Genomic DNA, 115,343 nt, shown 5'->3' with positions numbered 1-115,343 from the left:
CGGTCGAGACGCCTTGGATGTCGAATCGAACCGGCAGTTTCGTTTTGCCTTCCGAGTTGCTGGTGAACTGCAGTGAGAGCAGCAAGTTCGCGCCGTCGATGGTTCGCTGGCGACGCACATCGGTCAAACGGATCCCGACGTTCGTGGTCGGCGATTCGGGGTAAGCGAGCAAATGGAATCGCACCCCCTGCTTGAACTGCAAGAAACTGTCTCGCAGCGACTGCCAACGACTGTTGCCCGCGTCCCAATCGTTGTCGCGCAAGTCCGACAGGATCCAAACCTCCGTCTGCCCAATGCGATTCTCGCTGATGTAGTCGTGCGCAGACTGCAGCAGTGTGGGCAAGTGAGCCGACGCACTCACAGGCGTTGTCGTGGTGGCTTTGCCGAGTGCCACTGGAGAGTCGAACTCGCGGGGCGTCGCGGTCGCGCTGTCGATCAGCACCCAACGTTTGGAATCGGTGAGCTCCAGCGCGCCGATCAACTGGGTTAGCCCGGTCTCGAGTTTGGAAGCCGCCGACGAAGTCTGCCGCTGCTGCATACTGGGCGAGCGATCGAGCAGCACGATGGTGGTATCCGCCGCGTTGCCACCCGCAATGCCCAGCCAGCCACTCGCCAGGGGCCGTGAGACGACGAACACCAGCGCTGCGACGGCCAGCGTGCGGCAGGCCAAAATCAGCCAACGGCGAATGCGGGCGAAGCCGCGCGACATTCGGTTGGCTTCCAGCAGGAATCGCATCGCGCCCCAGTCGATCGTCTGGAAGCGCCGTTGGTTGATCAGGTGGATCAGGATTGGCAACGCCGCCAGCGGCAATCCGACCAACAGCAGCGGCTCGAGGAAGCTCATCGAACGCCTCCCGCCTTGGTCCGACCGATCAAGAACTGCATGAGGCTCGACTCGAACGGCTCGTTGATCAACACGCGATGGTAGTCGACACCAGTCTCGATGGTGGCTTGCTTCAGTTCCGTGAGGTAGTTCTCCAGGGCCTTACGATACCGATCGGCAATGTCGTTGGGTTCGGCGAAGATGGACGTTCCGCCTTCCATGTCGACAAAGCGCATTGGCCGCTGGAAGGTGAAGCCGATCTCCTGGGGATCGAGCAAGTGAAACGCCGCGAGGTCGTGCTTGCGGAAACGAAAGTGCTCGAAGCATTCACGCAGCTCGGCCGGTGCGACGAAGAAATCGGAGATCATGATCACCAGCGCCCGTTGCCGAATGGTCTCCGCCAATTCGTGCAGCGTGTCGACGAGTTGGGTCGGCCCGGTGGGTTCGGCTTGTTCGAGCAGATCGAACACGAGCTTTAAATGCGCGGGGTTCCGCTTCGTCGGGAGCGATTGCACCACGCCATCGGCCACACATGACAGCCCCACGGCGTCGCCCTGCTGAACGGCCAGGTATCCGAGCGCCGCGGCGATGCGCTGGGCGACTTCGAACTTCGAGAGTGCACCCGACTTGAAGCCCATCGAGCCGCTGGTATCGACCACTAGGCAGCACCGCAGGTTGGTGTCGGCCTCGTACTCTTTGACGTAAAAGCGATCGGTCCGCCCGTGCGCGCGCCAGTCGAGGCGACGCAAGTCGTCGCCCGGCACGTACTTGCGATACTCGGCGAACTCGACGCTCGCCCCGCGGTGCGGGCTGGCGTGGCGGCCCGAGACGCTGCCCTGCATCGGTCGGCGGGCCGACAACGGGATCGCAGCCAGCCGCGCCAGCACGAGCGGGTCGACAAATGCACGTTGAGTTCGATCAACCGCCATAGAGTGTGGATGGGGCTGAAGGTGGAGTGGAGAGAGATACGAATCGCCTGCCTAGCTGTCTTCGTTCGATTCCTCGATCAGCCGCTTGACGATGTCGGTCGACCCGATCCCCTCCGCCTGCGCGGCGAACGTGGTAATCAGGCGGTGCGTCAGCACCGGTAAGGCAACTTCCTGCACGTCTTCCAGACGCACCATGTAACTGCCCAGCAAGGCAGCCCGCGCCCGAGCGCCGAGAATCAGATTCTGCACCGCACGCGGCCCGGCGCCCCAACCCACCAGCGGCTTGAGCCACGCCGGGGCAGTGTCGCCATTGGGTCGTGTCTTGCGAACGAGCCGCGCAGCATACGTATATATGTGGTCGGGCACAGGAACCCGCCGCACCAGGTTCTGGTGAGCGATGATATCTTCGCCGTGCAGAATGTGGTCGAGCTCCGGCAACTCATCGCCGGTGGTAGTCCGCGCGATCTGCACCTCTTCGCCCTCGGAAGGGTAGTCCAACTCGATCAGGAACATGAAGCGGTCGAGTTGCGCTTCGGGCAGAGGATAGGTTCCTTCCTGCTCCACCGGGTTTTGGGTAGCGAGCACCAGGAACGGCGGTTCCAGCGAGAACGGCTTACCCACCGCAGTAACGCGCCGCTCTTGCATGGCCTCGAGCAGGGCCGCTTGCGTTTTCGGTGGGGCACGATTGATCTCGTCGGCCAACACGATGTTCGCAAAGATCGGACCGTGCACGAATTGAAACTCGCGTCGGCCGTCCATTCCGTCCTGCAGGATCTCGGTGCCGGTGATGTCCATCGGCATCAGGTCGGGTGTGAACTGAATTCGGCTGAACTGCAGGCTCAGTGTCTCGGCCAGCTTGCTCACCAACAGCGTCTTCGCCAAGCCCGGCACGCCCATCAACAGCGCATGGCCGCGGGCGAACAAGCAGATGCACAACTGGTCGATCACGTCCTGCTGCCCGACGATCACGCGAGCAAGCTCGTTGCGCAATCGGCTGTAAGATTCGCGTAGGTGATCGATGGCCTGAACATCGTCTTCACCTAGCTGTTCGACGACTGCTTCGTCTGTCGCGATGGACATACCCTACCCCTTCATGTTCTCTATTACAGCACCGTAATACGGGGAACGCACCAAGAGTTCTTGGTGGGCCTACGAGACCAACCAAGGTATTGTTCGTTCAACCCGCCGAATTATCGCGCACCCGGGTGTAAAAATCCAGCATTTTCTGAAACTGCCACTATCCCCGCGAAGAAAAGTCGACGGTCGTTCTCTGAGAGCACGCAAAGCCAGTACTGCATGCGGCACTAACGGGGACGGAATCGCGCTGGCAGCGCCTGGGTTCGCTCGCCATATCGCAAGTTCCGAACTAATGCACTACATTGGCCGAAGCGGCCGACTCACTGGGCCTTGGATGTGGATGTAGCTAGGGGATACTGCGATGTCAGACACACCACGAGTGGTGATCTTGGGAGCCGGATTCGGCGGAATTGGCGCGGCGCAAAAACTGCGCGATGCGCCGGTCGAACTGACAATTATCGACCGACACGACTACCACACGTTTCAGCCGTTGTTGTATCAAGTGGCGACTGACGAACTCGAGCCCACCGCCGTGGGCTCGCCGATTCGCGATCTGCTGCACCGGCACGACAACGTCGCCTTTCACAATTGCGCCGTCGAAAGCATCGACTTGTCCAATAAGCAAGTCGTGGTCGAGGGAATGCCGCCCATCGAGTACGACTACCTGGTCATGGCACTTGGGGCGGTTGTCAATTTCCACAACACGCCGGGCGCGGCGGAGCACTCCTTTCCGCTCTACACCATGAAGGATGCGATCCGCCTGCACGATCACATCCTTAAGAAACTCGAGGAAGTCGATAAGAACCCCGCGCTAGTAGACCAAGGAGCGTTGACGTTCTGCATTATCGGCGGAGGCCCCACCGGCACCGAACTGGCCGGCGCCATGTCGGAGTTGCTGCACACCGAACTAAAGGCCGACTACCCAAACTTGCCCATCGATCAGGCGCGGGTCGTGTTGTACGAGCATTCTCCGCACGTGCTGGCGCACTTCAAGCCGAAGCTGCGAGACTATGCCCAGCGCGCGCTCGAGGAGCGAGATGTCGAAGTGCACACCGGCTCGGGCGTTGTCGATGTGACCGCCGACGCGATCACCTTGTCGGGTGGTGAAAAGGTCCAGACACAAACGCTCATCTGGGCCGCTGGCCTGCAAGCGAGTCCATTGACAAAGTCGTTAGGCGTCGAATTGGCGCCCGGCGGGCGCGTGCCGGTGGGGCCCGACCTGCAGGTGAAAGACCATCCGCAAGTGTTTGCTATCGGCGACATGGCGTCGATCACCGACGGCAAGACAGGCCAGCCGCTACCAGGTTTGGGGGCAGTGGCGCTACAAGCCGGGCATCACGTCGGCAAAACCATCGAGCACCTTGTCGAAGGCAAGCCCACCACTCCTTTCAAGTATTTCGACAAAGGCAACATGGCGCAGGTCGGGCGCGGGGCGGCGGTGGTCGAATTGCCCACCGGCGGTACGCTCACTGGTTCGATCGCGTGGCTGGCATGGCTCGGCGTGCACCTCAGCCTGCTGAGCGGCGCCGAAGAGAGAACGAGCGTCTTCGTCGACTGGGGCTGGAACCTGCTGACACACAAGCGTGGTAAGCGCATCCTGCTGAGCGATGAGGAGCACGACGACAGTTAGAGCGCTTTCAGAATTAGCTCTACAGAAACCGTGGTGGGCGACCGTTGTTCTTGGCCACGTGACTGCCCCACTCCAGGAGATTGCTACTGCAATCGTCGCGGTCGATCTGCACTTCGATCAGCGATAAACCGTCGTGTTGCTCCGCCTTGGCAATCGCTTCGGCCAGCTCGGCCTCGGTAGTCACTCGGTACCCCTGCCCTTTGCCGTTCTCGCCATTGAACACTTCGACAAGTTGCGAGTATTGCCAATTGTTGATCGTGTTATAAGGGCCATCGTGGATCTCGACCTCGATGGTGTAGCCACCGTTGTTGATCAGAAACACGATCGGCTTGGCATCGTACCGCAACATGGTGGAGACTTCCTGCGCGGTGAGCTGGAACGATCCGTCGCCAACGCAGGTGATGATCTTCCGCTGCGGAGCCCCCAGGCAGTAGCCAAGCGTGGCACCGACCGACCAGCCAATGGAGCCGTACTGCATCTGAATTTCGAAGCGACTTCCTTCGGGCAAAGAGAGATTGATGCCGTTGAACCAGGAATCGCCCGTCTCGGCAACGACGGCCGATTCCGACGTTAACATCTGCTGGATGTGTGCGAACAGTTGCCGTGTGGTGAGCGGTTCGGTGGAAGTGCCAATCTTTGCTGGCGTCGGGTCTTGCTTGATTCGCTCGTACGCCTGCAACGAGACCTTGTTCGCAGTCAGCGCGCCGGAAAGTTCGCGGAGAAAATCGGCCATGCACACACCGTTGTAGCTCTCGCCAGCGACGATCACCTGCTGGGGGCGTACGTCGATCGACTTCCGGCGGTCAACAAGTGTGGTGTGGCCGGTGGTGGTATAGTCCGTGAACTTGGCCCCCACCAGCAAGCAGCGATCGGCCGACTCGACCACCGAACTGCAGCCGGGCGTGCCGACTGGGCCCCAGTAAATGCCCATGTAGTTGGGATGCGTCTCGTCGAACAGGCTCTTGGCGTCCGGCGTTATCGCCACTGCATAGCCGGTTGCGTCGGTCAGTTGGCGAAGCTCGGCCTCGGCTTTGCCAGCCCTCACGTTGGGTCCGGCCAGTAGGACCGGCTTCTGCGCCTCGTTCAGCAGTCGCGCAGCGTGCTCCACGGCGGCTTTGAGCGATTGTGGATCGGTCGAGATCATCTTCGTAAAGTCACGTGGATTCGGCGCAGAAACCGCGGCAGAGGCGATATTGCACGCCACTTCCAGGTACACCGGCTTGCGATGCCTAAGCGCCTTTTCGATGGCTGTATCGATCTGCGCGGCCGCTTCGGTGGGATGCTGGATGGTAACTGCGTCGACCGTGACACGATCAAAGATCTCGCGGACGTAGTCGTAGTCGACTTTACCCAGCGTGTGGTGCAGGAACTCGTACTCGGCGGTCGAGTTGGTGTTCGGAGCCCCCGATATCGCCACGACGGGAAGATCTTCGGCGTACGCGCCGGCCACGGCGTTCAGCGCACTAAGTCCACCAACGCTGTAGGTCACCACCACAGCCGCCAAACCTCCTGTGGCGCGAGCGTAGCCATCGGCGGCGTAGCCGGCGTTCAGTTCATTGCAGCAGGAGACCATTTGCAGTTGGTCGACCTTCAGGAACTCGTCCAACAAGATCAGGTTATAGTCACCAGGGACCGTGAAGTAGTGGGCGACGTCCAGTTCGGCGAGTCGCGTCGCCAGATAGGTGCCGACGGTCCAAGCGTAGTCTGCCATGGCAGTTCAATCCGTTTCTGCAGGTTGCGAATCTTCGCGCCGGCGCTCAGTAGGCCGGCGTCCACATGGTTTGGGCGATGTGTTGCTCGAGTTGCTCGTCGGTGCACTTAGGCGCAACGCCATCGAGTTGCGCCTGCCGCGCCACGGCAATGCCAATGTGACGGGCCGTGTCGCGAATCGTGTGCAGCGGAGGCAACAGCGAAGCGGTTGGATCGCTTAGCGCCGGCGAACATTCCTTCAGCGCTTTGGCAGCCACCATGAACATGTTATCGGTCACACGGGTGGCCGAGGCCGCCAAAATCCCCAAGCCCATTGCCGGGAAAATGTAGGAGTTGTTGCACTGGGCGATGACATGTGTCTTGCCGTCGTACTCGACCGGATCGAAGGGACTGCCCGTGGCGATGACCGCCCGTCCGTCGGTCCATGCAAGCAAATCCGTGGGCGTGGCTTCGGCGCGCGAGGTAGGATTGGAGAGCGGAAAAATCACGGGCCGCTTCGCGTGGCGGGCCATTTCGCGGATGACCTCCTCGGTGAACGCTCCCGTCTGGCCAGTGGCGCCGATCAGCACCGTGGGTTGGGCGTTGCGTACCACGTCGCCCAAGGTGATCGGCGACGAAGGGTCGCAGTCCCAACCGCTGAGATCGGTCTTCTGCTGCGCGAGCGGGCGGTGGACGTCGTCCAGATCGCTTCGCCCGGTGTGCAACAACCCGTCGCGGTCGATCACGTAGAACTTCTTGCGCGCGTCCTGCTCGCTGATGCCAGTGGCGACGACCGCGCGCACGAGTTGCTCTGTGATACCGACACCGGCGGAGCCGGCACCCAGCATCACGAAACGCTGATCGGCGATCTTGCCGCCAGCGGCTTCCACCGCCGCCCAGATGGTGCCGGACGTGACGGCCGCGGTGCCTTGAATGTCGTCGTTGAACGTGCAGAGCCGGTCGCGGTACTTGTCGAGAATACGCTCGGCGTCGACCGAGGCAAAATCTTCCCACTGCAAGAGCACTTTTGGGAAGCGCTTCATGACCGCCTGGACAAACTTCTCGATAAACTCGTCGTACTCGTCGCCCTTGATGCGTTCGTGACGCCAGCCGATGTAACGCGGGTCGTCGATGCGCTCGGCGTTGTTGGTACCCAAATCGACTAGCACCGGCAAGGTGCGCGCCGGATGGATGCCGCCACAGAGCGAATACAGCGACAGCTTGCCGATCGGGATGCCCATACCGCCGGCTCCCTGGTCGCCCAGGCCCAGGATTCGCTCGCCGTCGGTTACGACAATCACGTCGATGTCGCGCTCGACGTGCGCGAACAACTCGTCCATCGAATCACGGTTTGGATAGGCGACGAACACGCCTCGCGGGCGGCGGTAGATGTGGCTGAACTGCTGGCACGCCTGGCCTACCACCGGAGTGTAGACCAGTGGCATCATCTCTTCCACGTGCTCCAGCAGCAGGCGGTAAAAGAGGGTCTCGTTTTCGTCCTGCACGCTGCGCAGGAAAACGTGTTTGTGCAAGTCGGAAGGCTCGTCACTGAAAGCCTCATACGCCCGATCGACCTGCTCGGCGAGCGTTTCCACGTGGGGCGGCAACAGCCCGGAGAGGCAAAACTGCTTACGCTCCGCCTCGGTGAAAGCGGTACCTTTATTGAGCACGGGGTCTTCGATCCGTTCGACACCCGTCTTGCCATCTGCATTAGACATAGGGTTGCCCCATTGGTGCTATCGAGGTTGCATCATTCGCATGACGAGCGACACCACTATCGTCAGCACCAGGCTGCCGACAATGGAGATATGCCAGTGAAAGAAAAAGTTGAGCGCAACGAGCACCAGCACAAAGACTGCTAGTTGAATGAAGATGCTATTGTTCAATTCTCTGGTTCGCTTTCCGTGTGAACTAGTCGAAGACATGGCCGTGGACATACCGTTCGTCCTTGCCTGCGGCCTCGGTGAGTGACGCCACGTTCTGCCGGGTAAAGAAGCCCTTGAACTTGTGGCACCGCTCGACGTACTCGGTGATCAATATCGAGTACTTGGAGTGTTTCGAGAAGATTTGCTTCAAATCGGGATCGTCCTTGCACTCGCCCACCACGTGCGCCAGGAACGGAACGCCCAACGTGCGCAGCTCGCCCACCACGAAGTCGACGTTCTTCATTCCGCTGGGATGGTCGCCATCGGTAACTTCATACGCCATGTGGTGCATCCGACGGCCGTAATTCCGCACAAAGTCTTCGGTGGGCATCGGCAGGTTGTCGAACGAGTTGACGAACGATGGGGTGTTGTTGGCCGTGAACACCTTGGCCGGCGACTCTTTGTCGTCCTGCACGTTGTGATTGCGGTTCACGTTGGTCGAGGAGTTCATCTCATGGATGTTGTACGCGCCCCAGAAGTAATAATTCGACAGGGTGAGGAACTCCAAGATCGCGTCCTCACGTTCGCCGGCCAGGATCCGCGTCGCCATGTGGTCGATGCCTGTGAGCAACGGCTGAATGCCGGCTTCCTCGCCTGCCTGCTTCTGTTTTTCAAGGGCCACGAGTTGGTCGTCGCTCAGTGTGAACGGAGTTCCGAGTTGCAGTGAGTCGTAGTCCTCGAAGTCCGACTCGGAGTAGCCAACGCGGTTGTAGGTGAAGTCTGATGGCACGGTGAACAGCAGCGATTCGAGCGTGTAGAGCGGATTCTCGGTATCTCCCTCGTACTCGAACCGAGTATTGTGCGACTCCAGGACCTTGCAAGTCTCCTTCTTATCTTTCGTTTGATAGATCTCGCCGACATACCGCGCGTTGGGCTTGCTGCGGGCCATGGGGTAGATCATGTTCAGTCGGCGGATGTCGTCTTCGAAGTCGGCGTCCAGCGGCTCGATGACGAGGATCCGCGGGAAGCGGTCCTCGGAAACGAGTATATAGATATTGTGCGTTGTGCTCCGATAACCGGCGGCGAACCGGTAGGGAGACATTAAGTACAGCTCTTCCAGGTACCCAAGCGCGTCGCCGGTCTCCACTTGGATCACGACGCCACGCATGTTGCCGAGCAGTTCATCCAACCCGCTGCTGAGCCTGCGCTCGTAGATCTTGACCCGATATTCCTCGAAGAAGTCTGAGTTTTTCTTGTCTCCCACATGCTGGTAGGTCAGAAGATCGAAACCCATCAGAATCGCTCGCTGAAAGTAGTTGAGTGAGAGAAGAAATGAACCGGTGCTTGAACATACGCTTCTAAACGAGCGCGGTCAACAATTGACTGCCAGTTTGGGGGGACCAAGCGGCGTCAATATTCGTTGCGGTCAAAATACGATGTAGGTCTGCTCGCAGTTTGTGGTAGGCTACACCGCATTGCCCCTAGCTACCAGACTAGTCGAGAACTCAAATGGCACTCACTGGACCATCACTGGATCAGCCTGTGCGCGCGGCTGACATTCTCACGCGCGGCTTGCAAGCGAATCCCGACGCCCCTGCGCTGGTATCGCCCGACGAAACGTTGACTTGGCGCGAACTCGACCAATCGAGCAGCCGGCTGGCGGCGAATCTCCTGGAACTGGGTCTCGAGCCGGGCGATCGGGTGGCAAGCCTAATGCCCAACCGCACGGCGCTGGTGGTGTTCTATCTGGCGTGCCTTCGGGCGGGGTTGGTGGCGACACCGCTGAACTATCGCTATCAGGCGCCGGAGATCGACCACGCGCTGGGCGTGAGCGAGGCGGCGATCCTGCTGGCGCATGTTGAGCGGGACGCGGACCTGGCCAAGAGCGAACTGGCTCCAAAACTTCGGCTCGGCACCATCGCGTACGGCGGCGGCCAAGATCGCGCCCCCAGCTACGAACAGTTGCTCGCCAAGGATCCAACGTCGGCCAACCTGCCGGAGATTCCTCCAACAGCGCCTGCGTTCATCTATTTCACATCAGGCAGCACCGGCAAACCCAAAGGCGTGACCCATACACAGGAAACCTATGGATGGATGCTCGCCAGTGCGATTCAAAGTCTCGAGCTGCAAGGCGACGATGTGTTCCTACCGGGATCGTCGCTGTCGCACATCGGTGCGTCGCTAATGTCGCTGTGCGGTTTGGCCGCTGGGGTGCGAGTCGACCTGGCGCGCACTTTTGATGGCCACGAGATACTGCCCATCCTGCAGGATGCCAAGCCAACGATCCTCTGCATGTTGCCGGCGGCCTTGTTCACTTTGGTGCGCGATCACGACGCTAGCCACGAGCACTTTCAGTCGCTCAGGGTCTGTTTTGCCGGCGGCGACAAGGTGTCGGCGGAGTTGGAGCGAGAGTTTGTCGACATGGCGGGCATCGAAATCGACGAAATCTACGGCATGTCCGAGATCGGCCTTGCTACGGCCAATCCGCGTACCGGCATGAATAAGGTCGGATCGATGGGACGTCTCGCGCCGGGCTTCCAGGCGTTGGTGCGGGATGAACAGGGCAACGAACTTCCGTTCGGCACTCCGGGAAAGCTCTGGATCAAGTCGCCGGCCAACACCATTGGCTACTGGAACCGCCCGGACGCAACCGCGGAAACCATCGTCGACGGATGGCTCGACACCGGCGACATCGCCCATGCGGACGAAGACGGTTATCTATGGTTCGAAGGGCGGAAGAAGCAGATCATCGTTCACGATGGTTCGAACATCTGCCCGCAGGAGGTCGAGGCCTCGCTCGAAGAACACCCGGCAGTTTCCGCCGCAGGAGCGGTCGGCGTGCACGATATGGTACACGGGGAGAACGTGCGAGCGTATATCTCACTCGATCCGAGAGCGGCGATGCCTACCGTGACCGAGTTAATTCAGTTCTCCCGAGAGCGAATTGGCTACAAAGCGCCAGAAGAGATTGTGATTCTCGACGAGATGCCGCTGAATGCCACCGGCAAGATCGATCGCGTGACCCTCAAGAAATTGGCCGCCGAAGGGCACTAGTTTGTCGACGCTACTCCACCGCGTCCGCCGAATCCACTTCCGGAGCCGGCTGGGGAACGACTTCCATCGTTTCCGAGTTAACCACCAACGGTGGCAACGCTCTGCAGCGGATCTGCCAGCCGCCTCCCAGTGCCTTGTAGACTTGTATCAAGGAGAGCGCCACCGACGCCCTGGCTGCGGCGAGGTTGTCCTGATAGGTAACCAGCTCCGACTGCACCGTGGCGACACGGTTGTAGTCGACCTTTCCATTGCGATACTGGATCACCGCCACGTCGGACGACTTCTTCAAAGCATCGACACTCTTCTGCAAAGCGGCCACCAACTCCTGCGACTGCAGGTACGACACGATGGCGTCTTCCGCCTCCTGATTGGCGTTGAGCACGGTCTGCTTGTAAAGCGCCACCTGTTCGCAATACTTCGACTCCTGCAGGCGGACGTTGTTCGCCAGGCGTCCGTAGTTCAGGATGTCCCAATGAAAGCCCGGCCCGACGGTTCCATAGTTGGCCGCAGAGCTGAACACATCGTCGAAGTCGCCGGCGTGCCACCCCAAAGTGCCAGTAATGCTGAACGCGGGATAGAGTTCGGCGGTGGCCACGCCAATCAGCGCGCTTTCGGCGGCCACACGACGCTCGGCCGCACGGATGTCGGGCCGGCGCCGGATCAACTCGGCGGGAATGCCGACCACCACCTCCGACGGCGCATCGGGAATCGGTGCGGGTGACATGTTCTTCGCCAGGTCACTCGGCGGCATTCCCATCAGCACGCACAGCTGGTTGCTGGCCACTCGTTGCTGTATGCGAAGCTGGGGAAGCAAGGCCTCGGTGTTGGCCAGCGTAGCGGTGGCCTGGTCGATGTCTAACTCGGTAACGGCCCCCTGATCGAAGCGCGCTTTGGCGATTCCGTAGCTCTGTTGCTGCAACTCGACATTCTGCTGAGCCAGGCGGATACGCTCTTGATACTCGCGGACCTGAACATATGCCGTGGCCGTATCGGCCAGCAGGCTCACGAGAATTGCGTCGTAGTTGTTCACCGACTCGTCGAGTCGAGCATCGCTGGCCTCGATCGCCCGACGGAATCGCCCCCACACGTCGAGTTCCCACCCCAAGCTGAAGCCATGCTGCCAGGAGTCGAAGGTGCGTGGAATCTGAATGGGCGTGGGCAAGCGGTTGTTCAACTCGTTCAGGCCCGTGAGGTCGCCACGTCTTGACCGCTGAAGACGGGTGTACCGACCATCGTAACTTTGGTGCTGGGGAAACAGGCTTCCGGTGGCGATCGCTGTCTGGTATCGCGCCTGAAGCACTCGTTGTCCGGCCGCCCGTAGTGTGAGGTTCTGCGAGTAGGTCGACTGCACCAATTCGTCGAGCACCGGGTCGCCCAGCGTTCGCCACCACGCAAAGTCGGTGACGTCAGTCGAATCGACGAGCAACTTGGGATCGTCGTAGTCGATCCAATCGCTGGCCACCGGCGCTGCGGGACGCCGGTAGTTGGGGCCAAGCTTCAGACCGTTTCGCCACCAGTCGATCGGCCGCGCGTCGGGCAAACTGCTGCAGCCGGATATCATAACTGCCACGAGCACCGCAAGCAGCTTGCGTGCTAGCGGTGTCGAAGTAGTTGCTTGCTGGAGTTTGGCCGCCATAAGGGGGTGCTTGCTCGCCGTGGCATCCTTGGAACGCTTGAGGGGTAGAACTACTTCAATTGCTGAAATCGGAATAACCGGCCCGTTGCGCACAGCCGCTTCGACCCGGCCCGTTCGATCGTCACAACCGGCAAACTCTTACATCATCTGCCAACTCGTTTTGCGAGCAGCACGTTGGGCTGGAAAACCGCACAAAACAGGCTGATTTCGGGCTATAATCTTCGCGTTCTCTAACCCCAAAGACGGGTGTGCTGCGCATGCGAAGTCATTCTATATCCACTCTGTTCATAGCGATGCTGGCAGTCGCCTCGACCGCGGGGTGTCGCCCTGCCGCGCTGAAGACGGGCCCGCCTGAGCCGGTCACTTTCACGGTCAGTCGCCCCATCGTGCGAGAGGTGACCGACTTCCGCGTCTTCACTGGAACTACGGCCGCCGTGGCCTCGGTCGACATCCAGGCGCGTGTAACCGGCTACCTCGACGAGCTTCCATTCACCGAAGGAGCCAAAGTGAAGGCCGGTGAGGTACTTGCCCAGATCGATCCGCGCCCCTACCAGGCCAAGCTCGACGCAGCGCAAGGGGAGGTCGCGCTCAACGAGGCCCAACTCGTTCTCGCTCAGAAGGAGAACGACAGAGCCAAGGCCATTCGGGCGGAGAACGCTGGAGCGATCAGCCAACAGGAACTCGACACCCGCGTAGCAAAAGTGCAGGAGGCCACCGCAGCCGTGCAATCGGCCAAGGCCAACCTGGAACAATACAAGCTCGACGTCGAATTCACCAAAGTCATCTCGCCAATCGACGGTCGTGTTAGTCGCTACTACCTGACCGTCGGCAATCTGGTTACTCAGAACCAAACGCTGATCACCACCGTGGTTTCGCAGGATCCGATTTACGTCTACTTCGACGTCGACGAGCGTACCATGCTGCAAGTCATGCGACCCATGTACGCCGGCGAGCTTCCATCGGCACGGTCCAGGAAGCTGGCCGTCGAGGCGGGCCTGCAGGACAACGACGACTTTCCGCTCAAGGGGGTGATCGACTTCGCCAACAACGTGGTGGATTCGTCCACCGGCACGATCGTGGTCCGCGCCCAATTCGACAACCCGGCAAGCAAGGACGACGTGCGGCTCCTGATGCCGGGCATGTTTGTTCGCGTGAAGCTGCCCATCGGCAAGCCGGAGCAACTTCCGCTGGTGGCCGAGAAGGCCGTGACCAACGATCAGGGACAGACGTTCGTCTATCTGGTCGACGAGGACGACAAGGTGGAGTATCGCCGAGTGGAACTGGGACGCATGACCGATGACGGACTGTGGGTCGTGAAGAACGGGCTCGAGCCGGACGATCGTGTGATCGTCAGCGGCATCCAATTCGCCAAGGCGGGCGAGAAAGCTCAACTCAAGGAAGCTCCGATGCCCACGACCGGCACTTCACCGAGTCCCACGCCACAACCCGACAGGGCGGGCTCACCCGGCGAGGCCGGCTCGTCGACCAGCTCTGGGTCGTAGCTCCTTGCACCGCGTCCATCAGCACACCCGTTTCCGCCTAAGTTACATTCGATGATCTCACGCTACTTCATCGACCGCCCTGTGTTTGCCAGTGTGATCTCGATTCTGATCACACTGGCCGGCGCGTTGGCGGTGATGACGTTGCCGATCTCGCAGTACCCCGAGATCACTCCTCCCACCATCCAGGTGATTGCTCGCTACCCGGGGGCGAGCGCGCGAGTGATGGCCGACACCATCGCCGCGCCCATCGAGCAGCAGGTCAATGGTGTCGATGGCATGCTCTACATGTCGTCGCAGTCGGCCAACGACGGCACCTACATGTTGACGGTCACCTTCGCACTGGGGACCGACATCGACGAGGCGATGGTCACCGTGCAGAACCGCGTGTCGCTGGCGATGCCGCAACTGCCGGAGATCGTGCAGAAGCAGGGCGTGGTGGTGCAGAAGAAGTCGCCCGACATCCTGCTGGTGGTGAATCTGATCTCGCCGCACGAGACCTACGACACGCTATACATGAGCAACTACGCCACGCTGCATGTGATCGACGAGCTGGCACGGCTCGAAGGCGTGGGCGACATCACATTCCTCGGCCAACGCGACTACAGCATTCGCGTGTGGCTGCTACCCGACCAGCTCGCGTACCGCGGTATGACGCCCACCGATGTGATGTCGGCCCTCGAAAAACAGAACATCCAAGCCGTCCTGGGCCAAGTTGGCGACTCGCCGGCCGAGGCTTCGCAGCAACTACAGCTTACGCTCAGCGCTTTAGGGCGATTGAGCACGGTCGAAGAGTTCGAAGACATCGTCGTCAAGACAACCGGCAGCGACTCCGAGCGGTTCGGCCCCACCACCCGGTCGGTCCATCTGCGCGACGTTGCGCGAGTGGAGCTAGGCGCGCAGAACATGCGGATGTCCTCCACGCTCGACGGAATGCCCACCGTGGGACTGGCCATGTACCAACTGCCCGGCGCGAATGCCCTGGCGGTGGGCAACGCGATTCGCGCCAAGATGAAGGAACTCGAGGCTGAGTTCCCGGACGACCTGGAGTACGCAATCGCCTACGACACCACGCCGTTCACGGCCGAGTCGATTCGCGACGTGTTTCATACCCTCGGCGAAGCGACCGTGCTGGTGGCGCTGGTCGTGTTGCTGTTCCTGCAGAACTGGAGAGCCACGATCATTCCGCTGGTGGCAGTTCCCGTGGCCATCGTCGGTACGTTCGCCGTGATGGCGGTGATTGGGTTTTCGCTCAACACTTTGTCGCTGTTTGGCTTGGTCCTCGCCGTTGGTATCGTGGTCGACGACGCGATCGTCGTGGTCGAGAATGTCCAACGCTGGCTCGAGGAAGGACACTCGCCGCGCGAGGCCGCCTGCCGCGCGATGGACGAAGTCTCCGGGCCGATCGTCGCGGTGGCCTTGGTGCTGGCCGCGGTGTTTCTGCCTTGTGCGTTCATCAGCGGCATCACTGGTGAGTTCTTTCGGCAGTTCGCGGTCACCATCGCGGTCTCCACGGCCTTCTCGGCGTTCAACTCGCTGACGCTCAGCCCAGTGCTCGCGGCGCGGCTGCTCAAACCGCAGGGCGCGAAGCAAGACATCCTCGGCCGCATCATCCAATTCTGCATGGGCTGGCTATTTGGACTGTTCAACCGCAGCTTTCACTTTCTGCAGACCACCTACGTTGCCTGCGTCAAGCGTTTCGTTCGCATGAGCGTCACAGCAATCGTGCTGTACGTCGGGTTGCTCTGCCTCACCGGTTGGTCGTTCAAGAACGCCCCCAAGGGCTTCATCCCGCTGCAGGACAAAGGGTACCTATTGGCCAACGTGCAACTGCCCGACGGCGCCTCGATGCAGCGTACGTCCGTGGTGCTTGCCGAGTTGAAAGACCAATTGCTCCAAACGCCAGGCGTGGCGCATGTGATCACGCTCTCGGGCCGCTCAATTCTGATCAACGCCAACAGCTCGAACTACGGAACGCTGTTCATCATCCTCGACCCGTTCGAAGAGCGGCGTTCGCTCTCGAAGAACGGGCTCGTGATGCTGCTGAAAATGCGCAACGAGTACCCGGCCAGAATGAATGAGGCAATCGTGCAGCCGCTGCCTCCGCCGCCGGTGAGCGGGCTGGGGGTGTCGGGCGGGTTTGAGTTGATGGTCGAGAACCGCGGCAACGCACCGCAAGCGGAATTGCAGCAGGCCACCGAGGAGGTGCTCACTACTGCAATGGCCAATAAGGAAATGGCCGACGTGTTCACGCTGCGCGAAGCACAGTATCCTTCCATCCAACTCAACATCGACCGCCAGCATGCAAGGGCGATGGGCATCCCGATTCAAGAAGTATCGCGCACCTTGGAGTCGACCACCGGCTCTGCGTACGTGAACGACTTCAACCTGTTCGGGCGTCGCTGGCAGGTGAACGTTCAGGCCGATCGTGATTTCCGCAGCCGCCTGGATCAGATCGGGCAGATCAAAGCCCGCAATACCAGCATGTCGATGTCGCCGCTCACGGCATTCACGTCCGATAGCATTTACACCGGCCCGCCCATCATCTTCCGATACAACATCTACGAGGCAGCGCCTGTCATGGGACGGGCGAACCTGGGCGTCAGCTCCGGCGATGCGATCCGACTGGTGGACCACGTGGCGCAGACAACGCTCAAGGACGCGATGCAGTTCGAGTGGACCGGTTTGAGCTACATGCAGGTGAAGGCGGGCAACACCGCGGTGTACATCTTCGCCATGTCGGTGATATTCGTGTTCCTGGTGTTGGCGGCCCTCTACGAAAGTTGGGCGTTGCCGCTGGCGATTATCATGGTCGTGCCATTGGGCCTCTTGTTCTCGATCCTGGGCGTGTGGGCGTTTCCGTTCCTCAACGTCGACATATTCACACAGATTGGATTCGTCGTGCTGGTCGGCCTGAGCTGCAAGAACGCGGTGCTCATTGTCGAGTTCGCCAAACAACTACAGGACGAGGGAGAACCTCTGTTCGACGCCATTGTGAAAGCCTCCGAGATTCGACTCCGCCCGATCATCATGACCTCTTGCGCGTTCCTGTTGGGCGTGGTGCCGCTGATCGTCGCGATGGGCGCGGGGGCCGAGATGCGGCGGGCGCTCGGCGTTGCCATGTTTTGCGGCATGCTCGGCGTAACGATCTTCGGTGTGGTGCTCACGCCGGTGTTTTACTACTTGATCCAACGCCTCGGCGAAACGCGTCTGCTGGCCAACCCAATGGTCCGCAAGATCCTGGGCCTGCTGATGGGCCCCACGTTGGGTGCGTTGTTTGGGTTCATCCTCTGGCAAACCAAAGAGATGCCGTTCTGGTGGTCGATGCTGGTTGGACTGGGCTTCGGCCTCGTGGCCGGCGCCGCGGCCATGCGGATGAGCCGCCGCAGAGCGCCCGACGATAGTCTCGACGAAGCGGTTCCAGCGATCGCGGAGGGCCCGCAATGATTTCCGAATTCTTCATCAACCGGCCGATCTTCGCGGCCGTGTTATCGATCCTCATCACGCTGGCTGGCGCCATCGCCGTGTTCCAGTTGCCCATCGCGCAGTACCCGAACATCACCCCGCCCACCATCGTGGTGTCGGCCCGCTATCCCGGCGCCAACGCCCAGGTGGTGCACGACACAATCGCTACGGCCATCGAAGAACAGGTGAACGGCGTCGAGGACATGATGTACATGTCGAGCGTCTGCACCAACGATGGCACCTACACCCTGACCATCACTTTCAAGCTGGGCTCCGACGTCACCATGGACCAGGTGCTGGTGCAGAATCGGGTGTCGCTCGCCCTGCCGACGATTCCCGCCATCGTGCAGCAGCAGGGAATCACGGTGAAGAAGAAGTCGCCCAATACGCTGATGATCATCAATCTGGTCTCGGACAAAGATCCCGAAACCGGCAAGATGCTGCGCGACAACATCTACCTGAGCAACTACGCGACGCTGCAAATCAAGGACGAGCTGGCGCGGCTCGAAGGCGTGGGCGACGTCACCTACATGGGGCAACGCGACTACAGCATGCGAGTGTGGCTCGACCCCGAGAAGCTCGCATCACTGGGCCTGACGGCCGAAGACGTGGTGAAGGCCATCGAAGACCAGAACGCCCAGGTCACCGCCGGCGAGATTGGTGGCGAGCCCGCTGCCAAGGGGCAACAGTTGCAGCTATCGATCACCACGCTCGGCCGATTGACCACGGTGGCTCAATTCGAAGAGATCGTGGTGAAGAGCAATACCACGGGAGGCCTCACGCAAGCCGGCGCGCGAAGTAACACTGCTACAGGTGCCGCCACCGGTGGGCAGCGTGCCAGCGACCTGAACACGCGGATTGGCCAGAACACTGGCATCGGTGTGAGTCCCGCGACCAGCATTGTCCGCCTGGGCGACATAGCCCGCGTCGAGCTCGGTTCGCAGCAATACAGCCAAACTTGCACACTCGATGGCGAGCCCTCCGTGGCGCTGTCGATCTTCCAACTGCCGGGCTCCAACGCTATCGCCACCGCCCGCACGGTGTACGCGAAGATGGAGGAGCTAAGCCAACGCTTCCCGCCTGGGGTGGACTACAAGATCGTCTATGACACGACGCCGTTCATTCGTGAGTCGATCGTCGAAGTCTTCAAGACACTTCGCGACGCAATGATCCTGGTCGGGTTGGTGGTACTCATCTTCCTGCAGAACTGGCGAGCCACGCTTATCCCGCTGATTGCTGTTCCGGTGGCCGTGATCGGTACGTTTGCCGTGATGGCCGCCCTGGGGTTCAGTTTGAACAACCTGTCGCTGTTTGGCCTCGTGCTGGCGATCGGCATTGTGGTGGACGACGCCATCGTGGTGGTAGAGAACGTGGAGCGGTGGCTCGAAAAAGGGGAGTCGCCCAAGTCGGCCGCCATCAAAGCGATGCAGGAAGTTACCGGGCCGGTCGTCGCGGTGGCGCTGGTGCTGGCGGCAGTGTTTCTGCCTTGTGCGTTTATCGCCGGCATCACCGGCGAGTTCTTCCGGCAGTTTGGCATCACGATCGCCGTGTCAACCATCATCTCGGCGTTCAACTCGCTCACGCTTAGCCCGGCGCTGGCCGCGCTATTGCTCAAGCCGCGCGACGCCAAGCCCGACATCCTCACCCGCTGCCTCAACGGAGTGTTCGGCTGGTTCTTCAAGCTGTTCAACCTCTCGTTCGACGCAAGCAACAAGGGCTACACGTGGCTCACCGGCATTTTGCTGCGAACCAGCGTGATCGTTTTGGTGCTGTACGTCGGGCTGCTCTATTTGACCTATTACAGCTTCGACCACGCGCCCACGGGGTTTGTTCCGCAGCAGGACAAGGGCTACCTGCTGTTGAACGTGCAACTGCCCGACGCCGCTTCGCTCCAACGGACCGAGCAAGTCACCGCCCAGATCGAAGAGATCGCCCGTAACACGGACGGTGTCGCCCACACCGTGGGCATCTCGGGCCAGTCGATTGTGCTGAACGCCAACGCGTCGAACTTTGGCTCGATGTACGTGATGCTCGAGCCGTTTCACGATCGCGACTCGAAGGAACTCGCGTCGAGCGCCATCGCCCGCAAGCTCACCAACGATTTCCGTCAGCAGATCAGCGGCGCGATGGTATCGGTGTTCGAAGCCCCGCCGGTCGACGGTCTGGGCGTCGCGGGTGGCTTTACCATGATGCTCGAAGACCGTGGCTACCAGGGCGAAGCCGCGCTCGATCGGGCCGCTACCGAACTGATCGAACAAGGCAACCACACGGCGGGCCTCACGGGACTGTTCACCGGCGTGCGGGCCGATACGCCTTGGGTTTACTTGGACATCGATCGCGACAAATGCGAATCGCTCGGCGTGAACGTCTCCGATGTGTTCAGCGTTCTGCAGTACAACATTGGGTCGTACTACGTGAACGACTTCAACGAGTTTGGCCGCTCGTGGCAGGTAAATGTGATGGCCGAGTCGGAGTATCGCAACCACCTGAACGACATTCAGCTACTCAAGGTGAAGAATCGCGAGTCCGACATGGTGCCGCTGGCGACATTGCTGGACATCCGCCGCGTGAGTGGGCCGGTGATGCTGCAGCGATACAACACCTACTCGGCCGCTGCCGTGTATGGCGACTTCGCCCCTGGCACCAGCTCGGGCGAGGGAATCGAAACCATGGAGCACCTCGCCGAGCAGCAGTTGCCGGGACAAATGGCGTACCAATGGACCGATATGATTTACATGCAGCTCCAGGCTGGCAACACCGCGATGTACGTGTTCGCGTTGGCCGTGGTGTTCGTGTTCCTGGTGCTCGCCGCCTTGTACGAAAGCTGGCTCTTGCCGCTAGCGGTGATCCTGGTGGTGCCGATGTGCTTGTTGAGTTCGGTGGCGGGAGTGCTGTTCGAGCGATTGGACGTGAACATCTTCACGCAGATCGGATTTGTCGTGCTGGTGGGCCTCGCCAGCAAGAACGCCATCTTGATCGTGGAATTCGCTCGACAGCAACAGTCGCAAGGTGCGACATGCCGCCAGGCGACGCTCGACGCGTGTCACCTGCGATTGCGGCCGATCCTGATGACCTCGTTCGCGTTCATCCTGGGCGTCGTGCCACTGGTGCTCGCCAGCGGAGCGGGCGCCGAAATGCGATACATGCTCGGCACGGCCGTCTTCTACGGCATGCTGGGCGTCACCCTGTTCGGCATCTTCCTTACGCCGGTGTTCTACTTCTCCATCATGACCTTCGCGGGCAAGAAGCAACGCGATTAAGGGCGCAAGGTCCAAGGGCCTCCTTCCCCACAATCCACTCAGAGTTGCCGCTTGAGGACCGTCGCCCGGCGCTCGCAGCTATGGAAAGATCGATGCCCAGTATGCCGCGCGCGAGCGAGATCTATCGTAGACGCCTCGGCCATCGGGAATCTCAAACAGATACCCGTCTTCAACGGGGCGGTTGTCGTCGGGCAAGCACACCGGCTGGAAGTAAGGGACCGGAGCTGCTATTTCGGACGTGTGCCACCCCCGATGGCGGCACCACTTGAGGAACTCGGACTCCGAGATCGCAAACTCCGCTTCGCAACCGTATCGATCCACGTAGAAGGTTACGTCACTCGCAGAAGGGGGAAGTCGAAGGTCGTCCCACAACACGCGATTCGCCACGTGGACGTTTGCCCCGACCGCCTGATAGGGATAGACGCGGTACGCCGCGATCGAACCGATGACCAACGCCACCCCGGTGGTGATCCACAACAGCGTTTTCAGTCCAAACCGCATCCAGCCACTATGGTGCTTGGCGCTTTCGCAAGCAAGTGGCCATCGTCATGCCGAGAAGGCCTAGCAGGACCCACGAACCAGGTTCCGGCACGTTGGCTGCACCAATGGCGGCGGCGCCGGCCGAGTTGCCGAAGTTGTCCTTCCAGGTCATGTAGTCACCGGCATCGACGATGCCCGACCCGTCCTCGGTGCTACCGTCGGGCAGCACGGTGTCGGGGGCGCCAAGGTTGTTGCGCCAGACGGCGTAGTCGGCCAGATTGACCACTCCGTCGTCGTTGTAGTCGCCAGGCAGTCCCGTCGGTGCGAGGAACATGGTGTTGAACAATTCCAAATCCAAATTGTCCACCATGTCGTCGGCATTCAGATCGTACAGGTTTTGGGGATCGCCAATGTTGATCGCCGGCGGGGATGCGATCGCCATCTGCAGCGCTGTGCGGTCGGCATCGGTGAGCATCGTATCGCCGTTCAAGTCGCCAGGCGTGCCGGTGATGGTCAGGTCGCTCAACACAACCGTGTCGGTCAAAGTCCCGTCCATGGGGCTATCGTTGTAGGTAATGGTCCACTCGTAGGTCGCACCAGCGTAGTCGGCTATCACCTGACGACCGTCGAGTAGCGGTGCATGAGGAATCAAGTCGACGTTGTTTTCGCTGAAACCAATCCTGTCGGGATCGAAGAACCGCCCGTTCTCCACTTCGCTCACCCCACCAAGATCAATACCCGAGCCCAGCCGATCAGCACGGAACAACACGAGTTCTTCAGCGGCCCCGTCGTCCATCAGCGGCTCGGAAAGTTTCATCCGCAAGAAGCCAATGCCAATCTCACCCGACTTCGGGACGCTGGGGTTGGCCTCGTTCAAATCGCCGATGAACAACTCGTCGTTCACAACGATCGGATTCAGTCCATCGTTACCAACCACGAACTCCACGACCGACTTGCCCAACCCAAACCGCTTGGAGCCTTCTCGCAGCCCATCGGGATCGCCGGCGCCGATCGTTTCGATGGACCACAGTCCCATATTGCTATCGACAATGAACTCGTCGCCAATCTCCACCGAAGCACTCCCGCCACGAACGCGGAAAATGGAACCTGGCGAGTTGCGAAGTGTGTTGGAACTGTCGACCGGTTCGCGGTCGCTCATGCGAACGTTGCCGGCCAGGCTGAGGGTGGCGGAGCCGCTGATCTCGTACAGCGAACCGCCGGAGTTTGTTTTGTCTCGTGAGAACTCCAGGTTGGCGTTCTCGGTGGTGACGTGCGTGTCGTCGTAGGTAAACGTTCCGGCTTGATGCAGGATGATTCCCCACGGGAAATCGTTTACCGTTGCACTCGAAGTCAGATTTGGCAGGGAGTTTTCGCGGCCGATACGCACCGCGCGGTGCTTGAATGTGTCCGGCTGGCTGAAGTCAATGTTGATCCCGCCTGTACCATTGCGTTCGTGCCCAGAGAGTGTTACGTCGTTGCGAATAACGAGGGTCTGAGTCTCGTTCCCCATCGATTCCACGTCGCCGCCCAAGGCAAAGGTGCCTAGTTCCAAGGTACCATCCAATCCCGTACGGGCGTCGTTCAGGATGACGGTCACGTCGACGTCTTCCATGAAGAAGATGCTATCCGGCCCCGGGGGTGCAGTTTCCGGGCCTGGAGCTGGAGGTGAGTCGTAGGTCGTGGGGTCCCAAATGGTCGGGTCTTCAAAATTCACCGTCGCGCCGGGCGTGAAATTGTCGGCATCGAGATTGACGCTGGCCGTCGCCAAGCCGCCAACCGCGATGGCCAGCACCACCGAAAGAGAACAGAGCAGTGTTGAGTAGGAACGTCGTGGATGTCGAGTCGAAAACATGGGAGGCCTGCAATGAACAAGAAGAGGATGCACTGAAGTTGTAGCCGTTTAGTTGCTTCTCCCGGGGGGGAGCTTTAGTTCTAGGTCGAAGGCCCGCTTCTCGCGGGGCTCGAGCGTCAGCGACAGCCCGGAGGTTGTCGGATGCCGATAGTTCGGGTGGACGGTGGCCGGTTTGGGGCTCTCGAATTCGCCGAGGTCCTCCACGATCACCACGGTATACTCACCGGGCGGTAGCCCATCGCCCTTTTCCATCACGCCCAGGGCGTAGTCGCCGGACTCGTCGGTCAGGCCGTGGGCCGATGTTCCAGTGTCGGCAGAACGCGCAATGACGCGCGCCTTCACCACCGGCGAGCCATCGGTGCGCGTCACCCGTCCCTGCACGTACGCCCGATCGCTACACCCGACGCAGGTCAGAATCCCGAGCAACAGAGTTGGAATCGCGAGTCGTCGCATGGGTGCCATTCGGTTGATCGATAGTAATCCAATTCGACGAAGGCGCAACCGCACCCCCATCCAGTGACATGCTTGGAAATACAGGCCAAATCCTAAAACGGATTGGTGGTCGGCGGAGGCACACAACTGCTCACCACCGTCCCTAACTCATAGATATCGTTAGCGGCCCGGGTGACCATGCGGTCAATCACGTTTGGATCGGTATCCCTAGGAATCGATTGGATGCTCGCATCCACCATGACAAACGGGACGATACCATGATGCGGTCCGCCAAACCCTGGCTCATCGGGGCCCAACGCGAACGGGTAGTTTGCTCCCGCCGAGATTCCAGCTGGATTGCCCCCACCAAACACGTGGCGCGACTCGGCGCTCTGCTTGCCAAGGTGACCAATCAACAGGGTCTTGCTAGTTCCGTCAGTTATTCGCTTGAACGAGGTGTAGGAGGAGTATCTTTCGATGGTTCGCGGGATTCCTCCACCGGGTACGCGTCCCGGTACAAGCGCCCCGTCCATGACTTTACCATGGTTCTGGGTACTCGATCTGCTTGGTCTCACACAACTGGAATGTCGACTCGGACCATAATCGCCAATTGAAGCCAGGTAATCGTCCTGGCCATGTGAATGTGTATGATTGTGGGGCAAGAGCCTCAAGTTCCCTTCGTGGTCTTGCGAAGGACAGATGTAACCGGTGACAACCGTCTGCACGACATCCTCCGTGTTGTCGTAGAAGCAACCTTGCGACATGTCCCAACGATCGTATAGCGCCTGCTCTTCCATGTGCGGCAGGATCAGCCACGCCCAGGTCGCAAGTCCATCTGCGATTCTGGAAGGAGGCAACTCTTGGCGGGTGTCGTGGTAGTTGTGCACCGCGAGACCAACCTGCTTCAAGTTGTTCAGGCAGTGGGTGCGTCGCGCGGCTTCGCGCGCTTGCTGCACTGCTGGCAGGAGCAATGCTACCAGGATGCCAATAATGGCAATCACTACCAACAATTCGACGAGGGTAAACGCCGCGGCGCGCCGAGCGGGCGAATGAACATGTCGCCGTGGGTCATGCCGATCTAACATGGCACTAGTCCTTCAACAATTACGATAAGACGATTTGTCGCAGGGAAAAGCTTGGCAACCGGGAGCTTCCAGCCCATCGGGGGTGCCTACGCCTGGAACCAACCCTAACCCTGCTGTGGACAGCCTGAGTGGGCTTTTGCAATGCCCACTCCCACTGCTTTGTGTCGAGTGTGATTCTCAATAGCTTCGTTATACACCTTGGCAATACGGTCAGCTATAGACAGGTTTGCAATCCGCAGGCCAATATCCGCATTTGCAGTTACCACGCAGCGACTTCGGTTGCACGCAGAACTGGGCGGGTGTCCGCACAGCTCCTTTGCGTATAACGGCCCAGATATTGCAAATCAATGCTTTGATGACCTTGCGTCGAGCGGGTAGTCTAGACAGGAGATAGTCGCCAAGTGTGTTTTCACCAGGCGATCAGCTATTGCTTGTGACGTTTGGGACGGTCTGGCTCCCAGCGCTCTTCTCAACATTCTGCTTTACTTCCAGGAGGAGCTGATGAGTTGTTTCTTAAGACGAGCATCAATTGCGGTTGCGCTAGCATTGCTTTGCTACACGCCGTCCTACGCTGTTGAGTTTGACAACGACAACGGCGACGGCACCTGGGAACAAGTAACCAACTGGGCTGACGATCTGCTGCCCGATGGCAACGTGGCAGAGATATTTCTGCAAGACGTCAACAACCCACTGCCGGTAGTCGACGGACTTCCTACCGTTACCCTCAGCTCCGGCAACCATTCTCCCACATTGCTCGACCTCGGTGGCGGTGGAGATGACGATCTGGGAGATATTCAATTCCTGATGACGGGGGGAACATTAAACCTCAGTCAGGATAGCGAAATCGGCAACGGCAGCGATTCGAATCTCGCCATGGCTGACTACACGGCCTACTTCATCCAGACCGGTGGCGACGTGATTGTTACCGGCGGCTCCGGCACCGATATCAAGCTCTCGGCTGGCGGCGATGCGATTCCCATGGGCTCGGTTTACTCCATTAGAGGTGGCTCGCTCCAATCTTCCGGCACGGTCGACCTGGGTGGCGGTGCGCCAGCGGCCCCCGTGACCCACGCTTCGGCACTGTTCGAGATCGTCGGCACAGGTCCCACTTCGATTGAGATTGAAGACCTCAAGACCGACACGGCTGCCGACGTCGGAACCCCCATCGCGCTAGGCTTCGTTCTCGATGCGGGTGGCGTAACTCCTTTGGTAGCCAGGGACGATGTCCAAATGGATGGGTTGGGTCTGGAACTCGGCCTGTCGGACGTCCCGCCTGCTGGCGACATCGTGTTGATTCAGGCCGATCGGCTTTCGAACGACAATCAGTTCATCGGGCTACCGGATGGTTCGGATGTATCCGCCGACTTCGGAGGCAACACCTACACCTGGACGATCAATTACTTCGATAGCAGTGACGACACTGTGATCGTCGATGCAGTGGTGCTCAGCAATCTGCGAGTGAGTCCGGCAGTTCCCGAACCGGCGACGGTAGTGCTGATTTCCGTCGCTGGATTGTTGGGATTGGCAGTGCGCCGTCGAGCGATGGCCAAGTAAGTAGATAGGGCAGCAAGACCGATCGGCGGTGTTCGCGCACCGCCGGTGGGTCTTTTTAACCGCGAATACTTTTCAAACTCCTTGTCCTTTCAAAACCTAGTCCGAACAGCTTGGGAGATTCTAATGAGACGACTACATTGGGCTATTGCCACGTGTGCGGGCCTCGCTTGCCTGACGCTCCTGCAACCATCGCTTGCCGCGACCGTCGACGCGACCCACGACACCTGGGTTCGCGAAGACAGCGCAGACAGCAATCGAAACGGGAACGATCAGATGAACGCCCGGACCGATCTCGACGCCGACGACAACGACGTAATCCTGCTACGCTTCCCCACCACGGATATTCCAGCTGGAGTCAGCGGACTCTCGCTCAACTTGTACTGGCAGCGAAGCGATTCCAGCTCGAGTAACGAACTGAAGCTCTATGGTCTCAACGAGACGGACACCGACGAGACCGCTTGGACCGAATCCACGGTCACCTACAACAACGCTCCGGGGCTCCTGCCGGACGGTGTGGATCCAGCCACCGAAAGCGGCAACGGCGCCACCTTCGATGAGATCCAAGACCTGGACGTGGCCAACCTGACGCTGCTGGTTCCCGGTCAGGGCTATGGGCCACAAGTACTCGACGAGGAATACTCGTTCTCCAGTGCAGCCCTTGATGCGTTTGTGAACGCCGACACGAACGGCGAAGTCACCTTCCTGATCCTAAGGGCCAACGAGTCCACCAGTGGCAATCAGGCGCGGTTCTGGCCAAAAGAGTCGGGCACGGCGCCCAACTTGAGCTTCGTTCCGGAGCCCAGTTCCGTTGCCTTGCTGGGCTTGTTGACCCTCGTCGCAGGCGTGGCGGTGCGCCGGCGTTGATTGACAAGAGATGCTAAGAGCTTTTTCCTATGCGGCGCTTCGGGTTCGGGGCGCCGCTTTCTTCATTCCACGTCGGCTAACCATGCGTTCACGGCAGAGAAACGGCATAGCGGTAGGCTTGGCGATTGCCATGGTGCTTAGCACCGGGGCCACGTTCGGGGAACTGCCGGCGTTTCCCGGCGCCGTGGGACAAGCGTCGGGCACCGCCGGCGGACGCGGCGGCGATGTGTATCACGTCACCAACCTGCGGGACTACAACTCCAACGCCGATGAGCCAAAAATCCCCGGCAGCCTTCGCCACGCCGTGCGATCGGCCGAAGGCCCGCGGACCATCGTGTTCGACGTGAGTGGGCCGATCGCGCTGGAATGCCCGCTGGAGATTCTGAAGAACAACCTGACCATCGCGGGACAGACTTCGCCGGGCGGGGTCACGCTGTGGGGTTATCCGTTGGAGATCAGCCAATGCTCCGACGTGGTGATACGCCACTTGCGCATCCGGCTGGGCGATTTCCACGCCCGCCACGAAGATGGGCAACAAACCGGTTTCGTGGGCGGTAACAACGACCTGGACGCCAGTTCGGCCAACGCCATGGCGATTCACGGCGATGCCGAGCGAATTCTGCTCGATCATTTGTCGGTCTCCTGGGGCATGGACGAGACGCTTTCGGTGACCAAGTGCCGTGACGTCACCGTGCAGCACTGTCTGATCGCCGAAAGCCTCAAGCGGTCGTTCCACGCCAAGGGTTCGCACGGTTATGGATCGTTGGTGCGTGGCGAACTCACCGCCGACGATCAGGCGGCCGGCGTGGGCGGGTTTACCTTCTACCAGAACATGTGGGCGCACCACGACGCGCGCAATCCCTCGATCGCCGGCCAGCAACGTCTCGACCGCGGACAACGAGAGGAAGATCGCCGCCGTGCCGATGTAAATCTCGTCAACTGCCTGGTGTACAACTGGGGCAATCAGGCCACGCATCGGAGCAACGACGGGCAGGTGCGCATCAATCTGCTGGGCAACTATTACGCCAACGGATCGGCCAAGAAGGCCAAGTACTTCTTTCGCGGAACGCCCACCGGGCCAACCTTCGTCCGGCATGCGGGCAATGTGCACGATCGAACCGTTGATGGCGAGTGCAACGGTGAGTTGATCGACACACCGGACGACGTGGCCGCTGGATTTCACGACATGAACGACGACGATGAAATCGCAGCAGCCGATCCCCCATTTGAGTTTATCGATAACCTCGAGACCAAGGTCCTCTCGGCGGATCAGGCCGTGGAGAGCGTGAAGCAGCACGTCGGCGCTTCGTTGTGGCGCGATGAGGTCGACCACCGCGTGATCGATTCGTTCGCCACAGGCACCGGGCGCCTGATCGACTCGCAGGAAGAACTTCGTGTGGGAGGAGTTTTGCCCGGCATCGACGACCTGAAGATGACGAAACGGCCTGAGGATTTCGACACCGACCGCGACGGCATGCCCAACGAGTGGGAAGCCCGACATGGTCTCGATGCCAACAATCCGAACGACCAACGCCAAACGACACTCTCTAGTGCCGGTTACACCAACCTCGAAACGTACCTAAACGACGTGGCGCAGCCGGAACTAGAGTAACCCGATGCGGCCAGCGGCGATCTCAACAACGCAGGAACACAGATGAAGCAGGTTTCAACCAAGTGGATCGGTCTCGCAATCGCCGTGGTTGGTGGTTTGCTTGCGATTCTCGACAACTCTACAGCGCAGATGCCAGCTTTTCCGGGCGCCGAGGGCTATGGCGGCACCTTCACAGGCACCGCGCCTGCGGCGGGTTGGTTCTCCAACGCTACCGTGTACCACGTTACGAACCTGAACGATTCGGGGCCCGGATCGTTCCGCGATGCGTTCGACGAGAACAGTTCGAACCGAATCATCGTGTTCGATGTGGGCGGCACCATCCAACTGACCAGCGGCAAGCTCGATATCAAGAACCTCTCGAACTACTACATCGCTGGCCAGACGGCTCCCGGCCCTATCACGGTCTACGGCGACAAGACCCAAATCACGCATAGCTCCAACAAAGAGAACAAGAACGTGATTCTGCGGTACATGTCGTTTCGCAAAGGCAACGGCAACGGCGACGACGCGCTGACGTTCGCCGGCGGAGATGGAGCAGGCGATTTGGTCGCGACCAATATGATTATCGATCATGTATCCGCCTCCTGGTCGGAGGACGAAATTCTGTCGGTGGCCAACAACAACACCAACGTTACCGTACAGTACACGTCGATCCACGACGCGCTAGACAGCAGTCATGCTTACGGCTCCTTGATTCGCCCGCGCATCGACTCCCAGGTCTCCTTTCATCACAACTTGTACGCCAACAATGCCAGCCGACAAGCGCGCTTCGGCACGTACAACGAAGCCACGCTGACGGCCGACTTTCGCAACAACGTGGTGTACAACTTCCGCGACCGCGCGAGCTACACCGGAGGCAGTTCGTCGCCTCCCAACCAAGAGTACACCGATGTGAACTTCGTCGGCAACTACATCGTGGCCGGTCCCGGCACAACGGGAAACGCCAACATTGCCTATAGCGTCGACAAGAATGTCGACACTCGCGTCTACCAGTCGGGCAACTTCATCGATCCCAACAAGAACTCGGTACTGGATGGCAGCGACACCGGCTGGTCGATGTTTACGATCAACAACCAAACCGACCAGACGCTCACCCAAATGGCGAGTCCTTTCGCGACTCCCGCGGTGACCACTCAAACGGCCACCGATGCCTACAACCAGGTGGTCGACCACGTGGGCAACTGGTGGTGGGACCGCGATGCAATCGACGCCCGCGTGATTGGCAACGTACAGGACTTCACCGGGGTGCCGATTGGAGCCTCGGCGCCGATTTCCAGCGAGTTGAATGGCCTGCTGACCGCACCCCAGCAATCGCACCCGGCGGGCTACGACGCCGACAACGATGGAATGGAAGACGCCTGGGAGGAGATGCACGGCGGCGACCTCACTTGGAACAGCGATTTCGACAACGACGGGTACATCAACCTGATTGAGTTCATCAACGACAAGGGCGCGTTTCCCGCGCCGGCGCCGATCGTATTCGAAGGGGGCACCAACAATCGCTACGCGGTCATCACGAACTGGCGGACCGACGATGGTGGAGTGACCGCTGGCAGCCATTGGCAACCGGCCCGATTCGACGACGCGGTGATTCGCACCGGCAGTGTGGTCGTCGATGCGGTGGGTCAGCACGCAGGACGCCTGTGGATTGCCCCCGAAACCGGCGACAACGCGTCGCTACAGATCGCCTCTGGTTGGTTGAGAGTGGAACAATCCGTTCAAGTCGGCAGCGCCGACGCCACCGGCACGCTAACCATCGAGTCAGGCGCTGAACTCATCGCCCCCCTGGTGCACGTGGCGCCGATGGGAACGCTGGTTGGTGCTGGAGATGTCATGGGCGAGATCATGAACGAAGGCACCGTGTCCCCTGGCCTTTCCCCAGGTCTCTGGTCGATCGATGGCAACTTCACTCAAACGGCAGACGGCTCGCTGCTGATGGAACTCGCCTCCACGTCGACTTACGATCAACTGGACGTGTTGGGCGACCTCTCGCTGGCCGGTACGCTCGAAGTGGTCCTGCTGGATGACTTCTCGCCGGCCGCTGGCGATTCGTTCGAGCTACTCAGTTGGACCGGTGGGTTCACCATCGACTTCGGCTTGGTCGACCTGCCTGAACTCGATAGTGGGCTGGCTTGGGACCAATCGCAACTGGCCACCGCCGGGACTCTGTCGGTGGTGACCAGCGGCCCCGAGTTGCCGGGCGACTACAACGACGATGGCGTGGTGAACCTGGCCGATTACACCGTATGGCGAAACCACCTCGGCGCCCCAGCCGGCACATTGCCGAACGACGACGACGGAGGAACAATCGGAACGCTGCAGTACGAGACTTGGAAGACCAACTTCGGCAGCAGCCTGGACTCAGCCGCGGCCACCGCCAACGTACCAGAACCCTCCACGGTACTTCTTCTCGGCCTGGGACTCCTCGCCCTGCACACCTCGATCCGCCGACGCAGCTAAACACTCGAATCGTTGAATTCGGGGAGATGTAAACAAATCGCGGTAGATATCGCGATTCGACCTGATCTAATGGGTTTGCAGAGATCTGTAGCTACCGTCGCCAGACGGTGGAGACCTCGCGGCTGACGTTGTCTGCGCGAGTTGCCATGGGTCCTTGGTGGGGCCTCCACGCTCTGGTGAGCGTAGCTACAGGTGCTCGTAGCGCGGAGCTATCGTTTTGTCCCTATCAAAAACATGCGGGGAACAACGCGGAGGGGTCTGTCACACCCCCCGAATGGTTTAGCCGAGAAAACAAGGGGTTTTAGTAACTGGACGGGTCCAAAACGCTTGGGGTTTTGGGCCCATGGATCGAATTTAGGGACAAAACCCGTGGGGCAAAACTCCAGGGTCCAAGAGTCGTGTCGGACAGAAGCGGCCCAGCAGTACGCATTGAGGCCCACGCGTTGGGTACTCGGAACGGCTGTATAAAAAGTAAGACGCCCAGTGGAGTCCACTGGGCGTCCAAGGTGGGAAACGTGCCATAGCGTCGACCCGGACTGCCCAACCGGATCTTGGCTAGGGTGAACGCTTCCTATTTCATTTGACGACGACGGGCGAAAGCCACTGCGGCAATCGCTCCCATGCCAAGGATTACAATCGAACTGGGCTCAGGAATAACGCGTCCATTGAAGTTGATTTCTGCAACTTGCATGATGCCCTCAGCCGGCCCGCCGCGGAGTTCGGTGAATACCAGACGGTAAGCTCCGTAGGGAGTCGAATTGCCAACCGACTGGGCAGCGCCCGTCTGGTTGCGACCGATCATATCGCCTTCGGGGAACTGAAGCAGGTCGGTCAGTCCCGTGTCGACCAGGGTCCAGTTTTCGGCATCACCTCGGGAGTTATCGCCGCTGATGATCGCGTCGTCCGTACCATAAAGTGCCCACTCCAAGGGGTCACGCCCAGGAGCGTCGCCGCCAGTAGTAAACGTGAGCGAAGTGACGACGGTCGGCTTCCCGTCCGCACGAGAGACAATCAAACCCGAATTCGTATCAGCAAAGTTAAGGTACTTGTTACCCCCGACATCCGTGATGCCATCGAGCGCGAACCTGGGGGCCTCGCCTCCGGGATAGCTGCTGTTGGACTTCACGGCATCGTGCGTAATCGGCACGGTAAGGGTCGTGGTACTCAACAGAGCAGAACCGCCACCAGCAAGATCCGTGAACAGCTGAATGTCGGCGACTTGCATCGAGTCGGCGTCACCTGCATTCGTGTCACGAATGCTCGGAAACACAATCTTGTAGGAGTCGTAGGTTGCACCGTTGACGATGTCCTGTGTCGTCCCAAGCTCGTGCCGGCCTGGATCGGCATCAAGGCCGGTAGAGCCAGAACCAATGAACGTCCAAGCTTCCCCATCGCCGAGGCTATGTGGCTGGCTGTTAATCGCCGAATTCGTGCCGTAGAGCTCGTAGGTCAGAGGATCGCGCGAAGGACTGTCGTTGGCAGCTCGTAGCTGAAGGCTTTGAACAATCGTCCCGGTGGTGGTTGGTGTGAGAATAACACCGGTTTGCTCTTTGCCAAAATTCAAATACTTCGTAGTGCCCGAAGTAGGAGGGCCAGGGATAAAAACTTGATCGACTGCCTTGTCGCTGTTCTCGTTGCCATGCCCAGGTGAGGCGCTGGCGATATCGAGGTCGATAGCGAGAACATTGTCGTTCTCGTCAAATAGTTTGACGGCCTTCGCCGGTGGCGTCAGCACCGCCAAGGTTGTGGCCGCCACGGCGGCAATCAGCAGGTGTCGCGTCATTGGTACATTTCTCCAGGGGACAAGATAAGAGTTTCAGAACGTTTTACATTTCAACTAGAAGTACATCACACACTAAAACGACGAAGCTTAAGCAATGCAGTCGACGCACCGAGCAGGACCAACAACGCGGTGGAAGGCTCAGGAACGTTAGCCGCGGCTACTCCACCGATCGCTCCCGACGACGCGCCGAAGTTGGCTTTCCATACGTCAAAGTCAGCCGCGGTGACCGAGCCGGGCGTGGTATCGCCGGGGAGCACAGCGGTTCCGCCCAGGTTGTTTCGCCAGACGGTGTAGTCGGCGATATTCACGGTGCCGTCGCCGTTGTAGTCGCCAGTCAGAACTGGTGCGACTCCACTGTATTCGACCCGCCCGTTGTAGGTCTCACCTTGCGAGTTGGTCCACTTAAAGATGAGGTCTTCAAGGCCCGAAAGGTTGTTGTAGGCGTTGCCCAGACTCACAGGCCCCGTGCCTGCGGTAAAGGTGGTCTCGCCACTGAAGAAGGCCTCAATCAGCCGAGACTCGTCCGATCCGCCCGCAATTTCCCATCCGTTGCCTGATCCGTCGCCCAAAGTGAACACCGAATCGCCTCCGACTCCATCGAAGCTCAAAGCATCCAACCCACCACCGGGGCTTTCAATGGAATAGCCCTTCATGAAGATGTTCTCAGCACCCGCCAGGTTATTCCGCAGGGTTAACTCGCCAGTGCCCCGATCAACATCCAGAACCACGTCGCTAGGTCCATTGAGCAAACGGAACTCATGCCCACCAATGTTGTTGACAGGTTGCCCGGCCGACAGTTCGGAGACAGTAAGCCGCATGGCGACGTACCGCCCTGTCCGATCGCCACTCAACGAATAGGGGCGAAGCGTACTGTCGACCAATCGAGAGTCGTTCGGGAGAATGTCCACAACGGAATCGGGATCGGTCCCTGGAAGCGTGCCGGCGAAGTCGCTGTTGCTAAACCAGAACTCGAACTTGCCAACTCGGTCGGCGGTTGGATCGCCACCGGATCGCTGAGCGTACATAAACCAGTTGGCCGATACGGAAGTTCCATAGTCGAAAAAGACGACCTTCGGATCGGCGCCCAGGCCCGCGTATTGATTGGGAGGGCCGGTGGGGAACAACTCGGGATCGTTGTAATCGGTAGCGAAGAGATCGAAGGGAATCTGCCCGGGGTCATCCAGAATGGTGTCGTCGAAGAACTCAGCAGGGGTGGAGGTCTCGTTTTCGTTCTCCTGACCAGCTGGAATCGAGGTCACGGGGGGATTATTCGACCCTTGGACGATCGAGAAATTCTGCATGGACTGCGCCTGAGAATTTGATCCCATGGCCACAAGCAGCACAGTGAACATGGCCGCCGCAATGCCACGAAATCGGCGTGTTCCGCAGAGCATCAGACCACCGATGGCCAAGATTCCGATGGTGGAGGGCTCAGGAACCTGGCTGGCTCCGAACAAGGCCGCTGCACCGCCAGCGAGATCGACGAAGATGTGGAAGTCGTCGAGGTCGCTGTCGAGGTCACCGTCCAGGTCGCCGTTCAGGTAGGCATCAAGTTGAGAAAGTTCCGAGTAGTCACCACCCAGGCCAGCACGGAAAAGGGGCCAGTCGGCAGCGTTCACTACCAAGTCGCCGTTGTAGTCGCCCCAAGGAACGGGGTCGCCAACGAACTCGGTCAGACCACCAATGATGTCTCCGTTCTCGTCGAACAGCGTGAAGATGGCGTCTTCCCAATTGGTCGGCGTGGTGCCGTCGGCGAAGAACGTTGGCACCACCTGGAAGGCAGCCCCCAGGTTGAGCTGGCCACCCATGGCGAGGGGGAAACCGTCGTCAGCACCAACGCCTTGGCCGTCTTCTTCGGACAACTCGTTGGCGGTACTGCTGGTTTCCGTCCATCCATCCGCAGGATCGGCGTTGGTGGAGGTAATCGAATCCCAGCCGTCAGGGAGCAATAGTCCGGAAAGCGATTGGATGGAGTAACTGCCGATCGAAAAGGCTTCGTCGGCACGAATGTAGCCTGTTCCAGCATTCGGGCCGCTGCGATTGATGACTAGTGCGGAGACATCAACAGCATTCAGGGAGAACTCCGCAATCTGCATGGAGTTGGCGATAGCCGCGTCCCGTACCGTGGGGAACACAACCTTGTAAGAAGTGTACGAGTTTGTATTCGTGAACGAGACGGTGGGGCTCTCCACACCACGTTCGACCGGAGGTTCGATCGCACCAGAAGAGATCAGAGTGTAGTTCTGTTCGTTTCCAATGCCGTTGTTGGGAGTGGTGATGGCCTCGTTGGTTCCCCAGATTTCATAGCTCGTGGGATCCCGCTCAGGAGCGTCGTTTCCAGTGGTAATACTGAAACTATCAACCACCGTGGCGCCAACAGAAGGAGTCAAGATGAAGCCCGACCGCTCCTCGGCAAAGTTGAGGTACTTCGTCGACAGGATACGATCGATGGCTTTTTCCGGAAGCTCGGCAGGGGGTGAGGAGCTTTGAGGGACAGGGGTATCATCTGCAATGGCAACGATCGGATTAGTAGGGGCCAAGATGGCCGAGCCGCCCCCGCCCAGGCCAGAATAGAACTGAACCTCAGCGATTTGCATGCTGTTCGCCGTGCCGATGTTCTTGAGGTCGGGAAAGTACAGGCGGTAAGAAGAGTAGGCGGACGCGTTCGCAAAATCGATAGCTGCCGCTACGGTATCGCGGGTATCCGGCAAAGCCAATGTGCCTTGCGAAATGGTCTCCCACATGTAGTCGATCTCGTTGCCGGTGCCATTGTTCGGAGTCTGTGGGGTTGCCGTTCCCAGCATGGGGTCGACGTTTGTGCCCTGAAGAATGTACGAAGCGGGGTCTCTTTCAATCGCGTCGTTCGCCGTGGTCAACACCATGCTTTGCACGGTGGAACTTCCAGGGGTAACCAGGAAGCCTGTGTTGATTCTTCCGAAATTGAGATACTTATTGAGAGTGCCATCGATGGCATTCGTCGCGGGCTCGCCGCCGTTCTCGTTGCTCACGGCCGCTTCAAAGTCCGTATCGATGGCGATGATGAAATCGCTTGGCGTTAAGATGTTAAAGGAAAAGGCTGGATTCACCAGAGCTACAAAGGCGACTGCTGCCAAGCAGAACACGCAACGCTTCATAAGAATCTCCCAGTTGTCGACTTGTTTAACAGGTTGTATGGAACGCCGCGCTGGGGCGGCTTGGAATGACTCAAATCTGTAGCGGGATGAGCCAAGGGCTTATCGAACAGCGATCTTGGGGTCCCCTCCATCGGCACGTGCCCCCATCTGACGGAAAGTCTCGGGGTCCACGTCGAAAGCAATACCTTGGACAGAGCCATCGCAAAGCGAGAACAGGCAAACGCTCGGATGCGAGCTGCCAAACAGCTCGCGAGCAACGTTAGCTCCGACATCGGCGATCACATCATCCAGCGACTCACCGGTCGATCGTGGCAAGTGGGTGGCTTTACGACGAACGCCGGCTCGTGAGGTTCCCGTGTAGAAGGTGGAGCGAACCGTGTCGTCTTGAAAACCTACATACATTCCCCAGTCGTCCGCAGCCCAGATATTGGTGCCGTCGAAGTAGTCTTGAGGCACCCACTTCTCGCCGAGGGCAATGGTGTGAGTCAGCCCATCCGTGATTTGGCGCAGCTTCACAGCGGTGCCGCAAAAAGAGACTCCTGAGTACTCATCCGCACGCGGGGGAAAATCGGCCGACCATAGTTCTCGATCGTAGCTATCGGGGGCAATGGTTAGGCACTTTCCATCGAATAGGGTCTCATCGCCGACGTTAGCCGCGTAGTCGCCGCGTGCAGCTTGTGGCATTCCGTAGCGAGCAGCCCGGCCGGTGCCGTCACCAGAAAGCGCCTGGGCACCACCAAGTGTCGGATAGGGACCACCGGAACGGCGCGAGGGGCAGTTCATGACCGAGAGTGGGGTGGTGTCTCGCACCTGCATTTCTGTAAACCGAGCAGTGCCCGTCTTGCCAGTCCCCAGATCATAGAGCTGTTGCTGCTCGATGAATGGAAGAATGCTGAATGCCCAGCAGCCTGGCTGATCCTTCCCATGACCACGATCAGGATCGCCCGCCCAGTGCCCCTTCCAACCGGAAGATGGGAGCCGGCCGTAAGTCGACTCATGATTCACCATCGCCAGGGTCAGATTCTTCAGGTTATTGGTGCACTGCGTCCGCCGCGCGGCCTCGCGGGCGGCCTGCACTGCGGGCAACAGCAAGGCCACCAGGATGCCAATGATGGCGATTACCACAAGCAGTTCCACCAGCGTAAAGCCGGGCGAACAGCTCGATCGACGTGGTCTGGAAGCTACGGAAGTCATGGGATCCTTTCTGAATTCCAACATGGACCAGCAATAAATTTGAACTGCCTCGCAACGGGACATACCGGTAGCGCAGTGAGGCGGAAGTGGGCGTCTTATCTAAAACAGATCGGGGAAAAGTGTTTGAAACTGCGGATTGCACACCAACAAACAAGAGCGGAAGGCTGATGCACTTCCCGCGCTACCTTACAGATACCAAAAAGCTGCCACTTGGTTACATCTGACCACCAAAGTTGCGGTGATTCACACAGGTCAATCACCTGCAGGGTGTTTCCCGCACACGGAACAGCGCCACCCTGCACAACATGTAACCAATGCGAATGTTGTGGTATTTAGTAATTGGAGAAGTAGATCGACGACGGGCCTACCACAGTGGACCGCTGGCGATGTACTCCTAGCTTGTCGTACACACAGTGTGCCATGCGTAGGTGTGAACCACCGTTGGCGGTAATCCGCTGTCCGCAGGGTGAGCGTGGACAAATCCTCGCCCTCTGGAAAGCACGTATCCAATACCTACACTCGCCAACGGGCCTACTTACAGCCACAGACTGAGGGAATTTCGATGTCGGAAGCAAAGCCCGATTCGAGCGATCTGCATCGAGAAAAAGAACAGTTCGTTCAACTTCTGGTGGGCGAGCAACTGTCGCTTATCAACTACATTACGATGTTGCTGGCCGACCCGCATGCCGCGAACAATGTACTCCAAGAGACCAACTTAGTTCTCTGGCGAAAGGCCAAGGAGTTTCAACTCGGCACGAGTTTCTCGGCATGGGCGCAAAAGGTGGCTTACTGGCAAGTGCAAGCCTACGTGCGAAATAGAGTTCGGGATCGGCATGTATTCAGCAAAGAACTGATCGACCAACTGGCAAATCGGGCGAACGATGAACCCGACGATACGGCCGTGCATGTGACCTTGAGGCATTGCCTGAAAAACACCAGCAAGACCAACCTGGATCTGCTTCGGCGGCGGTACGAAGACGGACTCTCGATTGCCGCTCTTGCCAAGCGGACGGGCAAGTCGATCTCGGCGGTGAAGGTTCGACTGATGCGAATAAGACAGGCCCTGCTTCAATGTATCGAGCAGAACATGTCGGAGGCAGAGAGCACGTAGGTGCGACGATTTTAGGTGCAGAGTAACAGATTGACACGAAAGTGCCTTTCCAAGCAGGAACATTTAATAAACGGTTGGATAGCATGAAGGAACGAGAAAAGGCAGAGATCGATCGAATCGTTTGCGAGATTGCGGATGAGGGCGTCTCGGCGGAACGAATTCGAAAATTGGAAGACCTGCTATTAAACAGGCCCGATCTCCAGTCGCACTATACGAACATGACCCGGCTGGGAACATTGCTCCGCTGCGAGTTCGGCGAGAGTTCCCTCAACGCCCAGGCGGTTGTCGCACCCGCTGAGCAAGGCGACATGCCGGAAGGTGCTTGTGCCTCGCTAGTCAATCGCGTTGAACGAGATGTCGCTACCCCGAACTGGACTCGCAGGATCGCGCTGCTGACCGGAATCGCCGCGATGCTGGTCATCGGTTATGGACTATTGCGACCGCAGAGCGACGAGTTGCAACCACTCGCGCAATCGACCCAAGACAATACTGAGCTTGGTGGGGATTCGCAGGCAGGTGCATCTGCCGAATCGACGCTTGCCTCGTTGCCCATTCGCAATCTTCGCGACCTGGAGGTTCTGAGTCGTATCACCCGCACCGAAGCGATCCAGTGCTTATGGCTACCACGACGCGAGAGCAAGGGGATTGCTGGGGTCCATCAATCGGGATGGGAACTCAGCGGCGGCAATGCCTGGATCGATCGGTCCGTTGGCGGGCGCGACCGAGGCTACGTAGTGAGTGTGCCACCCGGCGTGCGGATGGACATGAGGGTCGACACGGACGCCTGCTGCCAAAACGCGCTAGGCATGGTCGAGTTGAATCAGAAGGGAAGGATGTCTGGCGCTACGATTGCTTTCAACAACCTGTCGGCTGGCAACTCGGCGGACAGCGAAAGACTAACTGGTTGCATCGGGCACTACTCTGTAAACAATGATGCATCCGGTCGGAGAAACTTCCTGATTGCCGGCTCCTACTGCGTAGAACGACCGGATGGTACGGGAGATTGGAAGCAAAGCGACTACGCACTGCTGTTCGAGTCTCACGATCTTCTCGTGATTGGATTCGACGATAGCGGCTACAGCAATGTCGAGATTGGAGAGGAAGACGATCGCGATCGTGACTTCAACGACATGTGTGCTTTCATTCACTTCTCGAGTCCAGAGGGTCCAGTTCGTCGAGTTCCGACCGGCGTCTCGTACGTTCCTGCCTCGATCGAAGATCCGCTCAATCGCGTGGAAAAGCAAAATGGCTACCTGCTTGCCGTTCGTCCAGGCGAAAAGCTGTTGATTGCGGTCACCAGTTCGGCCAGTCTGCAGAACTCGGTGCGCATCATCGAAGAGAACAGCCGACAGGTAATCTGGCAACACGATGGTTCCAAACCAGGGACTAGCGATTCCAGTTTCCAGATGGGACAGCGTGGGATTTATCTCGTCTACAACAATTCGGATACGGTACGCCGGTACGAACTCCAAGGTAGATCCATTACCGAGACCGATGACGGAGAAGGGACCTGGATCGACTCCCCACACAGTGTGCTGGACGAGGGAGATAACTGGGTTTCAATCGGCTTCGAGGATAGTCCGGACAAACCTCTTTGGGTCGACTGGAACGATATCCGAGTCCATGCCTCGTGGTTCACGGATTGAACCGCTGCCCTGAAATTTCGCGACACAGCCTCGCCTGAGAACGTTGGCTCCTCTGTATCTCCATGCGCTCGCTATTGCTGATCTCCCCCACTCTTCTCGCGTTTGCGACCTTCGACCCGCTTCCCTACAACCTCATTGATTCGACATGCTCCGAAAGCGAAGTAACGGCTCCCAATCGTTTCACCTAGAGACCCTTGAACCTCGCCAGCTACTGGCGGGTGATACCTATTTGGTGAACTTTCAAAATGACGAAGCGTCGGTTCCGACTGGCTATGTACGCGATATCGGCTTGGAGTTCGGCGCTCGCGGAGACGGACTGACCTTTGGATGGTCGTCCGATCACACCGATCAATCTCGCGAACGGAGTGCGGTGCCCGATCAACGACTCGACACGCTGATCCATGTCGAGGCAGGCGAGGTTTGGGAATTCGCGCTGACAAACGGCTCTTACGAAGTAACCGTCGCGGTTGGCGACCCTGACAATAACGACGGCCTGCACACGGTGAACATCGAAGGCGTCAACTACTGGACCAACCAGCCCGACACCGACAACGCCCAGCAAATGACGATGCAAGTCTCCGTGGCGGACGGAAGGCTCACCTTGGACGTTGGAGCGGCGGGGGAGAAAGACACCCGCGTCAACTTCATTCACATCGTGGGAGTGAATCCTGGCAATCCAGGTGCACCTGGGGCTCCATTGATCACCGAACCGAGCTTCGACGGGCAGGAGGTGAACCCCGCCGATGTACACATGGAAGCCATCCTGTTTAACGACCCGAATGGCGACTCGCACCAATCCACCGATTGGGAAATCTGGACCACGGGCGCTTCCCCCGTGCCCGTTTGGCAGACGCTAGGCATTCAGGGCGTCGAGCGACTTCATACGCATCTTGGCGATGGCATCTTCCTCAACGACCGCGCAGGTGAGATAACCCTCGACGAGAATACCGACTACGAACTCCGCGCGCGTTTCCGAGACGACACCGGCTCGGTAAGCGCCTACTCGACCCGGCTGTTCAGCACTGCCGCAGCCAGCGTGACCTTCCCGCTACAACTAGAGGACATCGCCGAGACCCCGACGCCAGAGTGGCTGAACGTTCTCGGTGTGCCAGTGGATCTGCCGACTGCCGCCGGCATCCTTTCTCCGAGCGATCCAGTGATTGCCTTTGATTCCGACGAGGGAACCGACAGCGCTTCGCCCGGAGGCGAGCAAGCTTTCAATGTGCTGGATGGAGACTCAGGAACGAAATACCTGAACTTCGCCGAGTTCGACACAGGCTTTATTGTCACACCAAGTGCAAGCAGCGTGATACGCAGTTTTCGTATCACAACCGCGAATGACGCCGTTGAGCGCGATCCCGACGCTTACATCATCTACGGCACTAACGATCCGATCACGAGCTCTGCCCACGGTAACGGTCGCGACGAAAACTGGACGTTGATTTCCAGCGGTGGTTTGTCGCTACCGAACGCTCGCGAAGCGGTCGATGGGGCCGAGAACTTCGCGAACAACCAGAGCTACACGTCGTACAAAGTCGTGTTTCCTACTGTCAAGAATCCAGGAAACGCCAACAGCATGCAGTTGGCCGACTTCCAACTCTACACGAACACGACTGGATCCGGCGGCGGCCTGCTTGCCCCCGGTGATTTTATTATTCCAATTCAGGACGTGGACGGTGGGCCTTCGAGCGGATCGCCGGTGGACGAGGGACCAGCGAGCGCCATCGATGGAAGTGCAAATACCAAGTACCTGAACACTGGCGCGGAGCGTTCGGGCCTGATTGTCACGCCATCGAATCCCAATTCGGTGGCCACGAGCTTTAGAATTACCACAGCCAACGACGCCGAAGGCCGCGACCCATCGGCGTGGGAGATCTACGGCACCAACAGCCCGATCAACTCCACCAATCACGGTTTTGGCGACGGCGAACCATGGACGCTGATTGATTTTGGCACGGTCGATCTCCCTCTGGCCCGCAATACTGATGGCCCTGTTGTGGCGATCGACAACGACACTGCCTACTCTTCGTACAAGATTGTCTTCACTGAGCTGCGGGATCCCAATGTGGGTGACATGCAGATCGCCGAGATTCAGCTCTTCGGCGAAGGCCAACAAACGGGCACTCCGCCGTCGTTGCGGCTGGAGGACGGAGCGACCGGCGATCCGCTATTGGATATCACGGGCACGGACGCGGCCGGCAACATCACTACGGACTACCCGGGACTCTCCGAGCACGTCAACCTGCGCGTGGTGATCGCTTCGGGTTCGCAGGCGTTGAACCTTACCCAATCCGACCTCAGCATCACCGAGGCCAACGGGCAGCAGCATACGATCTTCCTGCCCTCGGTAACGTTGGATCCCATGGAAGAGTTGGAACTGTGGGTCTCGTCGTCCGGCGCCACCTACTTTGCCGATCCCGGCGAGCTAGTGCCCGACTTCAGCGATCTGGCGCGAGAGGCCAACCTCGACATCCCGTACGTCACCACACAACCAGGATACGTCATCGAGGAAGTTGGCAACGATTATCGGTTGCCGGTGAACATCACCTTCGTCCCCAATCCAGGGCCCAATCACGACGACCCGTTGTACTACGTCACGGAGCTCTACGGATCGATTCAGGTGGTGACTCGCGATGGCACCAAGCATGAGTTCGCCACTGCCTTGTTGGACTACAACCCCACTGGCCCCATCTCGGGTTCGGGCGAGCAGGGTCTCACCGGGTTGGCTGTCATGCGTGACGAGGTCGATCCCGAAATCTATCACTTGTACGTCGGTATGCTGGCCGACAACGGCGATCCTCCTGGCGGAGCGGTCCACTATCCGAAAGTGGAACACATCACTAGCACCGCGGGCGGGCTCAGTATGGATACTCGTGATGTGCTGCTGAACATGCAACCGGAAACTCAAGGACAGTCGCATCAGATCTCGAATGTTACCATCGGACCCGATGGCATGCTCTACGTGCACAATGGCGACGGTTTCAATGCCAGCACCGCACAGGACCTCGACCAATATCGCGGCAAAGTGCTGCGCATGACTCTCGATGGCGACGCCCCCTCGGACAATCCCTTCTACGATGCCGGAGATGGCATCACGGCGCGCGACTACGTGTGGGCCTACGGACTCCGCAACCCGTTTGGCGGCGCATGGCGTGCTTCGGATGGCACGCACTACCAGGTTGAGAACGGCCCCAGCGTCGACCGCTTCTCTCAGGTGAACGAGGGCGTCAATTACCTATGGGATGGCAGCAACGCCTCGATGCAGAATTTCGCCATCTACAACTGGAATCCCTCAACCGCTCCGGTAAACATCACGTTTGTGCAGCCCGAGACCTTCAACGGCAGCGCCTTCCCCGTCGAAAAGCAGGATCACGCCTTCATCAGCGAGTCGGGGCCCACCTACGCTCAAGGAGCGCAAGCCAACGGAAAACGAGTCACCGAGTTCGTGCTCGACGAAAACGGAGACCTGGTCGATGGCCCCACGTCGCTGGTCGAGTACGTCGGCAATGGGCACGCCAGCGTTGTGGCGTTGGCCGCTGGCCCCGATGGACTCTATTTCTCCACGTTGTACGAAGACTCGGGCGACAGCGGTCCCACCGCTAGTGGTGCACGTATCTTCCGCGTGCGTTACGTAAACCCACAGCCAGGCGACTACGACATCGATGGAGACGTGGACCAAGATGATTACAACGTGTGGAAGAGCACGTTTGGATCCAATCTGTTGCTGGCCGCCGATGGCAATGGCAACGGACGAGTAGATCTCGCAGACTACACGATTTGGCGCAACCATCTAGGCGCGGGAGTGGAGGAAGCCGCCGCAATAGAGGCTTCACCAGTTGTAGCTGCCGTGCAGACTGCCACCACGGAGACAAGCTTGCTGGCAAGCTACAGCCGGGCAGAAGAGCCTTCCGGGTTATTAGATCTGGTAGAACAAGGCGACTCATCCTCTCATCAAGCCCGCGGCGGACTCGTCAGTGGTCCTAAGTACGCAGGGTCGGCACCGGACCAAAGTGCACTCCTGCTAGTACTGAACCAAGAGGCTCCCCATCGCGACGCAACCGCGCGGGACCTTGCACTAGCGGCCCTTGGCGACACGCCCTGGCAGCGGTCCACCGACACCGACTTCGACGACTTTTTCGAACTCGACCTGTGATGACGAAGCAGTGCGAAGTCTATTGGTGAACCGTGACAACCTCGAAGAAGAGGCGACTTCCTAACGACGTAAGTCGTTGCCAGCTAAGAGGGTGGCTGAGGGGAATCGAACCCCCGACCTTCGGAATCACAATGCTAAAAAACGACTGGACACTTGAGCGGGAAACGCTGGATACAACGTGTTTTGTAGTGCCTGCTCTGATCGGGGCCGATAGCGTTAATGGCCCCTAATGGCCCATTTTGTACGGGGGCAGGTGTCGAGACACCAGCAAATCTATCAGCTCTTGTTTAGCCGAATGACTTCATCAACTGCATACTTGGTCAGCTCGGAGTCATCGCTCTCAGGCGGAGGGTCAAGTGTAATCCACTTCGCACCTCTAGCTGAGAGTCGCTCTAGACAAGGTGTTATTCGATCCCCCGCGTCAGTCATCGAGAGTTCCACCGATCTGCAATCGTCTGGCAGTTTCCTAGCGGCAGCAAAGGTAACTGCCGGACCTGGGTCTCTGAATAAATAGATCAACTCTCCAGGCGTCTCGACATCAAGCTGAGACGACAGGGCGAAAACTACTCCAGGAATAATCATCTCTTTGGCTCCAAAAAAGGTGGGGAAATCTTGCAACTCTTAGATTCTCATTTTCTCACTTTCTCAGTCTTGATGGCTCTGAGGTGCCTATACATGGTGGCCTGACTGTGGCTCTGGCCTCTCTTCTCGTTCCATGCGGCCAGTAGTTGCTTACCGGCTAGCCCCTGACTGGCAAGCGTCTCCAGCGTGTTCCGATCTAGCAGCATCTCTTCGGCCTTGGACAGCGGCTGCTCTGAGACTTCGTCGGCTCGTTCCTTGATGGTGGTCCGCACAAGGTCTTGCCAGTGCGAATCCGTTCGCCATCGTGAATCCGTCTTGCCATTCTTCCACAGCAGGTAGTCAGGCCAAGACTTGTCGATCATGAGCCGGAAGTCCAGCCGACAGCTGTATTCGTCGCAGCACTGTAGAGCAAACTCCAGCACCTCCAGGGCCTCACTCTGAGGCATGCCAATAGAGGCCTCGCTGCGCGAGGCGTAGTCTCGCAAGAATGCCTCGACCTCATCTTGAGTAGGATCGAATTCGGTGTAATGTACCCGGCTCTTGAGGGCCTGCTGCAACGGTTTGTCGTGTAGAGTCAGATTCGACAGCATCACGAGTCCACCATCGAAGTAGATACGGCGATGCTCACCAGACCGCTGGTAGTCAATCTGGCGATGCCCATCGCGTTGCCTGCCCGTAGCAGCCATCAAGATGTTCATCGCTTGGGACTCTTTGAACAGACCACCAACGTCGTCAATAACAATGACCTTGTCGCAGTGCTCCCCCAGAGCGTCGAACAGCCCCATCGGGGTCACGTGACCATTGCAATAGTGATAGGGGACGTCCAGGTCCTCCAGCGTCTGGCGGGCGATGTGAGTCTTGCCCGTGCCTGGAGGACCGAATAGGTAGGTCCCGGTTGCCTTACCAGCTGCCACACTGCGGACGCGGTCGCGGACTAGACCTTGTTTCAGAATGAAAGATTGCAGATGTACAGACGGACTCTTAGCCTTGGGAGACATGATGGCCCTCTCGCCTCTTAGATACGGAAACGGATTTCAAGTGCAGCTGGTACGGACTGCGTAACACTGCACCACCGTTCCCGTCGTGAGACCGACCGGCCCATCCTTTTGAGGGGCCATGCTCCTGGTCGTTGGCGATGACCCCAGTAGGATACCAGACCCTGCTGGGATGTCAATTAAATTTGGCAGAGCGGGACGCGCGGCCACCCGCCCACGGATTGAACACCTAACCGTTATCGCACCTAGTATACGCTGTCTTCAAACTCCCGAAGCGGGAGCCCCTTCGCCTTATAAATCTCGCACGATCGCCTGTGATCGTCGGTCGGAGCCGCACCCTCCGCAACCTCGCACTCTACGCCGATTCGCTTCACAGAACCAATCTCAGGCGGAGTACCTGAAACTGCCTGCTCATCGTCGACTGGTGGATGCTCAAGGCTCCACCACGTACGTCTCACAATAAAGTATTCGAAACCTGGACTGCCACCCGCTCTCTGGATGCTCAGATAATCGCCCACTCTAGGTATAGCAGGAAGGTCGAAGTCGAGCATGTAGTCTAACTCGCCTCCCCCAGGCGGAACGATGAGCAAGGTAACTTTCATGGCTGGCCCCAATGAGGTGAGAAAACGTGAGGCCAGTATTTTACACCCTCCAGCAATCGTGACAATTAGGCAGAGCGGGGACGCGCCGCCACCCGCCCTAGGTTAGAACACCTATCGTAGTGCACCGACAGTGCACACGCTCTTGTGCAGGCAGACTCCAGTGCCCCGGCCATGGTGCCGAGTATCCGCCGACCTGGAAGCTTTCGGCTGCTCTGACGACTACGCCATCGTTGTCGATATGAGTCTGACGAACATCGTCGTCTGCGATGGCAAGCCATTGTTTCCCACGAATGCTGCCGTCCTGCTCAAGCTGCTGATAGACTGCGTCGTGTCCGCTGTTCATCGCGTTCGTCGTCTCGGTCCTGCTGATCCGCAGTGCCCGACGTCTCGCCATCGTGCCGCCAAGTTCTCTTTTGATCGTCGCGGCGATGCGACTGTTAGGGTCGCCCTCATCGTGTGCCTGCTGGATGATCGCCCTCAGGTCCTTACCGATGCTGGCTGTGATGTCTCGCCAATAGTCCTGCTCAAATGCCTCATCGACGGCAACTCTGATTCGGTCTCTGACCGGCTGCGGGATGCTCTCTATGAATTCTTCTACCGCTTGCTGATAGACAACATCGTCCACACCTTTGCGAGGCTCTGAGGCGTCCTGTATGAGCCGCAGTTGATCGGTTGCCCCAATCATAGCCAACCGGCTGACGTTGCGTTGCAGGACCGGCTGCAAGGCCTCGTGCTCGGTCTCTTCATTGAAAACCATGGCGATGGTTTCGGGACCGATGGCCTGAAAATTTTCAGCGGCGGACGCGATGCGGTCGGCCTGCTCTTCAAAGAATCCACGTAGGCCACGAGCAAAGGACCGTTCGCCAGCACCATGTTGCTTGATCCAATGGTTCAGGTTCATTGCATCGCAAACCGTTGCCCGTTCAACTTTGGCTGACGCTCACCGATTGGATTACCAAGGTTATCGAGCCGGACGTCGCCACCATCGATAGGTGGCAAGTTGAGAATGTGATTCCTGTACTCGTTCGGTGTAATGTCACCATTCGCACGAGCAGTACGGTATTCCTCCAGCGTCAACTCACGATCATTCGCAGAACATGGTTCTAGCCACGCTACCAACTTCTCACCTGGAGAGGCGAAACGCATACCGATGTACCTTGTGAGCGACTGGCTAAGGCATTCGATGAGAGGGTTCACAGTGTTCTGGCAAAAGGACTGCTCTGCGACCGTAGCTTGTGCTCTGTTGCCATCCTGGGTATCGCCCACGATGAACGGGGAAACGCCCATCGATTGCAGGATGCGTGACTTCACTAGGTCGCTACTCTTCAGGTACTCCATTTCCGATGCAGACAGAGAAAGCTTCTCGATGCCTTCGATCATGCCGTCCAGGATGACTGGTGAGTTCCGGTTGTGCCGTCCGCTGTATAGCTTGGTGAACATCAACTTCAACTCGGCAACTTGCTCTGGAGTCAGGACAGGCTTTGCTTGGGTTCCCAGTACAGGATCATTATTTGGCTGGCCCACCCTGATGCCGACCTTCGGAAAAATCCCTTGCTCGAAGGATTCATATTGAGCCTTCTGGATGCTGAGGTCAGTCTCGACTGCATACGCTTGTGCCTGCAATGGGCTGCTGTGTGCGAACGGGTCGAGAGGTGACGGCAATGTGCAGACAAAGATGTCCTCGCGTGGAACGTCCCTTCCTCCAGGGTCTCCAGGCGGTTTGAGTTTCCAGGCTGATTGGTATTTGTCGTGGGGTTCGATCCACGTTGGCGGGATGTACCAGAGGTCGAGACCGGTCGAGCCGGGCGTTACCCACCAGTAGCAGACTCCAGTGAGAGTGAGACTCACCACGGAGACGTGAAGCAGTGCCCATCTTGTATGAATCAGATTCGGTTCATCGAATGCCGACAACAGCGGATGACTCGCCAACGGTTCAATATTCTCGCCGATGTTTTTCAGGTGCTGAGGCAACACCAGCTTGCGGCCTACTCGTGAGGTGGAGACTCGACCGACGTAGAGGTTCTGGGCAGCGATGCGATTAGCAATAGCCTTAGCTGCTGTGTACTGGTGTCCGACGTTGCGGCTGAGTTGCTCGGCTGCTCGGCTGATAGACGATGCCTGCGAGGACATGCCGCCCATGTCACCAGCTAGAACAGCCTCAGGCCGATTGCTGGCGGACGCTTTCGCAGCGAGGTAGCTCCTATCAACGGACGCAAAGGCATTTTCCAAAGAGCTAACCATCTCGCCCCCCTTCCGCCGCTGCGCGGCGGGCTGCCTGCTCCGCTGCCTCTGCCTGGACTCTGGCACGGTCACGAGCGAGTACCATGGCGAGCGTTTCGACTTCAGATTGCAGGATGCGGATGGTGCGGTCTCTGGCCTCTAGCTCAGCCTGCAAGTCGAGCACCTGCGAGGTGAGTTTCTTCTCGCGTTTGTCTGCTGCTGTGGTAGATCGTTTGAAGATATTCATAATGCAAAAGACGGCCTGCTGGTGAAGGTGAGACCAGCAGGCCGTCGCCAGTGCTGCGTAGGGCCTACGCAGGAAGTTTCGACAGCAGTTTCTCAACTGCCTCAGCGAGACGCTCTACAGGGTCGACTGGTGCCACAGAATGCCACCTAGTGCGAGGCTTGCCAGTGGCCTTTGGTAGTTCGCCTGCAACGATGCGTGCATCCCCAGTGGAAACCAGACCGCCGACATAGTGCACGAGAGTGGCAGCGTCGATCTGACCTGCTTTCTCATACTGGGGAGCCAGCTTATAGCCAGCATCCTCAAGTTTTTCCCGCAGGGCGGTATGCTCGTGATCGTGGAGAGGCTCGAATATCTCAACAGTACCATCGGCGTCGATGCGGAGCCTCTGACCTGGGATTACTCCAGGAAACTTTTGAGCAAGCTTCGCACCACCTGGAACCTTATGTGCATCAAAGGTGCCTCGCAGACGACGCTGCAAAGGTGGGAACATGATGTTGGCGTTTCGGTCATTGCCGAATTCGACTTCAAGAGTCTCTTTTGTTGCCATCGTAGCTAATCCTCCTAGGCCTGGAAGTTGTCTGAGTATGACCATGCGTCTGCTTGGACCGGACGCCCTCCGACCCGCATCGTAACGACGTACAAGGCATGGTTCTTCAGTGCAAGTTCCCGCCCTTCCGTCGTGATGCGGACGCTCTGACCTTGGCGACGATAGAGCCGGTATCGTTTCAGTGCACCGAAGTAAGCTTCATTGTTCGGCAATGCATTTACGATGCAGACCTTCCGACCGAAGATCGTGTAATCTTCGACGTTCATACCGAAGACTAGACGCTGGTCGGCAGCACCCACGGCAATGGAACGAGCACGTTGATACCACGTATCATTGCAAACATAAGAACAGTTCCAGGCTTTTTGCCGAACCTCTTTGCCGACAGAGAAGAGCATTTCCTCTAAGTCGACAATCGCAATAGCAGCACCTGCACCTCCAGCAGGGTTGCCGATGTCGGTCAGACCAGAGGCAACGCTCAATCCCAACGGCTCCGTAGTTCCGTTGCCCATGGCGATAACTGTGTCTAGTTTGTTCAACATGCTCATGCCGATTCCCTCAACAATCAGGCTGCCAACCGCCGCTGGCGAATCCGCAAGCATGTCTCTACCCACCTCGCAGGATGCAGTACAACGCTCAATGTCGGTATCGAGAGCCGACACCATGTCTGCCGTGTCGAATGGTGTAATCGCCGTACCCTCTGGAGTACCAAACGTCGCTTCGACGTTGGCGATAGAGGCTCCCTCAACACGCGAACCGCGAGATACTTCCCTCAGGTCAACGTAGGGCAGCACCTCTGAGAAGAGGAGGGGCGTTTGCACAATGGCCTCATCGAACACGATAGGCACGAGTTCCAGGCCACCAGAGGCTGAGTCATCCAAAAGCGACTTTACTCGTGAGCCATCAAGTTCGCTCACGTACTCATTGCCGATCTTACCAGCCCATTTGTGATCGGTGTACAGCTCGTGGAGCAGTTCTTTGTCGTGCTCATCTAGCGATGCTTCGCTCACGCCAGACTTAACGGCGATGGACTTCATAAACGCACCACAGAGTGCGAGTTCTTTTTGAGAAGTTGTCTCGACCTGACGGCCACGCTCATCGGTTACGGGCAGGCCGGTCGTCTTGTGCAGGGCGACAGACTTCTTGTGACTGTATCGCTCACTGGCTTTCTTCAGGCGGACGCTACCAAAGACTTGCTCGGCAGCAGTCTTGCGTTCCACAAGTTCGACGTCATCGTCGCGTAGCATGTGGGCGAAGTCGACAGCCTCGCTGGCTGCTTTCTCGACTGCATCTACCCAGAGGTTGTCGTCGGATCGGTCTAAACCGGAATCGGCGTAGCCATGCTTGACCAGCCAGTTCTTCATGTCAGCAGAAATTGTCATCGCGAGAACCTCCACGCAACCGCGTATCGGCGGTCACTTTTCGTTGTAAAGGCCCTCACAACTTTCAGAATGTTATACATGCCGATCTGTTCCGTACAACCTCAGTCGAAGGAAAGTACCAGTTGCCGCTGGCTATAGTTGGCCGACCCCACCTGTAGGCGACGGGCTGCTCTCAGGGCGATTGACAGAGCCTGCGAGGCATCGCCATGGCCCCGCGTGGCGCTACGCGGGGACTGTAATCGATAGCCGTACGACTTCTCGACAACTCGCAGATGCTTGAGGTCTGCTATCAGGTCGGCATGGTCGAAGATGTCGAGACGCTGCTCCCTGAAGCTATCCAGCGTGGCGACTGCCATCTCCTGGAGAGTTGGTCCGGTGAAGTGGCAGGCATCGACGCGGATGCCTTTGGACGCCAGACGCTGCAACAAGTATTCGGCCTGCCATTGGTCACAGCTGACCAGCGAGAGGCCATAGGTCTGGTGACAGCCGACAATCTCAGATTCAACGTCTGCGAGGTCGACCCGGTTTCCGTTGGTAGGCTTCCACGTGCGGAGCCTCACAAGCTTCATACGTCCGGTGCCGGTGTGATGCACATACTCGTTAGGCTCTTCGGCAGGGTCGAGAATGCCCAAGTCGATCATGGCACGAGTCTGGGAGTTGTACCGTTTGCTCCTTGGTCGTTTGGTCTCCACCCAGCCGACGTGCTTGGCCACCACAGCTACCGCTGTCCAATCCCGATTGGTACTCAGGTCGACACCACAGACGTACTGCCAGCCTTTTTCCGCTCGTGGTGTTGGTCCATCAAGACGGATGGCGTTGTCGATGTCGGCAGCGAGAAGAGCATCACCTGCACCACTACACCAGCGGTTTTCATAACAGCGTGCGAAAACAGGAGCAGGGAGAATACGTTTTTGCTCTGCGAGTCGTGCCTCAGACAACCAGCTGGCAACTACTCCAGGCTGCACACTGACATACCAGTCGGGATCGATCTCGATACGCTCAAATAGTTCGTATTGCCAAGACGGGTTGAATCCTGCGTTAGTGATTACTTCAAACGGACAGATACGTCGTTTCGATGCTGCACTAAGTACAGAGTAGAACAACTCATCCGATTTCCATACTGAGACTTCATCGGCACAAATAAACGACGGTGTATGGCCCCAGGATGTACTGGCATCGCTCGTGAGGATGTCGACAACGGAACCTGTAACGGTGTTCTCGATCGATTTGGCCTTGATCTTGATAACGTTGGCCAGCCAAGCATTTTCTCTGAGAGAGAGAATCGCTGACGCCTTGTCGTGATAGAATCCCGCCTGATCCTGATCGCCAGCAACGACGATGCCGTTGATCTTGTGGCGAGATGCGAACAAAGCGAACAGGCCTTTGACCGAGACGTCCAGCGTCTTGCTGTGACCTCTGGCACGCTGGAGCCATGCACGTTGATAGGGAACCTCGACCTGCCTGCCGACTATTGCCATCCAGGCGGGATCAAGTGCACGAAAATCTGCGTCCTGCCAATCGTCGATGACGTCTGCAAAACGACGTGGACCATCGTCCGTAGGGATGCAAAGCACCTCTCGGAATCGAACAGGATCGCCTTGCAACTTTGATGGAATCATGTAACCGCTGCGACACCGCAGCGCGTGGCGGTAGGTTTAGCTCTGCCAATCTTCGGGTTCGTCAAAGGCACCTGCGAGATGCTTTTCGATGAGGGCCTGACCGTCGACCAACATGCCGAGCGACTTCTGCATCTCGACAATCGCGGTGAACAGAGGTCGCATGGTCGTCTCGTTGTAGACAACCAACTCATCCGCCACCGCTCTGCGGATGGTCTGATAGATTTGCCTTTGCATCTCTGCTTGCTGGTCTGGAGTCATCTTGTCGGCCATGGTATCGGGGTTGGTGTGGTCGGTATCCAGTGCGGGTCAGGTCGGCAGTGGCTACGGCGGTACTCAGCAAGGTCTCGACACGAGCGTCCGCAATACACTTGGTTCCAGGTTCGTCGGCTGAAAATTTTCAGGCAGGTCGGGCAAGTGCTCATCGTGGTCTGGCCTTTTTGCGGTCGATCCACCTGCGAGCCGATGCAGCTCGTTTGCAGGTGAGGTCACAGTAGACCTGCCGGGGATTGGTGGCATCGAAGCAAATGCCGCAATGCGGACATGTACGGCGGATGGTTGGGCGGGTAGGTTTACTCATCGTTCTGATCGTCCTGTTCTGGGGCCACTAGGGGGCCGTACATGTCTTCAAGTTCGGACCGCTGGTTGGCGTCCAGGCCAAGCTTGTCGACGGCCTTGTCGCGTCTCTCAGAAGCTAGAGCCACCTCTCTCGCGTAGGCTAGCCGGGTGTTGTCCTCCATGTTCTCGCCCTCGCTCTTGAGCCATCTTTGAGCAAGCATGGCTACCTGCTCGTTTCTGCATGCCGTGACGATGAGCAGCGAGTCTTTAACGTCAACCTTTTTCTTTTTGGCCATCACTGCATCCTCCAGGACGCTACGTAGTTGCCCTACGAATTCGCCAATGTATTCCGCTCCCTCAGGTAGGTCTCCCAGTGCACAGCGTAGTCCGACCTTGAGGTTGAACCTGTTGCCTTTGGGTGCACCTGGACCACCAGCCGTTCCCTTTATGAACCGACCGTTTTCGTCCCTTTTTGTTGCGGTTTTAGTGCTCATAAACTAGGCAGACACCTGCCTACGGGTGTCGGACTCTGACAGGTGTCGATGTAACTTGGTTCATACCATCGCGTTAAAAACTTAGGGCATCGGATCAGCAGACCGTTACCAGACGTGATTGGCCTCGATATGCCTTGTGTACGCTCGTACCGTTAGTGTTGCTTTGTCCCTCAAGTCAATCTGCCATATCGAAAACGTTTCAATCTAGATCAGTTTCCAGACCATCACGTAAAGGTCGTTCCGCCCTGGGTAGTCCGTCCGAACCGGACCACGTTTAGGGGTGGGTGGTCGGCCCCTATTTATAGGGCCTACCACCCCCCCCTTTGTGGTCCGGGGTGGTCGGCATCACGGACTACCTAACGGACTACCCGACTACCCCTAGAATTCGGGGGCACCGAGGAGTGCATACTTGGTTGCCTTGTTACCTCCACTGACTCCCTCTTGTTCAATCAACAGGTCTTTGAGGTGCATCTTGCCCAACAGACGTGATAGGCGTTCGCCACCAATGCCGGTGCGGTCTCTCAACTTGGTTTTGGTGAGCCAGGGCGTCTCTGTAAGCGTCTGAGTGATGATCTCGATTCCCTGCTGGTCTTTGGTGTCTTGCTTCGTCTCCTGCTTCGTCTTGAGGCCGTCAAGCTTACGGACGTCGACAGCACCATCCGGCAGCCAGAGCGGGAATTCCCACCGCAGGCCAATTGGTGTGATCGGTGGGAATGACCGCACAGCAGCGTCTAGGACAACTACGTCTTGTTCCTCGTGAGGTCGGAGTATCAGGTGAGTGTCAGCTGCCCTCGACTGTGAGCCTGCTCCTGCTCCTACGTCTGTGACGCTCTTGTCCGATTGGAGGCCCTTGCTGGTGTGATGGATGAACACCCAGGCTGCCCCGGTTGTCGCTGCATACTGATCGACCGTGTTATACAATTTGGCCAAATCGGAATTGGAATTCTCGCTGATTCCTTCGGGCAACATCCTGTAGAACGCGTCAACGATGATCAGGTCGTATTTGCCAGCCATCGACTTGACCAGGGATTCCAACTGATAGATACCTCGCAGGCCACCCCGAAGCGGTAGGACGTCGAATGAATTACCGAAAGTGGCGGACTCAAGAGACAACGCACGCGCCACCAGGGGGATTCGGAATGCGATAGTTTCCGGATGTAGCTCATTGTCGATGAGCAAAACCCGCCCTGCGGTGGTGTCGAAGGACTTCAGCCATCGCGTCCCAGTGGCGACAGCTAGAGCTATCGAGTAACTCAGCCAACTTTTTCCCGCTTTCGGTGGGGCGATGATGTTAGCTATCTCTTCACGTCGAAGCAGACCACCGATCACTGGCGTTTTTAGCTCCGGAAAATTTTCCGTGAGGATGTCAACTGACAGTGGCCTCAACTTTTCTAGTTCTTTGTCGTCGCGTACAATCATGTGATGCTTTCGAAAATGCCCCGCGAGGCCTTGCACAAGAAACCTCGCGGGGCGTTTTAGCTCGTCATCCCATGCGGCGACTGTCCGAGCCTGGACCGGGTGGTTACTGATTTGCCTTCAGAATCTCGCGAGCCTCATGCACGGCGAGCATCTCCGCGAGTTGCTGTTTATCAAAGTTCTCCACGAGAAAATCTTCAATCACTTCTGCTGCCAGTGCTCCGTTCTCGACCTCTTGGAGAACGAAGGCCCTTAGCCTCTTCTCAAGTTGTTGGCGTATTTCAGCTGTCACGACTCATTTCCTTTGGGGTTAGAAGTACTCGGTTACAGTTGGCGACTTGCGACGTCGCCGTGGTTTCGGCTCTTGAAAACCAAGCCTCTTGGCCTCGAAATCCAACAATGCGTCCGCTGGGATTCGCCAGCGAGGTCGACCACAGCCGGGACGACTGCTGACGTCGATAGCTCTGAGTTCGCCGTTGTGAATCCAGGACAAAATCGTCTGCGGTTTGACCTGCATCCGTTCGGCGAGTTGGGCAACGGTGAAGTAGTTCACGCTCATCGGTCCAGACCCTCCACCAGTTTTTCGTAAACGGTGTGGTAGGCCCGTTCGACGTCGATGATCGCCACGGGAACACCAAGATCGAATGCAGCTTGCAAGTCGATCTCATCGTTCTCGAAGATGTCGCTACGACGCCACAGACGCGGCCAGGGCGGACAGCTGCCGACCACCATCAACATTTTGCGACCACGAGAGAATTCGCCGAGCAGGTCCTCCATAGACTTTGCCTGGAGCCATTCGACGACTCGTGCTATCTGATCGACCCCCAGACCACGACGACGCATGTCGATGGCGAGTGAGACTTTCAGAACATCGAATACCGAGAATGCGTGATGACGTCCACGGCCTGTTCCCTGCTTCACAGGCCTGATAACGCCACTCTCGACCCAGTTGGTTAGAAGCTTCGGTTTAACGCCAGTGATGCGTGTAACATCGCCGGAACCTACCAGAGTATCCATCTAAAAACCCCGTTCTTGTTGGGATGGTGCAAACGTAATCACGTTACGCACGAATCCTAACGCCGAACGGGGTTTCATAATGCAGTCGAAGTGTGGTCACATTTTGCGAATGTACCCATGTCCCTTTTTTGAGCCGGGTCTCTTGCCGGGTGGCTGCTCCAGGAATCCTAGTTGAACCAACTGCGGCAACTCGGTTCGGATGGTTTCGTAGCTGGGATGGCCGTTCAACTTGTCGGCAACCTGCCTGCCGGTGAGGCGTTCACCAATCGGCATGGCCTCCAGGATGATCTGCTTCGTTGCATCTAATTCGGCAGGCTTCACCCGTATCAACTCGACCACGGCCTCCAGCGTCATCCTGTTGGCTTCGGAGTGCCCTTTGCCATGTTCGGCACAGAGCCAGTTAACTATGTCCCTCCGCGACGTGAGGGGACGTCCGAATCTCTGTTGCCAAAGGTGCTGCATGGCACCGAAGTCGGTACGGACAATTCGGTCTGCGAAGTCATCAAGATCGCCGTCGCTCATTTCTTAGCCCCCCTGCGGCGCAACGCGGGGGCGAGCCACTTGCGGACGACCTCTACAGCATCCCTGAGACGATCGTCAGAGATGCGTTGCCGGTAGTTCCCTGCCATCGTGCCATCGACATGGCCCATTATCGCGTTGACGGCAACCTGATCGCGGCATTCACCAGCGATGGTCTCAAAGACATGTCGCAAGGTATAGAACGACCGACCCGGCCTGTAGGTGCCCGTAGCATCCAGCACCTTGCGAAATTCTTTGGTGATCGGGTTGAACGTCGCCTGCGTCGTCCAGGGGCCACCATACTTGGTGACGAACAGCAGCTGAGAGTTCGCCGGGTCCTTCGGAGTAGGACGCTGTTCGATGGCTTCACGCAGTGCCTGGACCGTCTCAGGCCACAATGGGCAGCGTCTCTCTACTGCCGTCTTAGGACGCGGGAAGTCGATCCAGCCACCATCAAGATCGACAGCAGACAGAGGCAAAGTTCCGCAGTCGGTGTTTCCGAAACCACAGTTGAGGCCGAGCAAGATCATCGCTTTGAGTTGGCCGTCTGTGCTCTTGAGAATTTTCTTCAGGTCCTCAGGCTCGAACATCCGTTCGCCTTTTTTCTGACGCTCTTTTCGAAGTACTCTCTTGCTGGGTTTCTTGAACGTCGGACCAAACCTAACAGGCCGGTCGATCAGGCCAGCGTCATAGGCGTACTTGAAGACCACACGAATTCTGCCAACCTCGTTGCCGAGCGTAGTCGGATTGGCGTTCTTCGCCAGCGATGCCCTGAGAGACTCAAAGTCATCCGCTGCGAGGTCTTCCACGAGGCGATGCTTATCAAACTCAGCGACGATCCGAGTGCAGGTTGCGTGGTAGTCCTGCCAAGTACGCGGCGTGATGTCGCCAGCGTCTCGCTGGTGGGCCTTCGCCGTCATGAAACGGTCGCAGAGTCCCTTCACGCTAAGACGGGCAGCACGCTGCTGGCGGGGCGTCCGACCGGCCAGCAAGTCGTCCTTCTCCGAGTTCCACTTGGCGAGGGCCTTTTTGCCCTTGGAGTCCTCATCCCACCGCCCAAAGTAGTGCAGCCGACCGAGCACTTTCTTAGCCCAATGGCCGTTGGCGTGAGGGAAGAGCGGGAAGTCTGTACAGGGTTTCTCAGGACGTGCCACGGGGGCAGATTTGGACATAGTATCTCCTACCATTCTGCGTGCGAGTTGGGCCTCAGCAGCTACAGTCGCTGAGGGTCTGCGGAATGGTAGGTAGGCAGTTGCGGGTGTCCAAAGGTGTCTAAGATTCAGAGGGGGTTGGTCGACTTCAAAAAACCCCGTGTTTTAGAGGGTGGCTGAGGGGAATCGAACCCCCGACCTTCGGAATCACAATCCGACGCTCTAACCAACTGAGCTACAGCCACCGTGGAGTGTTCCCAGGGACCGAACGCCAGGACTGACCTGGGTGCTGGGAAACCTCAATCGTACCTTGCGGAGGCTCGTTTGGGCAAGCCGCTAGCGGGTGCGCCAGTGGGCCAGCAGCAGTGTGAGGACCACGCCTGTGGCCAGGCCTCCTAGGTACGCCAGGGCGAGGGTGGGAGATTCGACGTGCGTGATATGGGCAAGGTGCAACATGGTAGAGGGACCCTTCGGCTGGTTGGTTGGTTCGGTGATTCGACCGAATAGTAATACCCGATTCCAGCCATTTCCGCCAGACGATCCCGCCCGCTAGAACTGGCTATTCGGCCTGTTGCTCGAGGAAATCACGGTACTCGGCGTCGAGTTCCGCGTAGGTCCGGCCCATCAGCGTGCTGAGCGTCGCCGGTTCGGCCCGGTGGGCGTAGATTTGCTGCAGGTACTCCACGAACTTCGGGCGCAGGTCGGGCGATTGCGCAAAGAAAGTTGCCAGGCCGGCCATCTGGCTGTAGAGGGGAACCAGGTCGTCGCGGCCCTGCAAGTCCCGCTTCCCCAGCGTCACCAGGTCGCCCATCGGAATGCGGTATCCCTCCTCCAAGAGTCGGCGGCGGGCCGAAGCAAGTCGCCCCGCGTCGGGGGTGCCGATGGTGAAGTACACCACGCCATCGTCGCTGCGGTGCTGGCGGAGCGACTCGAACAACGTGGCCACGCCCTCGATCGCCCAGAAGTTGTCGCTCATCCCGGGATCGCGACGTGCCCGATCGGACTGCTGGAACAACTGATGCACCGACTCGTGGTACAGCGTGGGGTCGGTGGCGTACTCATCCGAGTAGAAGAAGTGCGCTTCGCGTTGGTGGTCGAAGTAGATGCCGATGGTCTCAGCGACACGAGGCTGACGAGATACCAGTTCCTGATTGTACTCGTCTTGCGTGCGATGGTAGATCACCTGATAAGGCCGCGAACGCACGCCTGGCATTTGGTGCTTGTCGAACCGCCTTCGGAGTTCGCCATCGTCGATCGAAAAGTCGGCGAACAATGACAGCCACACCTGGTGCAACTGTTCCAGCTTTCCGGCCAGAGCCACGCCCGCTTCCAGACTATGGTTGGTGGTGACGTTAAAGTGATCGGTGCGAACCTGCCAACCGTTGGCGATCGCGGCGTGCTTCTCGGCATCCAACTGCTTGCTCACCCACCGGCGACGATAGCGGCGCTCTCCTTGATCGTAGCGCGCGAGGTCGTCGGGGTTGATCCAACCATAAGTCGAATTCCACTGCAGCCCGCGTTTCGCCATCCGCACACCATAAGGTGTGAGCCAGCGCCCGTCGTGCTTTTCGTAGCCGAGTGCCAGCCGCGCCGGCTCGCAATCGGGATCGGCCACCACGGCTTCGGTGGCCAGGCGAATCGCTAGCGCTGCCTCGCCGAGATCTGCCGCCTGGTGGGCGAGGTCCGATAGTTTCTTGGCGACTTCAGGATCCGCCGGGCGGGTCGATTCGGTGTAGCTGTAGTCGTCGGGGGCCAGCATGACATACTGTCCGCACTGGAGCGTGGGGTACGAGCGAAGCGCTTCCCACTCGGCACGAATCTCTTCCACCCCCTGCCCTATCGCAGCGCACGGCGCGGCGGCTGCGACCAGCAGACAGATCGTGGCGAAGGGATGATTCATACGCGCAGTGCAAGAACTGCCAAAATGGATTAAGCGTCGCCTCAGAAAACATGGCGAGCGCACTACCACTATTCTAATTCACGCTAGTCGCCACGGAGTCCGGATTTGCGGCTTATGCCGGCGCGATTCGAGCGGGCGACCTGCGATTGCCCTGCCTTCAATCTATTCGTCTCCAAACGCCGCGTCGAATTGCACGCTGGAGGGCGGGAAGTCGATGCGGCGGACAAATTCGGCGGCCTCGCGGGCGCCGTGGTCGCGCTCCATGCCCATGTCTTCCCACTCGACACTTAGCGGTCCGGAGTAGCCCACCGCGTTGAGCGCCCGCATGATTTCTTCGAAGTTCACGCCGCCACGTCCCGGGGAACGGAAGTCCCATCCGCGGCGGGCGTCGCCAAAGTTCAGGTGGCTGGCCAAGATACCCGTCTTGCCGTTCAAGGTAACGATGGCGTCCTTGATATGCACGTGGTAAATGCGGTCGGGGAACGCGCGGATGAACTCCACGGGGTCGACGCCCTGCCAGTGCAAATGGCTGGGGTCGAAGTTGAAGCCAAACTCGGGGCGGAACTCAAGCACCTCGAGCGCTCGCTCGGCCGTATGGATGTCGAAGGCGATCTCGGTGGGGTGCACTTCGAGTGCAAACTTCACACCGCACTCGGCGAACACATCGAGAATCGGATTGAACCGCTCGGCGAACAACTCGAAGCCCGCTTCGAGCATCGACTCGGGCACGGGCGGGAACGAGTACAGCAGGTGCCAGATACTCGAGCCGGTGAAACCGTTGACCACGTCGACGCCAAACTTCTGCGCCGCGCGCGCGGTGTTCTTCAGTTCCTCGATAGCCCGCTCGTTCACGCCTGCAGGATTACCGTCGCCCCACACGTATTCCGGCAGGATGCTCTTGTGCCGTTCGTCGATTACGTCGCATACCGCTTGTCCCACCAGGTGGGCACTGATGGCGTGGCATTCCAGGTCGTACTTGTCCAGGCAGTCACGCTTCGCCGAAACGTAGTTGGGATCGCTCATCGCCTTGTCGACTTCGAAGTGGTCGCCCCAGCACGCGAGTTCGAGGCCGTTGTAACCAAAGTCGCGAGCCTTCTGGCACATGACGTCGAAAGTCAGGTCGGCCCACTGGCCGGTGAATAGCGTAACAGGTCGAGACATGTTCGAGTCCTTCGGAGAGTCTGATTGGAGATGTTTGCTGAGTGTTTTTCGACGCGGCGCAGGGGACTGCCAAGCCACAGGTCCGCAACCTCTCCTAGTATCCGCACTCGCCGCCAAAAGAAAAAGCCCCGCCAGTCGTTGACCGATCCTGGCTGGTAGTGCGTTAGCAGCCGGCAAGAGAGGCTGCTGGTGACGTGAGAGACGCGAAACGGTCTACTACCGCGCGCGTTTCTTCTTCAATCGTCCGCTCATCTACCGCGTCGAAGTTCGGGCGGTAGTACTGAGGGCGATGCAGCTTCGTGGCGTACTGTTCGATCAGTTCTTCGCAGTCATCCAAGCCACAATGCGCAAAGATCTGTGACAGCACGTCCGTAGAATCGTCGCACAGCTCTTCGTATCGAACAACCAGCACATGCTCGCCGAGACGAGAGTCGGACTCTAGCTGGTCGGCGACGAAACCGTACAGGTGCGCCCAGTAGCGGGCCCACCCGCGCACGTCCTCTCCCCTGTCCCACAGGGCGTTAACGTCTTGCACCGTCGCGGCGTCGCCGGCGTTGATGGGGATGCGATGCGCCCCGAACTCGTAGTGCCCTACTCGATCGAGATACTGCACCGACCGCGGATACTTGTCAGCAGCTTTGCTGAGCAGCACATGCTGTTTTTGCAGCGACGCGATTTGGGTCAAGGGATCGCGAATCGGCAGTACGAAACGCGCATCGGGAAACAGCTTGAGGAGGTAACTTAGCCGCGACAGATTGTAGTTGCCTTTCGAAGCGTAGCGATTCGCGCCGCGCACCAGCAACATCTTGTGAATGTGGTCCTGGTAGAAGGCTTCGAACGCCCGATTGTCACAAGACTCGTCCAGCACGTTGCTGACGAGCGGATCGTGAAGGTCGTCGAAGAACTCCATCCACAACATTTCCTCGATCGCTTCCGGGCTATCGGGCGTGATCATGATTCCGTCGCCGTGGGCGCGCTCGGCCGGCGAAGCGTCCTCGCTCCGCAACCCTTGCGTGGCTTGGTTCGCCCAGATAGGTGTAAAGATCGACCAATAGTCGCGGTACGTGTGGGTGGCGACCTGGGGATGACCGGCGATGGCCTCGAGCAAGATCGTGGAGCCCGATCTGGCGAGGCCCGCGATGTAGATGGGGCGATCTATCTTGACTGTTTCCAAGCGATCACGGAGAACGCTGGACTCGAGCTGGCCAAGCCGACGCCACATGTGGCGCGTTGAATGCAGCGCGCTAGACAACAGATGCTCGTGCCATGGTATGTCGAACGCCTGTAGGTCGGGCTGCACGGTGCTTGTGGTCATTTGATCTTGAACCGCCACTTCGCAATCAGCGCTGAAACCGTCAGCGGCACCCAGAAGGCCACATGCCCCGAGTTGAGCCAGGACGGCAACCAGTTGGCCTGAAAGGAACTCTGAGTTGCGTCGAGGGTACTATCGATCAGCCAGGCAACGCCCAGCACGACGAGTCCGGCGCACAAGGTTGGGATCAGTATCAGTTTGATCTGTCGCAGCGACAGCCCCACAGCGCGGCTGGCCAACCGCCATACGGCGCCGAGGTCGCTGTCGTCCAACTGAATGAGTGCAGACTGCGTGGCCTTGATCTCGGAGCTCAGCGCGGCAACCTGCGCCTGAGGCGACAGCTTGCCGTACAGCAACATGGCCAGCAGGCCTGTCACGCAACCAGCACCGACAAATAGCACGATCGAGTCCACGGTGGTCTCTTCCAGCCTCGAGGCACGTTGAGCACAAAGCGTCTAGTGGCTGGCCTGATCGGCCACCGTCGTTTGATTCCGACCGTTGCGCAGCTTTCGCAGCAACATCCGAATCGGCCAAATGGCGATTGCTCCCAAGGCGATGGCCAGGGTGGCCAACAAGCCGATCAAGGCGGTCAGCATGGTCAAGCCGGGGCCTGGGCCAACGTACCCGACAACCGGGAGTAGTAACGCGAAGGTGTGAATCATCACTAGGGTCCCCTACTGACTAAAGCGGAGTTGTGTACGCCGTCCAATGGAAACTGGACGTAATCGGCGGGCAATCGGATCGCACCGCAGACAATGGCAATGCTTGGCGCTCCATCGTCGGGGAGGATCGCGGGGTTGCAAAACTCCCAACAAATCTCACCGCTGCGCGACACTTCCAGAATTCGACCTGCGTCCGATTCGGTGATCAAAACATTGTCGTTAGGAAGCAGTTGCTGGGTGGAACGCACCAAACTGAACAGGGGCTCGCTCTCCGAGCCGGCGTAAGACCAACGGATGGCCTGCGAGGCGGGATCCAATTCCAGAATGCGCGAAGGTCCACCGGGCCCGGCGTTTCCGTGATTGTCGAACAAGAGCACATTGCCGTTGGGCAGCACGTCGGGGTCGTGCTGAGCTCGATAGGGACCGCAGCTTGCCCACACAATTTGCTCGCTCTGGAGATCCAGAATCGCCAAGGCGTTGCGCGAACGAAGCGACACCATGACCTGCCCTGCCTTGGCGAAGTCGTGATGCGCGGCAAACTCCGGCGTGATCAATTCCACCGTATTAGTGTGGAGCAGATCCCACTCCTCCTCGGCAACCGTCGTCAACAGGTCCGCATAGTCCGAGCCCGCTATGGCATCCAGCAGCGACACTCGCTGAGCGACCTCGCCGTCGGCGGATACCACCAATACGTAGTCGTCCAGCAGCACTCTTCCCAGGTGCTCTGCACCGGCGACGGGTGTTGCGTCGCCATTGCGCCAATCGTGGGCTAAGGTGATGACCGATCCATCGGGGCGTACCACCAGGTCGTGGTGAATGTGGTCGGCCAGGCTCCAAATGACGTTCGACTGGCGATCGACCTTTACGAGCCCATAGCCCCAAGGGGTGTCGCCCGCCGCTTCGTACATGGCGATCAAGTCGCCATTGGGAAACAGGTGCGCCCGACGCCAGTGCACGAACGCCGGAGGGACGGCTCGCTCGACGTGTGGCGGGTTGTCCCACAGCGTGTGAAATGGCAAACGCCAAGAATGCTGCAACTGCCCATTCATGTCGACCAGGAACGCGGCGCAGTCGTGCCCCGACGTATACAAGGTCAATCCATCGAAGCACTTGTCGGGTTCATATCGCGTGACTCCACGTTGCTCGAAGCGAGGAGCGTGCCAGAGGTCGGTCTCTCGCAGCGACGATGAGGTCGCGATCTGACGATGCACAGCGCGTGCGGCCGTAAAGGCGGGCTGCAGCCACATGGAGTAAGGAAAGCAGCGAAACTCCGCAACCGCGCTACCCAATAGAAAGAACACCACCGCCACGCTCGTGAAGACCACGAACATCGCGGGGCGTCGCGGGGCGTCGCTTACACGCTCTACCCGCTGCTTTTCGATTGAATTCGGTTCCGGTGCAGACATGCGGCATCATACAGATGAACATTTGTCTTCAAGCTATAAAGGACATTCAAGCATAGGTCACCCCAGGTGTTTCGCCGGAGAAAACTGGCGTTCTCTGAGTCCCAACTTGCTTGACATTGCCAAAAAGCTGGATCTAGCGCTGCCGATGGCGAACCGGCAGGCCCACCTGCGGGTAACACGCTCTAGGCCTGACTGGCTCCCAGCTCCATCTGGCCGGGTTCCAGGTGCGATCCCTTGGAGAAGAGGACTGCTTTTCGCAAAGCGAAGTTCCATACGGCCACAGCGAACAACGCGATGAGTTTCGACACAGCGACGTCCAGGCCAAGCCACTCCTTGCCGGTCCATAGAATCAGTTCCGTCAAGAAGAGCCCTGCCACACCGATCACGGCGAACAGAACGAACTCTTGTTTCGGATTGCTAAATCGCCGCTGCGGAAACACCCACCGCACGCACAGACAGTAGTTGAGCGTTAAGCCAACCGAATACGCCACGGCGGCGGAAGCAAGGTAGTTCCACTGCCAAACAAATACGGCCACCATCAGCAGCGAGTAGTCGACCGCAAACGCAACCAACCCGACGACGATGAACCGGAACGCCTGCACGAACAGACTATCCGACGCTTGCTGGAAGAGTTGCTTGGCGGTCTGAAATCGCATCAAGTGGCGGCCTCCGCCATGACCAGTCCGGACGAAGTGATCGTTGCCTCTTCCTGATACGACTCGTAGTCGGTGTTCACAGACCAGAGATCCTGCTGCCCCTGCGACACGATCTGCTCGGCCGCCAACAATCCCATCAGGATGCTGTGATCCTGATTGTTGTACTTAAACGCTCCATAGCGGCCGATGGGGGTCAGTCCCTTGAACTCGCTGAGGTGGTCCACCAGCACTTGCAAGTGCTCCTGATACCCGCGGGCGTAGACGGGATAGGACTTGGGCACGCGAATCACCGATCCGTCCTGAATCTCTGCCTCGCCCAGCAGTCCGGTCGCGCGGAACTCTCGCTTGGCCCGCTCGACCATCTGCTCGTCGGATTCGTTCCACATCGGGTCGCCATCGTTGGCCCAGTACTCGAGCGAGACGATGGTGTTGTTCGACGAGCCGTACAACTGCGGGACCCAATTGCGGAAGTTGGTGATTCGTCCCACCAGCAAGTCGGGATCGTGGACGTACAGCCATTGATCGGGGAACAGGTCGTCGCTGGCGATGTTCAAGTAGACCAGCAGGGTATTGCGGAACTTGAGGGAGCTGGCTGCCTGTTGCACCGAATCGGGCACCTGATCCAATCCCTTGACCAGCAGCGTCAGTGGCATCGTCGAAATGACGTGATCGCACTCAGTCCGAGCGCCATCGGCAAGCTCCAGCCCGGTCACTCGCTGCCCTTCGTTCAGCACGCGTCGCACAGGGCAGTTGAGTCGCACACGACCCAGCGCGCCGACATACTCGGCCATGCGATCGTACACCAGGCCAGTACCGCCGAGCGGATAGGCAAACTGGTCGACCAACGTGCGGTGCTTACCACGCCCGATACCCAGGGCGTCCTTCAGCACGGCGGCCATGGATAGTTTCTTGATTCGCTGCGCTGCGAAGTCGGCGTCCAGGTCCTGGCAAGAGATGCCCCAGAGCTTCTCGCTGTAGGACTTGAAGAATGTTTCGTATAACCGGCGACCGAACCGCCGCACAACCCACGACTCGAACGAATGGTCGTCGGGCGTCGGGGAGATCCGTTCGCGCAAGTAGCTGGTGATGCAAGCGGCGGCTTCGCCCAGGTACAAGTTCCGCAGGGCGTCGACCGGCTGCAGTGGGTAATGGAAGAAGCGCTGCTTGTAGTAGATCCGCGTCATGCGGTCGACCATGGCGTAGTCGTCGCCGACGACTTCCAGCCACAAACGATTCACCCGCGCGTCGCTGCTGAAGAACCGATGCGGTCCCAGGTCAACGGTCTGATCCCAGAGTTGGAACGACCGCGACATTCCCCCCACCTCGCCGCTGGCTTCGTAGACTTCGACCTCTACGCCCTGCTTGACGAGTTGGTAAGCGGCGGTCAGCCCTGCAGGGCCTGCCCCGATAACACATACTTTCATAGGTGGAACTCCGGTCTCACAACGGTTGCCCGATAGGCTACTTCAGAACTCTACCCTCTCTGGTAGCAATAGCCGCACGTTCCAAATTCAATCGACCGAATTCCAACCGGCACAGTCCTCACCATCGGTACTTCCCTAATCGGCCAACAATTATCGCTCGTTAGAGGCCTGACTGGTGGCGAGCGACTCGCGTATCTGGCGCGCGTCGTAGATAAACAGTCGCCCGTTGGTGGCTGCGTACCAGCCGTCGAACTCATTGGGCACGATAACCAGGTCGACGTTATCGTCGGCGCACACCTGCAGGAGGTCGCTGACCGTGGGCGGAGGCACTTCCACGGCTCCGAAAATGCGGTGAACGCCCCGCCTTTGGGAAGGTAGGCAGGTAGAGATCCAGGGCCGGCGGATGTCGAGTTCAAACTTGCGGGTCAGCTTCGCTCGGCGGTTGCCTTCGATGGCCGTTCCTCGATTGAACACGTTTCCGGCGGTTTGCGGGATGGAGTAGAAGCTGGTGCATTGCAGGTCAACCCAGATCACATCGAGCGGCGCCAGCGCCCAGTACAAGACCGGGGTCTGGTCGGGGCGAGCATACTCTGTCTCCAAGTAGTCTTCCACAAACGCAAAGTCGTTGGCCTCCTCGACTCCAATCGACTCGTAGATCGCACTGGCGGGTATCAGGAAGAACACCGCATGCAGCCCCACCCAACCGCAAGTTGCTACGCCACGATACACGCCGTTGCTCCGCAACAATGCGTTTAGGGCAAGCAGCAGCGAAATGGCCGCCGCCCAGGTGAGAACTGGCCCCAGGCTCTTCGGCAAGGCTGCCAGACGCTCCAGTGGTCCGAGTATCGGGATCAAGTCCACGTAGGCGCTGCCAGCGATCAACGCAACAAGCAGGATCACCATGACCAGCGCGAGCTTTGCGTAGCCTCGCAGCGCCGAGGCTTGCGCACGGTTCTCCGTACTTTCACCACGCTGCCAGCAATAGACTGCCACGCACAGCAAGAACACGGTCGCGAACTGCACGTAGGTCAGCGACAGCGCGGCAAAGCACATCAACACAACAATCGCCGACCGCAGCCCGGTGGTCGACAGCTGACCTCGGAGTAGTCGTTCGAGCAAAGCAAATAGCACAGGGATCTGCACCATCTGCAGCGGCCACAACGCGCGATACGCTTGCCCTTGCAGCAACAACCGATAAGGCAGGAACGGCGAGACCAGTCCAACGGCCAATCCCACCACTCCTAGCAGCAGGATGCAGTCGAGCAGTCGCCGCGCACCTGTCGGCACGACAGCGAACAGGCGACCAGCCACAACAATCCCAAACGCGGTAGCCACCGCTGCCCAGTCCCAGAGTTGCCACAACGAGGGCACGCTGTAGGGATTGGTGCCGGTGGCGTACGTCCGCCACTGGTCGTCCATATGTCCAAACAGGGCGGTGCCGAGCGGTTCGATGCACAGGACACTCAATACCACCGCGAGCACCATCAACAGGCCCGAGCCAAAGTACACTGGCTTCAATCGCCCCATGAGCTGAAATGCGATCCAAATGCAGAGTCCGCTGAAGCCCATGATGGGATGCAGCAGCATCGATGCGATCACACACACCAGCGATGCCAAGTGCTTCTCGACAAGCAAGCGCTCCATCGCCAACACGACCAACCCCACCGCCCAGATACGCGGAGTGAGGAAGTTCTCGTTGACGTGGAACGTTTGCCAGCCGCCAAATGGCAGGGGATTCACCGCCAAGTACACCAGCGCCCCTAATGCCGCCAGGCGTTGCCGCAGCAAGGCTGGCACAAAACGAATTAGCGCGTACAGCCAAATCGCATTGCCGATGAGGTACAGCGTGAAAAATGCCGTCGGCACCCCCATCCAGGCGGCCAACGGCCGGCTGATGCTGGAAAACAGCGAGTACTTATCCTGCGAACCGTACTTCAAGTACAGGTCTTCGCCGTACACATCGGGATGCAGGTGATCGAGCACCTGCAGAGCGTAGAGCCGCGCGTCATGGGTGATTCCCGCATACGGCCGGCAGATCGCTCCCAGCAGCAGTAGCGAGAGCAGGAGCAGCACAGGGCTACCGCAGAGCCTGCGCGTGACCGACAACAGGCAGGGCCGGAGAGGAAGTCGGCGAGCTGGTTCGGTAGTTCCCATGCTATCGATAGAATCGATTACAGCAGTCGTGTGCGCAAGCAGTGTGCCAAGGCGCGTTTTCTCCCTACTCTAGGTCGCACTTCGGATAGGTGAGGTCGTTTCCCAGCGATTCCGCGTCCACGCGGCTGGGGTGTCGGCGGAATAAAGCAAAAGCGGGCGGCGAATTAGCTCGCGTTCCTATCCCGTGGCCACTCCGTCCCCGCAATTCCGTGGGACGCTCCCCGCCTATGCTATAATTGCCGCATGATCCGCCGCACTACAGCAACGTTGTTTCTAACACTGTTCGTCGCGCTCGCTGCCTCCCTATCTCAGGCGAGTGACGCTTGGATATCGATTGAGGTCGTCACCGAGCAAGGTGTCCAGGCGACCGCGCAGCGGCAGTGGATTGAGTTGCTCACCGATGCGGGCGCCGACGACGTGCGGCTGCGCGGGCACCGCGCGGGCGACAAGCCGGAACTGCGCGAGACTGGCTCTGCCGAGCGCCCCCGCTTCAAGCTGATTGGTATGCTCAACTCGCGCGGCCAACTGACATTGCCGGGCGGCAAATTCGACTCCCGCAGCCGCTCTAAGCTCAGCGATTACCTCGACCGTCTCGGCTCCGATGGCGCCGAAGGAGTGACCGCCCCGCGCGGCAAGTTCGGCCTGACCGAAAAGCAAACTACCGTCGTCCGCGAAGACCTTACCAAGCTGCTTGGCATCGAAACCAAGGGCCGCTCGCTGGCCGACGTGCTGAAGGACGCCGATAAGGTAACCGACTTGCGTTTGCAGATGGACGACTCGATATGGCAAACCGTGAGCAAGGCCAAGCCTGTAGACGACGACGTGCAGATGCTGACCACCGGCACCGCCCTGGCGTTGCTGCTGAAGCGCGACGGCCTGGTGCTGGTTCCCACCAAGGAGCGCGGCGAAGAAGTAATGCACCGCATCGTTCGCGCTGCGGACATCGAAGGCGACACCTGGCCGGTCGGCTGGAAGCCCAACCGCGCGCCGAGTAAAATCGCTCCCAAGATGATGGGGAAGCTCAACGCGCAAGTGGAAGGTTTCACCTTGGCCGAAGCCATGGAGTCGATCGAACCGCGGATGGGCGTGCCGGTGTTCTGGGACCACGCCACGCTGCGTGCCAGGAAGATCGTGCCAAGCGAAATCGACGTGAAGCTCGCCCGCCAGCAAACCTACCTGAAACGCGTGGCCGATCAGCTACTTTTCCAAGCCCGCCTGCGGGGCGAGTTGTTGGTGGACGAAGCCGGCACGCCGTTCTACTGGATTTCGCGGTAGGCAAAGTTGTTTTTTGCCGCTGGGAGCACCAAGCTCCAATATCACCATTTCGGCGGCGAATAGACGCGCAAATGACACCAAAACAAACTCCTCAGAATCGGCCGCTCCTTCCCCCTGGTTGGAAGGTTCCCCAGAACTTTCGCGATCGCCTCGGGCACACGCCAGGTCGCCAGCGGGTAATGGAGGCCGAGGGGCACATTCTTATCGTCCTGCACGAGCCACCCGACTCGGACGATGATACGCGCGTCGGTCGATTCTACTGGCGCGACCCAGACGGCAAGTGGATGCCCAAGGCCCTGAAACACGGCGACCACGCACTCGGTGAACTGTTGGCCGAGTACGAACGCGTGATCGACCTGTTGGATGATCGCGAGCAGCGATCCGACTCGGCCGAAGAGTACTTCGCCATCCTTCGCGACCTCAACCCACTGGTCCGTGCGGCCAACAACTTGCACAACACACTGCAGAAAGCCCGCGAGGCAGCGCCGGACGACCGCGAGTTGATCCTGATGCGCGACGCCGCGTACGCGGTAGCCCGGCGAGTGGAACTCCTGGCGGCCGACACCCGGCACGGGCTGGATTACCGCATCGCCATGCGGGCCGAGGAGCAGGCCGAACATAGCCAGCAAATGGCCACTTCGGCCCACCGCTTAAACTTGCTGGTGGCATTCTTCTTCCCGCTGGCCACCTTGGCCGGCATCTTCGGAATGAACCTGCACAACCCGCTGGAAGGCATGTCGCGCCAGGTCGGCCCGATGTTCCTGGTAGGAGTGCTACTCTTTGGCCTAATGCTGGGCGGCCTGCTCACGGCGTTCGTCACCATGCCGGCGCCGAGGAAGAAACACAGGGGTCGGCGGCGCAACCGTTAGAACCTCGCAACTGGTGGCAAGCCGCACTCCCGATCGCGGTCCTCAGTGGCTGTCCATTTTCGCCGCCAATCGGCACCGCGTTGCACGGGAAAATCCTTTTGCGCAAAGAGGTGAAAGATAGGCGCATATACGCAGTGTGTTCTGGGTGTGCGAATAGGTAGCTTAGTAGGAGCAGCTGTTGGTTCCCCCTTCTGCAGCTTGTGGTCACTTAGCCAAATGTGGAATACGGGAGTAGTTCCGATGTCTATTCTATGCCACCCTTCGCGGACGACTGTCAAGCAGCGATCTGTTGCAGGTCGCAGGGCATTCACGTTGGTCGAGTTGCTGGTAGTCATTGCGATAATCGGCATCTTGGTCGCGATGCTGCTTCCTGCAGTGCAATCCGCTCGCGAAGCAGCACGCCGGGCGCAGTGCCAGAGCAATATGAAGAACGTGGCGCTGGCGGTGCTGAACTATGAATCGACCACCAAAGAGTTTCCTGCTGGGACCGTGTTCCCCACCATCAACGATGGCGTCGTTCCCAACATCCAATCTCGCACCGACTTTGGCGAGAGTTGGCTAGTCGCGGTCTTGCCGTACCTGGAAAACCAAGCCCTGTACGACACCTTAGTTCTGAAAGACTCCAGCGGCCCGGTGGCAATCAGCAATGCTGTGAACAGCCAGGCTCGTGGCACTGAAATTCCCGTGCTTCTGTGCCCCTCCGATGCCGAGAATAACCGCGTGAAATACATCGGCCATGGAGACAACTGGGCACGTGGCAACTATGCGGCAAATGTGGGCAACGGTGCATTGCATCCCGCGGGTCCCGCTCGGCAACAGATTCTGGGACCGAAGTCCTCCGCTTGGTCAGGTGCCGGCGACCCGTCCAACACCCCCCACCTTTATCGCGGCGTGATGGGCGTCAATGCGACGACCAGGATCTCACAGATCACCGACGGAACGACCAACACCATCATGCTTGGAGAGGTCCGAGCCGGTATACAGCCCGAAGATCCACGTGGCACCTGGGCGTTTGGTCATGCCGGCGGAAACCTGATCGCGTTCTATGGATCCGGCGGCGACGACAATGGTCCGAATGCCGTTTTCGAGAACGCCGATGACATCGGTGGAGCGTCAGCGGGAAGGTTTGGAGGTTTCAATTGCTCCGAACTGCAACCGTACCTGATGGATGTCGGTATGCCCTGCTATGGGGGAGCAGGAGGGAGTTTCGATCAGGCGACCACACGAAGCCAGCATGCCGGTGGAGTGTTTCTCGCCATGTGCGACGGTAGCGTCCAGTTTCAAACCGATGATATCGAGACAAGCGGCCTGTTTGGAACTTGCTGCACAGCGTGGGATCATCTGATCGCAGCGAGGGACGGCGGCCAAACCCAAGTCATTATCGGAAGACCATAACCATATCCCCACAAACTAAGTCACATCCGTTTGGCTTTAAGGTGCCCGAAGTTGTTTAATCTCTATCGATGTGGCTTAGCGACGATAAGCGCTGCTGTGTTGCTGGTGGCCTTCGGGTGCAACAGTCGCCCAACGGCACAAGTCTCCGGCACCGTGAAGTACAAAGACGGTTCGCCGATCGTAGCAGCGGCAAAAGTCATTCGCTTTGAGCCAGCAGCGGACACGACGGCCGAAATTCGCAAAGCCGCCTCCGGATACATCCGCGACGATGGCAGCTTCGAAATGTACACGCGAAAGCCCGGAGATGGCGTGATCAAGGGACAGTACGTCGTGGTGTTCTCCGTGCTCAAGAATCCGATGGGTGGCGAGTCACTCATCAAACCAGAGTACTCTGCCGCAGACCTTTCGCCCTACACCATCGATGTCGATGGCAACAAGCACGACCTGGTCTACGAAATCGAACCGAAGTAGCCCCGCACGCGACCACTAGCGCCTGGCGTGATCTCTCCCGCCGCGCCGTGGACTGCTACAGCAGTTCGTCCAACTGGTCGACCAGCGACTCGAAGTGCTCGAGCGCGGTTTGCACCGGTTCGGGCTTCTCCATATCGACACCGGCGTCGCGTAGTAGATCCAGGGGATACTTCGAGCAACCGCCTTTGAGGAAATTCAGGTAGTCGGTCAGCTCCTGCTGGCCCCCTTCCAGCACGCGTTTCGACAGCGCGATGGCGGCCGACATGCCGGTGGCGTACTTGTAGACGTAGAACGCCGAGTAGAAGTGCGGAATCCGCAAGCACTCCAAGTCCAACTCCGGATCGAGCGCAAAGTCGGGACCGAAGTACAACTCCAGTAACTTGTGATACTCCTGCTTCAGGCACTCCAGCGTCAGCGGCTCGCCTGCTTCTGCCAGGGCGTGGGTGATCTTCTCGAACTCAGCGAACATCGTTTGGCGGATGATCGTGCCGCGGATGTCGTCGATGGCGCGGTTCACCAGATACGCCCGCTCCTTGTCGCTCTTGGCACGGTCCAACAGATACTTGCCGAGCAGCTCTTCGTTGAAGGTGCTGGCCACCTCGGCGACAAAGATCGTGTAGTTGTAGTACTCGTACGGCTGGTGTTTCGACGAGTAGTAGCTGTGCATCGAGTGCCCCGCCTCGTGCGTGAGCGTGAACACGTGGTTCAGCACGTCGGGCTGGTAATTCATCAGGATGTACGGCGCGCCATCGAAGCTGCCGGAACTGAACGCACCGCTTCGCTTACCCTTGTTGGGATAGCGGTCGCACCAGCGGGCATCGGACAAGCCATCGGCCAACACGCGGCAGTACTCGTCGCCCAGCGGTTCGAGCGACTCCACCACCTTCTTTACCGCCTGCTTCCAGGTGTGCGTGACATTCAGCTCGCTGAGCACTGGCACGTAGGTGTCGTAGTGATGAATGTCTTTGAGCTTCATCTTCCGCCGACGAACGTCCAGGTACTTGTAAACGGCCGGCAGCTTGCCGTGCACCGCGTCGATCAAGTTGTCGTACACGGACACAGGAACGTCGTCCGAGAAGAGCGAAGCCTCCCGCGCACTCTCAAAGTTTCGTACTCGGGCGTTGTAGACATCTCGCTGGATGGATCCAGAGAGCGTAGCGGCCAGCGTGTTTTCGTGGTCGGCGAACTCGGCGTAGAACTGCTGGAACGCTTTCTTGCGAACGTCGCGTTTGGGAGAATTCAAGAACGCCGAGAACGATGAGTGCCCCAACTCGATCGTGTCGCCCTTCTCGTTCTTCAATTCGCCGAACTTCATGTCGGCGTCGGTCAGCTGGCGAAACGCCTGCCCAGCAGCTTGAGCCATCTCGGTCTGCATGGCCAGCAGCTTCTCTTCATTATCGGTGAGCGTGTGCGGCTTGTAGCGCACCAGTCGCTCGAGGCTCAACTTGTAGTGCGCCAATTCCTTGGCCGCGAGGTACTTTTTGAGTTTCGCGGCCGAGAGCGATAGAATCTCCGGCCGAATATAACTGGCCGCCTGCCCTGCATTGCTGGCGGCGTTCATGTAGCGGCCGACCATCCGCTGATAGTCGCTATTGGCGGTGTCCTCGGCCGTCTTCAGAAATGCGTACGTGCCCAGCCGCTCGCCCTCCTGGTCGAACTTGCTGTCGAACTTCAACAGCTTGGCGAGCTGCGCAGGCCCATCGCCCAAGGTACCGCGGAACGAATCGTACTTCTTGATCTTCTTCTGCCACTTGGTAAACGCGGTTTCCCACTCCTCGTCCGAAGCGAACAAGCTCGAGAGGTCCCAGGTATCGGCGGTTTTGACTTTACTGCGGAGAGGAAGCTTTTTGGTGGCCATGTGCGGGGAGGGTTGGGATACGGGGGCAGGAGTGAGTGAGTGCGCAGGATACCAGGGCTACTCGGCGGCGACTAGGCTGCGCGGTCCGACGTCGCGGCCACCTACGAAGTACTTTCGCTTTCGTTGACGCGATTGACCATCACCACGATGCCTCGCCAACCGGAAAGTTGCTCGGGAGTGAGCGTGCACTTCTTGGCGGGCCGCCAGTCGGGCGACGTGATTGGAAGTTGGCTCGTCGCCGCGCGATGTTCCACTGCCCGGAGCCAGCGTCGCGTCTTGCGTGGCAGATTGACTCGCTCGTTGACAACCAGCCCGGTGACTCGCTGTTGGTGATGCTGCCGCCGGACACTGAATTTCTTTCCTCGATGCGGTTGGAATCCTTCGCTGCGCAAGATGGTGAACACGGTACCGATCAGAGCGCGCAGATCGAACGATTCGTCATCCAATGACATGGAAATGTCGTCGGCATACCGAGTGTACGTAGCGTCGTACCGCCGAGCCAAATCCGCCAACCTCACATCGAGTCGATAGTTGACGAGATTGCTCAAGCGCGGGCTGGTTGGCGCCCCTTGTGGCAAGCTGTCTTGCCACGTTACCAGTTTGGATAACAATCGCGAGGCAGCTCGATTCCAACCCACGTAGCGAAAGTAGCTGTACACTCGCTGGCTGCGAATTGATGGGAAGAAATTCTTGACATCAAAGTGGATGACGATGCGTTTGCCGCAATGACGCGCGGCATTCGTCGCGAACGACTCGCCAGACTCGAAGCCAGTGGCGGATGGATGAGCGTTTAACTTGGCCAGCACGCGTCGAAGAATCCGGCGCTGCATCAATTTCAGCTCTGCGGACGGGGCGGTGATCTGCCGCTTGCCGCCCGATCGCTTCGGCACCGTAAATTCTCGATACTCAGGCTTGAGTTCTCGCAGCGACGCTTCGGGCAGCTTCAATCGTCGAGCAAGCTCGGCAATGTCGGCACCACGGTTCAGGCCGATGATCTTTAGAAGCCAGTCCAGCATGGAAGTTCTTTCACGCTCCGCATGCAAAAAGTTAGGGCGGAGCCCTCGCTCCGCCCTGATGCCTTGCATGACAACTATCCAAGCCTGCGCCGCGATAGTTGTCCCGATTCTCACGGCCTAGCTATAGGCCGCGGGCGACGAAACATCGCCCCGTGCTAGCGCACCACCAAGACATTGCCTGCAGCCTACTACCAGAGCGGTCTGGAAACAAGTCGGTTGCAAGTTAGAAACGTGGGGCGGGCCTACCACCGCCAAAGAATCGTGCCCCAAGACAATCCCGCGCCGAAGCCGCAGAACATCAAGAGGTCGCCCGGTGAGATGTTGCCGGCGCGGAAGCATTCGTCGAGGGCCAAGGGGATGCTGCCGCCGGAGGTGTTGCCGTAGCGGTCCAAGTGCACCGGCACGCGCGCCGGGTCGATGCCGCAGGTGCTCACGGCCGCGTCGATGATGCGTTGGTTGGCTTGATGCAGGAGCCACAGCTTGATGTCTTCCTTGGCCACTCCTCCACCATCGAGCACTTGCTCGAAGCTGTCTTCCAACAGCCGCACAGCCCATTTGAAGATTGGCCGACCCTCCATCTTCACCAACCAGGGAGACGCACCAGGAGGTGTGTCTTGGGTGAAAGGTTCCTTGGCTCCGCCCATCTCACGCACCAAGAGTTGCGACCCCTTGCCGTCGGCCCCCAGCGTGTAGGCGAGCATGCCTTGTTCGTCGGAGCCGCGCATGAGAATGACCGCGCCGGCGCCGTCGCCGAATAGCGGGTAGGTCTTCACGTCGGTGGGATCGAGGATGCGGCTGTTCGTGTCGGCGCCGATCACCAGTGCGTACTTGCTGCAACCGGTGGCGACAAACTGCGCGGCGAACACCAGAGAGTAGGCGAAGCCCGCGCAGGCGGCCGACAGGTCGGTGGCGGGGCAGTTCAGTCCCAGGTTGTCCTGTACGGTGGTAGCGGTCTGTGGAATCGGCTGGTCGGGCGAGAACGTGCCCAGCAGGCACATGTCGATCTCGCTGCGGTCGATGCCAGCGGCCTCGATGGCTCTCTCGGCCGCGCGGGTCGCCAGGTCGCTGGTGCTCATGCCGGGCGGAGCATGGCGGCGCTCGCGGATTCCGGTGCGCTGCACAATCCAGTCGCTATCGCAGCCCAGCGAGGCGAGGTCGTCGTTGGTCACCACGTTGTCGGGCACGTAGCTACCGGTGCCGATGATCTGCACGCCGGTCAGATGCCTCAGTGGCGGCCGGCGTAGCCCGACGCCCGGTTCCTTGGTTTCGCCCAACGGTCTTCCCTTTCGCTATGGCAAAGGATGTCGTTTCGAGAGTATCTCCGCAGCCTACGACCTGGAGTCAAACTGGGCAACCCCGGTAACTGCTGGAAGCCTCCTGCTAAGCCGAACGGCGGCGGCGAACCACCGGCTCGTACAGCAGGGCGTTGCCCTGCTTGCCCACTTGCCGAACTGCCTGCATTTCGCGAAAGCAATAGGCCATCCGCTGGGCGATCCACCGCTCGACCCCCAGGCCTTCGGCCAGGTGCCCCGTGTGGAAGGGTCGCGGCAAACCGGTGGGCGCCAATTGCCACAGGTCGCGGACGGTGCGGAAGACGTGCTTTTCGTGCACCTCGACCAGGTGCTGGTCTTCCCGCTGATGATCGTTCTGCCGCCACCGCCGACGGCGACCATGCCCTGGGTAGCGAAACTCCTCGATGTCGACCATCAGCACTTCGAGCGTCAACCGGCGATGCGGAAAGACTCGGGTGAAGTGCACCAGGTCGTCGAAGATGTCGAGCAGCGTCCCCCGCTTGGGGCTCTTTCGCCGCGAGACAATTTTGCCACCTTGCGACTCGCGCTTCACCAGCAGTTTGCGAGCCACGATAGGCTTCACGACGCGCACCTTGTGGCTTTCGAGCAGGTTGCGAATCTTGTCGCGGATGGCGCCCAGACCGCCGTGTTGGATTTCGACGAGTTCTCCCTTCACCACCGCATCGATACGATAGTCCCCCAGCCGGACCTCCGTCTCGCCAGAGTCCCCTGCGTATAGGGATTTCAGTTCTTGGTGTAGAGAAGTTTCCATACTCTGGGAATGACCAGTTTCCAATGCTCAACGACCGATGAACTTGCCAGCGATCAGCGGCCATGGGTCATTTGTCGACTTTGATGCCGAAGTCTTCAACAGTAAACAGCGTCTCCAGCTTGTAGCCCTTCGCCGCGAATGCCTCCTTGCCACCTTCCATCCGGTCGACGATGGCCAACACTCGCTCGACTTTCAGTCCGACCGCTTCGCAGTGCTCGATCGCTTGGAGGCTCGACCCGCCGGTAGTGACGACGTCTTCGACAATCACCACCCGCTCGCCTTCGTTGTACGGTCCTTCGACAAACTTCTTGGTTCCATGCCCTTTGGGTTCTTTGCGAACCATGATTCCGCGGAGCGGCTTGTCCTGCAGTCCAGCCATGGTAACGATGGCCGCCGTGATTGGGTCGGCGCCGATTACCATGCCACCCACCAATTCGGGCGGGTCCTGCTCGATTAGCTCCAGCATCCCAGCCGCGATCGCCGGTAGCGCCTCGGCTCGCAAGGTGATCTGTCGGCAGTCGAGGTAGTAGCTGGCCTTTTTACCGCTAGCCAACGTGAATTCGCCAAACTTCAAGGCGTGCTGGCGAATCAGGTCCTTCAGTTTCTCGCGGTCGTACATCTTGCGGCTCCGGGGTCGTAGAACGGAAATCATCCCGTTAACTTCCTCCAAGCAGCGACAACTGGCAAGTGTCGGCGAACGCCGTGGCAATCACGGAGCCACTTACTTGCGAATTAGCACCCGCGAGCCAATCGATAGGATGTCGAATAGGTCTTCCTGGTCGGTCGGCCCCACGCGAATAGCCCCAGCGCTGGGCGGGGCGATGTCCGACACCGGACCAAGCACCACCTGCGGTCCGCCGGGCGTACCGCCCACGGGCTCCAGCACCAGGTGCTTCGAGTCGTTCACGGGCATTTGCTTCTGGGTGACCACCCACTCGCCCTCTTGGTCCGCGACGCCCTCCACCTTCACACTAAATTCTCCGGCGTAGCGGTCGGCCACCATCAGGGCCATCCGGTTGCCAGGAACTACTAATGCCGAGAACGGCCCGCGAATCACTTTCAACTCCTGTCCTGGCGTCACTGCCGAGGGCTGGGGCACGCTGTTGATCTTGGCCAACAGTTGCCAAGGCACGTTGTACTGCTGCGCAATCGTCTCTAGCGTCTCGCCGGGCTGCACCACGTGAGGTGCTTCGAGGCGATGTTCGGTGCTGTAGACGACCGTACCCGCCAGTTGCCCGAGCAGGGCTTCGATCTCATCTCGCTCCTTCGGCGATAAGCTTGGATCGCCATACCACTTCGAGAGCTCGCGATGTACTTTTTCCAGCTCACCTTGCGCTAGCGCCGCATCAATCTTGGCACGTTCGGCGGCAAACTCCGAGGCCGTGGCGAATTCGTTCGACACGGTCGGGTCCATCGCTGTGGTCGAGTCGGCCGGCAGGCCCATGCCTGCGGGGTCCAAAGGAGCGGTGTCGCTCATCCCCGCCAGCGCTTCGGCCGGATCGGACGTGGTTGCCTCTGGTGTGCTCTGGTCGACGATGGCCGATTCCGGCAGCGAGGCACCCATCGATGGAACCGGCGGCGTCATGCTGCCAGCCTCAGGCGCTGCTGCGGTCGAGTCGCCGTAGTCGGCCTGCGGCACGTCCGCCGGCAGCGGCGGCAATTCTGGCATCGCGGCCATCTCGTCTTTGGCGAGCGGCGTGATGTCGCTGCCCGCGTCGGCCGACGGTGCTGGTCCGAAAGCGAATTCCGGCAGTTCTTCTTCGCACTCGCCGTCCCCTTCAGGGCAGAACGCCGGCGGCGCACTTTGCATCGTATCGGAGGTAGGACCCAGGTCGGTCTCCAACGCCGGCACATTGGCCGACGCCAGTGCGTCCTCGGTCTCTTCCTTGAGGTCGGGCGAGTTGATACGAGTCCACAAGAAGATTCCCAGTACCATCAGCATGGCGATGGTGGCGAGCGGACGAATGGCACTCATCGTTTAGGTCCTCCATGACCATTGGCTGCCAGACGTTGCGGCGGCCAAACAAGTTGAGTTGAATAATCTCCCAGTCGTCTGGGCAGGCGTTTATGGTTTCGCTTAGGATGCACACCACGTGTGGTGCGACGGGTCAGGCAATTTCGAGTAACAGGTAACACGATGTACGACGATGACTACGAGGACGACTCGCTGGACGAGTATCCCGACGAAGCGGACTGGGACGACTCCGACGAGTGGGAGGAAGTCCCCTGCCCTGCTTGCGGTGCACTCATTGCCGAAGACTCCGAGCAGTGTCCAAGCTGCGGCGAGTACGTGACCTTCGACAACAACGTGTGGCGTGGCAAACCATGGTGGTGGGTCGTGCTGGGCATCTTCGGCATCGTGGCGTTGGTCGTCACACTCGCGCTGATGTAATAAGTACAGGCGCGGGATCGTAGGCAAACCACCGAATCGCCGCTACACCAGTCCAGAAGCGATGCTAGCGTTGATGGCAGGGGTCGAACCGAGAACGAAGCTCGACGAGGCGTAGCTCGTCGGCTAGGTGGGCAAAACAAAGAGCCGAACGGATCCTACTCTCCCTCCGGCTTCGCACTCCGCAGCTTTTCTCGAATCCGCTGCAGTCGCGTCTGGAGTTCCTGCTCGAAACCACGCTCGGTGGGCTGATAGTACTCTCGGTCGACGCCCAGGTAGTCTTGCGCGGCGACGCCGTCCTCGGAGTTGTGGCTGTACTCGTAACCTTCGCCGTTGCCCAGGCGTTTCGCGCCGCTGTAGTGGGCGTCGCGCAGGTGGCGCGGAACCTGCACGGTGCGTCCTTCGCGGATGTCGCTTCGCGCGGCCGAGATGGCCGTGGTAGCAGCGTTCGACTTCGGTGCGCAGGCTAGGTAGGTCACCGCTTGCGACAGCGTCAGCTGGCATTCCGGCAGGCCGACGAACTCGGTTGCCTGCATCGCCGCTACGGCCAGCGGCAGGGCATGAGGATCGGCGTTGCCGATGTCCTCGCTGGCGAGGATCACCAGCCGCCGGCAGATGAAGCGGACGTCCTCGCCCCCTTCAAGCATCCGCGCCAGCCAGTAGAGCGCTGCATCTGGGTCGCTGCCGCGAATGCTCTTGATCAGAGCGCTCGCGCAGTCGTAATGCTCGTCGCCCGTGGTGTCGTAATTCACCGCCCGACGTTGGACTGCCGAGACCATTAGCTCCTTGGTCAGTTTCACCGGCCCCGCTTCGGGGTCGCTCGAGAGCACGGCGATCTCCAGCGTCGAGAGCGCCTGGCGGGCGTCGCCGTCGCAGATGTTGGCCAGAAAATCGAGCGCCTCGTCGGTTGCTTCTATCTGATACCTGCCAAGCCCACGCTGCGGATCGGCAATCGCCTGCTCGAGCAAGCGACGAATGTCGTCCGGCGTGAGCGGCTGGAACTCGAACACCCGACTGCGACTCACCAGCGCGCTGTTGACCGCGAAGAACGGGTTCGAGGTGGTCGCTCCCACCAGGATTACTACTCCGTCTTCCACGTCGGGCAGCAAGGCGTCTTGCTGGGCGCGGTTAAAGCGGTGAATCTCGTCCAGGAACAACAGCGTCGGTTTACCACCGGTGGCCACGTTGTCGCGGGCCGCTTCGAGCACTTCGCGCAGGTCCTTTACGCCGCTAGTGACCGCGCTAAGCTGCCGATAGTTGTACGACAGATGCTGCGCCAGCAGTCTCGCCAGCGTGGTCTTCCCCGTGCCCGGCGGGCCGTAGAAGATCACCGATCCCAGCTTCTGCGCTTTCAAGAGCCGCCACAACAACTGCCCTTCGCCCACCAGGTGCTGCTGACCGGCGAACTCCTGGAGCATCCTCGGGCGCATCCGCGCGGCGAGCGGCGCCACGCGCTTCAAGTTTCCCTCTTCGGCTTTGGCAAACAGGTCAGACATGCTGGCGTTGGGTGTTGGTATTGAGTTCGTTGCTTACAACTCGATCGGTCCGCCACGGGGCAAGCGGCTTCGCAAGGGGCACTCTTCGCAATTGGGCTTCGCCCGGCAGTACTGGTTGCCGACGCGCACGATCAAAGCGTGGTATTCATTGTAGAGCGGTACGTCCTCTGGCAAACGGGCTTCGAAGAACTTTTGCATCGTTTCGTACTTGGCCGGCGGGGCGAGCCAGCCGTGACGCAGCAGGACACGTCGCGTATAGGCGTCGACGACGAACTTCGGCATCTCGCCCGCATACAGCAGGATGGAATCGGCCGTCTCCGGCCCCACTCCGTTGACCGCCAGCAACTGAGTGCGGGCTTCTTCCAATGGCAATTCGAACAGTCGATCGAGCGACGCGTCGTGCTCGTCGACCAGGAACTCGAGCACGTTGCGTAGTCGACGCGCTTTGACGCGAAAGTATCCAGCCGGCTGAATAAGCCGCTCGAGTCGCGAGGGCTTCACGGCGTACAAACGCTCAACGTCAATCAGGTCGTGCTGCTTAAGGTTTTCAATCGCGCGTTCCACGTTGCGCCACGCAGTGTTCTGCACCAGCACGGCACCAATCACCACTTCCAGCGGAGTCTCACCTGGCCACCACTGTTGCGGACCAAACGCGGAGAACATCTCTTCGTACAGGTCCAACAGCGGCGGAGGGCGTCGAGGCATCGGGTTGCCGGAGTAGCAGTTGGCAAATAGTCAAGTGCGAATTAGTTGTTTTTTCGCGCGGTTTGAATCGACCTTTGTAGCCAATCGACTCGGAAGGTATAATTCAGTAGGTGAGCAGAAGCGATCGTTGCTTAAGCGGTTGCTTCCACTCACGGCTCGGTAGCATCAGTGACAGCACCGAGCTTGGTGAGTGTTTTGTCCAACGACGAAGCACTACTATATCGTTTCGTTTCGCAACTTAGAACCATTTGATTCGTACCGTGCTTTCCGCCCGCCCTAAAATCGCCGACTTGGTGTTCCAGTTCTATGGGCGGAGTCTGCACCCTGAGTTGTTCGAAGTAAAGCGTGAGCGGAAGATCGAGCGCAGCACTTATAACGCAACGATCAAGATCACCAGCACCGGCCACGCCATTTGTTGGCAGCAGCCCGAGGGGCTGTTGCTCACCGAAGTGGCCACCTCGGCGCTGCACGACCTGCCCATCAAACGACGCTTGATGTCGCACCGCGTACGGGGCGAGCACGAGGATCGCATCGAGTGCGCCGGCGGGTTGGTGTACGAGACCCAGCTTGCCATCGAAACGGCCGACAACGCGACGATTCGCGGCTATCAGCAGGAACTCGCCTTGGCCGGCGAGAAGCACAGCGTGCTGTATCAGTTCGAGTCAGGTGGTCGAGTGGGTTTGGGGGCGTTCAGCTACATCCACTTCGAGTCGCGCGCCCGATCGCTCCGCATCCAAGCCTTGCACACCTTCCCCGAAGACGGGGTGATTCTCACCAGCCAATCGCTCTTCTCGCTACCAAGCGAATCGTAGAGCGGAATTCACTGCGTTGATCGCGTCTCTCGTAGTAGCCGGATTCGCAAGAATTCGGAGACCCTAGACAGTCGGTCCGAATTCTTGCGAATCCGGCTACGTCTGGCGAACGAAATGAATTCCGTTCTACGAGGAAAGCGAAGCCAGGAACTCCTCCATCGCAGCCGTTACGGCGGTGGGATTCTCGATGGGACTTAAATGCCCGGCGTTGGGAATGGTGACGAGCCGGCCGTCAGGTGTGGCGTCGGCCATCGTTTGCATCTCGCTGGTGGTGCTAATCTGATCGTCCTGGCCAACGACGTACAGCACCGGCAGGTCCAGCGATTCGAGCAGCGGCGTGCTGTCTTCGCGATGCGCCATGCCCCGCTGCGCGGCGGCAATCGCCACGGGATCGGTGCGCGATATCATCCCCCCGATCTCTTCCACCAGTTTGGTGTTGCCCTGCAGCGTGCTGGGGGCAAGTAGCTTAGGCACCATCAGCGTGGCCACATGCGCGGCGCCCCAGCCTTCGACATGTTCGGCCATCTTGAACCGCGTTTCCCGCGCCTGGGGGGTGTCGGCGGCCGCCTTGGTGTCGCATTGGATCATCGCCCGCAGCCGCTGGCGATGTCGCTTGTAGAACTGCCAACTGATGTATCCACCCATCGAAAACCCAACCAGCGTCACCGGCTCTTCGACCGCCAGCTTGTCGAGCAGTCGGGCGAGATCGTCCGCGTAGTCGGCCATAGCGACGCCGATCTTCGACGAAATCGACTCGATGGGCGACTGACCGAAACCACGCAGGTCCGGCGCGATCACACGGTGGCTGGCCGCTAGCGATTCAATCTGGAACCGCCACATTGTGTGGTCCATCGGAAAGCCGTGAACCAGCAGCACCGGCGGCCCTTCGCCTTGGTCGATCGTGTGCAGTTGGGCGTTCATGGTCGGGTCGTGGCGTTACGCAGAGAATCGATTCAGCAGCATCCGTTTGCGTAGGCGCCTACCCGCCATTGGTGGTACCACCCGCCTTGGCCGCTCTGAACTCATCGAGTTGCCGGCGAAGCACCAGCATGTGAGGCTCGTACTCAACTGCCAACGATTGGTACTTGATGGCCGACTCGATATCGCCCGCCGAAAAGTAGCAACGCCCCAGCGTGTCGAGATAGCCGGCGGAATCTTCCTTGGAGAATTGCGGCTCTTCCGCAATGAGCTTGTGGAACACATCGATCGACTTGTGCGAGTACCGCACCGCTTTGTCGTAGTCGCCTTCGGTGTTGCTCACCAGCCAGGCCCACTCGTTGTAGGCTTGGCTCGAACTTGGCAGGTCGCTGATTTCCTGCTCCAGTGTGCGGCACCGTTGTTGAATCCTGTCCATCACCTGCTGGCGACGTTGCTGGTTGTCCTCCGTCGCATGGTACTGGGCTATCAGAATGTCGGCGTTGCTTTCGTCCAGACTCAGCGCCCGTTCGAGCGCCTTCCATTGGCCTTCCGTGTCGCCGGCGGCTTTCAGGTGGCACGCCTGGTAGTAGTACTGCCAAGACTCCAGTTTAGGCAGCGGCCTCAGTGGCAGGCGTGGTCCGCGACCGCTGGTTCGGATCCTCCGGTTGTAGTCCTTCTGCAGGTCGGTATCGCTCTTTAGCGCGCTGGTTAACTTGGCCAATACGTCGGCGGCTTCTTTGTCGAGTTGCTCGTCGTGCAGCGACAGGCTCAACACCTCGGCGGCCTCGCCGTGCACGTTGCTGGCGGTGGGCGTCTCTTCGATGGCCGCGTAAAGTTCGCGACGGCCCCACTCGGTGAAGCCTTCGTCCATCAAGTCGGTTCCGATGACCAGCCGTCCCTCGGCGCCTGCGCCCATGACCGACGCCTTGGCGAACGCCTGCTCGGCGAGTTGATCGGCCAAGTCCTCTTGGTCCTGTTGAGCTCGCATTCGGGCCATCAGATAGAGACCCGACTTGGACTCCGAGAGCGACTCCTGATAACGATCCAGCAACTGATCGACCAGCTTGGCGTCGGCGGCAACCTTGTCCCATTCGAACAAACGTTGCAGCTCGACGATGGCAGCGCGGTCGGTCGTGGCCATGATCCTGTCGATCACTTCGACAAACCCCGCACGGTCTTCGATCTGCAATTGAACGCGGGCCAGATTGCGGAGCAGGTCCGACACTTGCGCGGCCAGCAGTTCTTCATCCAACGAGTCGTCGGTTTCGGACGCCGCCAGATCGATGGCCGCCGGCCAAAGCTCGGCCGCCCGGTGTGGGTCCTCCAGTTGCGTGGCGAGCAAACGGATCCACTCAGCGGCGGGTCGCACACTGGTGCCAATCTGCTCGCGCAGTTGGGCCGCGATGTTCGGATCGTACCCTGTCTCGTACTTGTCGGCGCGCAACAGCTCGATGGCCGCTTGCCTCGAAACGGTTGGCGAGGAATCGTAGCGGCAGATGCGACACAAAGGAGCAATCGCCCAGGCTTCGGTGCGGGCTCCCAGCTTGTACACCACTGCCAATCGCTCCATGTCTTCCTTGTGGGCGTACTGATCCAACCTCGACTTCACCTGCGGCGGATCGTCCCGGCGAGTCCAACGAACTGTCAACTCGCTAATCAGGTAGCGGGCGCTGGCCGAGATCTCGGGGTCGGGGTGATGCGTCGCGGCGTCGATCTGATCGAACGCCTTCATGCCGATCTCCAGCAACTGTCGCTCGGCATCGCGGCGGGCGACAAAGTGTCGGCTGCCCAACTGGTCGATCAGCTTGGCTACCTGGCGACTCTCTTGAAATTGCTCTGGCTGCTGGTTGCTAGCCGTGCGGATCGACGGCACTCGGATGTCGCCGTCGCCGCCGGTATCGGCCGTTGCAGCAACCATCGCGGTGGTCCACACGGAGAAGACCGCGAGCATTCGAACCAAGTTGCGTTGGTTAATCGCCATCGCTAATTCACCTGACTCTTCAAGGATCTGGTTAAACCGTCTCGCACACTAGGCGGTTGCCGTGCGCTGCTCCATCTGTTCGATGTAGCGGCGGAGTCGCTCCACTTCGTCGCTGACAGAAAAGAGCCGCAACATGTTCTCCACGCGTTTGGTGAGCTCCACTTTGTTCACCGGCTTGGAGAGGAAATCGTCGGTTCCGGCTTCCACCGCCCGCTCGATATCCCCCAGTTCGTTCAGTGCGGTAACCATCAGTATCATGATACCACGCGTGGCCGGGTCGCTTTTGAGTTTCTTACAGACCTCAAAACCGCTCATTTTAGGCATCATCACGTCCAGCAGGATGACGTGTGGCTTGAAGCTCTCCACCTTGTCCAGCGTGTCCTGGCCGTCGACGGCAATCTCCACGTCGACGTCGAGGTTCGCCAAATAGGCTTCGAGCAGCTCGACATTGGGTTCGTTGTCGTCGGCAATCAGGATGCGGTTTTTTTCGGCCATCGGTCATGTAGGACGGAGTTCATTCCGTCGTATTCGAGGGTTTAAACTCGGTCGTAGGTTCCACTACGCACCAACTCGGTTGCACGTTCACACGCTAGCTTCCAGCGCCGCGGCAGGAACGGGGAAATCGACGCACATCTCGCGAATCTGGCCACGAATACGTTGATGCACCGACTCGTCGTCAAACGCCCTGAGGGCTTCGAGCATCCAATGGCCAACCGTTCGCATCTCCTCGACGCCCATTCCGCGCGTGGTCAGCGCCGGCGTGCCGATACGAATGCCGGAAGGATCGACCGGCTTTCGCTCGTCGTACGGAATCATGTTCTTGTTCACGGTGATGCCGCACTGGTCGAGCACTTCCTCGGCGGTCTTGCCGCCGATGCCCAGCGGTGTGACGTCTACCAGCATCAGGTGGTTGTCGGTGCCGCCGCTCACCAGGTTCAGGCCGCCGTCGAGCAGCACCTGAGCCAACGCCTTGGCATTGTCGATCACCCGCTGACCGTACTGCTTGAACTCGGGCTCGAGCGCCTCGCGGAAGCAGACCGCCTTGCCGGCGATCACGTGCATCAGCGGACCGCCTTGCGTGCCAGGGAACACCCGGCTGTTGAGCACCTTGGCGTACTGCTTCTTGGCGAGGATCAAACCCGCCCGCGGGCCGCGCAGTGTCTTGTGCGTGGTGGTGGTCACCACGTCGGCCACCGGCACCGGACTGTTGTGTAGTCCCGCGGCCACCAAGCCGGCGTAGTGGGCCATGTCGACCATCAACTTGGCGCCCACTTCCTGAGCGATCTCGGCAAACTTGTCGTGCGGGATCTCGCGCGGATACGCACTCGCGCCGGCCACGATCAGCTTCGGCTTGTGCTCGCGGGCCAGCTTGGCGATCTGGTCGAAGTCCAGGCGGTGGTCGTCCTGGCGAACGCCGTAGCTGACGAAGTTGTACAGCATGCCCGAGATGTTCAGGTGCATGCCGTGGGTGAGGTGACCGCCGTGCGCCAGGTCGAGCCCCAGTACGGTGTCGCCGGGCTCGAGCAGCGCGAGGTAAACTGCCGCGTTGGCCTGCGAACCAGAGTGCGGCTGCACGTTGGCAAAGACATCAAGGCCGAAGGGCGCCCCGAACAGCTCCTTTGCCCGATCGCGCGCCAGGTCCTCCACCACGTCGACGAACTCGCACCCGCCGTAATAGCGCCGGCCAGGATAGCCCTCGGCATACTTGTTGGTCAGCACGCTGCCGACCGCCTGCATGACGGCCGCGCTGGTGTAGTTCTCGCTGGCGATCATCTCCAGGCCATCTTGCTGACGCTCAACTTCGCCAGCGATGGCGGCCCACAACTGGGGGTCTTGGGATTCGATGAAGTTCATACTCGGCGGGTACGCAGGGGGTATAGGTAAGACACGGAGAAAGGGTCCAAAGTACCATTGTCGAGGCCTAACCGGAGGCTGTCAATCAGGTAGCAAAGTCCCCCAAGCCAGCACAAATCAGCACTGTTGGCCAAGCAGCCTCAGGGCACTCGACGCACGCTCACGGTCGCTTCGCCCCGATTGTCGTGCAGGCTGCCCGGCGAGTCGTTTAGCCGCAGGTACAGCACACCGCTGCGTTTGGGAGTGATCCGCCCTTGGCTGCCAATGGCGATCGGCTCCAAGAACGCACTGGTCGCTGGGCGGGGTGGACTCGACGGGCCGGGTGGGCGCGGGTCGATGGCTGCCAGCAGTTTGCCCAGTGGCTCGCCCGCGTTGTACTCCAGCGTGATGCCGTCGGGTTCGGCCACCCAGGTGGTGCCGTCGGGCTCGGCACCGACGAGGAATCGTCCGCTCGCCTTGATCTCGTAGCTCTGCCCGGCTTCGAGCACCAGGCCGGTGCATTGCCAGCCCCGCGCGGCGGAGACCTCGGCCCGCGCAGCAGTTGCGAGTCGCTTCAGGTCGCCCACACGCTGCGGGAACTCGATGGCTTCGGCTGCAATGTCGTGATGGTACGCCAGCGTACCAGCGAACAACTTCCACTCCGTCTGGAGGTCGGACCAGTCGTCGGCAAAGAGCGCGCGGACCCGCTCGTCGAAGTCGGGCTCGAGGGTCTCGATCTGCAAACTGCGGAATCGCTGTTGATAGCGCGGGTGCGTGTCGAGGAACTTTGCCAGCGCCCACGCCCAGGCGTAGGACTCCACGTCGAGGACGCGACTGTTGTCGATCTTCATCACCGCGCTGATCGGCAGCACGCGCCCCGACTCGCCGGCGTCGCGAATCGACTTCACGCGTCCCCACATCTCAAAGTCGTCGCGCCCCTCGGGCATGACGCCGAGCACTAGCTCGCCCTTCTGCGCGTTCCACGTGTGCGTCCCCAACAGCTCCGCCATGCCCTCCATGTACCAACCTGGCCCACACGCTCCAAGCTGCGTGGCCATGAAGCTATGCACCAGCTCGTGCAACACCAGGTGGCGGCGGTAGTAGTCGCTCGGTTGATTCACCACCCATAGTTCGTGCCCAATCGATAGTCCTTGCGGAAACTCCTGATGACGCTCCGGCGGCATCAACCCGGCCGCGGCGAACTTCTGTCGGTCGACCAGCACCATCGCCAAGACGTGCCAATCGGCGAGGCGCGCTGGATCGATACCAAACCGCTCGGCCAGCTTCGGCACCGCCATGTCGACCACTGTGGGAAGCTCATCCACCGCGGGCGAGCTTTCCAAGTCGGTCACCAGCGTCACGTGGCGACCTTCCAGCACGCGCAGTCCCTGACGAGCAAGCTTCGAACGATCGATCTTCCGCGCCGGCTGCCACTGCTGAATCGCCTGCTGGCGTTTTAACGCGGAGACCTGCGCTGCGGCCTGTCCGCCGGCAAGCACCAGCAGCGCCGCGAGCGTCATGCTAACGATCGCCGCCGAATAGCTTGTCGAGCGCGTTGCCAATGGAGTCTTCATTCAGGAGGGGTCCGCCAAGTTGCTTCAGCAGGCTCTCTACAGCCGCCGCTTTGTCTACTCTTAGTCTACCCAGAGTTCCGGTGACCGGCACCTCGATCTTCATGCCTTCCTTGGTTCGCAGGATGCCCAACGGGGGGACATCGATCTCCATCAGCGTCGACACCGTCTCGTCCAGCCCCACCGAGCCGCGCGAGCGGATCACCAAGCTTCCTATCTGAAACTCTAGCCCCTGATGGTAGACACGTCCGTCGACCAGGCGGAAATCGAGGCTTCGATCGCTGATCGAAAGCAGCGTAAACGGCTCGCTCTGGCCACCGCCGCCCAGCAACCGACCGCCCTTCGCCACCCGCTCAATCTCGCTCACCAACAGCCCAAGTTCGCCGATCGCGGGGCCGGGCACCACGCGCACCGACTTCACGTCCACGCGGCCCGCCACGTCGCTACTCCGCGGATTGCCCAGCGGCACGCGGCCGCCACTCAGGGAGACCGAGAACACGCCGTCGGTCTCCGTGGTGCTGGCGATGTACGGCACGATGTACTTCAGCATCTCCTCGCTTACCTGCGGCGTGACGTGGATGTTCGTCAGCAGCGGCCCCGCCGGCAATGTCATCTCGCCAGGCGCGGGCACGAGTTGGATCGAAGGCGCCAGCGTCAGTCGTCCTCCCGAAACCGCTAAGTCGATCGGTTCAATGTACAGCCGACCTTGCTTCAGCTCGGCCGAGATCCGCCCTTGGCCGATCGGTAGACCATAGAACGAAGCACCCTGCCACGGCGCGAGCACCCGCCCGTACCACGACGTAATCTCGGGACTCGAACTTGAGACCTGCGTCACCGCTACCCGCGGCGCGCCACCCGGCGGACCTGCCAAAGCTTGACCGCTCGCCACCTCGGCCAATGGTCCTTTGAACTCGAACCTCGCTTGCTCGCGTCCCGTCACGCGCAACCCGGCGCCAACGTACTGCGCCAGGATCGGTGTCAAGCTGGCCAAGTCGTAGTCGACCGTGCCGGCCAGGTTCACCATCTGGTTCGTGCTGAGTCCGTCAACGCTTCCGCTGGCCGCGATCGCCAGCGTCGACGACTGCGTCTGCAGCCCGTCGATCTTCACCCGGTCGGCCTCCGGCAGGTAGCTCACCGTGCCCACCACGCGAAGCGTCGGCTCGCGCCAGATGGTCGCCATCGTGGCCGGCACGCCGGGCAGGCTGGGTTGGGGCTTCTGCACTTCGATGTTCTCTCCGCTCAGGTCGACCACCGCCACGACCTGTCCGCCTTGCGCGGCCAGCTTCACGTTGCCAGCCATCTGCCCCAGCGGCTGCATCTTCGGTGGCTCGCCTGCTGGCAACCGCTTCGCGCGGGCCAGGCGGCCCAGGTTCATTCGCACGGCGGCCAGCCCGCCCACTCGGTTGGTCTGCCGCGGGTCGGCAGTCCAGTACCAATCGCGGAAGCTGGCCGACACGGTGCTCGACACCAACTGACCGCTGCGACTCACCAGCGTGCTGGTCGTACTGTCCCACGCGATGTCGCCCGACCACTCGACCTTTGGCTCGTCCACCAGGTACTCGGCGCTCGCGGCCCTTAGGCCTTGAATCACTGCATTCGACTCGGCGATGTTCACCAACACCGGCGTCGCGCGAATGCGGCCTTGGGCGTTCAGGTTGAGTTGTCCGGCCGTGTTCCAGGCCGACAGGTCGACCCACGGTCGCAGCCGCCGAGCCCAGCCGTCGAGTCGACCGCTCGTGGCGATGCTCACAGGCCATTCGGTTTGACTCCAGGTGTCCGCGATCATCGTAGGTTGTGTAAGTCGTAAGTCGAGCTGGTCGCCCGCGCCCGAGAGCACGACTTGCGCTCCCTGCAGCATCTTCGGCCGCAACGTATCCGCAGCCGACCGACCGACCGCCTTGAGTTCCCACCCAAGCTGCGGCTCGACGATCAACTGACCACCTCGGTAGGCGATCACAAAGTCGTTCAACTGCCCCGACGCGCCCGCTTCGAACTCGCCGCTGGCGTCGCGGGTCGCGCTGGCTTGCACGTTGCCGCGTCCTGCAAGTTGCCAATCGGTGAGGTCCACAAACTGGTCGAGCCGACTCGTCAGGTCGTCCAGGTCGACTTGTCCCGTGAGGTTCATCTGCCGCGCGTCGCCCGAACCGCTGACCTGCAGGAACTCCGACCGGCACGCCAGGTTGTCGAACCGCCATCCGTCGCGGTTGTGCCGCGCCACCAAGTCAATGTCGAGCGGCGCGTCCCACGCAATCGCTTTGCCGCGCGTCGTACCGGCCAGCGGAGTGGTCACGAGCGACGCAGTCACCTGGTGCCCGTCGCCCTGCGGCATCGTCCGCGCCGTGAATTGTATCTGTCCCGACGTGATCGTCGTTCCTTCGCGAACCTTAAACAAGTTCGGCAACCGCTGTGCGAGTCGGGCGAGGTTCACTTTGCCCTCGGCTTCCAGGTCGCTGGCGGTCGCCAGGTCGCGCCAGTGGTTCTGACCCTCGGCCACGCCACGGACCAGTCGTTCGTCGAGCGTGCCGCGCAGGTCGAACAGCGCCACGTCGCTCGCCAGCGACAAATTCTCCACCGACACCCGCCCGCCACTGGCGTTGCACTTCCATGCCAGGTTGGTTTCTTCCACGGCCAACTGCTCGCCGGCCAGCGCGGTGCTGGTCACTGCGAAGTTCGCTAGCGCGATCCGCCCGGTCGTTTCGCCCGACAGCGAGTCGTACTTCTCGGTCGGGTACGTGGCCGACATCTCGCCGGTCAGTGTGCCGGTCAGCCCGATCTGCGAATCGACGCGCCGCAACCACGGAGCGAGCGCTGCCATCGGCAAGTCCTGACACACCAAACGCACTCCGTCGGTCTGTTGCACGGGACCCGCGCCCCAATGCAGTTCGAACCGCCCGGCGCTGGTGGCCGATTGGTTTCCAGCAACTCCACCTGCCGCTGCCGGAGCGGGACGCACCAAGCCGGAAGCGTCTATCTGCATCGGCCCGCGCGCCGGGTGCGCGACCGTGGCCGCCAACGACTCGACGGACCACGTTTCGCCAGTCGTCGCATCGCGCGACAGGATCTTCCCGCCGACGATCTCCAACTTGTAGTTCGGTCCGCTACTGTCGGCGCTCAAGCCGGCGGGCTTCGAGCTTTCGCTCACCGCCCGAGCAATCGCGTCTTCCACGTTGCTTCCATCGGCGCGGGCCAACGCGTAGATCGTTGCGTTCTCCATGCGGATCGTGCCTAGGTCCGACGAGTCGGTGGCAAAGCCGATCACCGTGCGGTCGATCGACAGCCGCCCGATCTCCGCCAGGCGGTTGCCTTCGGGGTCGAGCAGCGTGACGTTCGTCGCCGTGAGTGGGGTCAACCAGCCGATGCTCAGGTCGCCGATCTCCAGCGTCCCCACACTCGGCGGCACAGCCGTGGTGAGCACACTCTGGCGGAGCGGCGTGTTCAGCACGATGGTCGGCGCAAAGAGCACCAGCCCGGCCAGCGCGGCCAGTACGATCACCAACTTGCGTTTCGCTCCGCCGACCCGAGAGCGCGCGCTTCGGTATCGGCTGGCTATTGCTAACAACATCGCCTCGCCTCGCCACAGGAGTGTCGAAAATCGATTCTCACCAAACGGCGGAGTCTAGCGAGCGACCGCCCCGGAAGCGAGAGCGAAAGCCTAATTCGACGCATCTGAGCCCCCAGCAAGCTTGCTGGGGGGCTAGCAATTGGGTTTTGTCCCCCCTGGCCCAAAACCCATCGCCCTAAGTTCTTTGCCATCAAGCACTTGGAGTTTTGCCCCCACCGCTAGAACGGAGCACATGAACCATTGGCCCAAAACCCCACCGACACCGCGCCGAACGCGATTCCGTAACCCCTTTGATAGGAGCGGTTTACGCCATCTCCCCCGCCCGAGCCCCACGGAGTTTTGCCCCAGGGTTTCCCGCAGGTGGACCAAAACCCCACCCGCCGGGACAAAACTCCCCGCGAGCGCCAGCACCCGAGCGGCCGGCCACGTTGGCAGAGAATTCAAGGAAAAGCAGTAGCCAGCAGATACACCAGATTGTCAAAGACCAAACCGCGCTATCGGCGGCAAAGTCCATTAGATCAGATGGAGGAGGGATTTCTACGGCGATTTTTTGACAGCGGGTGTTTCCGCTTGAAAGTCGCATCGCAACTTCATCGACTTTCTAAGGCGAAGCTACATGCTTTTGCGTGAGCCAACTGGCCGATTTCAGGACTGGGAACGAGCCAAGTCGACGATTTGCTCAACATCATGAACCGCTTTGAACTCGCGCGGTGTGCCTTCTACCTGGACAGATTGCAACTGTGGATCAGTCACTACATTGTCGTAGATCCAGTTTGCGGCAATGCCCGACGGTATGCCCGTCGCAATCGAAATCACGATTGTCACCAAGATCTCCTTGCCCGTTAGGCCAGCGCAAGGCATGAGTTCTTCAACAACTACTGTTGTACCGTCACCGATGGTTGCACTGGTCTGTTCTGCAACCGAATCCACTCCCAACAGTTTATGGAGTGCTTCCAAGGACTCGCAAGTAAAGTCGATTGAGATGGTACTTGCTGACGTCTCACTCATACTTCTGTCTCCTTGATCCAACGATGCCAAAGGTCATCAAGAGTCTGAAGATGGTTGCTCGGATCGTCTCCCCATGTTGCACACATCCACTGCCGCAATCGGTGGAGACGTGCATTGGTTGGCGGGTAATCCTGACTTGCCTTAGCGCGCTGCGTAGCAAGATCCAACCACCGATACAATAGATCCACAGTCGCATAGTTTGTCCAGGCCCGCTCAGCGTTAGGTCTGTTAAGCAGAAAACTCTCCAATGCAAACTGATCGGCAGCATATTCTTCCTCCCAAGTGGGGGGATGATAGGTCGACTTCTCGTGCGAGATTGCATGTGAAGTTGCTCTTCCATTGTCTACGTCACCGTGAACAATATGCCCACACTCATGAAGTGTTACAAACCAGAGCATCACGGAGTGATTGGCGCCCACCAAGACTTGGACTTCCGGCGGCAAGCCAATCGTCAGTTGAATGCTCTTCTCAAAGTCTTCTGGCGAGCCCTTGGAAAAGAACCTCAACGAGGCATCGAAGAAGTCACGGCCCGTTGGCTTTTCAACACTGGGATGAGTATCGGCGATCAATGCAGCACTAACGAGTCCTGTTCCATGAATCAAACCACTATTGAGTCCAATGAGGTATCCGTCCGTGATGCCCGCTTGGCTCCCAAAGCAACTGGCATTTACCTCGCTCCTGGGTAACAAGCCGACAATGGATTGGTCAGCCTTGCATCGGCAGTGTTCTGGTAGAAACCCTTGGACATCCTCAAGGACGTCCTGCAAAAGCGCCTGCATTTGCAGCACTGGATCGTTAGCGATTTCGAGGAGCCTCTCAGAAGGATAGTCATAGTCTACGAGGAGGCGGAGCGATTCGATGAACTCCTCGTCGGGTGGGAGTAGTTTGCTATACTCTCGATCCCATGCTATGTCGCGTCGTCGGACTTGTTGGGCGTATTTGAGGAGGAGTTCTTTTTTGGTAGGCATGAGTGCACGCAGTCGCTAACTTCCGGCGCAGCTCTGCAAGCTAGCCGCTCGCGCGGGAATGTAACTTAAGAACGTACTGGAACCAAGGGCGTTAGATAACGTCCACCAGGGAATGATCGAAAGCTATACTCACTCTTACCACGGATGACGGGAGAATGGCAACCACATGTCCACTGCCACAGCAACTCAGAGCTCATGAATATCGAAGCGCTGCTAGAAGAGTCCCGAAACCACTGGTGGAATGTGTTGAGGACGAGTGGTCAGCTGATCCGCGAGTGCCCAACACCCAGGCTACGTATCCGAGACGATCCGCAAGCAAGGATGACCGCACAGATCATACCACGGAGTATCGCGGAAATTGAGGTCTCAAGAAGCTTCCTCACCGACATCTTGGATGAAACTGAGAAAATGGGTTTCGCTCTTTCAATCGCTTGTTTTGAAGGACTGGAACTCGAGGCAGAAGAAGCGATGGCTGAGGCCGCGTTGGTGGCGAGTGTCCGTGGGTTGGTGGTTGATTTTGCACTGCTTCATGAATCGTTTCATATTCTCTGCGGTCACCTCAGCGAGTTAAGAGAATCGGTCAAGATCTATCGGGAATCAAGGCTCGGCATGACTCGAAACGCTTCGGGACAAACGCCATATCCAACTGAGGCGTTGCTTCGAGGTTACTACCGAGAGCTGGAGGTGGATAACTGTGCGCTCCAATGCATGTGTCAGCTGCCACCACGCGACTCCGCATGGGAGTTGCTTGATTCCATTGATTTCGGTGAAGCCGTCGAATCACACACATTCGCTGGATTGGCGGGGATAGCGCGAGTAGTCGCCTTCCGCCTGGTCACAGCGGCTACTTGGATGGCCGTGCGATTGATGGAGGTGAATCGAGACGGTAAGATCCGTGCTCAAAGCGAAGATCACCCTCTACCCGCAGCACGGTTGCTGGCGTGCCTACATACAGTGATGGAAGAGTATGCGGAACTTCGTGAACAAACGGATCAACACGGTCAGCGTTTGCACCAACTTACCGAACGCGAAGCTACAGCATTGGAACAGTACCTGGAGCATGTGCTAAAGCCTGCGTTGAACGTGTTTCCTCGAGTGGACGAATTAACTTTCGCAAACAAAGAACACTTAAATATGCTCGATATCGCCCAGGAGCTGCGTTGTTCTTGGTTTGGGGGCTCGTACTCAAGTGAGGCGGGACGCCAGTTCGGTCAACTACAGTCGTTGCGGAACGAGATGGAAGCGACCCTGAAGCCACACCGATATTTCTAACGCCATCATTGACCAAATTCACAACTCCTCCCTACAACTCAAAATTAAACGTCCGAGCCGCGTACCGCTTCAACCGGTCCCACAACGTCCGGTCCGGGATGGCGATTTTGGCCATGCCTACCAGGCCGACTCTTAGGCGGCCTTCGTCGCGGGGCAGTTGGGCGTAGGCATAGTAGTGCGGCGTGAGTGGGCGGGGGATGCCTTGGGCGTCCATTTGCGTCGGTAGCGGGCCGCCGTGCAGGCTCGATAGGCGGCTGGGCGACGCGGGCACTTCCTTGCCCTTTTCGACGTCGTGGATCTTGCTCGAGTAGTACTCGATGCTCATCAGGTTGTCGGCCGCCGATTGGTTCAGCAGCACGTACACCGTTTGGCCCACTTGCACGTCGGCCGAGTAGTCCTGCTCGACCAGCATGCGGGCTTCGAGCACCGAAGGGTCGCCAATGTTGCAGAACTTGGTGCCGGTTTCGAGCGTGGCGCCGAGGTTTCGCTTGTCGAGCGGCGTGCCCCACCAGGTTTTCAGTTCGCCGTCGGTGTACTCGGGTTCGGGAACCAGTTCCGGCGGAATGATCACTCCCGAGCGCGGCGCGCGGATGGTGAGTCGGTCGAGGTTTTCGCGCTGCAGCTGGAGTTGCGCCTGGATGGTCTCGATTCGCTGGATGGTGCCGTTGATTTCGCTTTCGATCGACTTGCGATCGTCGCTGCTGGCGCCGGTCCGCATTCGCTGCAGCGATTCGATCCGCGCCTGGCTGAGTTCGAGTTGGCCTTCGAGCTCCAGCACAGAGACTTCGAGCGCGGGATTCGACAGCCGAGCCAGTACCTGGCCCTCTTCCACCCGCGCGCCCGGCTTGATGTCGGGGGGAATTTCTTCGAGCACGCCCTCGACGCGCACGGTGACCGCTTCGAAATCGAGGGGCTGCACCACCAGATCGGTGTAGACATAGGCGGGCAGCGGGATGCTCATCACGCCTGCGATCACTGCGAGCACCACGGCCGTCGAAACTGCCAGTCGCCAGCGTTTCACTTTTCCTAACCTCCCAGGCACTTTGAAATACTTGTACAACTTCCACAGCGGCATCACCACCAGCCCATAGATCGACATCATGGCGATCATCTGCCCGATGACCTTCAGCCCGTACGGTTCGAACACCTTGTTGAGGAAGTACAGAATCGACAGCAGCACCACCCAGCGATAGATGGCCGCGGCAACACTGTACAAGGCGAAGAACGCCTGGTTGCGTTGCGGCAGGAAGGGATCCTCCGGCGGCTCGATGCCCAAGCACCAGTGGCCCAGCTTGCGGCTGAGGATGCTGGTGGCTTTCTGGCGAAGATTCGGGATCTCGATGATGTCGCTGAGGATGTAGTAGCCGTCGTAACGCAACAACGGGTTGGCGTTGAACAGGATGGTGCTCACGGAGCTAACGAACATCACGTTCAAGCAAGTGTAGTTCAACAGCCCCGGCTCGCTGAACCACCAGATGAACGTGCAGATCGACGCGAGCACTAGCTCCACGTACATACCGGCCGCGCCGATCGCCGCGCGATGCCAGCGGTTGGGCAGCATCCACGAGTCGGACACGTTGCAATACAAGCAGGGCGTGAGCACCAGGAACATGATGCCGATCTCGTGGCACTCGCCGCCAAAGTACTTGCAACTCAGCCCGTGACCAAACTCGTGCAGAATCTTAGTGCCGGCAAGCACCGCGGCCATCAACAGCCAGTTCTGCGCGGAGAAAAATGCTTCGAACGAGGGTAGCTTCGACTGAAACACGTCGAACTGCACCAGGATCAACAGCGCGGCCGAGGCGATCAGCATCAGGTTCACGACCAGCATCTGCTTGGTCCAGAACCACCAGAAGTAGCTATGCAGGACGTTGAGGATGCGGTCGGGGTCGATGCCCTTGAAGCGCACGGCCAGGATATTGCTGAACGTGGCGATCCGCTGTTTGTTGGTTTTTTCGTCGCGCAGCTTCTTGAGCTGCACCCCCTGCCCGCCGGAATGGGTAATCACCAGCCCGCTGCGGTGCAGCATGCCGATGAACTGCTGCAGTTCCTCGGTGCGAATGGTCTGCGGCGGGAACTCGGCTTCGAACCGCTCGGCAATCTCGTCCAAGCTGGCGTGGCCATCGAGCATCTGCAGGATGGCGAACTCTTCTTCCTCGAAGCGGAAATACTGCAGCCCCACGGGGTCTTTCACCACCCAATAGATACGGCCCTGGTACCGCTGCTTGCGCGCCTCGAGGTCGGGCCGCGCCCTGATGGGTAGCGGCCTGGAAGAACTCGAAACCAGGCTGTCGGCAAGCGTTGTGGAGGGCACGGGCGGGGAGTTTAGGTAGGTGTAGTCATGATTGGCTCACCGAATCAATTCACCCTCCCTCCGGGAGGGTCGCCGCTGCATTTGCGGCGGGGAGGGAATCGACCTCACGTCCTGGCGATCCAACCACTCCAGGGTCGCGGTGAAGCCCTACGGCCGGCTTCCTTCGATCCGGCTGCTCATGTTTTGATTCGCGGTGCCCAGGTGAATGGTCATCGTGGCTTCGAGACCCGGGAACAGGGCCCAGCGGCCTCGGTCTTCGTAGTTGGGGATCTCGGCCACGACGCGATAGTTGAAGTCGCCAGGATCGCGGGCGAGTTGCTCGACGTAGACGATGCGGCCTTTGGCCTTCTCGATGCGTCCCTGGCTCACTTCGACTTCGATGCTCACTTCGCAGCCGTCCACTTCGCGAGGATCGTACTGCTCGAGGCTGACGTAACCGTCGCAGCGGAGCACGTCGTACCGCGCGTACTGCAAAATCGGCTCGCCCGGATCGACCCACTCGCCCTGCTTGCGATAGAGTTCGACCACCTGGCCACTGTAGGGAGCTTTGACCACCCGGCGAGTAATCTCCATCTCGGCCGCTTCGGTCTCGACCTTGGCGACGCGCCACTCGGTGATAGCAAGCTGGCGGTCCTTAATGGCCTTCTTGATCTGCAACTGCGACCGCACCAACTCCAGCTCCTTCGCCCGCAGTTCCGTGATCGGCACCACGCGTTCAATGGGCCCGGAGTTGGCGGACCTCAGATCATCGAGGTCGGCTTGGGCCGCGTCCCGCGCTGCTTCGGCGTATTCTTGTTCCACTTTGTCGGTGGCGCGGAAGGCGGCGGCATCTTCCTTCTGCTTCGCAACGCGAAGCTGCATCTGCGGCTCGACGTCATCGAGCTTGGCGATCACTGCGCCCTCTTTGGCCAGCGAGCCCTCGCGCACGTTCAACCGCTCGAGAATGCCCGCCTTGTTGGCCGAGATCTCGATCAAGTTCTCCGGCAGCAGCGATAGCTGGCATCTCTTGAGCACGGGGTTTCCGCGGTCGGCCGACTGCGCGAACAGCGTGGACGCGGACAAACCGATCAGGACGGCGAGTGCGGTGGTTTTCATCTGATGCCTCGCTTCTCTGCGAAGGACCCCAACGCGATCGGGTCGCGCCAGGCTGGTAAGGTAACGGTAGTAATTTGAGTGGTAGCGGCGCTGTGTCCCGAACAGCGGTTCGCGCTACCAAATCCGGAACCACGACTTGACCACAAAGTCGATCGCGTCGTGCAGGTATACGTATCCAATCGATTTCTTGCCGCAGTGAACCTTGGCAATCGCCTCGGTGCCCACTTTGGGATCGGCGTTATGCAGGATTTCGCGAAGTCGATCTAGTTCGCCCTCCTCGAAGTTCACCCGCATCAGCACGCTGTTGCCATCTTCGCCGCGGGCTTCGGCGGTGGTCTCGATCAAATCGACGTAACCATGGAACAGCTGGTCGGGCTGGGTGGCCAGGTAGAAGGTCACTTCCAGCGGCTTGCCCTCTTCCTCGGCCTCCAGGGCTGCGTCGGCCACGTGCCGCATCCGCGTCTCGGGCATGAGGACTTCCAGGTACCAGTCGCCGGTCAGGTCGGCCACTTCCAGTAGCATCTGCCCGCGGCCAATCGGCCGGCCTTCGAGCTGTTCAATCTGGCTCTTACCGGTGATCACTCGACCGCCGATGGGACTGGTGATCTTGAGCGTCTCAATCTGCTCCAAGACCTTGTTGATCTGGATCTGGAGGCTCTCTTCCTGGATGCGCAACTCGTTGCGTTTGGCTTCCAGTTGTCGGTCTTCGTCGGGTCGATTTCCGCCGCGCCCCGTCCGCTTCGTGCCCGCCTTTTGTTCGACGACCTCGGTAAGCTGGCCTTGCAAGCGGGCCAGTTCTTTGTCGAGTTCGATGCTCGTCATCGTAAACAAAGGTTGGTCGGCGGTGACTTCCTCGTTGTAACCGACCAGCACGTCGTGGATCTCACCATCAGTGCGGGCGTACACGCCCTGCAGCGTGACCGGCTGCAGGCTGCCGTCGCCTTCGAGGTTGAAGTCGGACTGGTAGAACACCGCACCGCTGATGAGCCCCACCACCAAGGCGGTGACGCCGATCGTCTTCCATTTGGTCCGCCCGCGGAACAGCGAGGTGGCCTTGCCCAGCGTTTTCCACACCGGCATCAGGAACAGGCTGTTGTGCTCCAGTGCGTTGGCGATGGCCGTGGCGCTGTGGTTTCGCACCACGTCGACACGTTGCGTGAAGCCGTCGCTGGGCGTGGTGTCGACCATCTGCTCGACGATCAGCGCGCCGATCACGTCGCGCCGTTTGCGCTCGTTGGGCTGCCCTTCCTGTTCCTCCTTGTCGGGACGGAACAGCGGCAGGATCGCCATGCTCTTGGTGTGCGACTCGTCGACGTAAGCGTCGAGCGTCTTTTCCACTTGCGGCGCGAGATTCGACGTGTCGCCGGTGTACCATACGTCTTCGCCGGTCTTGGTGACCGCGCGGGCGACGCGATTCAAGAGCGTCACCACGTTCGACCGTTTGTCGAACGTATCCTGGCCGCTCACCGCTTCGACGATGCACTTGCTGCCGCGCTGGATGGCCACGCTCACGCGGTCGCAACCGATGAGCCGCCGCCCTTCGTTGGCGATGGTGTACGCCGACTCGCGAACGTCGAGTGTTTCGTGTGCGGTGCGGGTGAACGACTCGAGCTGCTCCCACAGGCTTTGCTTCTCAGCCAGATGCCGCAAGCGGCGGCCACGCAGGAACTCGCCCGCCAGGTCACACGTTTGTTGCAAGAACCGCAAGTAGCCACGCTGCGTGGCGGGACGAGCGCCGGGGCGCTGGAACACCTCGACCACGCCCTGCGGGCCTTGGTCGTTGTGCACGGGCACCATCACCAGCAGGTAGTCGGTGGGGTTGGCCGCGGCGTGCTCGTCGCCATCGTCGGTGCCCACGGCCGAACCGGAATGCGGCGCGACCAATAAGCCTTCTTCGGACGCCAGCGACTTCTGCAGCAGCCGGCCATGTTGCTCCTGACCGATGGGGTTCTCTACCAGCCCGGTATTCCGCAGGTTGATCTGGTAGGTGAGCTGCAGACCCGTGGGGGCGATGGTCCACACCGCCCCGCCGGCGGCTGCCAAGGCGGCGACCACCTTGTTGAGGAACTCGTCGTAGAACTGCTCGATCGTGGTATCGGTCCGCGATAGCTCTGCTATCTGCTGGACGATCGACTGGATTTCGCGTTTAGCGCGCTGTACGTCCTCCGGATCGACCGATACGGACGACTCGCTGGGACGGGGCGCGTTGGAATATTCAGTACTCACAGACAATTAAATGTAAGGGCAATCGAGCCACCACGGCGAGCATGTGGGGCAACTTCCGACCGGGTTTTTCGGCACCTAAGCGGTAAATCGGCAATTTCGGTACCTTCAGCACAATCCGTCGTGATAAGAATCCAGCAACTCACTGGACTTGGCCACCGAATCGGCGATACTATTAAAGATTGTATTTTTCTGGTGGTAGCGGTCCACGCCAATCGTCGGTGCGGATCCGCGATACCCCGATTCTTACCGGAGGCCCCCGCAACTGGCGGGGGGCGAAAAGCATATATGTCGAAACAAAAGGAAGAGGCCCTGGAGGTTGAGGGCACGGTTACGCAAGCACTGGCGAATACGCGATTTCGCGTCGAAATCGAGGGAGGACACTTGGTCACTGCCCACGTTGCCGGTCGCATGCGCAAGCACTTCATCCGTATTGTGCCAGGCGATCGCGTCCGCGTCGAGCTTTCGCCGTACGATCTGACCAAAGGCCGCATCACCTACCGCGAGCGCTAAAGCGTGTCCGCTTAGCGCACCTTCACTGCGAGCGGCGTCTTCTGTGCCGCCTGCCCCTGCTTCGCTGCGCGATCGGAGTCCCCGTTGCGCACGCAGGAAACCCGGAACTGGGCCCCTGGCGGCTGGGTGCCCAGCATTCTCTAGAATCGGTATAATCCCACCGAATCCCCAAAACCACGGGGCGACGCAGCGGGTAGTATTCTTTGGCAGTTGGGCCTCCCGCTGCCGAACTCTGTCGCCAACCGTGGCGTAGACTTGGAAACGTCCTTCGCGGCAGCGGCCATCACCAGCTCAGGTGGCGCTGCTAGCTCATTCCACCAAACAGGAGCACCACCGTGCCAAATTCTCTGCTTTCTCGCACCTCGATGCGCATGCTGGCGTGTGCCGTGGCCGTGGCCACCGCCCCGCTGTTGGGCGCCGCCGCCCATGCCCAATCCGATCCCGCCAAGCCGGTCGCCGTAGTAGGCGTCACCAGCTACAACGAACTGCTCGCCGACATCGACTACCTGGGCCAATTCGGCGGCCAGGTGGGCGCCGGGCAGCAGCTCGACAACATGCTGCAGTTCTTCACCCAAGGACAAGGCCTGCAAGGTGTCGACAAGGACAAAGCCTGGGGCGTAGTGGCCCACGTCGACGGCGCTGTGGTCTGTCTGCCGGTCACCGATCTGGATGCCGTGCTCGGTCTGGTCCGTAACTTCGGACTCACCACTTCCGACATGGACGATGGCATCATCGAAATCGAGATCCCCAACCAGAGCTTGTACGTTAAGAAGGTCGGCAACTGGGCCTTCGCTTCGAACACGCCCGAGATGCTGGCCAACGCGCCGGCCAATCCCGGCGACATGTTCGACAAGATGACCGCCGACTACGACATCGCGGCCGAGGTCATGGTGCAGAACGTGCCCGAGATGTACCGCATGATTGCTATCCAGCAACTTCGTGCCGGCGCCGAGCAAGGCTTGCAGCAGCGGTTCGACGAGACGGACGAAGCCTTTGCAGCACGTCGCCAGTCGACCGAAGCGAGCATCGACCAGATCGAGCAGCTCATCAACGATCTGAAGGAGTTGAAGATCGGCTTCAACACCGACACCGACAAGGGGAACGTCATCCTCGACTTTGTCTACAACGCCGTGCCCGACAGCCAGTTGGCTCGCGGAATCGAAGTTTACAAAGACGCCCAAACCATGTTCGGTGGCTGCATGAAGGATGGAGCCGCCATCCAGTTTAACATCAGCGTGACCACGCCGGCCGACCTCGTGGAAGAGAACAAGGCGCAGGTCCAGAGCCAGATGAGCTCCGTTCGCCAGCAGGCGATGAATGGCATCGACCAGGAATTGGGCGACCTCAACGAAGAAGCCCGTGACACCGTGAAGGAAGCCGTTGGCGATCTGCTGGACGCTGTGGAAGCCACTGCCATGGCGGGCAAAATGGATATGGCGGGATGCTTGGACCTGGGTGATGGCAAACTGAATGTCATCGCTGGCGGATTCACCAAGGAGCCCGGTAAGGTCGAGTCGGCCTTGAAGAAGCTGTCGGCCTTGATGAAGGATGGCCCCACGGTAGCGTGGAATGCCGATTCGCATGGCGGAGCTAATATCCATACCCTGACTCTGCCCGTCCACGATGCGGACGCGCAAAAGGCACTGGGCGAATCGCTCGACATGGCCGTGGGAATTGGCGACGACAAAGTCTACTTCAGTGCCGGCACCGGCGCGGTGAGCCAGCTGAAGCAGGCCATCGACGCTTCGGGCAGCTCGACCACCCCGGTCAAGCCGATGCAGATGTCCGTGGCGCTGACGCCCATCGTTCAGTTCATTTCCGAAACCGAGCCCAATCCGGCTGCCGACGCGATGCTCGACGCCTTGGTCACCAAGAGCGAGGGCCTCGACTCGGTGCACATGACCGCCGAAAACATCAACGGTGAGTTGCGCACCCGGATCGAAGTCGAAAAAGGCGTGCTGCACGCCATCGGCGCTGCCGTGATGGAAGCCCGCCGCCAGGGAGCTGGAGCCGGATTCTGATTCTGGTCCAAGCCCCCAAAGGCAACCATTGAACCTTTCCAGCGACGCCGGGGTCCTCCCGGCGTCGCTTTTTCGTGCGCGGCCCCTGGTGGCTGCCGCACTGCTAGTTTACGGTTGGCGATAGATACGCTCCCCCTCCCTCCAGCCCTCCCAGCTCCATGACACCGCTCGTCCACGAAATCGCCGGCCTGGCCATCCCCCAACTCGCCCAACGGTTCGGCACCCCGCTGTACGTCTACGACGCCAAGACCATTCTCGAACGAATCGGTCACCTGGCCGCGTTCGACGTAGTCCGCTACGCCCAGAAGGCCTGCTCGAACATCGCCATCCTGGACCTGGTGCGGAAGAACAATGTGTTGGTCGACGCGGTGAGCGCCGGCGAAATCCACCGCGCCATGGCCGCCGGGTACAAGCCGGGCTTCGACGATCCGCCACAGATCGTCTATACGGCCGACATCTTCGATCGCCAGACGCTCGACATGGTGGTCGAACTCGACGTGCCCGTGAACTGCGGCTCGCCCGACATGATCTCTCAGTACGGCGAGCGTGCCCCCGGAAAGCCGATCACGCTCCGCATCAATCCCGGTTTCGGGCATGGCCACAGCCAGAAGACCAACACCGGCGGCGAGCAGTCGAAGCATGGCATTTGGCACGAGCAGATCGAAGACTGCATCGAGCGAGCCAACGAACACGGCCTGGTGATCGCGGGGCTGCACATGCACATCGGCTCGGGCACCGACATGGAGCACTTGAGCCAGGTGAGCGCTTCGATGGAGAAGGCCGCGCTCACGGTCGGTTCGAGCATCACTTCCATCAGCGCCGGCGGCGGTCTCCCTACGCCCTACCGCGACGGCGACGACCTCGTGGACACGGCCGCCTACTACGAACAATGGGACGCTACCCGCGGACGCCTAGCCAAGGAATTTGGCCATCACGTTTCGCTGGAGATCGAACCGGGTCGCTACCTGGCCGCCGAAAGTGGTTACCTGGTGGCCGAAGTTCGCGCGGTCAAGCAGATGGGCGGCAACCGCTACTACCTGCTCGACGCGGGCTTCAACAACCTGGCCCGCCCCATCATGTACGGCTCGTACCACCCAATGGCCGTCTGTCCGGCGAACGGCGACCGCGAGCGGCCGCACCAGCAAGTGGTGGTCGGCGGGCCGCTGTGCGAGTCGGGCGACATCTTCACTCAGGAAGACGGCGGCTACGTCAGCAGCCGCTCACTGCCCGAGGCCCACGTGGGCGACTACGTGGTGATCGGCTGCGCGGGCGCCTACGGCCACACCATGGCTAGCAACTACAACTCAAAACCACTCACGGCCGAGGTACTCATCACCGACGGCACGCCCCACCTGATCCGCGAGCGGCAATCGCTGGACGATCTGATCCGGCTCGAGCGGATACCGGGCTGATCGGGCAGTAGCACACTTCATCCATCGCTCAGCATTGGCGCCGCCATGTCTGATGACAACGAAGCCAAGTTCCCGCGAACCTGGCAAGAGATGTCCCTCGACTACAAGCTGCTCACCATCTTCAGCTTGTGCGTCATGTTCTTGTGGATGGTCGGCCAATCGCTGCTGATCCAGTGGCAGATCGCCATCGTGGGGGTGCTGCTGGCGGGCGTGGCGGGCGTCGCCATATACCATCGTGTGAAGACCCGCTGGCACTGGCCCGGCGTGGGAGTCCGAGGAGTGCTGGGAGCAGTACTCGGCAGTGCGTGCGGCCTCTTCTTTCTTTGCGCCGCAGCAATCCGTATCTCTCCGCTGGAGCCAAAGTGGTTCCCCTGGTTTGCGTTCGGCGGTGGCATCATCCTGTTCAGTGTACTGACGAGTCTCCGCTTCGCCATTACAGCAGAGTCCGACTATCAGCGTTGCTGTGGCGTGCAACTTCTGCCTACGCCAATTGAATCGGATGATCAGACAACGAAGCCGTCATGGAAGCGGTCCCTGCGCGGCGCCTTTACTTTGTGCGGTGCGGTGGTTTGGCTAGTCGCCGTGGGCTACTTCTGGAAACTCAATGTCGCGTTGCGTGATGCAGTACCACAACCCGCGCCTCCCAAAACCGAACTACTGGAAGGGCATTGGCTTCAGAATAACAAACAAGCGGTGTACGTCACAGCGGCGGAGAAGACCACCGTCACGCTACTTGAACAATCGGCGATCTTCGGCTTGGTTTCGTTTGTAGCCATTGGCCTGGCGCTCCACCTTCTGGCCGGAGTGAAGCTGGACGGTACATCCGCAGACGATGATAACGGGGGCAACTTGGACGAGCGTCGAAAGTAGCGATCATCGCGGGGCGGCACTTCCAACTTAGCTGTTAGCGAAAGTGTGACGATTGGAGAAAACTGTCCGCCCGTCTCCCATTCGAGAATTGCGCAGAACTGGGTCGCTGAATATCTTGGGGAGCCGAATTCCTTGAAAATTCGCCGCCCGGCGGCTACGTTGGTCTGTTCTAGATCTACCTCTCATCGCCCCCGGAAAGAGCGCGACATGCCAGCCGCCGTCGATACTGCGATTCGCCAAGGAGACTGCATCGAGTTGATGCGGGAGATGCCCACTGGTTCGATTGATCTGGCGTTTGCCGATCCGCCGTTCAACATCGGCTACGAATACGATACCTACCACGACGAGCAGGAAGACGACGAGTACCTCACCTGGTCGCGGCAGTGGATGGAAGAGATCCACCGCGTGCTCTCGCCCGAGGGTTCGTTCTGGCTGGCGATTGGCGACGAGTACGCGGCCGACCTGAAGGTGATCGCGGATCGGCAAATTGGTTTCACCACCCGCAGCTGGGTGGTGTGGTACTACACGTTCGGCGTGAACTGCAAGCGCAAGTTCAGTCGCTCGCACGTGCATATCTTCCACTTCGTAAAGGACCCCGATCGCTTCACATTCAACGCCGACGACCCCGCGGTGCGCATCCCTTCGGCCCGCGCGCTGGTGTACGGCGACAAGCGCGCCAATCCCAAGGGACGTTTGCCCGACGACACATGGATCCTGCGCCCGCAAGACTTTCAGTCCGACCGCTACGGCTTCGACGCGCTCGACGACACGTGGTACTTCGCCCGTGTGGCTGGCACGTTCAAGGAGCGGCAAGGCTTCCACGGTTGCCAGATGCCCGAGCAGTTGCTGGGACGCATCATTCGCGTGAGTTCCAACCCAGGCGACGTGGTGTTCGATCCGTTCACCGGCAGCGGCACCACACTGGCTGTGGCGAAAAAGCTGGGCCGCAAGTTCAGCGGCACCGAGTTGTCCGAAGAGTATGTGCGCTACGCGACCGAGCGGCTCGAGTCGATCAATGAGCACGACGCGCTCGACGGCCCCGCCGACGCCATCGCCAGTGCACCGAACACGGCCAACGGCCGGCGGCTGAAAGATCAAGCGTTGTTGCCCACGTTCAATCCGGCCGACTTCACTGCTCCCGAGCCAGTGGATCCAGCAGAGCAAGAACTGCCAGAAGAGCCGATTGCGGAACAGAAGACTGAAGAGCCAACGCGGGCCGCTGAAGCGGCGGCAGGGCCCGTGAAAGTCAATCTCCGCAAGATCCAGCGGGCCGCCGTGGGCAAAGCGTTTCTCGCTGCTTCCGACGGCCAGTCGGTCGACCGATTGCTTGCCAATCCCGAACTGCAGCAGGCCTTCCACGCTGCGTGCCAGGACGCTGGGCTGCTGGGCAACGGGGAAATCTGGAATCATGAACTGGTGCGGCTTCGCAAGTCGGGCAAGTTGCCCAAGCAACAGAAGGCGAAAACCACGCCGGTTACCGCGGCCGAGCTGGACCAGTATCAGTTCGCCGCCGAAATCGCCTGGCAACTGACCAGCGAGAAGTTCAGCATCGAGTCGATCGACGAAATCTTCATCTCGCCGGAGCGTGCTGAGTGGTTCGATCGCCAAGCGGCGCGTTTCGCGCCGGGCTTCGACGCAGCCGCGTACCGCTGGGCAGCCATCGACTTCCGCAAGAGCCGCCACGCACTGGCCGACGAAGCCAAGGCCTACGACTACGTGTTCGCCACCCGCGACTTTGGCACCCCGCGGAAACTCACCGTTCGCACGGCCGCCAAGTACGACGCTCTGGCAGGCGTGTACCTGCTGACCGGCAAAGGTCGCACTCCGCTGTTTGTCGGCGAGGCCCTCGACCTCGGTGCCCGACTCGCCACGCACGCCACCGCAGCAGGCACGAAGAGCAAAGTCGCCGGCTTCGCGGTGATCCTGGAAGAGGATTTACCGAGCAGCGAGTACCGCGCGCCGCTGAAGGTCGATCTAACTCAGCGGTACGAGCCGGGGTGGAACCTGGGGTAGAATCCTGAGGGTGGCTGTGGTCGAGTTTCACGAGCCCACAGTCCTCAACATGCTGGGGGCTCGCGGAGCTCGTCCCCAGGCACCCTTCAATCTCTCATGTGGCTAACGGGCAGTCTGCGCCTTTCGCTTCCGCTCCAACTGCTGCACCAACTGCCCGCAGGCGGCTTCGATATCGGCGCCCATCGAGTAGCGAATGGTGGTCGTCAGGCCGGCGGCTTTTAGATGGTCGGCGAACGCGTCGCGGACTTCACGCGGTGAGCTCTCAAGCTGCGGCGCGCCTTCGATTGGGTTGTACGGAATGAGGTTCACGTGCACGCGTAAGCTTTCGAGGTAACCGGCCAGTTCGGCCGCGTCTTCCAGCGAGTCGTTCACGCCGGCGAGCATCAGGTACTCGATCATCACGGTCGCCGGCTGAATGGCGTTCAGTTCCACGATCGCTTGGCGCAATTCGTCGACGGGATGCTTCTTCGCCAGCGGGATGATCCGCTCGCGGACCTCCTGGCGCACCGAGTGCAGGCTGAGCGCCAAGTTGACGCTTGGGTACCGCCGCCCGCAGCGGAGCATCGCTTCGGGAATGCCCACGGTGGAGATTAAAATACGGCTCGCCGGATGATTAAAGCCTCGCCCGGCGGTGAGCGTGTCGAGCACTTCGTACACGTTCTCTTCGTTGTGAAACGGCTCGCCCATGCCCATCAGTACGATGTTTCGCACGGTGCGATCCTCGCCGCGGATCTGCTCGTTCGCCTGGACCACTTGGTCGAGCATCTCGCCGGCGTTGAGGTTGGCGAAAAAGCCCATCTTGCCGGTGGCGCAAAAGTCGCAATTCGCCGCGCAGCCCACCTGACTCGAAATGCAAAGCGCCGTGCGTCCCGTGCCCGCCCGCAACAGTACCGATTCGATCCGCTGGTCGGCCGCGGTGCGAAACACCAGCTTCGTCGCACCGTCCTCGGCCGAGTCGCGGCGCACGTCGAGCTCTAGCGGATGGAACTGAACTCGCTCGGCGAACACCTCGCGGGCGTGGAGTGGAAGCTCTTCGAGCGCCGCTTCGCTGCCTGCGAACTTCTTCCAGAACACGGTGCGTAAGCGATGCACCAGGTGCGGATCGAGCGCCAACTCGCGGCGGAGCGCGTCGACCGCATTGGTGTTGTACAGAGAGATGAGGTCGCTCATGCCAGCACTCGCTTGTTCGGCTCGCCGGCGATCTCCTGCACGTACCGCGGCACCATGTAACCGGGCAGCGTCGCGCGCAATTGGCGAATGATCTCCCGCCCTTCGTCCACGGGCACTTCAAAGTGCGCCGCGCCTGATACGCGATCGAGTTGATGCAAGTAGTACGGCGCCACGCCCAACTCGACCAGCCGCTCGCACAGCGCCCGCTGCGCTTCGGCCGAGTCGTTCACGCCGCGCAACAGCACCGCCTGATTCAACAGCGTCGCGCCGGTCGCTCGCAGTCGGGCGAGTGCATCGCCCACGTGCGTGTCGAGTTCGCTGGCATGATTTGCGTGCACCACGATCACTTTCGTCAGTCGCCCACTGCGAAGCCATTCGAGCCACTGGTCGGTCACCCGCTCAGGGATCACGATTGGCAGTCGCGTGTGGATGCGCAATCGGCGGACGTGCGCGATTTGCTCGATCGCTTCGACCAGCTCGGCGAGCAACGCATCGGACAGCATCATCGGATCGCCGCCCGAGAGGATCACCTCGCTCACCGAGTCGTCCGCTGCGATCGCTGCGATCGCCGACTTCCATTCGCGCGGGCCGGCCGAAGCGGTGTTGTACGGATAGTGGCGGCGGAAGCAGTAGCGGCAGTTCACCGCGCAGGCGCCGGTCAGCACCAGCAGCACTCGTCCATGGTACTTATGCAGCAGCCCCCGTCCCTCGTCGGCCGCGCGATCGCCCACCGGGTCGGTGGTAAATCCGGGCGTCGGTTGGTGCTCGGCATCCACCGGCAGCACCTGCCGCAGCAGCGGGTCGGCTGGGTTGTTGCGGTCGATGCGATCGGCGTAGCCCCGCGGCACCAGCAAGGGAAAATCGCCCGCCGCGGCCGCCACTTCGTGCGGCAGGCCGAGATAGTCGCACAGCTCGACGGACGTGCGAAACGCGGTGCGCAGCACATCCCGCCAATCGCCCCGGTTTTGGGCATCGGAAGTGGGGCGGACAGATTGGCTAGTGGCGGTTAAAATAGCGGATTCCCTGAAGTTCGGCTTACCGGGGATTAGCAATACAACCAGCTCCAGCCGACGAGCTACGCCTTGTCGGACAGGAAGACTGACCTCGCAGAATACACTAAATCCAACCAACTTGAAAACGGAACCGAAGCAGTGCCAAGCACGTACAACACCAGCGACTTTCGCAAGGGCCTGAAGGTCCAAATCGATGGCGTCCCCTACCTGATGGTGGAAATGAACTTTCGCAAGCCGGGCAAGGGTACCGCCTTGTACGAGTGCAAGCTCAAGAACCTCATTCGTAACACCGTGGTCGACCGCACCTACCGCGCGGGCCAGACCCTCGAAGCGGCCGACGTGGTGGAGTTCACCGCGCAGTACCTCTACCGCCAGGCCGATGCGTTCGTGTTCATGAACAACAACGACTACGAGCAGTACGAGATGAGCGAGGAGGCGGTGGGCGACTTCGCCAGGTTCCTCAAGGAAGGCATGGACTGCCAGATCATCACGTTCAACGACCAGCCCATCGGTGTGACGCCGCCCAACCATGTGATCCTGCAAGTCGAGTACGCCGAACCGGCTGCCAAAGGTAACACGGCTACCAACGTGCAGAAGCCTGTGAAGATGGAAACCGGTGCGGAAATCCTCGCGCCCGCGTTCATCAACACGGGCGACTGGCTCCGCGTCGACACCCGCACCGGTGAGTACATCGAGCGAACCAACGCCCCCGAATGAGCAAGGCGGCTGGCTCCGCGAACCCTCGCGTTCGCAGAGTCTACAGCCACAAGCCAAGATCCAAGCGTCCTCGGCGAATACCATTCAGCGTCTTAGCCCTCAACCAACAGGAACTCACGCATGGAACTTTGGTTAATCATTCTGATCGCGTTCGCGGTAATCGGCGTCATCGCACTGATGTATGGCATCGGCATCTACAACCGCCTGGTCACGCTCGAGAACCGCTACGAGAATGCCTTCTCGCAGATCGAAGTGCAACTGCAACGGCGGTACGACCTGATTCCCAACCTGGTCGAGACCGCCAAGGGCTACATGTCGCATGAACGCGAAACGCTCGAGGCGGTGATCTCCGCGCGCAATCAGGCGCTCGGCAGTTTGAAAGCGGCGGCCGAACACCCCGGCGCGGCTGGCGCGATGGCCGAATTGGCGAGCGCCGAGAAAGGCCTGAGCGGTGTCCTGGGCCGACTGTTCGCTGTGGCCGAGGCCTACCCCGACCTGAAGGCCAATCAAAACATGATGCAGCTCACCGAAGAGCTGACCGCTACCGAAAACAAGGTGAGCTTCGCCCGCCAGCACTATAACGACTCGGTCACCGAGTACAACACCTACCGCGAGTCGTTCCCGCCGGTGGTGTTTGCCAATATGTTCGGCCACACGATGAACGCCGAACTGCTGCAATTCGACTCCGCCGCGATCGCCGAAGCGCCTAAGGTTTCGTTCGACTGATGGCCACCGACTTTTTCGAACGTCAAACGGCTGCCCGGCGAAACACGGTCTGGCTGGTCGCCATGTTTTTGCTCGCCACCGCGGGCATCGTGGCCGGTACGTTCTTCATCGCGCTATTTGCCACCAAAGGGTACGAAGAGTACAGCGGTGGGCTCGATGGTCGGAGCGAGCCGCTTGGGTACGACATTCCACTACTGGTAGCCGGCGGAGCGCTGCTGATGGTGGTGGGTGGCACGCTGTTTAAGGTGGTCGAGTTGCGCAGCGGAGGCGGCACGGGTGTGGCGTCGCGGCTGGGCGGCAAGCGACTGTTCCCCAACGACAACGGCCTCGCCGAGCAGCGTGCACTAAACGTCGTGGAAGAGATGGCCATCGCCTCCGGCGTGCCGGTGCCGCCGGTGTTCCTGTTGGAAGAACCCGGCATCAACGCGTTTGCCGCCGGGTACACGCCCAGCGACGCGGTAGTGGGCGTCACTCGCGGCGCCATCGAGCAACTGTCGCGCGAAGAACTGCAAGGCGTGATCGCCCACGAGTTCAGCCACATCCTCAATGGCGACATGAAGATGAGCATCCGCCTCATCGGCATTTTGCACGGCATTCTGTTGCTGGGCCTCACCGGTCAACTGCTCTTGCGCTCCATGGCCTATGGCGGGCGGAGCCGCAGCAGCAGTCGCGATAAAGGAAGTGCGGTGCTGGTAATCCTAGCCATCGGGCTCGCGCTAATGGTGCTCGGATACGTCGGCACGTTTATTGGCGGACTGATGAAAGCGGCCGTCTCTCGCCAGCGGGAGTACCTGGCCGACGCCTCGGCCGTGCAGTTCACCCGCAACCCCGGCGGCATCGGCGGAGCGCTCAAGCGCATCGGGGCAGCGGTGTCCGGTTCGCGACTTAAAACGCCCGCTGCCAACGAAGCGAGTCACATGTTTTTCGCCCAGGGCGTGTTCGAAGGCTTCTCCGGCTTGATGGCCACGCACCCTCCGCTACCAAAGCGCATTCGCGCGATCGAGCCCAACTGGGATGGCAAATATCCCGAGCCCATCACCACAACAGCGTCGCGCCGTCGCCCATCATCGGCCGCGGCTGTCGGCGTATCGTCTTTGGCGGGTAGCGTCGAGCAAGTCGGCGACATCATCGACCTGGGCATCGTCGACCACGCGGTCGATCAGGTGGGCGAGCCGCAGGAGATTCACCGCCAGTACGCGGCCCAAGTGATTGCCGAACTACCCGCAGTGGTTCGCGAAGCCGCTCACGAACCGCACGAAGCCCGCGCGGTGGTGTACTGCTTATTGCTCGACAACCGGCGTGAAGTGCGGCAGAAGCAGATCGCCGCGCTACGACAAACGGCCGATCCCGCCGTGCTGCAAGCGGCCAGCAAGCTGCAATCGCACGTGGCCACCGTCGAAGCGCGTGGCCGGCTGCCGCTGGTCGACATGTGCATGCCGGCGCTACGTTCGATGTCGGCATTGCAATTCGAAGCGTTTAGCAAGTGCGTTCACGCGCTGGTGGCAGCCGACGAGACCCTCGGGCTGTTCGAGTGGACGCTCGGGCAGATGATCGCCCGACACCTGGAACCGCAGTATCGCAAGCAGCGGCGCGTGGCCACGCTGTACTATGGCTTGCAGCGACTCGGCAACGAGTGTTCGTTGCTGCTGGCCACGCTCGCGCACCTGGGGCACTCCGACGAGCAAGCCCAGCGAGCCTTCCGCACGGCCGAGCCACTGCTGCCGAACGTGAAACTCACCTGGCTGCCGCGCGATGCGTGCAGCCTGGCCAAACTGAAAGAAGCACTCGAAACACTCGCACGTGTGGCCGCGCAGCACCGCGGCCGCGTGCTCGACGCCTGCGCCGAAGTGATCTGTGCCGACGGCGAAGTGAAAGTGGCCGAAGCGGAACTGCTGCGCGGCATCGCCGACCTACTAGAGTGCCCGGTGCCACCGCTGATCGCCGGGCAGCCGGTCAATCCCGCCCCGGAGTTCTGGGGAGCCAAGGGGCAGTGACCAACGAAGTACTCCAGCGGCGAGCGGAGCTACTGGCCGGCGTTCGGCAGTTCTTCGCCGCGCGCGGCTTCACCGAAGTCGCGACGCCACGCGTCGACGCGGAGATCATTCCCGAACTGCACATCGACCCATTCGAAGTGCCGCACCTTGGGTACCTGCAAGCATCGCCCGAGATGCACATGAAGCGGCTATTGTGCGCCGGCAGCGGACCGATCTTCGAAGTCGCTCAGTGCTTCCGCCGCGGCGAGCAAGGCAAGCTGCACCGGCCCGAGTTCACCATGATCGAATGGTACCGCCCCGGCGACGACATGCACACAGGCATGACGCTGCTCGACGAGATCGTGCAGCACGCACTCGGCGCGCCGCCGGCGAAGCGGACTTCGTACCGCGAGGCTTTTGAGCGAACCGTGGGCCTCAATCCACATACGGCTTCGCTGGATCAGCTACGAACCAAAGCCGGCGAGACGCTTGACGATCGCGACGAGTTGTTGAATCTACTATTGGCCAAACACGTCGAGCCATCGTTAGGAATCGACGCGCCCGAGATGCTCTATCACTACCCGGCCAGCCAATCGGCGCTGGCCGAGGTAACAAAAGACCTCGACGGACACCGCGTCGCCGAGCGGTTCGAACTGTACTACCGCGGCATCGAACTGGCGAACGGCTACCACGAGTTGACCGACGCGGCGGAACTCCGCGAGCGCCTGGCGATCGCCAACCAAGGCCGCACCGAACTCGCCCGCCCTGCCCTACCCTTGCCCGAAAAACTGCTGGCCGCAATGACCGACCCCGGCCTGCCCCCCTGCGCCGGCGTGGCCTTGGGCTTCGATCGGCTCATGATGCTAGCCGTGGGGGCGGAGTCGATTGATGAGGTCGTGGTGTAAGCTAGTAGGCCGTAACAAGCTACGCGCAGTTACGGCAGATTCTCAGCCACAGATGAACCCTGCACGGCCCAGCCGCAATCAAAGCGATTTGAACAGGAGGGCGCAGAGAGAACAGAGTTGCTTGCGGTGGTCACCCTGAATTTCTAGCCACGGATGGAATCGCCAAAAGCCGCGCCAAGGTTTACCGCGAAGCGGTTCCGACATCGTGCCCCAGGGTTGCGTGCGGGCGAGGCACGAGCCCAAACGCTACCCTGGGTAGAAGCGCTGCAAACAAGGCGGTCGAGTAGAACATGTTCCACTAGACGGCGTGTGACCGAGACCGAAACCAGACCGCAGTCTGACTCCTCACAACCCGTCAAACGGCGATTCGATATCGGTTCCGAAAACCCGATCGTTGTCGTCGAAGCAAACGTTGGCCCAACCCTGTCCCCACCAGATGTCGTACGTCCAGTCGTTCCCACCGGACTTCTCTTGAGGCGGGCCGCACAGGTCGAGTACCTCGGCCCGGCTCATTCCGTTCTTTACCAGTCGCACGGCGTGAGCGTGGTGCGCTTCGCGGACATAGAAGGTGAATACGATCGCTATCACCACCGGCAAGACGAAGACGAGA

At 59.8% G+C, this 115,343-nt stretch carries 90 protein-coding genes and 1 tRNA gene (2 of these 91 cut by a window edge); 28 read left to right on the top strand and 63 right to left on the bottom strand.

Translation table 11 applies throughout. The annotated features are described in order from the left end of the window. The 3 genes in view from ACQK2L_RS12620 to ACQK2L_RS12610 are tightly spaced (at most 51 nt apart) and all read right to left on the bottom strand, a layout consistent with a single transcriptional unit that may run on beyond the window. Positions 1-844, bottom strand: the start of a protein-coding gene (locus ACQK2L_RS12620) for a BatA domain-containing protein (RefSeq protein WP_425397331.1). The gene continues 1,133 nt to the left of window position 1, outside the view; 844 of the gene's 1,977 nt are visible here — the first part of the coding sequence; the start codon lies at positions 842-844; its stop codon lies beyond the left edge, outside the window. Then, complete coding sequence (locus tag ACQK2L_RS12615; RefSeq protein WP_425397330.1) at positions 841-1,752, bottom strand: DUF58 domain-containing protein; 912 nt, start codon at positions 1,750-1,752, stop codon at positions 841-843. Before ACQK2L_RS12615 ends, ACQK2L_RS12620 begins: the two co-directional genes overlap by 4 nt. Positions 1,753-1,803: 51 nt before the next feature. Further along, the gene (locus ACQK2L_RS12610) at positions 1,804-2,832 is read right to left on the bottom strand and encodes an AAA family ATPase (RefSeq protein ID WP_425397329.1); all 1,029 of its coding nucleotides are present in this window, start codon (positions 2,830-2,832) and stop codon (positions 1,804-1,806) included. A 358-nt stretch (positions 2,833-3,190) separates the two neighbouring features. Between ACQK2L_RS12610 and ACQK2L_RS12605 the strand changes: the two genes are divergently transcribed. Beyond that, positions 3,191-4,459 (top strand): NAD(P)/FAD-dependent oxidoreductase, encoded by a 1,269-nt coding sequence (locus ACQK2L_RS12605; RefSeq protein ID WP_425397328.1) that lies wholly within the window; start codon positions 3,191-3,193, stop codon positions 4,457-4,459. A gap of 19 nt (positions 4,460-4,478) precedes the next feature. Here the strand turns inward: ACQK2L_RS12605 and ACQK2L_RS12600 are convergent, their stop codons facing one another. From ACQK2L_RS12600 to ACQK2L_RS12585, 4 genes are read right to left on the bottom strand one after another with little or no spacing between them, the layout of a single operon-like run. Next, on the bottom strand, positions 4,479-6,170 hold the full coding sequence (locus ACQK2L_RS12600) for a thiamine pyrophosphate-binding protein (RefSeq protein ID WP_425397327.1): 1,692 nt from the start codon (positions 6,168-6,170) through the stop codon (positions 4,479-4,481). A gap of 46 nt (positions 6,171-6,216) precedes the next feature. Continuing rightward, a complete protein-coding gene (locus tag ACQK2L_RS12595; protein ID WP_425397326.1) occupies positions 6,217-7,866 on the bottom strand; it encodes an NAD-dependent malic enzyme in 1,650 nt (549 codons plus the stop codon). Between the two features lie 18 nt (positions 7,867-7,884). Next, positions 7,885-8,034 (bottom strand): hypothetical protein, encoded by a 150-nt coding sequence (locus ACQK2L_RS12590; RefSeq protein WP_425397325.1) that lies wholly within the window; start codon positions 8,032-8,034, stop codon positions 7,885-7,887. A gap of 25 nt (positions 8,035-8,059) precedes the next feature. After that, positions 8,060-9,307, bottom strand: coding sequence for a hypothetical protein (locus ACQK2L_RS12585; RefSeq protein ID WP_425397324.1), 1,248 nt, complete (start codon positions 9,305-9,307; stop codon positions 8,060-8,062). 215 nt (positions 9,308-9,522) lie between these two features. On the opposite strand from ACQK2L_RS12585, the gene ACQK2L_RS12580 reads away from it, so the two are divergent. Next, on the top strand, positions 9,523-11,067 hold the full coding sequence (locus tag ACQK2L_RS12580; RefSeq protein ID WP_425397323.1) for a class I adenylate-forming enzyme family protein: 1,545 nt from the start codon (positions 9,523-9,525) through the stop codon (positions 11,065-11,067). Between the two features lie 10 nt (positions 11,068-11,077). Here the strand turns inward: ACQK2L_RS12580 and ACQK2L_RS12575 are convergent, their stop codons facing one another. Then, a complete protein-coding gene (locus ACQK2L_RS12575; protein WP_425397322.1) occupies positions 11,078-12,703 on the bottom strand; it encodes an efflux transporter outer membrane subunit in 1,626 nt (541 codons plus the stop codon). A gap of 257 nt (positions 12,704-12,960) precedes the next feature. Between ACQK2L_RS12575 and ACQK2L_RS12570 the strand changes: the two genes are divergently transcribed. The 3 genes from ACQK2L_RS12570 to ACQK2L_RS12560 are packed head-to-tail and all read left to right on the top strand — an operon-like array spanning position 12,961 to position 20,927. Next, complete coding sequence (locus tag ACQK2L_RS12570) at positions 12,961-14,205, top strand: efflux RND transporter periplasmic adaptor subunit (RefSeq protein ID WP_425397321.1); 1,245 nt, start codon at positions 12,961-12,963, stop codon at positions 14,203-14,205. Between the two features lie 51 nt (positions 14,206-14,256). Next, the gene (locus tag ACQK2L_RS12565; protein WP_425397320.1) at positions 14,257-17,649 is read left to right on the top strand and encodes an efflux RND transporter permease subunit; all 3,393 of its coding nucleotides are present in this window, start codon (positions 14,257-14,259) and stop codon (positions 17,647-17,649) included. Further along, positions 17,646-20,927 carry an efflux RND transporter permease subunit gene (locus ACQK2L_RS12560; protein WP_425397319.1) on the top strand — a complete coding sequence of 1,094 codons (3,282 nt, stop codon included), beginning with the start codon at positions 17,646-17,648 and terminating at the stop codon, positions 20,925-20,927. The genes ACQK2L_RS12565 and ACQK2L_RS12560 overlap by 4 nt, the downstream gene beginning before the upstream one ends. Before the next feature lie 78 nt (positions 20,928-21,005). Here ACQK2L_RS12560 and ACQK2L_RS12555 read toward each other — a convergent pair whose 3' ends face one another. The 4 genes from ACQK2L_RS12555 to ACQK2L_RS12540 all read right to left on the bottom strand — a co-directional run bounded on the left by ACQK2L_RS12555 (position 21,006) and on the right by ACQK2L_RS12540 (position 24,776). Then, the gene (locus tag ACQK2L_RS12555; RefSeq protein ID WP_425397318.1) at positions 21,006-21,428 is read right to left on the bottom strand and encodes a hypothetical protein; all 423 of its coding nucleotides are present in this window, start codon (positions 21,426-21,428) and stop codon (positions 21,006-21,008) included. Positions 21,429-21,435: 7 nt separating this feature from the next. Then, a complete protein-coding gene (locus ACQK2L_RS12550; protein WP_425397317.1) occupies positions 21,436-23,259 on the bottom strand; it encodes a PEP-CTERM sorting domain-containing protein in 1,824 nt (607 codons plus the stop codon). A 48-nt stretch (positions 23,260-23,307) separates the two neighbouring features. Further along, a complete protein-coding gene (locus ACQK2L_RS12545; RefSeq protein WP_425397316.1) occupies positions 23,308-23,712 on the bottom strand; it encodes a carboxypeptidase-like regulatory domain-containing protein in 405 nt (134 codons plus the stop codon). Between the two features lie 92 nt (positions 23,713-23,804). After that, entirely contained in the window at positions 23,805-24,776 is a 972-nt protein-coding gene (locus tag ACQK2L_RS12540) for a DUF1559 domain-containing protein (RefSeq protein ID WP_425397315.1), read from the bottom strand. Positions 24,777-25,277: 501 nt separating this feature from the next. On the opposite strand from ACQK2L_RS12540, the gene ACQK2L_RS12535 reads away from it, so the two are divergent. The 4 genes from ACQK2L_RS12535 to ACQK2L_RS12520 all read left to right on the top strand — a co-directional run bounded on the left by ACQK2L_RS12535 (position 25,278) and on the right by ACQK2L_RS12520 (position 31,266). Then, positions 25,278-26,330, top strand: a complete 1,053-nt coding sequence (locus tag ACQK2L_RS12535; protein WP_425397314.1) for a PEP-CTERM sorting domain-containing protein — start codon at positions 25,278-25,280, stop codon at positions 26,328-26,330. Between the two features lie 123 nt (positions 26,331-26,453). Then, positions 26,454-27,194, top strand: coding sequence for a DUF7594 domain-containing protein (locus ACQK2L_RS12530; RefSeq protein WP_425397313.1), 741 nt, complete (start codon positions 26,454-26,456; stop codon positions 27,192-27,194). Between the two features lie 82 nt (positions 27,195-27,276). Continuing rightward, positions 27,277-28,806 (top strand): pectate lyase family protein, encoded by a 1,530-nt coding sequence (locus ACQK2L_RS12525; RefSeq protein ID WP_425397312.1) that lies wholly within the window; start codon positions 27,277-27,279, stop codon positions 28,804-28,806. Positions 28,807-28,848: 42 nt separating this feature from the next. Beyond that, entirely contained in the window at positions 28,849-31,266 is a 2,418-nt protein-coding gene (locus ACQK2L_RS12520; RefSeq protein WP_425397311.1) for a pectate lyase family protein, read from the top strand. A 571-nt stretch (positions 31,267-31,837) separates the two neighbouring features. Here the strand turns inward: ACQK2L_RS12520 and ACQK2L_RS12515 are convergent. From ACQK2L_RS12515 to ACQK2L_RS12505, 3 genes are all read right to left on the bottom strand, one after another. Further along, positions 31,838-33,049: a PEP-CTERM sorting domain-containing protein gene (locus tag ACQK2L_RS12515; RefSeq protein WP_425397310.1), complete on the bottom strand. Its 1,212-nt coding sequence runs from the start codon at positions 33,047-33,049 to the stop codon at positions 31,838-31,840. A gap of 65 nt (positions 33,050-33,114) precedes the next feature. Next, entirely contained in the window at positions 33,115-36,183 is a 3,069-nt protein-coding gene (locus tag ACQK2L_RS12510; protein WP_425397309.1) for a PEP-CTERM sorting domain-containing protein, read from the bottom strand. Positions 36,184-36,282: 99 nt separating this feature from the next. Beyond that, complete coding sequence (locus ACQK2L_RS12505) at positions 36,283-37,377, bottom strand: DUF1559 domain-containing protein (RefSeq protein WP_425397308.1); 1,095 nt, start codon at positions 37,375-37,377, stop codon at positions 36,283-36,285. 562 nt (positions 37,378-37,939) lie between these two features. Between ACQK2L_RS12505 and ACQK2L_RS12500 the strand changes: the two genes are divergently transcribed. From ACQK2L_RS12500 to ACQK2L_RS12490, 3 genes are all read left to right on the top strand, one after another. After that, positions 37,940-38,488, top strand: coding sequence for a sigma-70 family RNA polymerase sigma factor (locus ACQK2L_RS12500; protein WP_425397307.1), 549 nt, complete (start codon positions 37,940-37,942; stop codon positions 38,486-38,488). Positions 38,489-38,571: 83 nt separating this feature from the next. After that, positions 38,572-40,134 (top strand): hypothetical protein, encoded by a 1,563-nt coding sequence (locus ACQK2L_RS12495; RefSeq protein ID WP_425397306.1) that lies wholly within the window; start codon positions 38,572-38,574, stop codon positions 40,132-40,134. 145 nt (positions 40,135-40,279) lie between these two features. After that, positions 40,280-44,287, top strand: coding sequence for a PQQ-dependent sugar dehydrogenase (locus ACQK2L_RS12490; protein WP_425397305.1), 4,008 nt, complete (start codon positions 40,280-40,282; stop codon positions 44,285-44,287). 629 nt (positions 44,288-44,916) lie between these two features. Here the strand turns inward: ACQK2L_RS12490 and ACQK2L_RS12485 are convergent. From ACQK2L_RS12485 to ACQK2L_RS12360, 26 genes are all read right to left on the bottom strand, one after another. Then, on the bottom strand, positions 44,917-45,867 hold the full coding sequence (locus ACQK2L_RS12485; RefSeq protein ID WP_425397304.1) for an ATP-binding protein: 951 nt from the start codon (positions 45,865-45,867) through the stop codon (positions 44,917-44,919). Between the two features lie 242 nt (positions 45,868-46,109). Further along, the gene (locus tag ACQK2L_RS12480) at positions 46,110-46,466 is read right to left on the bottom strand and encodes a hypothetical protein (RefSeq protein WP_425397303.1); all 357 of its coding nucleotides are present in this window, start codon (positions 46,464-46,466) and stop codon (positions 46,110-46,112) included. Positions 46,467-46,563: 97 nt separating this feature from the next. Further along, entirely contained in the window at positions 46,564-47,367 is an 804-nt protein-coding gene (locus tag ACQK2L_RS12475; RefSeq protein ID WP_425397302.1) for a phage minor head protein, read from the bottom strand. After that, positions 47,364-48,707: a phage portal protein gene (locus tag ACQK2L_RS12470; RefSeq protein ID WP_425397301.1), complete on the bottom strand. Its 1,344-nt coding sequence runs from the start codon at positions 48,705-48,707 to the stop codon at positions 47,364-47,366. The genes ACQK2L_RS12475 and ACQK2L_RS12470 overlap by 4 nt, the downstream gene beginning before the upstream one ends. Next, positions 48,700-48,933 (bottom strand): hypothetical protein, encoded by a 234-nt coding sequence (locus ACQK2L_RS12465; RefSeq protein ID WP_425397300.1) that lies wholly within the window; start codon positions 48,931-48,933, stop codon positions 48,700-48,702. Before ACQK2L_RS12465 ends, ACQK2L_RS12470 begins: the two co-directional genes overlap by 8 nt. A gap of 64 nt (positions 48,934-48,997) precedes the next feature. Continuing rightward, complete coding sequence (locus tag ACQK2L_RS12460) at positions 48,998-49,480, bottom strand: hypothetical protein (RefSeq protein ID WP_425397299.1); 483 nt, start codon at positions 49,478-49,480, stop codon at positions 48,998-49,000. Between the two features lie 14 nt (positions 49,481-49,494). Next, complete coding sequence (locus ACQK2L_RS12455) at positions 49,495-50,859, bottom strand: phage major capsid protein (protein ID WP_425397298.1); 1,365 nt, start codon at positions 50,857-50,859, stop codon at positions 49,495-49,497. 101 nt (positions 50,860-50,960) lie between these two features. Next, the gene (locus ACQK2L_RS12450) at positions 50,961-52,478 is read right to left on the bottom strand and encodes a terminase large subunit domain-containing protein (protein WP_425397297.1); all 1,518 of its coding nucleotides are present in this window, start codon (positions 52,476-52,478) and stop codon (positions 50,961-50,963) included. A gap of 36 nt (positions 52,479-52,514) precedes the next feature. Beyond that, positions 52,515-52,748 carry a hypothetical protein gene (locus ACQK2L_RS12445; RefSeq protein WP_425397296.1) on the bottom strand — a complete coding sequence of 78 codons (234 nt, stop codon included), beginning with the start codon at positions 52,746-52,748 and terminating at the stop codon, positions 52,515-52,517. A gap of 299 nt (positions 52,749-53,047) precedes the next feature. Beyond that, entirely contained in the window at positions 53,048-53,527 is a 480-nt protein-coding gene (locus tag ACQK2L_RS12440; protein ID WP_425397295.1) for a hypothetical protein, read from the bottom strand. A gap of 378 nt (positions 53,528-53,905) precedes the next feature. Further along, positions 53,906-54,946 carry an AAA family ATPase gene (locus ACQK2L_RS12435; RefSeq protein WP_425397294.1) on the bottom strand — a complete coding sequence of 347 codons (1,041 nt, stop codon included), beginning with the start codon at positions 54,944-54,946 and terminating at the stop codon, positions 53,906-53,908. Positions 54,947-55,049: 103 nt separating this feature from the next. Next, positions 55,050-55,235 (bottom strand): hypothetical protein, encoded by a 186-nt coding sequence (locus ACQK2L_RS12430; protein WP_425397293.1) that lies wholly within the window; start codon positions 55,233-55,235, stop codon positions 55,050-55,052. Between the two features lie 18 nt (positions 55,236-55,253). After that, on the bottom strand, positions 55,254-55,502 hold the full coding sequence (locus ACQK2L_RS12425; RefSeq protein ID WP_425397292.1) for a helix-turn-helix domain-containing protein: 249 nt from the start codon (positions 55,500-55,502) through the stop codon (positions 55,254-55,256). Next, positions 55,499-55,960: a MerR family transcriptional regulator gene (locus ACQK2L_RS12420; protein WP_425397291.1), complete on the bottom strand. Its 462-nt coding sequence runs from the start codon at positions 55,958-55,960 to the stop codon at positions 55,499-55,501. Before ACQK2L_RS12420 ends, ACQK2L_RS12425 begins: the two co-directional genes overlap by 4 nt. Positions 55,961-56,056: 96 nt before the next feature. After that, a complete protein-coding gene (locus tag ACQK2L_RS12415) occupies positions 56,057-56,482 on the bottom strand; it encodes a hypothetical protein (protein WP_425397290.1) in 426 nt (141 codons plus the stop codon). After that, positions 56,479-57,633 carry a tyrosine-type recombinase/integrase gene (locus ACQK2L_RS12410; RefSeq protein WP_425397289.1) on the bottom strand — a complete coding sequence of 385 codons (1,155 nt, stop codon included), beginning with the start codon at positions 57,631-57,633 and terminating at the stop codon, positions 56,479-56,481. Before ACQK2L_RS12410 ends, ACQK2L_RS12415 begins: the two co-directional genes overlap by 4 nt. A 168-nt stretch (positions 57,634-57,801) precedes the next feature. Next, positions 57,802-57,875, bottom strand: a tRNA-His gene (locus ACQK2L_RS12405). 314 nt (positions 57,876-58,189) lie between these two features. Beyond that, on the bottom strand, positions 58,190-59,530 hold the full coding sequence (locus ACQK2L_RS12400) for a hypothetical protein (protein WP_425397288.1): 1,341 nt from the start codon (positions 59,528-59,530) through the stop codon (positions 58,190-58,192). 162 nt (positions 59,531-59,692) lie between these two features. Further along, complete coding sequence (locus ACQK2L_RS12395; protein ID WP_425397287.1) at positions 59,693-60,691, bottom strand: sugar phosphate isomerase/epimerase family protein; 999 nt, start codon at positions 60,689-60,691, stop codon at positions 59,693-59,695. Positions 60,692-60,854: 163 nt separating this feature from the next. Beyond that, the gene (locus ACQK2L_RS12390; protein ID WP_425397286.1) at positions 60,855-62,006 is read right to left on the bottom strand and encodes a sulfotransferase; all 1,152 of its coding nucleotides are present in this window, start codon (positions 62,004-62,006) and stop codon (positions 60,855-60,857) included. Next, positions 62,003-62,416: a hypothetical protein gene (locus ACQK2L_RS12385; protein WP_425397285.1), complete on the bottom strand. Its 414-nt coding sequence runs from the start codon at positions 62,414-62,416 to the stop codon at positions 62,003-62,005. The genes ACQK2L_RS12390 and ACQK2L_RS12385 overlap by 4 nt, the downstream gene beginning before the upstream one ends. Before the next feature lie 42 nt (positions 62,417-62,458). Beyond that, a complete protein-coding gene (locus ACQK2L_RS12380) occupies positions 62,459-62,665 on the bottom strand; it encodes a hypothetical protein (RefSeq protein ID WP_425397284.1) in 207 nt (68 codons plus the stop codon). A gap of 2 nt (positions 62,666-62,667) precedes the next feature. Next, the gene (locus tag ACQK2L_RS12375) at positions 62,668-64,071 is read right to left on the bottom strand and encodes an arylsulfotransferase family protein (protein ID WP_425397283.1); all 1,404 of its coding nucleotides are present in this window, start codon (positions 64,069-64,071) and stop codon (positions 62,668-62,670) included. A gap of 182 nt (positions 64,072-64,253) precedes the next feature. Further along, positions 64,254-64,727: a GtrA family protein gene (locus tag ACQK2L_RS12370; RefSeq protein WP_425397282.1), complete on the bottom strand. Its 474-nt coding sequence runs from the start codon at positions 64,725-64,727 to the stop codon at positions 64,254-64,256. Further along, on the bottom strand, positions 64,727-66,151 hold the full coding sequence (locus ACQK2L_RS12365; RefSeq protein ID WP_425397281.1) for an FAD-dependent oxidoreductase: 1,425 nt from the start codon (positions 66,149-66,151) through the stop codon (positions 64,727-64,729). The genes ACQK2L_RS12370 and ACQK2L_RS12365 overlap by 1 nt, the downstream gene beginning before the upstream one ends. Positions 66,152-66,301: 150 nt before the next feature. Further along, entirely contained in the window at positions 66,302-68,224 is a 1,923-nt protein-coding gene (locus tag ACQK2L_RS12360; protein ID WP_425397280.1) for a hypothetical protein, read from the bottom strand. Between the two features lie 324 nt (positions 68,225-68,548). On the opposite strand from ACQK2L_RS12360, the gene ACQK2L_RS12355 reads away from it, so the two are divergent. The 4 genes from ACQK2L_RS12355 to ACQK2L_RS12340 all read left to right on the top strand — a co-directional run bounded on the left by ACQK2L_RS12355 (position 68,549) and on the right by ACQK2L_RS12340 (position 72,315). Next, entirely contained in the window at positions 68,549-69,580 is a 1,032-nt protein-coding gene (locus ACQK2L_RS12355; protein WP_425397279.1) for a hypothetical protein, read from the top strand. Positions 69,581-69,651: 71 nt separating this feature from the next. Then, a complete protein-coding gene (locus tag ACQK2L_RS12350) occupies positions 69,652-70,449 on the top strand; it encodes a CorA family divalent cation transporter (RefSeq protein ID WP_425397278.1) in 798 nt (265 codons plus the stop codon). 240 nt (positions 70,450-70,689) lie between these two features. Then, positions 70,690-71,844 (top strand): DUF1559 domain-containing protein, encoded by a 1,155-nt coding sequence (locus tag ACQK2L_RS12345; RefSeq protein ID WP_425397277.1) that lies wholly within the window; start codon positions 70,690-70,692, stop codon positions 71,842-71,844. Positions 71,845-71,997: 153 nt separating this feature from the next. Then, a complete protein-coding gene (locus ACQK2L_RS12340; RefSeq protein ID WP_425397276.1) occupies positions 71,998-72,315 on the top strand; it encodes a hypothetical protein in 318 nt (105 codons plus the stop codon). A gap of 55 nt (positions 72,316-72,370) precedes the next feature. Here the strand turns inward: ACQK2L_RS12340 and pepF are convergent, their stop codons facing one another. The 6 genes from pepF to ACQK2L_RS12310 all read right to left on the bottom strand — a co-directional run bounded on the left by pepF (position 72,371) and on the right by ACQK2L_RS12310 (position 79,228). Beyond that, a complete protein-coding gene (gene pepF, locus ACQK2L_RS12335; protein WP_425397275.1) occupies positions 72,371-74,173 on the bottom strand; it encodes an oligoendopeptidase F in 1,803 nt (600 codons plus the stop codon). Positions 74,174-74,274: 101 nt separating this feature from the next. After that, positions 74,275-75,189: a reverse transcriptase family protein gene (locus ACQK2L_RS12330; protein WP_425397274.1), complete on the bottom strand. Its 915-nt coding sequence runs from the start codon at positions 75,187-75,189 to the stop codon at positions 74,275-74,277. A 242-nt stretch (positions 75,190-75,431) separates the two neighbouring features. Continuing rightward, positions 75,432-76,463 (bottom strand): beta-ketoacyl-ACP synthase III, encoded by a 1,032-nt coding sequence (locus ACQK2L_RS12325; RefSeq protein ID WP_425397273.1) that lies wholly within the window; start codon positions 76,461-76,463, stop codon positions 75,432-75,434. Positions 76,464-76,569: 106 nt separating this feature from the next. Next, positions 76,570-77,253, bottom strand: a complete 684-nt coding sequence (locus ACQK2L_RS12320) for a hypothetical protein (RefSeq protein ID WP_425397272.1) — start codon at positions 77,251-77,253, stop codon at positions 76,570-76,572. Between the two features lie 67 nt (positions 77,254-77,320). Continuing rightward, complete coding sequence (pyrE, locus tag ACQK2L_RS12315) at positions 77,321-77,872, bottom strand: orotate phosphoribosyltransferase (RefSeq protein WP_425397271.1); 552 nt, start codon at positions 77,870-77,872, stop codon at positions 77,321-77,323. A 102-nt stretch (positions 77,873-77,974) separates the two neighbouring features. Further along, positions 77,975-79,228: a LysM peptidoglycan-binding domain-containing protein gene (locus tag ACQK2L_RS12310; protein ID WP_425397270.1), complete on the bottom strand. Its 1,254-nt coding sequence runs from the start codon at positions 79,226-79,228 to the stop codon at positions 77,975-77,977. A gap of 162 nt (positions 79,229-79,390) precedes the next feature. Here ACQK2L_RS12310 and ACQK2L_RS12305 point away from each other — a divergent pair, with 162 nt between their 5' ends. Then, entirely contained in the window at positions 79,391-79,645 is a 255-nt protein-coding gene (locus tag ACQK2L_RS12305; RefSeq protein ID WP_425397269.1) for a zinc ribbon domain-containing protein, read from the top strand. A gap of 155 nt (positions 79,646-79,800) precedes the next feature. Here ACQK2L_RS12305 and ACQK2L_RS12300 read toward each other — a convergent pair whose 3' ends face one another. Continuing rightward, on the bottom strand, positions 79,801-81,138 hold the full coding sequence (locus tag ACQK2L_RS12300) for a replication-associated recombination protein A (protein WP_425397268.1): 1,338 nt from the start codon (positions 81,136-81,138) through the stop codon (positions 79,801-79,803). A 33-nt stretch (positions 81,139-81,171) separates the two neighbouring features. Next, complete coding sequence (locus tag ACQK2L_RS12295; protein WP_425397267.1) at positions 81,172-81,843, bottom strand: endonuclease III domain-containing protein; 672 nt, start codon at positions 81,841-81,843, stop codon at positions 81,172-81,174. 248 nt (positions 81,844-82,091) lie between these two features. Here ACQK2L_RS12295 and ACQK2L_RS12290 point away from each other — a divergent pair, with 248 nt between their 5' ends. After that, complete coding sequence (locus ACQK2L_RS12290; protein ID WP_425397266.1) at positions 82,092-82,655, top strand: DUF2617 family protein; 564 nt, start codon at positions 82,092-82,094, stop codon at positions 82,653-82,655. A gap of 126 nt (positions 82,656-82,781) precedes the next feature. On the opposite strand, the gene ACQK2L_RS12285 is transcribed toward ACQK2L_RS12290, so the two are convergent. The 8 genes from ACQK2L_RS12285 to ACQK2L_RS12250 form a co-directional block, all read right to left on the bottom strand. After that, positions 82,782-83,576 (bottom strand): alpha/beta fold hydrolase, encoded by a 795-nt coding sequence (locus tag ACQK2L_RS12285; RefSeq protein WP_425397265.1) that lies wholly within the window; start codon positions 83,574-83,576, stop codon positions 82,782-82,784. Positions 83,577-83,634: 58 nt separating this feature from the next. After that, entirely contained in the window at positions 83,635-85,554 is a 1,920-nt protein-coding gene (locus ACQK2L_RS12280; RefSeq protein ID WP_425397264.1) for a hypothetical protein, read from the bottom strand. 48 nt (positions 85,555-85,602) lie between these two features. Beyond that, positions 85,603-86,049, bottom strand: a complete 447-nt coding sequence (locus tag ACQK2L_RS12275; RefSeq protein WP_425397263.1) for a response regulator — start codon at positions 86,047-86,049, stop codon at positions 85,603-85,605. A gap of 87 nt (positions 86,050-86,136) precedes the next feature. Then, on the bottom strand, positions 86,137-87,408 hold the full coding sequence (gene glyA / locus ACQK2L_RS12270) for a serine hydroxymethyltransferase (protein ID WP_425397262.1): 1,272 nt from the start codon (positions 87,406-87,408) through the stop codon (positions 86,137-86,139). A gap of 140 nt (positions 87,409-87,548) precedes the next feature. Beyond that, a complete protein-coding gene (locus tag ACQK2L_RS12265; protein WP_425397261.1) occupies positions 87,549-88,961 on the bottom strand; it encodes a hypothetical protein in 1,413 nt (470 codons plus the stop codon). After that, the gene (locus ACQK2L_RS12260) at positions 88,909-92,520 is read right to left on the bottom strand and encodes a hypothetical protein (protein ID WP_425397260.1); all 3,612 of its coding nucleotides are present in this window, start codon (positions 92,518-92,520) and stop codon (positions 88,909-88,911) included. The genes ACQK2L_RS12265 and ACQK2L_RS12260 overlap by 53 nt, the downstream gene beginning before the upstream one ends. Before the next feature lie 645 nt (positions 92,521-93,165). After that, complete coding sequence (locus tag ACQK2L_RS12255) at positions 93,166-93,528, bottom strand: hypothetical protein (protein WP_425397259.1); 363 nt, start codon at positions 93,526-93,528, stop codon at positions 93,166-93,168. Beyond that, a complete protein-coding gene (locus ACQK2L_RS12250) occupies positions 93,525-94,496 on the bottom strand; it encodes an ImmA/IrrE family metallo-endopeptidase (protein WP_425397258.1) in 972 nt (323 codons plus the stop codon). Before ACQK2L_RS12250 ends, ACQK2L_RS12255 begins: the two co-directional genes overlap by 4 nt. 321 nt (positions 94,497-94,817) lie before the next feature. Here ACQK2L_RS12250 and ACQK2L_RS12245 point away from each other — a divergent pair, with 321 nt between their 5' ends. Continuing rightward, positions 94,818-95,768 (top strand): hypothetical protein, encoded by a 951-nt coding sequence (locus tag ACQK2L_RS12245; protein ID WP_425397257.1) that lies wholly within the window; start codon positions 94,818-94,820, stop codon positions 95,766-95,768. A gap of 31 nt (positions 95,769-95,799) precedes the next feature. Here ACQK2L_RS12245 and ACQK2L_RS12240 read toward each other — a convergent pair whose 3' ends face one another. The 3 genes from ACQK2L_RS12240 to ACQK2L_RS12230 form a co-directional block, all read right to left on the bottom strand. Further along, positions 95,800-98,082, bottom strand: a complete 2,283-nt coding sequence (locus ACQK2L_RS12240; RefSeq protein WP_425397256.1) for a hemolysin D — start codon at positions 98,080-98,082, stop codon at positions 95,800-95,802. Positions 98,083-98,229: 147 nt separating this feature from the next. Next, positions 98,230-99,177: a biotin/lipoyl-binding protein gene (locus ACQK2L_RS12235; RefSeq protein ID WP_425397255.1), complete on the bottom strand. Its 948-nt coding sequence runs from the start codon at positions 99,175-99,177 to the stop codon at positions 98,230-98,232. A 114-nt stretch (positions 99,178-99,291) separates the two neighbouring features. Next, entirely contained in the window at positions 99,292-101,403 is a 2,112-nt protein-coding gene (locus ACQK2L_RS12230; RefSeq protein WP_425397254.1) for a biotin/lipoyl-binding protein, read from the bottom strand. A gap of 285 nt (positions 101,404-101,688) precedes the next feature. Here ACQK2L_RS12230 and infA point away from each other — a divergent pair, with 285 nt between their 5' ends. From infA to ACQK2L_RS12205, 5 genes are all read left to right on the top strand, one after another. Beyond that, positions 101,689-101,913 carry a translation initiation factor IF-1 gene (infA, locus tag ACQK2L_RS12225; RefSeq protein WP_252854591.1) on the top strand — a complete coding sequence of 75 codons (225 nt, stop codon included), beginning with the start codon at positions 101,689-101,691 and terminating at the stop codon, positions 101,911-101,913. A gap of 335 nt (positions 101,914-102,248) precedes the next feature. Further along, a complete protein-coding gene (locus ACQK2L_RS12220) occupies positions 102,249-103,934 on the top strand; it encodes a hypothetical protein (protein ID WP_425397253.1) in 1,686 nt (561 codons plus the stop codon). A gap of 158 nt (positions 103,935-104,092) precedes the next feature. After that, a complete protein-coding gene (gene lysA / locus ACQK2L_RS12215; protein WP_425397252.1) occupies positions 104,093-105,346 on the top strand; it encodes a diaminopimelate decarboxylase in 1,254 nt (417 codons plus the stop codon). Positions 105,347-105,391: 45 nt separating this feature from the next. After that, entirely contained in the window at positions 105,392-106,216 is an 825-nt protein-coding gene (locus tag ACQK2L_RS12210; RefSeq protein WP_425397251.1) for a hypothetical protein, read from the top strand. A 207-nt stretch (positions 106,217-106,423) separates the two neighbouring features. Continuing rightward, on the top strand, positions 106,424-108,229 hold the full coding sequence (locus ACQK2L_RS12205) for a DNA methyltransferase (protein ID WP_425397250.1): 1,806 nt from the start codon (positions 106,424-106,426) through the stop codon (positions 108,227-108,229). Positions 108,230-108,331: 102 nt separating this feature from the next. Here ACQK2L_RS12205 and rlmN read toward each other — a convergent pair whose 3' ends face one another. Beyond that, entirely contained in the window at positions 108,332-109,399 is a 1,068-nt protein-coding gene (gene rlmN, locus ACQK2L_RS12200; RefSeq protein ID WP_425397249.1) for a 23S rRNA (adenine(2503)-C(2))-methyltransferase RlmN, read from the bottom strand. Beyond that, positions 109,396-110,343: an EF-P beta-lysylation protein EpmB gene (epmB, locus tag ACQK2L_RS12195; protein ID WP_425397248.1), complete on the bottom strand. Its 948-nt coding sequence runs from the start codon at positions 110,341-110,343 to the stop codon at positions 109,396-109,398. The genes rlmN and epmB overlap by 4 nt, the downstream gene beginning before the upstream one ends. A 207-nt stretch (positions 110,344-110,550) precedes the next feature. Here epmB and efp point away from each other — a divergent pair, with 207 nt between their 5' ends. From efp to epmA, 4 genes are all read left to right on the top strand, one after another. Next, entirely contained in the window at positions 110,551-111,129 is a 579-nt protein-coding gene (gene efp / locus ACQK2L_RS12190) for an elongation factor P (protein WP_425397247.1), read from the top strand. 120 nt (positions 111,130-111,249) lie between these two features. Beyond that, positions 111,250-111,855 (top strand): LemA family protein, encoded by a 606-nt coding sequence (locus ACQK2L_RS12185; protein ID WP_425397246.1) that lies wholly within the window; start codon positions 111,250-111,252, stop codon positions 111,853-111,855. Then, on the top strand, positions 111,855-113,849 hold the full coding sequence (locus ACQK2L_RS12180) for a M48 family metalloprotease (protein WP_425397245.1): 1,995 nt from the start codon (positions 111,855-111,857) through the stop codon (positions 113,847-113,849). The genes ACQK2L_RS12185 and ACQK2L_RS12180 overlap by 1 nt, the downstream gene beginning before the upstream one ends. After that, positions 113,846-114,733 (top strand): EF-P lysine aminoacylase EpmA, encoded by an 888-nt coding sequence (gene epmA / locus ACQK2L_RS12175; RefSeq protein ID WP_425397244.1) that lies wholly within the window; start codon positions 113,846-113,848, stop codon positions 114,731-114,733. The genes ACQK2L_RS12180 and epmA overlap by 4 nt, the downstream gene beginning before the upstream one ends. A 345-nt stretch (positions 114,734-115,078) precedes the next feature. On the opposite strand, the gene ACQK2L_RS12170 is transcribed toward epmA, so the two are convergent. Further along, on the bottom strand, positions 115,079-115,343 hold the 3' portion of the coding sequence (locus tag ACQK2L_RS12170) for a hypothetical protein (protein ID WP_425397243.1). The gene runs 8 nt beyond the window's last position; the window shows 265 of its 273 coding nt (coding positions 9-273); the start codon falls outside the window, past its right edge — the gene reads right to left on this strand; the stop codon is at positions 115,079-115,081.

Source organism: Aeoliella sp., assembly GCF_965227375.1.
Taxonomy (GTDB): Bacteria; Planctomycetota; Planctomycetia; order Pirellulales; family Lacipirellulaceae; genus Aeoliella.
The sequence above is the reverse complement of the archived record's forward strand: the minus strand, read 5'-3'. Positions and strand labels throughout refer to the sequence as shown.

Coding starts and splice junctions, on each gene's coding strand:
- ACQK2L_RS12330 (WP_425397274.1), bottom strand. CDS start 75,189: ATGCTGGACTGGCTTCTAAAGATCATCGGCCTGAACCGTGGTGCCGAC.
- pepF (WP_425397275.1), bottom strand. CDS start 74,173: ATGGCCACCAAAAAGCTTCCTCTCCGCAGTAAAGTCAAAACCGCCGAT.
- ACQK2L_RS12495 (WP_425397306.1), top strand. CDS start 38,572: ATGAAGGAACGAGAAAAGGCAGAGATCGATCGAATCGTTTGCGAGATT.
- ACQK2L_RS12445 (WP_425397296.1), bottom strand. CDS start 52,748: ATGGCCGACAAGATGACTCCAGACCAGCAAGCAGAGATGCAAAGGCAA.
- ACQK2L_RS12610 (WP_425397329.1), bottom strand. CDS start 2,832: ATGTCCATCGCGACAGACGAAGCAGTCGTCGAACAGCTAGGTGAAGAC.
- ACQK2L_RS12180 (WP_425397245.1), top strand. CDS start 111,855: ATGGCCACCGACTTTTTCGAACGTCAAACGGCTGCCCGGCGAAACACG.
- glyA (WP_425397262.1), bottom strand. CDS start 87,408: ATGAACTTCATCGAATCCCAAGACCCCCAGTTGTGGGCCGCCATCGCT.
- ACQK2L_RS12415 (WP_425397290.1), bottom strand. CDS start 56,482: ATGAGCGACGGCGATCTTGATGACTTCGCAGACCGAATTGTCCGTACC.
- ACQK2L_RS12235 (WP_425397255.1), bottom strand. CDS start 99,177: ATGAAAACCACCGCACTCGCCGTCCTGATCGGTTTGTCCGCGTCCACG.
- ACQK2L_RS12265 (WP_425397261.1), bottom strand. CDS start 88,961: ATGAAGACTCCATTGGCAACGCGCTCGACAAGCTATTCGGCGGCGATC.
- infA (WP_252854591.1), top strand. CDS start 101,689: ATGTCGAAACAAAAGGAAGAGGCCCTGGAGGTTGAGGGCACGGTTACG.
- pyrE (WP_425397271.1), bottom strand. CDS start 77,872: ATGTACGACCGCGAGAAACTGAAGGACCTGATTCGCCAGCACGCCTTG.
- ACQK2L_RS12210 (WP_425397251.1), top strand. CDS start 105,392: ATGTCTGATGACAACGAAGCCAAGTTCCCGCGAACCTGGCAAGAGATG.
- ACQK2L_RS12450 (WP_425397297.1), bottom strand. CDS start 52,478: ATGATTCCATCAAAGTTGCAAGGCGATCCTGTTCGATTCCGAGAGGTG.
- ACQK2L_RS12550 (WP_425397317.1), bottom strand. CDS start 23,259: ATGTTTTCGACTCGACATCCACGACGTTCCTACTCAACACTGCTCTGT.
- ACQK2L_RS12615 (WP_425397330.1), bottom strand. CDS start 1,752: ATGGCGGTTGATCGAACTCAACGTGCATTTGTCGACCCGCTCGTGCTG.
- ACQK2L_RS12320 (WP_425397272.1), bottom strand. CDS start 77,253: ATGGAAACTTCTCTACACCAAGAACTGAAATCCCTATACGCAGGGGAC.
- ACQK2L_RS12505 (WP_425397308.1), bottom strand. CDS start 37,377: ATGACTTCCGTAGCTTCCAGACCACGTCGATCGAGCTGTTCGCCCGGC.
- ACQK2L_RS12205 (WP_425397250.1), top strand. CDS start 106,424: ATGCCAGCCGCCGTCGATACTGCGATTCGCCAAGGAGACTGCATCGAG.
- ACQK2L_RS12575 (WP_425397322.1), bottom strand. CDS start 12,703: ATGGCGGCCAAACTCCAGCAAGCAACTACTTCGACACCGCTAGCACGC.
- ACQK2L_RS12435 (WP_425397294.1), bottom strand. CDS start 54,946: ATGATTGTACGCGACGACAAAGAACTAGAAAAGTTGAGGCCACTGTCA.
- ACQK2L_RS12525 (WP_425397312.1), top strand. CDS start 27,277: ATGCGTTCACGGCAGAGAAACGGCATAGCGGTAGGCTTGGCGATTGCC.
- ACQK2L_RS12470 (WP_425397301.1), bottom strand. CDS start 48,707: ATGGTTAGCTCTTTGGAAAATGCCTTTGCGTCCGTTGATAGGAGCTAC.
- ACQK2L_RS12540 (WP_425397315.1), bottom strand. CDS start 24,776: ATGTTAGATCGGCATGACCCACGGCGACATGTTCATTCGCCCGCTCGG.
- ACQK2L_RS12300 (WP_425397268.1), bottom strand. CDS start 81,138: ATGTCTGACCTGTTTGCCAAAGCCGAAGAGGGAAACTTGAAGCGCGTG.
- ACQK2L_RS12370 (WP_425397282.1), bottom strand. CDS start 64,727: ATGCGATTTCAGACCGCCAAGCAACTCTTCCAGCAAGCGTCGGATAGT.
- ACQK2L_RS12580 (WP_425397323.1), top strand. CDS start 9,523: ATGGCACTCACTGGACCATCACTGGATCAGCCTGTGCGCGCGGCTGAC.
- ACQK2L_RS12245 (WP_425397257.1), top strand. CDS start 94,818: ATGACCGCACAGATCATACCACGGAGTATCGCGGAAATTGAGGTCTCA.
- ACQK2L_RS12390 (WP_425397286.1), bottom strand. CDS start 62,006: ATGACCACAAGCACCGTGCAGCCCGACCTACAGGCGTTCGACATACCA.
- ACQK2L_RS12345 (WP_425397277.1), top strand. CDS start 70,690: ATGTCTATTCTATGCCACCCTTCGCGGACGACTGTCAAGCAGCGATCT.
- ACQK2L_RS12530 (WP_425397313.1), top strand. CDS start 26,454: ATGAGACGACTACATTGGGCTATTGCCACGTGTGCGGGCCTCGCTTGC.
- ACQK2L_RS12455 (WP_425397298.1), bottom strand. CDS start 50,859: ATGACAATTTCTGCTGACATGAAGAACTGGCTGGTCAAGCATGGCTAC.
- ACQK2L_RS12355 (WP_425397279.1), top strand. CDS start 68,549: ATGATCCGCCGCACTACAGCAACGTTGTTTCTAACACTGTTCGTCGCG.
- ACQK2L_RS12295 (WP_425397267.1), bottom strand. CDS start 81,843: ATGCCTCGACGCCCTCCGCCGCTGTTGGACCTGTACGAAGAGATGTTC.
- ACQK2L_RS12395 (WP_425397287.1), bottom strand. CDS start 60,691: ATGTCTCGACCTGTTACGCTATTCACCGGCCAGTGGGCCGACCTGACT.
- ACQK2L_RS12310 (WP_425397270.1), bottom strand. CDS start 79,228: ATGAGTGCCATTCGTCCGCTCGCCACCATCGCCATGCTGATGGTACTG.
- ACQK2L_RS12485 (WP_425397304.1), bottom strand. CDS start 45,867: ATGTCTCCCAAGGCTAAGAGTCCGTCTGTACATCTGCAATCTTTCATT.
- ACQK2L_RS12260 (WP_425397260.1), bottom strand. CDS start 92,520: ATGTTGTTAGCAATAGCCAGCCGATACCGAAGCGCGCGCTCTCGGGTC.
- ACQK2L_RS12565 (WP_425397320.1), top strand. CDS start 14,257: ATGATCTCACGCTACTTCATCGACCGCCCTGTGTTTGCCAGTGTGATC.
- ACQK2L_RS12585 (WP_425397324.1), bottom strand. CDS start 9,307: ATGGGTTTCGATCTTCTGACCTACCAGCATGTGGGAGACAAGAAAAAC.
- ACQK2L_RS12440 (WP_425397295.1), bottom strand. CDS start 53,527: ATGAGCACTAAAACCGCAACAAAAAGGGACGAAAACGGTCGGTTCATA.
- ACQK2L_RS12305 (WP_425397269.1), top strand. CDS start 79,391: ATGTACGACGATGACTACGAGGACGACTCGCTGGACGAGTATCCCGAC.
- ACQK2L_RS12365 (WP_425397281.1), bottom strand. CDS start 66,151: ATGAAAGTATGTGTTATCGGGGCAGGCCCTGCAGGGCTGACCGCCGCT.
- ACQK2L_RS12425 (WP_425397292.1), bottom strand. CDS start 55,502: ATGAGCGTGAACTACTTCACCGTTGCCCAACTCGCCGAACGGATGCAG.
- ACQK2L_RS12600 (WP_425397327.1), bottom strand. CDS start 6,170: ATGGCAGACTACGCTTGGACCGTCGGCACCTATCTGGCGACGCGACTC.
- ACQK2L_RS12515 (WP_425397310.1), bottom strand. CDS start 33,049: ATGACGCGACACCTGCTGATTGCCGCCGTGGCGGCCACAACCTTGGCG.
- ACQK2L_RS12490 (WP_425397305.1), top strand. CDS start 40,280: ATGCTCCGAAAGCGAAGTAACGGCTCCCAATCGTTTCACCTAGAGACC.
- ACQK2L_RS12475 (WP_425397302.1), bottom strand. CDS start 47,367: ATGAACCTGAACCATTGGATCAAGCAACATGGTGCTGGCGAACGGTCC.
- ACQK2L_RS12250 (WP_425397258.1), bottom strand. CDS start 94,496: ATGCCTACCAAAAAAGAACTCCTCCTCAAATACGCCCAACAAGTCCGA.
- ACQK2L_RS12185 (WP_425397246.1), top strand. CDS start 111,250: ATGGAACTTTGGTTAATCATTCTGATCGCGTTCGCGGTAATCGGCGTC.
- rlmN (WP_425397249.1), bottom strand. CDS start 109,399: ATGAGCGACCTCATCTCTCTGTACAACACCAATGCGGTCGACGCGCTC.
- ACQK2L_RS12350 (WP_425397278.1), top strand. CDS start 69,652: ATGACACCAAAACAAACTCCTCAGAATCGGCCGCTCCTTCCCCCTGGT.
- ACQK2L_RS12420 (WP_425397291.1), bottom strand. CDS start 55,960: ATGGATACTCTGGTAGGTTCCGGCGATGTTACACGCATCACTGGCGTT.
- ACQK2L_RS12480 (WP_425397303.1), bottom strand. CDS start 46,466: ATGAAAGTTACCTTGCTCATCGTTCCGCCTGGGGGAGGCGAGTTAGAC.
- ACQK2L_RS12595 (WP_425397326.1), bottom strand. CDS start 7,866: ATGTCTAATGCAGATGGCAAGACGGGTGTCGAACGGATCGAAGACCCC.
- ACQK2L_RS12560 (WP_425397319.1), top strand. CDS start 17,646: ATGATTTCCGAATTCTTCATCAACCGGCCGATCTTCGCGGCCGTGTTA.
- ACQK2L_RS12285 (WP_425397265.1), bottom strand. CDS start 83,576: ATGAACGCCCAACTGCACACGATCGACCAAGGCGAAGGGCCGCCGGTG.
- ACQK2L_RS12275 (WP_425397263.1), bottom strand. CDS start 86,049: ATGGCCGAAAAAAACCGCATCCTGATTGCCGACGACAACGAACCCAAT.
- ACQK2L_RS12570 (WP_425397321.1), top strand. CDS start 12,961: ATGCGAAGTCATTCTATATCCACTCTGTTCATAGCGATGCTGGCAGTC.
- ACQK2L_RS12555 (WP_425397318.1), bottom strand. CDS start 21,428: ATGCGGTTTGGACTGAAAACGCTGTTGTGGATCACCACCGGGGTGGCG.
- ACQK2L_RS12460 (WP_425397299.1), bottom strand. CDS start 49,480: ATGGCAACAAAAGAGACTCTTGAAGTCGAATTCGGCAATGACCGAAAC.
- ACQK2L_RS12520 (WP_425397311.1), top strand. CDS start 28,849: ATGAAGCAGGTTTCAACCAAGTGGATCGGTCTCGCAATCGCCGTGGTT.
- ACQK2L_RS12510 (WP_425397309.1), bottom strand. CDS start 36,183: ATGAAGCGTTGCGTGTTCTGCTTGGCAGCAGTCGCCTTTGTAGCTCTG.
- ACQK2L_RS12380 (WP_425397284.1), bottom strand. CDS start 62,665: ATGATTCACACCTTCGCGTTACTACTCCCGGTTGTCGGGTACGTTGGC.
- ACQK2L_RS12545 (WP_425397316.1), bottom strand. CDS start 23,712: ATGCGACGACTCGCGATTCCAACTCTGTTGCTCGGGATTCTGACCTGC.
- ACQK2L_RS12465 (WP_425397300.1), bottom strand. CDS start 48,933: ATGAATATCTTCAAACGATCTACCACAGCAGCAGACAAACGCGAGAAG.
- ACQK2L_RS12535 (WP_425397314.1), top strand. CDS start 25,278: ATGAGTTGTTTCTTAAGACGAGCATCAATTGCGGTTGCGCTAGCATTG.
- ACQK2L_RS12605 (WP_425397328.1), top strand. CDS start 3,191: ATGTCAGACACACCACGAGTGGTGATCTTGGGAGCCGGATTCGGCGGA.
- lysA (WP_425397252.1), top strand. CDS start 104,093: ATGACACCGCTCGTCCACGAAATCGCCGGCCTGGCCATCCCCCAACTC.
- ACQK2L_RS12375 (WP_425397283.1), bottom strand. CDS start 64,071: ATGTCTGCACCGGAACCGAATTCAATCGAAAAGCAGCGGGTAGAGCGT.
- ACQK2L_RS12280 (WP_425397264.1), bottom strand. CDS start 85,554: ATGGCGATTAACCAACGCAACTTGGTTCGAATGCTCGCGGTCTTCTCC.
- ACQK2L_RS12500 (WP_425397307.1), top strand. CDS start 37,940: ATGTCGGAAGCAAAGCCCGATTCGAGCGATCTGCATCGAGAAAAAGAA.
- ACQK2L_RS12400 (WP_425397288.1), bottom strand. CDS start 59,530: ATGAATCATCCCTTCGCCACGATCTGTCTGCTGGTCGCAGCCGCCGCG.
- ACQK2L_RS12255 (WP_425397259.1), bottom strand. CDS start 93,528: ATGAGTGAGACGTCAGCAAGTACCATCTCAATCGACTTTACTTGCGAG.